At 58.5% G+C, this 113,574-nt stretch carries 103 protein-coding genes, 2 tRNA genes and 4 pseudogenes; 69 read left to right on the top strand and 40 right to left on the bottom strand.

From position 1 onward, the window contains the following. Positions 1 to 226 precede the first annotated feature (226 nt). The 7 genes from HMPREF3153_RS01555 to HMPREF3153_RS01585 all read left to right on the top strand — a co-directional run bounded on the left by HMPREF3153_RS01555 (position 227) and on the right by HMPREF3153_RS01585 (position 6,801). Positions 227 to 886, top strand: coding sequence for a septum formation initiator family protein (locus HMPREF3153_RS01555; protein WP_046645434.1), 660 nt, complete (start codon positions 227 to 229; stop codon positions 884 to 886). An 87-nt stretch (positions 887 to 973) separates the two neighbouring features. Then, entirely contained in the window at positions 974 to 1,522 is a 549-nt protein-coding gene (locus HMPREF3153_RS01560) for a DUF501 domain-containing protein (protein ID WP_070419837.1), read from the top strand. A 65-nt stretch (positions 1,523 to 1,587) separates the two neighbouring features. Then, entirely contained in the window at positions 1,588 to 2,544 is a 957-nt protein-coding gene (locus HMPREF3153_RS01565; protein ID WP_070419838.1) for a Ppx/GppA phosphatase family protein, read from the top strand. Between the two features lie 82 nt (positions 2,545 to 2,626). After that, positions 2,627 to 2,703 (top strand) — tRNA-Leu (locus HMPREF3153_RS01570). Positions 2,704 to 3,051: 348 nt separating this feature from the next. Continuing rightward, entirely contained in the window at positions 3,052 to 3,894 is an 843-nt protein-coding gene (locus HMPREF3153_RS01575; protein ID WP_005529976.1) for a Bax inhibitor-1/YccA family protein, read from the top strand. 396 nt (positions 3,895 to 4,290) lie between these two features. Beyond that, positions 4,291 to 5,019 (top strand): DUF3558 family protein, encoded by a 729-nt coding sequence (locus HMPREF3153_RS01580; RefSeq protein WP_070419839.1) that lies wholly within the window; start codon positions 4,291 to 4,293, stop codon positions 5,017 to 5,019. 18 nt (positions 5,020 to 5,037) lie between these two features. After that, complete coding sequence (locus HMPREF3153_RS01585) at positions 5,038 to 6,801, top strand: hypothetical protein (RefSeq protein WP_246817144.1); 1,764 nt, start codon at positions 5,038 to 5,040, stop codon at positions 6,799 to 6,801. Between the two features lie 61 nt (positions 6,802 to 6,862). Here the strand turns inward: HMPREF3153_RS01585 and HMPREF3153_RS01590 are convergent, their stop codons facing one another. The 3 genes from HMPREF3153_RS01590 to HMPREF3153_RS01600 all read right to left on the bottom strand — a co-directional run bounded on the left by HMPREF3153_RS01590 (position 6,863) and on the right by HMPREF3153_RS01600 (position 8,433). Further along, positions 6,863 to 7,132 carry a hypothetical protein gene (locus tag HMPREF3153_RS01590; RefSeq protein ID WP_005529970.1) on the bottom strand — a complete coding sequence of 90 codons (270 nt, stop codon included), beginning with the start codon at positions 7,130 to 7,132 and terminating at the stop codon, positions 6,863 to 6,865. Positions 7,133 to 7,175: 43 nt separating this feature from the next. Next, positions 7,176 to 7,697 (bottom strand): transcription elongation factor GreA, encoded by a 522-nt coding sequence (gene greA / locus HMPREF3153_RS01595; RefSeq protein WP_046645439.1) that lies wholly within the window; start codon positions 7,695 to 7,697, stop codon positions 7,176 to 7,178. Positions 7,698 to 7,947: 250 nt separating this feature from the next. Next, positions 7,948 to 8,433: a DUF4307 domain-containing protein gene (locus HMPREF3153_RS01600; protein ID WP_070419840.1), complete on the bottom strand. Its 486-nt coding sequence runs from the start codon at positions 8,431 to 8,433 to the stop codon at positions 7,948 to 7,950. Positions 8,434 to 8,525: 92 nt separating this feature from the next. On the opposite strand from HMPREF3153_RS01600, the gene mca reads away from it, so the two are divergent. The 4 genes from mca to HMPREF3153_RS01620 are packed head-to-tail and all read left to right on the top strand — an operon-like array spanning position 8,526 to position 11,088. After that, positions 8,526 to 9,419, top strand: a complete 894-nt coding sequence (mca, locus tag HMPREF3153_RS01605; protein WP_005529967.1) for a mycothiol conjugate amidase Mca — start codon at positions 8,526 to 8,528, stop codon at positions 9,417 to 9,419. A 3-nt stretch (positions 9,420 to 9,422) separates the two neighbouring features. Then, positions 9,423 to 9,737 carry a hypothetical protein gene (locus tag HMPREF3153_RS01610; RefSeq protein ID WP_005529966.1) on the top strand — a complete coding sequence of 105 codons (315 nt, stop codon included), beginning with the start codon at positions 9,423 to 9,425 and terminating at the stop codon, positions 9,735 to 9,737. A gap of 46 nt (positions 9,738 to 9,783) precedes the next feature. Then, complete coding sequence (locus HMPREF3153_RS01615) at positions 9,784 to 10,554, top strand: isoprenyl transferase (protein WP_005529965.1); 771 nt, start codon at positions 9,784 to 9,786, stop codon at positions 10,552 to 10,554. Between the two features lie 6 nt (positions 10,555 to 10,560). Then, a complete protein-coding gene (locus HMPREF3153_RS01620) occupies positions 10,561 to 11,088 on the top strand; it encodes a flavodoxin domain-containing protein (protein WP_070419841.1) in 528 nt (175 codons plus the stop codon). On the opposite strand, the gene coaA is transcribed toward HMPREF3153_RS01620, so the two are convergent. Beyond that, positions 11,085 to 12,011: a type I pantothenate kinase gene (coaA, locus tag HMPREF3153_RS01625; RefSeq protein ID WP_046645443.1), complete on the bottom strand. Its 927-nt coding sequence runs from the start codon at positions 12,009 to 12,011 to the stop codon at positions 11,085 to 11,087. The genes HMPREF3153_RS01620 and coaA overlap by 4 nt on opposite strands. Before the next feature lie 147 nt (positions 12,012 to 12,158). On the opposite strand from coaA, the gene glyA reads away from it, so the two are divergent. From glyA to HMPREF3153_RS01640, 3 genes are read left to right on the top strand one after another with little or no spacing between them, the layout of a single operon-like run. Continuing rightward, positions 12,159 to 13,460, top strand: coding sequence for a serine hydroxymethyltransferase (glyA, locus tag HMPREF3153_RS01630; protein ID WP_070419842.1), 1,302 nt, complete (start codon positions 12,159 to 12,161; stop codon positions 13,458 to 13,460). Between the two features lie 37 nt (positions 13,461 to 13,497). Beyond that, positions 13,498 to 15,435: a chorismate-binding protein gene (locus HMPREF3153_RS01635; RefSeq protein ID WP_070419843.1), complete on the top strand. Its 1,938-nt coding sequence runs from the start codon at positions 13,498 to 13,500 to the stop codon at positions 15,433 to 15,435. Continuing rightward, complete coding sequence (locus HMPREF3153_RS01640; protein ID WP_070419844.1) at positions 15,425 to 16,150, top strand: aminotransferase class IV; 726 nt, start codon at positions 15,425 to 15,427, stop codon at positions 16,148 to 16,150. The genes HMPREF3153_RS01635 and HMPREF3153_RS01640 overlap by 11 nt, the downstream gene beginning before the upstream one ends. A gap of 25 nt (positions 16,151 to 16,175) precedes the next feature. Here the strand turns inward: HMPREF3153_RS01640 and HMPREF3153_RS01645 are convergent, their stop codons facing one another. Further along, positions 16,176 to 16,538 (bottom strand): DUF5997 family protein, encoded by a 363-nt coding sequence (locus HMPREF3153_RS01645; RefSeq protein WP_181814969.1) that lies wholly within the window; start codon positions 16,536 to 16,538, stop codon positions 16,176 to 16,178. Between the two features lie 153 nt (positions 16,539 to 16,691). Between HMPREF3153_RS01645 and HMPREF3153_RS01650 the strand changes: the two genes are divergently transcribed. The 5 genes from HMPREF3153_RS01650 (at position 16,692) to HMPREF3153_RS01670 (ending at position 21,294) form a co-directional block, all read left to right on the top strand. Further along, positions 16,692 to 17,483, top strand: coding sequence for a LysR family transcriptional regulator substrate-binding protein (locus HMPREF3153_RS01650; protein WP_083280919.1), 792 nt, complete (start codon positions 16,692 to 16,694; stop codon positions 17,481 to 17,483). A 107-nt stretch (positions 17,484 to 17,590) separates the two neighbouring features. Next, on the top strand, positions 17,591 to 18,250 hold the full coding sequence (locus HMPREF3153_RS01655; protein ID WP_070419847.1) for an LGFP repeat-containing protein: 660 nt from the start codon (positions 17,591 to 17,593) through the stop codon (positions 18,248 to 18,250). Positions 18,251 to 18,545: 295 nt separating this feature from the next. Further along, complete coding sequence (locus HMPREF3153_RS01660) at positions 18,546 to 19,904, top strand: PhoH family protein (protein ID WP_070419848.1); 1,359 nt, start codon at positions 18,546 to 18,548, stop codon at positions 19,902 to 19,904. A 121-nt stretch (positions 19,905 to 20,025) separates the two neighbouring features. Next, the gene (locus tag HMPREF3153_RS01665) at positions 20,026 to 20,595 is read left to right on the top strand and encodes a GNAT family N-acetyltransferase (protein WP_049063205.1); all 570 of its coding nucleotides are present in this window, start codon (positions 20,026 to 20,028) and stop codon (positions 20,593 to 20,595) included. 165 nt (positions 20,596 to 20,760) lie between these two features. Further along, positions 20,761 to 21,294 (top strand): type 1 glutamine amidotransferase domain-containing protein, encoded by a 534-nt coding sequence (locus tag HMPREF3153_RS01670; protein WP_005529947.1) that lies wholly within the window; start codon positions 20,761 to 20,763, stop codon positions 21,292 to 21,294. A gap of 100 nt (positions 21,295 to 21,394) precedes the next feature. On the opposite strand, the gene HMPREF3153_RS01675 is transcribed toward HMPREF3153_RS01670, so the two are convergent. The 5 genes and pseudogenes from HMPREF3153_RS01675 to glpX all read right to left on the bottom strand — a co-directional run bounded on the left by HMPREF3153_RS01675 (position 21,395) and on the right by glpX (position 26,773). Next, positions 21,395 to 22,996, bottom strand: a complete 1,602-nt coding sequence (locus tag HMPREF3153_RS01675) for an MDR family MFS transporter (RefSeq protein ID WP_070419849.1) — start codon at positions 22,994 to 22,996, stop codon at positions 21,395 to 21,397. Beyond that, positions 22,990 to 23,601, bottom strand: coding sequence for a TetR family transcriptional regulator (locus tag HMPREF3153_RS01680; RefSeq protein ID WP_188310943.1), 612 nt, complete (start codon positions 23,599 to 23,601; stop codon positions 22,990 to 22,992). The genes HMPREF3153_RS01675 and HMPREF3153_RS01680 overlap by 7 nt, the downstream gene beginning before the upstream one ends. Positions 23,602 to 23,726: 125 nt before the next feature. After that, positions 23,727 to 23,876 (bottom strand): annotated as a pseudogene (locus tag HMPREF3153_RS12325) (DUF1206 domain-containing protein); the annotation flags it as partial. Between the two features lie 197 nt (positions 23,877 to 24,073). After that, positions 24,074 to 25,474, bottom strand: a complete 1,401-nt coding sequence (locus HMPREF3153_RS01685) for a class II fumarate hydratase (RefSeq protein ID WP_049062676.1) — start codon at positions 25,472 to 25,474, stop codon at positions 24,074 to 24,076. 285 nt (positions 25,475 to 25,759) lie between these two features. Further along, positions 25,760 to 26,773, bottom strand: a complete 1,014-nt coding sequence (glpX, locus tag HMPREF3153_RS01690) for a class II fructose-bisphosphatase (RefSeq protein ID WP_070419850.1) — start codon at positions 26,771 to 26,773, stop codon at positions 25,760 to 25,762. 243 nt (positions 26,774 to 27,016) lie between these two features. On the opposite strand from glpX, the gene HMPREF3153_RS01695 reads away from it, so the two are divergent. Continuing rightward, on the top strand, positions 27,017 to 27,637 hold the full coding sequence (locus HMPREF3153_RS01695; protein WP_070419851.1) for a DUF4245 domain-containing protein: 621 nt from the start codon (positions 27,017 to 27,019) through the stop codon (positions 27,635 to 27,637). Here HMPREF3153_RS01695 and HMPREF3153_RS01700 read toward each other — a convergent pair. The 3 genes from HMPREF3153_RS01700 to xseA form a co-directional block, all read right to left on the bottom strand. Then, the gene (locus tag HMPREF3153_RS01700; RefSeq protein ID WP_046645455.1) at positions 27,630 to 27,992 is read right to left on the bottom strand and encodes a hypothetical protein; all 363 of its coding nucleotides are present in this window, start codon (positions 27,990 to 27,992) and stop codon (positions 27,630 to 27,632) included. The genes HMPREF3153_RS01695 and HMPREF3153_RS01700 overlap by 8 nt on opposite strands. Beyond that, positions 27,992 to 28,312, bottom strand: a complete 321-nt coding sequence (locus tag HMPREF3153_RS01705) for an exodeoxyribonuclease VII small subunit (RefSeq protein ID WP_046645456.1) — start codon at positions 28,310 to 28,312, stop codon at positions 27,992 to 27,994. The genes HMPREF3153_RS01700 and HMPREF3153_RS01705 overlap by 1 nt, the downstream gene beginning before the upstream one ends. Positions 28,313 to 28,396: 84 nt before the next feature. Next, positions 28,397 to 29,638: an exodeoxyribonuclease VII large subunit gene (xseA, locus tag HMPREF3153_RS01710; RefSeq protein WP_070419852.1), complete on the bottom strand. Its 1,242-nt coding sequence runs from the start codon at positions 29,636 to 29,638 to the stop codon at positions 28,397 to 28,399. Positions 29,639 to 30,164: 526 nt separating this feature from the next. Between xseA and HMPREF3153_RS01715 the strand changes: the two genes are divergently transcribed. Next, positions 30,165 to 31,136, top strand: a complete 972-nt coding sequence (locus tag HMPREF3153_RS01715; RefSeq protein WP_005529931.1) for a 4-hydroxy-3-methylbut-2-enyl diphosphate reductase — start codon at positions 30,165 to 30,167, stop codon at positions 31,134 to 31,136. A gap of 106 nt (positions 31,137 to 31,242) precedes the next feature. Here the strand turns inward: HMPREF3153_RS01715 and HMPREF3153_RS01720 are convergent, their stop codons facing one another. The 3 genes from HMPREF3153_RS01720 to HMPREF3153_RS01730 all read right to left on the bottom strand — a co-directional run bounded on the left by HMPREF3153_RS01720 (position 31,243) and on the right by HMPREF3153_RS01730 (position 34,733). Continuing rightward, positions 31,243 to 32,046, bottom strand: a complete 804-nt coding sequence (locus HMPREF3153_RS01720) for a DUF6542 domain-containing protein (RefSeq protein WP_141276832.1) — start codon at positions 32,044 to 32,046, stop codon at positions 31,243 to 31,245. Between the two features lie 77 nt (positions 32,047 to 32,123). Further along, positions 32,124 to 33,197: a DNA recombination protein RmuC gene (locus HMPREF3153_RS01725; protein WP_049152258.1), complete on the bottom strand. Its 1,074-nt coding sequence runs from the start codon at positions 33,195 to 33,197 to the stop codon at positions 32,124 to 32,126. Positions 33,198 to 33,233: 36 nt separating this feature from the next. Then, on the bottom strand, positions 33,234 to 34,733 hold the full coding sequence (locus HMPREF3153_RS01730) for an AI-2E family transporter (protein ID WP_005529925.1): 1,500 nt from the start codon (positions 34,731 to 34,733) through the stop codon (positions 33,234 to 33,236). 77 nt (positions 34,734 to 34,810) lie between these two features. On the opposite strand from HMPREF3153_RS01730, the gene ychF reads away from it, so the two are divergent. Then, entirely contained in the window at positions 34,811 to 35,896 is a 1,086-nt protein-coding gene (ychF, locus tag HMPREF3153_RS01735) for a redox-regulated ATPase YchF (protein WP_070419854.1), read from the top strand. Positions 35,897 to 36,178: 282 nt separating this feature from the next. After that, the gene (locus tag HMPREF3153_RS01740) at positions 36,179 to 37,087 is read left to right on the top strand and encodes a cation diffusion facilitator family transporter (protein WP_005531810.1); all 909 of its coding nucleotides are present in this window, start codon (positions 36,179 to 36,181) and stop codon (positions 37,085 to 37,087) included. Positions 37,088 to 37,145: 58 nt separating this feature from the next. Here HMPREF3153_RS01740 and HMPREF3153_RS01745 read toward each other — a convergent pair whose 3' ends face one another. Next, positions 37,146 to 38,693 (bottom strand): succinic semialdehyde dehydrogenase, encoded by a 1,548-nt coding sequence (locus tag HMPREF3153_RS01745; RefSeq protein ID WP_070419855.1) that lies wholly within the window; start codon positions 38,691 to 38,693, stop codon positions 37,146 to 37,148. A 366-nt stretch (positions 38,694 to 39,059) separates the two neighbouring features. On the opposite strand from HMPREF3153_RS01745, the gene HMPREF3153_RS12960 reads away from it, so the two are divergent. The 6 genes from HMPREF3153_RS12960 to HMPREF3153_RS01775 all read left to right on the top strand — a co-directional run bounded on the left by HMPREF3153_RS12960 (position 39,060) and on the right by HMPREF3153_RS01775 (position 43,877). After that, positions 39,060 to 39,476: a D-arabinono-1,4-lactone oxidase gene (locus HMPREF3153_RS12960; protein ID WP_256364731.1), complete on the top strand. Its 417-nt coding sequence runs from the start codon at positions 39,060 to 39,062 to the stop codon at positions 39,474 to 39,476. After that, on the top strand, positions 39,400 to 40,473 hold the full coding sequence (locus HMPREF3153_RS01755) for a GTP-binding protein (protein ID WP_070419857.1): 1,074 nt from the start codon (positions 39,400 to 39,402) through the stop codon (positions 40,471 to 40,473). Before HMPREF3153_RS12960 ends, HMPREF3153_RS01755 begins: the two co-directional genes overlap by 77 nt. A 67-nt stretch (positions 40,474 to 40,540) precedes the next feature. After that, entirely contained in the window at positions 40,541 to 41,737 is a 1,197-nt protein-coding gene (locus tag HMPREF3153_RS01760) for an MFS transporter (protein ID WP_083280920.1), read from the top strand. A 315-nt stretch (positions 41,738 to 42,052) separates the two neighbouring features. Then, positions 42,053 to 42,571 (top strand): calponin homology domain-containing protein, encoded by a 519-nt coding sequence (locus HMPREF3153_RS01765; protein WP_070419859.1) that lies wholly within the window; start codon positions 42,053 to 42,055, stop codon positions 42,569 to 42,571. Next, positions 42,571 to 43,038, top strand: a complete 468-nt coding sequence (locus HMPREF3153_RS01770; protein ID WP_049145221.1) for a hypothetical protein — start codon at positions 42,571 to 42,573, stop codon at positions 43,036 to 43,038. The genes HMPREF3153_RS01765 and HMPREF3153_RS01770 overlap by 1 nt, the downstream gene beginning before the upstream one ends. Positions 43,039 to 43,235: 197 nt before the next feature. After that, positions 43,236 to 43,877, top strand: coding sequence for a pentapeptide repeat-containing protein (locus tag HMPREF3153_RS01775; protein WP_049062652.1), 642 nt, complete (start codon positions 43,236 to 43,238; stop codon positions 43,875 to 43,877). A gap of 139 nt (positions 43,878 to 44,016) precedes the next feature. Here the strand turns inward: HMPREF3153_RS01775 and HMPREF3153_RS01780 are convergent, their stop codons facing one another. Beyond that, complete coding sequence (locus tag HMPREF3153_RS01780; protein ID WP_070419860.1) at positions 44,017 to 45,384, bottom strand: dicarboxylate/amino acid:cation symporter; 1,368 nt, start codon at positions 45,382 to 45,384, stop codon at positions 44,017 to 44,019. Positions 45,385 to 45,761: 377 nt separating this feature from the next. On the opposite strand from HMPREF3153_RS01780, the gene HMPREF3153_RS01785 reads away from it, so the two are divergent. Beyond that, positions 45,762 to 45,977 carry a helix-turn-helix domain-containing protein gene (locus HMPREF3153_RS01785; RefSeq protein WP_005531838.1) on the top strand — a complete coding sequence of 72 codons (216 nt, stop codon included), beginning with the start codon at positions 45,762 to 45,764 and terminating at the stop codon, positions 45,975 to 45,977. A 73-nt stretch (positions 45,978 to 46,050) separates the two neighbouring features. Here HMPREF3153_RS01785 and HMPREF3153_RS01790 read toward each other — a convergent pair whose 3' ends face one another. Further along, entirely contained in the window at positions 46,051 to 47,124 is a 1,074-nt protein-coding gene (locus HMPREF3153_RS01790; protein WP_070419861.1) for a lipoate-protein ligase small subunit, read from the bottom strand. A 138-nt stretch (positions 47,125 to 47,262) separates the two neighbouring features. On the opposite strand from HMPREF3153_RS01790, the gene fdnG reads away from it, so the two are divergent. From fdnG to yedF, 5 genes are all read left to right on the top strand, one after another. Next, a complete protein-coding gene (gene fdnG / locus HMPREF3153_RS01800) occupies positions 47,263 to 50,550 on the top strand; it encodes a formate dehydrogenase-N subunit alpha (RefSeq protein ID WP_246817145.1) in 3,288 nt (1,095 codons plus the stop codon). 13 nt (positions 50,551 to 50,563) lie between these two features. Then, positions 50,564 to 51,622 carry a 4Fe-4S dicluster domain-containing protein gene (locus HMPREF3153_RS01805; RefSeq protein WP_005531846.1) on the top strand — a complete coding sequence of 353 codons (1,059 nt, stop codon included), beginning with the start codon at positions 50,564 to 50,566 and terminating at the stop codon, positions 51,620 to 51,622. Next, complete coding sequence (gene nrfD, locus HMPREF3153_RS01810; protein ID WP_070419863.1) at positions 51,619 to 52,737, top strand: NrfD/PsrC family molybdoenzyme membrane anchor subunit; 1,119 nt, start codon at positions 51,619 to 51,621, stop codon at positions 52,735 to 52,737. The genes HMPREF3153_RS01805 and nrfD overlap by 4 nt, the downstream gene beginning before the upstream one ends. A gap of 183 nt (positions 52,738 to 52,920) precedes the next feature. Continuing rightward, positions 52,921 to 54,177, top strand: coding sequence for a selenium metabolism membrane protein YedE/FdhT (yedE, locus tag HMPREF3153_RS01815; RefSeq protein ID WP_083280921.1), 1,257 nt, complete (start codon positions 52,921 to 52,923; stop codon positions 54,175 to 54,177). 66 nt (positions 54,178 to 54,243) lie between these two features. After that, positions 54,244 to 54,549, top strand: a complete 306-nt coding sequence (gene yedF / locus HMPREF3153_RS01820) for a sulfurtransferase-like selenium metabolism protein YedF (protein ID WP_070419864.1) — start codon at positions 54,244 to 54,246, stop codon at positions 54,547 to 54,549. Positions 54,550 to 54,582: 33 nt separating this feature from the next. On the opposite strand, the gene selD is transcribed toward yedF, so the two are convergent. Next, positions 54,583 to 55,581, bottom strand: a complete 999-nt coding sequence (selD, locus tag HMPREF3153_RS01825) for a selenide, water dikinase SelD (RefSeq protein WP_049062647.1) — start codon at positions 55,579 to 55,581, stop codon at positions 54,583 to 54,585. A 189-nt stretch (positions 55,582 to 55,770) separates the two neighbouring features. On the opposite strand from selD, the gene HMPREF3153_RS01830 reads away from it, so the two are divergent. From HMPREF3153_RS01830 to selB, 3 genes are all read left to right on the top strand, one after another. Then, positions 55,771 to 55,865 (top strand) — tRNA-Sec (locus HMPREF3153_RS01830). Between the two features lie 92 nt (positions 55,866 to 55,957). After that, positions 55,958 to 57,346 (top strand): L-seryl-tRNA(Sec) selenium transferase, encoded by a 1,389-nt coding sequence (gene selA / locus HMPREF3153_RS01835; RefSeq protein WP_070419865.1) that lies wholly within the window; start codon positions 55,958 to 55,960, stop codon positions 57,344 to 57,346. Beyond that, entirely contained in the window at positions 57,347 to 59,131 is a 1,785-nt protein-coding gene (gene selB, locus HMPREF3153_RS01840; RefSeq protein ID WP_070419866.1) for a selenocysteine-specific translation elongation factor, read from the top strand. 56 nt (positions 59,132 to 59,187) lie between these two features. On the opposite strand, the gene HMPREF3153_RS01845 is transcribed toward selB, so the two are convergent. Together HMPREF3153_RS01845 and HMPREF3153_RS01850 are read right to left on the bottom strand one after the other, a co-directional pair. After that, positions 59,188 to 60,600, bottom strand: a complete 1,413-nt coding sequence (locus tag HMPREF3153_RS01845) for a hypothetical protein (protein ID WP_141740893.1) — start codon at positions 60,598 to 60,600, stop codon at positions 59,188 to 59,190. A 44-nt stretch (positions 60,601 to 60,644) separates the two neighbouring features. Further along, entirely contained in the window at positions 60,645 to 61,751 is a 1,107-nt protein-coding gene (locus tag HMPREF3153_RS01850; protein WP_246817146.1) for a hypothetical protein, read from the bottom strand. A gap of 101 nt (positions 61,752 to 61,852) precedes the next feature. Here HMPREF3153_RS01850 and zupT point away from each other — a divergent pair, with 101 nt between their 5' ends. Next, the gene (gene zupT, locus HMPREF3153_RS01855) at positions 61,853 to 62,653 is read left to right on the top strand and encodes a zinc transporter ZupT (RefSeq protein ID WP_049160684.1); all 801 of its coding nucleotides are present in this window, start codon (positions 61,853 to 61,855) and stop codon (positions 62,651 to 62,653) included. A 25-nt stretch (positions 62,654 to 62,678) separates the two neighbouring features. Here the strand turns inward: zupT and HMPREF3153_RS01860 are convergent, their stop codons facing one another. From HMPREF3153_RS01860 to HMPREF3153_RS01870, 3 genes are read right to left on the bottom strand one after another with little or no spacing between them, the layout of a single operon-like run. After that, a complete protein-coding gene (locus HMPREF3153_RS01860; RefSeq protein WP_070419868.1) occupies positions 62,679 to 63,608 on the bottom strand; it encodes a DUF808 domain-containing protein in 930 nt (309 codons plus the stop codon). A 55-nt stretch (positions 63,609 to 63,663) separates the two neighbouring features. Beyond that, positions 63,664 to 64,200 carry a ribonuclease FAU-1 family protein gene (locus HMPREF3153_RS01865; protein ID WP_005531866.1) on the bottom strand — a complete coding sequence of 179 codons (537 nt, stop codon included), beginning with the start codon at positions 64,198 to 64,200 and terminating at the stop codon, positions 63,664 to 63,666. Next, the gene (locus HMPREF3153_RS01870) at positions 64,200 to 65,066 is read right to left on the bottom strand and encodes an Rv1157c family protein (RefSeq protein ID WP_141740895.1); all 867 of its coding nucleotides are present in this window, start codon (positions 65,064 to 65,066) and stop codon (positions 64,200 to 64,202) included. The genes HMPREF3153_RS01865 and HMPREF3153_RS01870 overlap by 1 nt, the downstream gene beginning before the upstream one ends. Positions 65,067 to 65,276: 210 nt before the next feature. Here HMPREF3153_RS01870 and typA point away from each other — a divergent pair, with 210 nt between their 5' ends. The 9 genes from typA (at position 65,277) to HMPREF3153_RS01915 (ending at position 73,875) form a co-directional block, all read left to right on the top strand. After that, complete coding sequence (gene typA / locus HMPREF3153_RS01875; RefSeq protein WP_005531868.1) at positions 65,277 to 67,187, top strand: translational GTPase TypA; 1,911 nt, start codon at positions 65,277 to 65,279, stop codon at positions 67,185 to 67,187. A gap of 256 nt (positions 67,188 to 67,443) precedes the next feature. Further along, complete coding sequence (locus HMPREF3153_RS01880) at positions 67,444 to 69,021, top strand: ABC transporter family substrate-binding protein (RefSeq protein ID WP_246817147.1); 1,578 nt, start codon at positions 67,444 to 67,446, stop codon at positions 69,019 to 69,021. After that, a complete protein-coding gene (locus HMPREF3153_RS01885) occupies positions 69,011 to 69,880 on the top strand; it encodes a PIG-L family deacetylase (protein WP_070419869.1) in 870 nt (289 codons plus the stop codon). The genes HMPREF3153_RS01880 and HMPREF3153_RS01885 overlap by 11 nt, the downstream gene beginning before the upstream one ends. Next, complete coding sequence (locus tag HMPREF3153_RS01890; RefSeq protein ID WP_046645482.1) at positions 69,877 to 70,257, top strand: hypothetical protein; 381 nt, start codon at positions 69,877 to 69,879, stop codon at positions 70,255 to 70,257. The genes HMPREF3153_RS01885 and HMPREF3153_RS01890 overlap by 4 nt, the downstream gene beginning before the upstream one ends. A gap of 50 nt (positions 70,258 to 70,307) precedes the next feature. Further along, entirely contained in the window at positions 70,308 to 70,631 is a 324-nt protein-coding gene (fdxA, locus tag HMPREF3153_RS01895) for a ferredoxin (RefSeq protein WP_005531876.1), read from the top strand. A 103-nt stretch (positions 70,632 to 70,734) separates the two neighbouring features. Beyond that, positions 70,735 to 71,832: a succinyldiaminopimelate transaminase gene (gene dapC / locus HMPREF3153_RS01900; RefSeq protein ID WP_046645483.1), complete on the top strand. Its 1,098-nt coding sequence runs from the start codon at positions 70,735 to 70,737 to the stop codon at positions 71,830 to 71,832. Between the two features lie 67 nt (positions 71,833 to 71,899). Beyond that, complete coding sequence (locus HMPREF3153_RS01905) at positions 71,900 to 72,667, top strand: pseudouridine synthase (protein WP_193394762.1); 768 nt, start codon at positions 71,900 to 71,902, stop codon at positions 72,665 to 72,667. A gap of 51 nt (positions 72,668 to 72,718) precedes the next feature. Next, positions 72,719 to 73,282 (top strand): GtrA family protein, encoded by a 564-nt coding sequence (locus HMPREF3153_RS01910; protein WP_049160609.1) that lies wholly within the window; start codon positions 72,719 to 72,721, stop codon positions 73,280 to 73,282. 29 nt (positions 73,283 to 73,311) lie between these two features. Further along, entirely contained in the window at positions 73,312 to 73,875 is a 564-nt protein-coding gene (locus tag HMPREF3153_RS01915; RefSeq protein WP_070419870.1) for a hypothetical protein, read from the top strand. A gap of 57 nt (positions 73,876 to 73,932) precedes the next feature. Here HMPREF3153_RS01915 and HMPREF3153_RS01920 read toward each other — a convergent pair whose 3' ends face one another. From HMPREF3153_RS01920 to HMPREF3153_RS01930, 3 genes are all read right to left on the bottom strand, one after another. Continuing rightward, positions 73,933 to 75,300, bottom strand: a complete 1,368-nt coding sequence (locus HMPREF3153_RS01920; RefSeq protein WP_100618608.1) for an amino acid permease — start codon at positions 75,298 to 75,300, stop codon at positions 73,933 to 73,935. A gap of 123 nt (positions 75,301 to 75,423) precedes the next feature. After that, positions 75,424 to 76,401: a 2,3,4,5-tetrahydropyridine-2,6-dicarboxylate N-succinyltransferase gene (gene dapD, locus HMPREF3153_RS01925; RefSeq protein WP_046645488.1), complete on the bottom strand. Its 978-nt coding sequence runs from the start codon at positions 76,399 to 76,401 to the stop codon at positions 75,424 to 75,426. An 81-nt stretch (positions 76,402 to 76,482) separates the two neighbouring features. Next, complete coding sequence (locus HMPREF3153_RS01930) at positions 76,483 to 77,844, bottom strand: amino acid permease (protein ID WP_049160602.1); 1,362 nt, start codon at positions 77,842 to 77,844, stop codon at positions 76,483 to 76,485. A gap of 89 nt (positions 77,845 to 77,933) precedes the next feature. Between HMPREF3153_RS01930 and dapE the strand changes: the two genes are divergently transcribed. From dapE to HMPREF3153_RS01965, 7 genes are all read left to right on the top strand, one after another. Further along, positions 77,934 to 79,019, top strand: a complete 1,086-nt coding sequence (dapE, locus tag HMPREF3153_RS01935; RefSeq protein ID WP_070419872.1) for a succinyl-diaminopimelate desuccinylase — start codon at positions 77,934 to 77,936, stop codon at positions 79,017 to 79,019. Between the two features lie 77 nt (positions 79,020 to 79,096). Further along, positions 79,097 to 79,861 carry an LOG family protein gene (locus HMPREF3153_RS01940; protein WP_046645490.1) on the top strand — a complete coding sequence of 255 codons (765 nt, stop codon included), beginning with the start codon at positions 79,097 to 79,099 and terminating at the stop codon, positions 79,859 to 79,861. Continuing rightward, positions 79,851 to 80,687, top strand: coding sequence for a dihydropteroate synthase (gene folP / locus HMPREF3153_RS01945; protein ID WP_110092734.1), 837 nt, complete (start codon positions 79,851 to 79,853; stop codon positions 80,685 to 80,687). The genes HMPREF3153_RS01940 and folP overlap by 11 nt, the downstream gene beginning before the upstream one ends. Next, a complete protein-coding gene (locus HMPREF3153_RS01950) occupies positions 80,684 to 81,418 on the top strand; it encodes a glucosyl-3-phosphoglycerate synthase (RefSeq protein ID WP_005531898.1) in 735 nt (244 codons plus the stop codon). Before folP ends, HMPREF3153_RS01950 begins: the two co-directional genes overlap by 4 nt. Before the next feature lie 3 nt (positions 81,419 to 81,421). Beyond that, positions 81,422 to 81,766 (top strand): hypothetical protein, encoded by a 345-nt coding sequence (locus HMPREF3153_RS01955; RefSeq protein ID WP_049160596.1) that lies wholly within the window; start codon positions 81,422 to 81,424, stop codon positions 81,764 to 81,766. Between the two features lie 120 nt (positions 81,767 to 81,886). Continuing rightward, positions 81,887 to 82,054: a DUF3117 domain-containing protein gene (locus HMPREF3153_RS01960; protein ID WP_005531903.1), complete on the top strand. Its 168-nt coding sequence runs from the start codon at positions 81,887 to 81,889 to the stop codon at positions 82,052 to 82,054. Between the two features lie 9 nt (positions 82,055 to 82,063). Beyond that, the gene (locus HMPREF3153_RS01965; RefSeq protein WP_049160592.1) at positions 82,064 to 82,930 is read left to right on the top strand and encodes a methyltransferase domain-containing protein; all 867 of its coding nucleotides are present in this window, start codon (positions 82,064 to 82,066) and stop codon (positions 82,928 to 82,930) included. Positions 82,931 to 83,043: 113 nt separating this feature from the next. Here the strand turns inward: HMPREF3153_RS01965 and HMPREF3153_RS01970 are convergent, their stop codons facing one another. Continuing rightward, the gene (locus HMPREF3153_RS01970; protein WP_046645494.1) at positions 83,044 to 84,486 is read right to left on the bottom strand and encodes a GH32 C-terminal domain-containing protein; all 1,443 of its coding nucleotides are present in this window, start codon (positions 84,484 to 84,486) and stop codon (positions 83,044 to 83,046) included. 23 nt (positions 84,487 to 84,509) lie between these two features. After that, positions 84,510 to 85,664 (bottom strand): glycogen synthase, encoded by a 1,155-nt coding sequence (gene glgA / locus HMPREF3153_RS01975; protein ID WP_049160589.1) that lies wholly within the window; start codon positions 85,662 to 85,664, stop codon positions 84,510 to 84,512. 109 nt (positions 85,665 to 85,773) lie between these two features. Here glgA and glgC point away from each other — a divergent pair, with 109 nt between their 5' ends. Continuing rightward, a complete protein-coding gene (gene glgC, locus HMPREF3153_RS01980) occupies positions 85,774 to 86,991 on the top strand; it encodes a glucose-1-phosphate adenylyltransferase (RefSeq protein ID WP_049160586.1) in 1,218 nt (405 codons plus the stop codon). Positions 86,992 to 87,113: 122 nt separating this feature from the next. On the opposite strand, the gene HMPREF3153_RS01985 is transcribed toward glgC, so the two are convergent. After that, positions 87,114 to 87,758: an O-methyltransferase gene (locus tag HMPREF3153_RS01985; RefSeq protein ID WP_005531912.1), complete on the bottom strand. Its 645-nt coding sequence runs from the start codon at positions 87,756 to 87,758 to the stop codon at positions 87,114 to 87,116. A gap of 132 nt (positions 87,759 to 87,890) precedes the next feature. Here HMPREF3153_RS01985 and sigE point away from each other — a divergent pair, with 132 nt between their 5' ends. The 3 genes from sigE to HMPREF3153_RS02000 all read left to right on the top strand — a co-directional run bounded on the left by sigE (position 87,891) and on the right by HMPREF3153_RS02000 (position 89,796). Further along, on the top strand, positions 87,891 to 88,556 hold the full coding sequence (sigE, locus tag HMPREF3153_RS01990; protein WP_005531914.1) for an RNA polymerase sigma factor SigE: 666 nt from the start codon (positions 87,891 to 87,893) through the stop codon (positions 88,554 to 88,556). Between the two features lie 99 nt (positions 88,557 to 88,655). After that, the gene (locus tag HMPREF3153_RS01995; protein WP_070419873.1) at positions 88,656 to 89,141 is read left to right on the top strand and encodes an anti-sigma factor family protein; all 486 of its coding nucleotides are present in this window, start codon (positions 88,656 to 88,658) and stop codon (positions 89,139 to 89,141) included. Between the two features lie 67 nt (positions 89,142 to 89,208). Then, a complete protein-coding gene (locus tag HMPREF3153_RS02000) occupies positions 89,209 to 89,796 on the top strand; it encodes a twin-arginine translocase TatA/TatE family subunit (protein WP_005531919.1) in 588 nt (195 codons plus the stop codon). A gap of 22 nt (positions 89,797 to 89,818) precedes the next feature. On the opposite strand, the gene HMPREF3153_RS02005 is transcribed toward HMPREF3153_RS02000, so the two are convergent. Further along, positions 89,819 to 90,955 carry an Mrp/NBP35 family ATP-binding protein gene (locus tag HMPREF3153_RS02005; protein WP_070419874.1) on the bottom strand — a complete coding sequence of 379 codons (1,137 nt, stop codon included), beginning with the start codon at positions 90,953 to 90,955 and terminating at the stop codon, positions 89,819 to 89,821. A 155-nt stretch (positions 90,956 to 91,110) separates the two neighbouring features. On the opposite strand from HMPREF3153_RS02005, the gene HMPREF3153_RS02010 reads away from it, so the two are divergent. After that, the gene (locus HMPREF3153_RS02010) at positions 91,111 to 91,896 is read left to right on the top strand and encodes a hypothetical protein (RefSeq protein ID WP_070419875.1); all 786 of its coding nucleotides are present in this window, start codon (positions 91,111 to 91,113) and stop codon (positions 91,894 to 91,896) included. Between the two features lie 171 nt (positions 91,897 to 92,067). Here the strand turns inward: HMPREF3153_RS02010 and HMPREF3153_RS02015 are convergent, their stop codons facing one another. Further along, positions 92,068 to 95,787 (bottom strand): multifunctional oxoglutarate decarboxylase/oxoglutarate dehydrogenase thiamine pyrophosphate-binding subunit/dihydrolipoyllysine-residue succinyltransferase subunit, encoded by a 3,720-nt coding sequence (locus tag HMPREF3153_RS02015; RefSeq protein WP_200896683.1) that lies wholly within the window; start codon positions 95,785 to 95,787, stop codon positions 92,068 to 92,070. A gap of 173 nt (positions 95,788 to 95,960) precedes the next feature. Then, entirely contained in the window at positions 95,961 to 96,737 is a 777-nt protein-coding gene (locus HMPREF3153_RS02020; RefSeq protein ID WP_070419876.1) for a hypothetical protein, read from the bottom strand. Positions 96,738 to 96,918: 181 nt separating this feature from the next. Between HMPREF3153_RS02020 and HMPREF3153_RS02025 the strand changes: the two genes are divergently transcribed. The 3 genes from HMPREF3153_RS02025 (at position 96,919) to HMPREF3153_RS02035 (ending at position 100,576) form a co-directional block, all read left to right on the top strand. Next, positions 96,919 to 98,613, top strand: a complete 1,695-nt coding sequence (locus HMPREF3153_RS02025) for a carboxylesterase/lipase family protein (RefSeq protein WP_070419877.1) — start codon at positions 96,919 to 96,921, stop codon at positions 98,611 to 98,613. Positions 98,614 to 98,673: 60 nt separating this feature from the next. After that, a complete protein-coding gene (locus HMPREF3153_RS02030; RefSeq protein WP_049192407.1) occupies positions 98,674 to 99,528 on the top strand; it encodes a hypothetical protein in 855 nt (284 codons plus the stop codon). 322 nt (positions 99,529 to 99,850) lie between these two features. Beyond that, a complete protein-coding gene (locus tag HMPREF3153_RS02035) occupies positions 99,851 to 100,576 on the top strand; it encodes a hypothetical protein (RefSeq protein WP_141740896.1) in 726 nt (241 codons plus the stop codon). Between the two features lie 11 nt (positions 100,577 to 100,587). Here the strand turns inward: HMPREF3153_RS02035 and HMPREF3153_RS02040 are convergent, their stop codons facing one another. Continuing rightward, positions 100,588 to 101,151, bottom strand: coding sequence for a hypothetical protein (locus HMPREF3153_RS02040; protein WP_223197284.1), 564 nt, complete (start codon positions 101,149 to 101,151; stop codon positions 100,588 to 100,590). A 124-nt stretch (positions 101,152 to 101,275) separates the two neighbouring features. Between HMPREF3153_RS02040 and HMPREF3153_RS02045 the strand changes: the two genes are divergently transcribed. The 4 genes and pseudogenes from HMPREF3153_RS02045 (at position 101,276) to HMPREF3153_RS02055 (ending at position 104,539) form a co-directional block, all read left to right on the top strand. Then, positions 101,276 to 102,526 carry an MFS transporter gene (locus HMPREF3153_RS02045; protein WP_049151777.1) on the top strand — a complete coding sequence of 417 codons (1,251 nt, stop codon included), beginning with the start codon at positions 101,276 to 101,278 and terminating at the stop codon, positions 102,524 to 102,526. 66 nt (positions 102,527 to 102,592) lie between these two features. Then, positions 102,593 to 102,739: a hypothetical protein gene (locus HMPREF3153_RS12695; protein ID WP_168161711.1), complete on the top strand. Its 147-nt coding sequence runs from the start codon at positions 102,593 to 102,595 to the stop codon at positions 102,737 to 102,739. A gap of 176 nt (positions 102,740 to 102,915) precedes the next feature. Further along, positions 102,916 to 104,263: pseudogene (locus HMPREF3153_RS13195) on the top strand (TRAP transporter large permease subunit). 15 nt (positions 104,264 to 104,278) lie between these two features. Then, entirely contained in the window at positions 104,279 to 104,539 is a 261-nt protein-coding gene (locus HMPREF3153_RS02055; protein WP_049062624.1) for a hypothetical protein, read from the top strand. 17 nt (positions 104,540 to 104,556) lie between these two features. Here the strand turns inward: HMPREF3153_RS02055 and HMPREF3153_RS02060 are convergent, their stop codons facing one another. Beyond that, complete coding sequence (locus HMPREF3153_RS02060; protein ID WP_065422341.1) at positions 104,557 to 105,348, bottom strand: GntR family transcriptional regulator; 792 nt, start codon at positions 105,346 to 105,348, stop codon at positions 104,557 to 104,559. Between the two features lie 129 nt (positions 105,349 to 105,477). On the opposite strand from HMPREF3153_RS02060, the gene HMPREF3153_RS02065 reads away from it, so the two are divergent. After that, positions 105,478 to 108,456: an FAD-binding and (Fe-S)-binding domain-containing protein gene (locus HMPREF3153_RS02065; protein WP_070419879.1), complete on the top strand. Its 2,979-nt coding sequence runs from the start codon at positions 105,478 to 105,480 to the stop codon at positions 108,454 to 108,456. Positions 108,457 to 108,587: 131 nt separating this feature from the next. Here HMPREF3153_RS02065 and HMPREF3153_RS02070 read toward each other — a convergent pair whose 3' ends face one another. The 4 genes and pseudogenes from HMPREF3153_RS02070 to HMPREF3153_RS02085 form a co-directional block, all read right to left on the bottom strand. Further along, on the bottom strand, positions 108,588 to 109,508 hold the full coding sequence (locus HMPREF3153_RS02070; protein WP_070419880.1) for a NaeI family type II restriction endonuclease: 921 nt from the start codon (positions 109,506 to 109,508) through the stop codon (positions 108,588 to 108,590). A 10-nt stretch (positions 109,509 to 109,518) separates the two neighbouring features. Further along, positions 109,519 to 110,556: a DNA cytosine methyltransferase gene (locus tag HMPREF3153_RS02075; protein WP_070419881.1), complete on the bottom strand. Its 1,038-nt coding sequence runs from the start codon at positions 110,554 to 110,556 to the stop codon at positions 109,519 to 109,521. A 530-nt stretch (positions 110,557 to 111,086) separates the two neighbouring features. Further along, a pseudogene (locus tag HMPREF3153_RS02080) lies at positions 111,087 to 111,347 on the bottom strand (NUDIX domain-containing protein); the annotation flags it as partial. A 49-nt stretch (positions 111,348 to 111,396) separates the two neighbouring features. Beyond that, positions 111,397 to 111,810, bottom strand: a complete 414-nt coding sequence (locus HMPREF3153_RS02085) for a (deoxy)nucleoside triphosphate pyrophosphohydrolase (protein WP_070419882.1) — start codon at positions 111,808 to 111,810, stop codon at positions 111,397 to 111,399. 133 nt (positions 111,811 to 111,943) lie between these two features. On the opposite strand from HMPREF3153_RS02085, the pseudogene HMPREF3153_RS02090 reads away from it, so the two are divergent. After that, positions 111,944 to 113,290, top strand: a pseudogene (locus HMPREF3153_RS02090) (YjiH family protein). The last annotated feature ends 284 nt before the right edge of the window (positions 113,291 to 113,574 follow it).

Below are 113,574 nucleotides of genomic sequence, written 5' to 3' on the forward strand. Positions count from 1 at the left end.
CTCCGTGACCAAAAACTCCATAGACATCACACTTTCAGGGCTAATTCCTCGGGGCTAGCGCCCCAGAGTTAATTGCCTTTGAGCGTTAACGACGCCGCCGTCCGCAGGTAATTCCTCCCATTCAAGGAGGGACCGCCGCGGGCGGCGCTTCTTTTTGTGAGAATTTACTCCAATCACACGCGCGTCACCCGTTTCAAACAGTGCCCGCCGCTAGGATAGGAACCCTATGGCACGCCAGAATCACACTTCCAAGAAATCCCGGACCACTGTTCCAGTGGTTTCGCGTGCCACTAGACAGCGAGAAGCCGCGGCTAAGGCGAAAGCCAAGGGGGCGTCGCAACGCATTAAGTCAATGGGCCGCATGGATATTGTTGGCTTTGCCGTAATTCTCGTGGTTGTGCTAATCGTGCTGCTCACCATCGCGGTGCCATTGCGCAACTATTATCACGTGCGTTCTGAAACAGCCCGGCTCGAGCGATCCATTGCCGCAAAGCAAGCGGAAAAGGAAGAGCTGCTGGAAGAGATTGATAAGTACCGCTCCGAGGACTACTTGCAGCAGGAAGCGCGTCGCCGTTTTGGCGTTATTGCGGAGGGCGAGACCGCATACCGCATCATGGATAACCGGATGAATCACAACAATACGGTGACTACCGACAGGCTGAGCGATGTAGATTCTCGTCCGTGGTATGAAATTCTTTGGGGGTCTATCTCTGAAGATGAAGACACAAGCGTGACGGGGTCGACAAACACCGATCCAGGACACCTGCCGACGGTTGCGCCGTCGTCTGGCCCGGAGGCAGTGCCGGGGCAGGAAGTCCCTGCTGGCGACGGTGAGCCTGCAGTTCCAGGAGCTCCCGCAGCGCCGGCAGCTCCTGCAGCGCAGTAGCGCTTTGTAGCCTACAACCGTGGAGTTTTGTGGTCGCAGTGAATCCTAAGCGTCTTAGAGTTGCACTGGCATGAGACAATAGCGGTCATGACCGTCAACGATGCAGATCTCGAAATTGTTAAAGAGCAACTTGGCCGCGCTCCGCGTGGTGTGCTCGACATTGCTTATCGCACGCCGGACAACCAGCCGGCCGTGGTGAAGACTTCCCCAAAACTACCTGACGGCACGCCATTTCCTACCCTCTACTACTTGACTGACCCGCGCCTGACTGCGGAGGCTTCGCGCCTCGAGGTAGCTCACGTTATGAAGTGGATGGAAGCTCGATTGGCAGAGGATAAGGAACTAGCTGAAGATTACAAGCGTGCGCACGAGTATTTCCTCACCAAGCGCAACGAAATCGAGGACCTGGGAACCACCTTTTCCGGCGGTGGCATGCCTGATCGCGTGAAGTGTCTCCACGTGCTTATCGCGTATGCCCTCGCTGAGGGGCCACAGCACTTCCGTTTGGGCACGGAGGCAGTTGCATTGGCAGCAGACCACGGCCGACTGCGTGGCACTGCTATTCCGCAAGAATGGCCCACCACCGAGGATCTCGGTATCGACTTGAGCCAGTTCGATTTCTCGAACGCCGAGTAGCACACGCGTAATAAGAACCCCGTTGCTGCCAACGCACACTTAATTTTTGAAGGGAAAGAGTTTCAATGACTCGCGTCGCCGCCGTTGATTGCGGAACCAACTCAATTCGACTCCTCATCTGTGAGGTTCAGGAAGACGGAAAGATTCGTGACATCGTACGCACGATGGAAATCGTCCGCTTAGGCCAAGGAGTTGACGCAACAGGGGAGTTCGCTGCTGAAGCTCTGGAGCGTACTCGCGTGGCGCTCGAAGGCTACGTCCAGCAGATGAAGTTCGAGAATGTCAAACGTGTGCGCATGGTGGCTACATCCGCTACGCGCGATGTAAAGAACCAGCGTGAATTCTTCGACATGACGGCGCAGCTGCTTGGCCAAATCCAACAAGGGGCACAGGCCGAGGTCATCACCGGCGAAGAAGAGGCTTTGTTGTCTTTCAAGGGAGCGGTCACTGACTTGGCGTCACATAAGGGACCATTCTGCGTCATCGATCTCGGCGGCGGTTCTACCGAGTTCGTGGTGGGAACAGCAGAAGGTGAGATCCTGGGTGCGCACTCGGCACAGATGGGTTGTGTTCGCTTGACTGAGCGCATCATGAGGACGGATCCGCCGACGGAAGCAGAGGTTGAGATCGCCGCTGACTACGTGGAACAGCGTATGCAGGAAGTAGAGAAGATCGTTCCGATTTCGGACGCACAGACCTTTGTGGGCTGTGCTGGTACCTTCACCACTCTGTCAGCCTTGGCACAGGGTCTAGAGCGCTACGACGCCGATGCTATCCATGGTTCTGAGCTGCGCTTTGATGCGCTGCGTGTGCTGACGCGTCAATTGATGGGCGTGCCTTCCGACGTCCGCGCGCTTAACCCAGTCATTCATCCTGGTCGTGCCGACGTTATTGGTGGCGGATCGGTGGCTGTTGAGGGAATTATCCGAATGATTGAACGTAACAGTGATGCAAAGTCCTTCTTCATTAGTGAGAAGGACATCCTCGATGGGATCGTTGTCGGTATTGCGGCTGACCTGTAAGTATCGCTAACGCCATCCCTCTCGGGTACCCCACTGTCGGCGTGTGCATGTGGGGTGCCTTAAAATAGGAGCACACCTTAAAGCCCCTATAGCCCAATCGGCAGAGGCAGTTGACTTAAAATCAATTCAGTGTGGGTTCGAGTCCCACTGGGGGCACCAAATTTGTAGGTCATGGACTTTTGTCCATGACCTTTTGCTCTGCAGAACCAGTTTGCATTTGTGCGCTAAACCTGTCATTTCGTGAATTGGGTGAGGTGGGACGTCGGAAAGCGCGTGCGCAATGAACCCCAAGCGTAACGATAAGTGAAACCCGGGATTTCGATTCCCCGAGGCACTGCAAAATAGTTCAAAGTAAAATCGTACGGCTGGGAACTTTTGAAGTATTGCACGCGTTGAACTTAGTGGAATCTTAAATGAAACCGCTTGGCCCAAATGGTGCGTGATTACTGTTAGGCTGGGCGTTCGCTAACCCTAGTGACTAAACCTGTGAAAGGAATCGGTACCTCAATGCGTTCAAGCAACCCGGTAATGAACTCTTTGACGAAGAGTCAAGGAACTTCTACCAACCCGTTCGGTAACAACAACCCTTACGATGCTGGCCAGAATGTAAACTCATTTGGCCAGCAGGGATATGGACAATCAGCCGGTCAGACTTCTGAGCGACCAATGACTGTCGACGACGTTGTTACTAAGACCGGCATTACGCTCGCGGTGTTGATCGTCTTTGCAGTTGCCAACTTCTTCATCGGCACTCAGGTCAACTATGGTGCGGCAATCTTGTTGACTGTAGTTGGTGGCTTGGGCAGCTTCATCGTCACGCTAATTGCTGCGTTTAGTAAGAAGTTCGGCTCTGCGCCGCTGACGCTTACCTACGCTGTACTCGATGGCTTCTTTGTTGGTGGCTTCTCGCTTCTTTTTGCTGGCGTTAACGTTGCCGGTTCTGACGGTATGGCACTTATCGGCCAAGCAATCATGGGTACCGTTGGCGTATTCATCGGCATGCTTGTCATCTACAAGACTGGCGCTGTGAAGGTCACCCCGAAGTTCAACAAGATCATGTTCGGTCTTATCGCTGGTGTGGCGGTTCTGGCTCTGGGTAACTTCATCGGTGCTATCTTCTTCGGGTTTAGCCCACTGCGCGATGGCGGCGCGATTGCCATCATCTTCTCTTTGGTCTGCATCGTGCTTGCAGCGATGTCCTTCCTTACGGACTTCGACCACGCTGACCGTCTTATCCGACTTGGCGCTCCGTCCAAGACTGCATGGGGCGTTGCACTCGGCCTGACTGTCACCTTGGTCTGGCTCTACACTGAGATTCTGCGCCTGCTGTCCTATTTCCAAGACCGCTAACGGTGTTCTGAATAAAGTAGCTTTTCTTAGACCCCAGCTTCCAAGGCGAGCCCTTGGCGGCTGGGGTTTCTTATATGAGCGGTAGGGCATAAGTCTGCTAAGTAACATTCTTGTAATTCGGGTGTAGAAATGGGGGAATCAATAAATGGTTGAGAGTTCATGGTTTTCCAACTCTTTTACAGCCTTTTCATATGATTTGAGCAGGAAATTTTTCCCATTTTGAGGTTTAGGTAAGTCATCTTTATGTCGTAGAAGACGCCCCGAATTTGACCCAATTCACAACTTGACGCGACAGGCCGCGCAGATTCGTGCATCCTATTTGCGGGAGGCGGCAAGCGGCTAGCAGCCACAACAGCGGCCTTCCGACTCGTCATTGAAGTCTGATGAAGGGTGATCATGAAGCAGCAGGGGATTGTTGTAGCGCTGATTGTCAGCATGGGGGTGCTGACGGGCTGCGCTATAGGACTTGCTCCATGGAGCGCGAAAGAAAACCAGCCAGATACCGTAAAGGAGGCGGGGGACACTTTCGGCACAAGTATGGACAAGGCGGCAGAAAACGCCGACAATCCGGGGGACGCTGTGGAAGCTACCGGGGATGGGGGATTCATCGATTCCAATGGCACGAGCGACAGCGGTGATGCTGGTGCGGATTCCAGCATCACCGCAAAGGGGGAGGGGAACGGCGTTCTGCCCCCGCTCGGCGACTTCGACCGCACGGACCCGGACTTTGACCTGTTCGACCCGTGCACCGAAATACCCGCCGAAAAGCTCGCTGAAGCCGGCCTAGGGCGGAGACTAGAAAGGGGGTTCAATTTTACGGATTCTGTGATGTGCGTTTTTTCTTTAGTCGAGGAACAAGAAAATGGTGGTGTGGTCGGCTTGTCCTCAAGCGACGTATCTATGTCCGACCATGAGCTGAAGAATGGTTCCCGCGTGTTATATGAAAGTCGGACGACGGGGGCGATAGCGTTCGAGAGTCCATTTGGGGGCGACAATAACTGCACTTTATCTCTTGACACAAAAAGAGGACATGTCAGTGTTGGGTATACGTATGCCGGAAACCAAAAGACTTTTCTAGAAAAGTGCTTAGCTGCTGAGGGCGTACTTGGGACGCTCTTGTTTTAAATACAGTACGGGGGATAAATGAAAATTAACATTGAAGGCTTGAACTCGGCGAATCAGGTGATTTTGGGGCTAGCTCGTCGTAGTGCGAGCGCTGTCGGTATGGCGACTTCGCCAATCGACGGAAGCTTTTCGAGTGTGCATGGTGTTGGGGATGTGGGCACGATTCATCAGAGGGTGATCGCTAATGATCCTGGCTCGGCAAGTAACTCATTGAAGGCATTTGATCAACAGCTTCAGTGGCTGGCAGACACGCTGCAAGCTGACGCTAATGGCTTCGAATCACAAGATTTAGCGAATAGCCGGGGGCTTGATATCGCTGACGCCGGTGGTTCAGTTGAGGGCGAAGCAATGCCGGTGATGAACCAACCGGAACCTGGATATAGTCCTTTCGGGTTTACGACGCCCGTGGTGAATGTAGGCAATAACCTTCTTGGCCTTGCAATGGATTTGCTCAATACGAAAATCTGGAGTGTCTCAGAAACCAATTCACGGTGGAAGAGCCTCGCCGACGAGGTCACGGCAATTGTTGATGGATTGAATGAGGCGGCTTCTTCGCTGGAATCCGAAAATGATAGTGAAGCAACCGCGCGGGCAGCACAAAAGATCCGATCTGTGGCGGAATCAGGTAATCACTTCATCGCTAATGCTGAGGTGATGAGCCAGAAGCTTTTCGGCTTCCAAGCCAACCTGATGGCGTCGCAGCCCAAAGCAATGTCCTTGGCCATGTCCGCGATGGCGATTCCTGATCCAGCAGCACGCAAGGCCGCCGAGCAGGCAGGTCTGGCGTTTATGCAAAACGCACTCCAAACCCAAGTGGTTGCCGCGATGCCTTTCCAGCATGCGCTAATGACAACCATGCCACCGTCAGGCGGCGGCGATGTAAGCAGCCAATTTGGTGGCGTAAATGGCAATGGCCAACGTTTCGACACCAACACGGTCGTATGGCCGCGAAGGATTGCAGAAGCAATCGCTAGCGGGAAATTGGGCCCTGGCTCTTTTGGAATCGTCGATGGTCAGGTCGAAGGGCTGGAAGGCCTTGGGATGACAGATTCTGAGATCCAAAAGTTTAACCAAGACCTGCTCAACGGTGGCAGGGCGTCGCTAGCGCAGCTTGGTGCGCCGATCTCAGCAGCAGACCTTGCTACTAGTGGTGCCAATGCCAGCACATCGGTAGGCGCGCCGACAGGCCACACCATGGCTGGTTTGGGTGGGGTTGGCGCCCTCCCGCAGAGTACTGGCGCCAACCAACACATCAATCCAGCGACGCTTGCAGCCAATAGCGGTGCGGGGCTAACACCAGCGAATTCACATGTGGGAGTTCCCGCCATGATTGGCGCACCAGCAAGCAAGAGCTACGGTTCTGGTAAGCATGCCCTGGGGCTAAGCAACACGGGTGCGCTAAATCAAGGCAATGGAGCCGGTGTACCTGGGGCATTTAGCACCGGAAGCGGAGCGGGCGGAGGTGCACTTGCCGGTTCGGCGGGCACGGCGGGCGCTCGTGGTGGATCGCTCAGCACAGGAAGCATCGGCAATGGTTCGCACATGGGAGGTGGCACCAACACAACCCTGACTGCGGCACGTGGGGGAGCCGCTGCTCGTGGCACCATGGGGCGCGGGATGATGCCCATGATGGCCGGGATGGGGCGTGGTGGTGGCGAAGATCGACGTATCAAGTCAGTCACCAGCAAAGTCGAAAGCGACCCAAATCGACGGGATCTATTAGGGGAGCCGCCAGCCGCACTGCCCGGCGTCATCGGAGCATGGGCACGTGAAGAAGGATAGAACCGACTCGGACTAAAAAGAATGGCGCCCATGCACAGTGCATGGGCGCCATTTCTTAGTTTTACAGAGCCGGTACTACCTGAGTCTCAACCACGACGTTCGGGTTAGCAGCAGCAGACTCGGAAGCAGCCGGATTGTTTGCCGCGGTGCTTTCGGATGCCTCGCTCGAAGACGTGGACTCAGCAGGCTTCGGAGCCTTGCCAGTGTAGGTGGAAGCGTTGTCGATCTTCTCGCTGGTGGAATCCTGCTCGTTCGGTGGGTGGCAAGCTGCCAGAGACAGACCTGCAGCGAATACCAAACCGGCGGTTGCGAAGCGGGAGAACTTCTTCATGGGTGCTCTTTCTCCAGAATGAGTTGAAACTAAGAATATGAAATTAGGACTCGCGTGGAGTTGCGGCCTTAGCTGAATCATACGGCGCTGCGGATTCCACCGTGACCGAAATGGTCTTGCCATTTGGTGCGGTGTACTCGCGGGTCTCACCTTCTTGCGCTCCGATCAGGGCAGCACCCAGCGGGGACTGCTCAGAGTAGGTTTCAAGATCCTTGTTGTCAGAAGCAGCAGCGCGGGTACCGATGAGGAAGGTTTCCTTATCGTCCTTGTCACCGTTGTAGTAAACGTGCACCACGGAACCGATGGCGGCAACACCCTCCTGGATAGCGGTGCGCTCAGTGGTGGCGTTTGCCAGAACCTCAGAGATCTGCTTGATGCGGGCCTCTTCCTGGTCCTGCATCTCGCGGGCTGCGTCGTAGCCAGCGTTCTCCTTAAGGTCGCCTTCTTCGCGTCGCTCGTTGATTTCCGCAGCGACTACCGGGCGGTGGTCAATTAGAGCTTGCAGCTCTGCTTCAAGCTTGGCCTTGGTTTCCGGGGTGATGTACTGCTTCTGCTGCTCAGCCATAGTGCAACCTTCCGTAAAGCGGGGAGAATTCAAAATATTGCGGGCCTTGCACAATTGCAGGCCCACCTAATGGAAAAGGTCAGCTCCCACCGTGCAAACTCGCAGGAGGTGCGACCTATCCTAAGCGCTACAAATCCTAGCACACGCGGGTGATTATCACGGCGTCGCCTAGCGCAACAGCGCGAGAAGCTGTTGTGGGATAGAACCGTTGTGAGGCGGCTTTGCTGCTGTGCTGAGCAGATGAGCCGGTTTAGTTAGTGGACTGCTCCACATAGTCCGGGTTATTCATGTTGAGATAGCTCGGCACGTTGCCCGAACAACCGTAAACGCCGCCGGCTACCGCGCGGTGGTTAGTGGGGACGTCGACAGCAATGCGTTGCACCTCAGCGCCGCCGGCAGGAACAGCAAATTCGCGGCGGCCCACCTCAGCCTTGGAGTAATCGAAGGCCTGGACAATGCAGTACGCGTCCTCATCGATGTGGTTGCGGGTGACGTCAGCCCAGACGCGGATGGAGTCGTCGGACAGTACCTCGTGCGTGACGTAGGAGATGCTGGCGTTGACCTCCTCGCGCTTTTGGAAGTACTGGACACCATAAAAAATCGCGGCGATGAACATTGCCGCGAAAACGAGCACAATGGCCTTATTAGTAAAGCTTGAGGTCTTAGTCGCAGAGTTGTCTGCCGAGGGGCGGGCACCGTAGCGAGCACCTGAACGAGGGGTACCGGCGGAAGTCATAGTCAATAGTCTATCCAACACTCAAGATTTTCAAACTATCCACTACACTGGACCCCTGTTCCTATACCAGTGCTAGAGGAGATGAACCCACAGTGAGCGACAAGCGCCTGCTAGCCATCCACGCGCACCCCGATGATGAATCCTCCAAGGGTGCCGCCACTACAGCTAAGTATGCAGCCGAGGGCGCAGAAGTGCTCGTTCTTACCTGCACCGGCGGCGAGCGCGGTGACGTTATTAATCCCGCCATGGATAAGCCAGGCGTTAAAGAAAATATGGGAGCCATCCGCCACGAAGAGATGGCACAAGCCGCGAAGGCTCTCGGCGTTAAGCACCAGTGGCTCGGCCATGTTGACTCTGGTCTCCCCGGTGGTGATCCATTCGATCCGGAACTTAAGAGATTGCTGCCCGAGGGCTGTTTTGCTCTCATCCCAGACGATGAGGTAGCGCAAGAGCTAGTGAAGACGATTCGCGAGTTCCGCCCCCAGGTCATCATCACCTACGACGAGATTGGCGGCTACCCGCACCCAGATCACCTCATGGTGCACCGCGCATCCATGATTGCCTGGGAGAAGGCAGGAGATCCGTCCTACCACCCAGGGCTCGGCGAGCCATGGGAGCCACAGAAGCTTTACTACACTCACGGATTTGTCTATCAGCGCATGAAGCTCTTCCACGACCTTCTCGAGGAAGAAGGCAAGTCCAGCCCGTACGGCCCCATGCTCGCGCGATGGGACACAGCATTCGGCGACATTATGGCAAGAGTGACCACTCAGGTTGAGTGTGCAGACTACTTCCAAAACCGTGATGACGCCCTGCGTGCGCATGCGACGCAGATCGATCCGGCCGGCGCGTTCTTGGCCACATCCGTAGAGGTCCAGCAGCGCCTGTGGCCAACGGAGGAGTTCGAGCTTGCGCAGACTCGTGTGTCGACTGAGCTTCCAGAAAGCGATTTATTTGCAGGAATTACTGAAGTGGGGGAGTCTTAAGATATGAGCGCAATTGATTCGCTAGTTCTTGCTGCAAGTGACATCCAGACCAATGTCTTTTTCCTTGCCCAGGGTGCAAAGGAAGGCCCCATGGGCCCAGAGTTCGGTAAAGCTTCACCTATCGGCCTGTTGATCCTCGCCCTGATGGGCGCGGCCGTCCTGTTTGCTGGCTGGAACTTCCACCGCCGCTACTCCCGTTTCCGCCGTCGCACCATGTTTGCTCAAGACCATGGCATTGATCCTTTCGACGACGAAGCCGTCGATGCGGCAATGAAGGAAGCCGGTGTATTTGACAACAGTAAGCGTTCTTTCTTGTAGGCGAAGTTCTATGCGTCGAAACCGGAATGTTGTGTAAGGAAAAATAGTGAGCTTCCTGAGCCAGTTGCTGTACCCCGTCTATGAGGCACGTTTGGCGCGCGCGATTAAAGGAAAACCGCAGCCACGCCACGTAGCCATCATGGCGGACGGAAACCGCCGCTGGGCTCGGGAAGCCGGCTTTACTGATATCAGCCACGGTCACAGGCAGGGCGCAAAAAAGATCAGTGAGATGATCTCGTGGTGCAAAGACACTGACATTGAGGTCGTCACCATCTATCTGCTGTCCACGGAGAATCTTAAGCGCAGCACCCAAGAAGTGCAGCTGCTCTTCGACATCATCTCCGACGTGGTAAAGCACCTGTCCGAGGGGGACTTGGACTGCCAAATCCGACTCGTTGGACACCTTGATTTATTACCTGCTGAGGTTACCGAGAAGATGCGCGCCGCAGCGCAGGCCACCGAGGACAACAAGGGCGTCATCGTCAACATCGCCGTGGGCTATGGTGGCCGCCAGGAAATCGTCGACGCCGTCCAAAATCTCATCCGCGACGAGGCTCAGAAGGGGCATAGTACAGAGGAAATCGCCGACTCGGTGACCGCAGATGCCATCACTAGCCACCTCTACACCAAGGGGCTGCCGGACCCAGATCTGGTCATCCGCACCTCCGGTGAACAGCGTCTTTCCGGATTCTTGCTCTGGCAGGCGGCATACTCCGAGATCTGGTTTACTGACACTTATTGGCCGGCATTCCGCCGCGTCGATTTCCTCCGAGCGCTGCGTGATTACTCGCAACGCTCTCGCCGTTTCGGAAAGTAGGTCTCCATGACCACCGTAATCTTCGACTCTGTTTACGGTTCTACCCAGCGCTACGCCCAGGAACTGGCAAATCAGCTCAACGCCGAAATCTTGCCGCTCGCTGACGCTAAGAATCAAACACACCTGGACAAGCTGGGCGTCGACAAGCAACCGCTCATCGTCATGTCCCCGGTGCATGGCCCATCGATTACCGCCGCCGATTTTGTAAAGAAGCATGACTTTGGTGACCGCCCAGTGGCCGTCGTGGTCGTTGGGATGACGCTGCTTGAGGAAGCGCGCGCGAAGGACCAACTCGCGATTCCGCTGGCGAAAAAGCCCGCCGTCGAGCACTTTTATTTGCCAGGTCGGCTGAACTATTCGGAGCTAAAGTTCAAACACAAGATGATCATGAAGACCATGATCGCCGCGCTGCGTCAGAAGAAGGACCGTACCCCGAACGAGCAGAACATGGTCGATTGCTACGAGCGCGACGTCGATGAGACCAACTTTGCGGAGCTGGCGCCCATCGTTCAATGGGCACAGCGCAACTCCTAAAGCTTGCGCATGCGCACCTTTTCCACCAAATGGTGTGAGCCTTTGCGCAGTACGAGTGAGGCGCGGGGACGCGTGGGCAGAATATTTTCCACAAGATTTGGCAAGTTGATGGACTGCCAAATCTCGCGGGCCTGCGCGCGGGCCTCGCTGTCATCCATCTCCGCATAGGACGCGAAGTGCGCGCCCGGCTCACGGAACGCGGTGTGGCGTAGGTGGAGGAAGCGCTCGATGTACCAATGCTCAATGTCGTCCACCCGCGCGTCGACGTAGACGGAGAAGTCGAACAGATCCGAGACCATCAAGGTAGGGCCCGTCTGCAGGACGTTGAGGCCCTCCAGAATCAGGATGTCGGGACGGCGCACCACCTGGTATTCATCAGGCAAAATGTCGTAGGAAATGTGCGAATACACTGGCGCCTTGACCTCAGCCTTGCCGGACTTCACGTCGGTGACAAAACGCATGAGTTTGCGGCGGTCATAGGTCTCTGGAAAACCTTTACGCTGCATGAGGCCGCGCTCGTTGAGAATATCCGCGGGGTAGAGGAAGCCATCGGTGGTGACCAGATCCACTTTCGGGTGGGAATCCCAACGCTGGAGCAGCAATTGGAGTACACGGGCGGTGGTGGATTTACCTACAGCCACCGAACCCGCGATGCCTATGACGAAAGGAACGTGGGCGGGGTCGTTGCCCAAGAATTCTTCGGTGGCGGCGGTCAGTTCCTGGCGTGCTGCGACCTGCAAGTGAATAAGACGCGACAGTGGAAGGTAGACGTCAGCGACCTCGTCGAGGTCAATGCGATCGCCGATACCGCGAAGCGCCTCAACTTCCGTGGCGGTAAGAACCTGGGGCATCGACAAGCGTCGCTGGCGCCAGGTTTCGCGGTCAAAGTCGAGGTAGGGACTGGTGTCGGTAATACGCGCCATTGCCTAATTGTCGCACTTCATCGGTTCTTGGTGAAAGTTGCATGTATTTAGTGGCTGCAACAGCCCCCGCGTGGGGGCGTGGCAGTTAATATGTAGAGCAGGTTTGAACCGACCTTGTAAGCAACCGAGAAGGGAATCAACGCTTCCATGACTGCCAACAACTCCGCAGACGTGCGCTACCAAGAGATGCGCGAGCTGGACCCGGACGTATTTAACGCCATTAACGGCGAGATTGCCCGCCAGCGCGACACCCTTGAGATGATCGCATCTGAGAACTTCGTCCCACGTGCCGTTCTGCAGGCACAGGGTTCCGTCCTCACCAACAAATACGCTGAGGGCTACCCCGGGCGCCGCTACTACGGCGGTTGCGAGCACGTTGACGTCATCGAAGATCTGGCGCGTGACCGTGCCAAGGAGCTCTTCGGCGCTGAGTTCGCTAACGTCCAGCCGCACTCCGGTGCGCAGGCAAACGCTGCGGTTCTGTCCACCCTGGCGGAGCCGGGCGACAAGATCCTGGGTCTGTCCTTGGCACACGGTGGCCACCTCACTCACGGCATGAAGTTGAACTTCTCGGGCAAGCTGTACGACGTCGCCGCATATGAGGTTGACCCAGAGACCATGCGCATCGACATGGACAAGCTGCGCGAGCAGGCCATCAAGGAGCAACCGAAGGTCATCATCGCCGGCTGGTCCGCATACCCGCGCACCCTGGATTTTGCGGCCTTCCGCTCCATCGCCGACGAAGTTGGCGCCAAGCTGTGGGTGGACATGGCCCACTTCGCTGGTCTGGTTGCTGCAGGCCTGCACCCATCTCCAGTTCCGCACGCTGACGTTGTCTCCACCACGGTTCACAAGACCTTGGGCGGCCCACGCTCCGGTCTGATCCTAGCTAAGCAGGACTACGCTAAGAAGATTAACTCCAACGTCTTCCCAGGTCAGCAGGGCGGCCCACTGATGCACGTCATCGCTGCTAAGGCTATTGCTTTGAAGATCGCCGCTTCGGAGGAGTTCAAGAACCGCCAGGAGCGTACCCTCGAGGGCGCACGCATCCTTGCTGAGCGTCTGACCGCTGCTGACGCAAAGGCTGCCGGCGTGGACGTTCTGACCGGCGGTACCGACGTGCACCTGGTTCTGGCTGATCTGCGCAACTCTGAGCTCGACGGTCAGCAGGCTGAGGACCTCCTCCACGAGGTGGGCATCACCGTGAACCGTAACGCTGTGCCGAACGATCCTCGCCCGCCGATGGTTACTTCCGGCCTGCGTATCGGTACCCCGGCACTTGCTACCCGTGGCCTGGACGCAGCTGCGTTCACTGAGGTTGCTGACATCATTGGTACCGCTCTGGCGCAGGGCAAGAACGCTGATGTTGAGACCCTGCGCGGACGCGTTGCCAAGATCGCTGAGCAGTACCCGCTCTACGATGGCCTCGAGGACTGGAAGCTCGTCTAAAAGCTTCCTTCCAAGCTAATTCACACAACCCATTGCCATGCACCTGCTGATCGTCGATAATCACGATTCTTTTACCTTCAACCTCGTGGACTACGTTCGGCGGGTGACTGGCACTGAGCCTACGGTGGTGCCTAATGACACCCCGTGGGCCCAGGTGGATCTGGCGCTTTACGACGCCGCCATCATCTCACCCGGGCCAGGCACCCCGGCCAACTCTGCTGACTTGGGAATCAGCGCGGATGTGCTGCGCGAGTTCGCCGGTCCTATTCTCGGCGTGTGCCTTGGACTCCAAGCGATGGTGCACCTAGAAGGCGGTGTAGTCGGCCCAGCCCCCGCCCCTGCACACGGCGTGGTTGACCACGTTGACCATGACGGGACTGGCCTGTTCGCGGGCCTTGAAAACCCGTATAGAGTGGTGCGCTACCACTCCCTGGTCACTCACGAAGTCCCTGAATGCTTCGAGGTCACCGCCACCTGTCGCGCCACTGATGTGCCCCACGACGCTTCCTTGAACACCCTCGTCATGGCGATCCAGCACCGCAGCCTGCCGCGCTGGGGCGTGCAGTTTCACCCCGAGTCCCTGATGACGGACGCAGGGGAGCGGCTCATAGCCAACTTCCTCCAACTCGCCCGGCGCTACTATGCGGCCGAGTACTTTGCGGTGCGTACCCTCGACGAGCCGCTGCCGATCAAAGACATCGCCAGGAGACTGCGCGGCAATGTCTTTTGGCTAGACGCTGGCCGGTTCAGCATCCTGGGCGACGATTCAGGCCCGCGTGCGCGGCATCTGAGTTACACAATTTCAGCAGGGGATGATGCGGGATTCTTTAATCATGCTGCGCGTGAATACGAAGAGTTTGTCCTGCCACCGCGCGTCGGCGCGCCCATTCCAGGCTGCGACTTTGCGCTGGGCTGGGTGGGTTACCTGGGATACGAGATTGGACTCGAGGAGGCACATACCGCCTTCCCGCCGGCACCTGGCCCGGACGCGGAGTTCGTGTTCTGCGATCGAGCAATCGTTATTGATCATGAAGAGAACAAAACCTATTTGTTGAGCTTCGCGGACGATGCCGATTGGGATTTGCCACCAGTTAAAGCTCAGACGGGGACATCAAAGCCGTGGGAATCCTCGGGCAGGCTCATACATGACGAGGCGGAGTACTTGCGCCTCATCGCAGCAGCGCAAGACTTTGAGGTACGTGGCGAGACATACGAGGTATGCCTGACCAACCGTATTGAGCTGGAACCTTTGCCGCAGCCGCTGGAGACTTTTATGAAGCTGCGCGAAGACAATCCCAGCAAGCGCACGGGATACCTGGGCTTTGCTGGAAACGCATTGCTCTCGACGTCGCCTGAGCACTTCTTGAGCATCGACGAATGGAGCATGGTCTCCTCAACACCGATTAAGGGAACCAGCCCGCGCAGCGCGGACCCCGCAGAAGATGCTGTGCACAAGGAGCTGCTGCGGGACGCCAAGACCACCTCTGAACTGCTCATGGTCGTGGACATGGTTCGCCATGACTTGGCCCGCGTGTGCGATGGCGTCACGGTGCCACGTGGCTTTGAGGTGCGCAGCTACGCTACGGTGCATCAGCTTATGTGCGAGGTGACCGGACGGCTCAAGACCAACGCCAGCCCGGTTGATGCCATCCGCGCGGCCTTTCCCGGTGGTTCCATGACAGGCGCGCCCAAGGAACGCACGATGCGCATCATCAGTGAACTGGAGGGCACGTGGCGTGGCGTCTATTCGGGTGCCTACGGCTACCTCTCGCTGACCGGTACTGCGGACTTCTCCATGGTCATCCGCTCCGTCGTGAGCAATGAGCGAGGTGCCTATTACGGAGTGGGCGGCGCGATCCTCGCCGTGAGTGATCCGGCAGCCGAATGGGAAGAAACCATGGTCAAGGCCCGCCCGCTTCTCAATCACCTGGGGCTTAGCCCTGCGCAGCTGCAAGGTGGCAGTCATGGTGCATAGTGAGGATAAAGCTGCGGCCCAAAATGAGGCGCTTGTCGATACGCGGGTGGATTCCTTCCTTGTACGGGAGAGGAGAGCCATCCGCCCGGACCTGCATCGCGCGCGCTTTGGCGCGGGCTACCCAGCGCTTGACGACGCCCCGCAGCACGGCGAGTGGTTCCCCCGCGTGACGGTCGGCGGCGTCGTGTGGCGCCCGGCGCCACGGCTGCGCACTGAAACCACGCTGTGGGTACCTCCCACACCTGATCCGCGCATACATCCGCTGACCAAGGGCCCGGACCTAGCGCTGCTGGGCACGCTGCGCGCCGAAGCCCAAAGCCATGGCGCGGATGACGTGCTCCTTTATGGCACAGATGGTGTAGTACACGAGGCGGCCAACGCTGCTCTCATATTTTTCGACGAGGAGGGGCCTGCCATGGGGCCCGCGAATTGGGTGCTGGAATCGACCACGCTGCGCGCCACGGTTGAGGCAGGTCTGATGCCTAAACCGCGCCGGGCGGAGATTCGGCTTGCGGAAGCGCTGGAGCTGCAAGCCTGGTGCGCGAGCGCTTTGCATGGCTGGACGCGAGTTACCCGATGGATTGTCGAGGGCAAGATGGTGCAGGCAGCAGCACACACAGCAGACCCAGCAAACACAGCAGACCCAGAAAACACAAAAACCGGGCGCATCAACGCCCGGCTGTGGGAAAGCGCGGTCGATGTAACCGCGCGGTAGCTCCCCCGCTTTTGTCTGCTGGAGCTTAGTCTTCCGACCCGCCCGAACCATCGCGGTTTTCGGCATGTGCCTTGCGGGCAGCCTCCAGCCACTCTGGCATTTCGGCGAGGAGCTCCTTGATCTCGGCGGTGGTCATCGGACGATCCACGTCATTCTTCTTAAGAGCCGTGACCGAGATGCCGAGCTTCTGCGCGACTACCGGGCGTGGGTGCGGACCCTCAAGGCGCAGCTTGACCAGCCACTCCGGCGGATTGTCCTGTAATTCGCGCAGCTCCGCGTGCGATACTGCGTTATTTTGGAATTCTTCCGGGGTAGCGGGCAGGAAAATGCCCAGCTTCTTAGCAGCGGTCTGAGCGCGCATAGCGGTGCCGGAAGGTTGTTTATTCATGTCATTCACGTTGCCTACGGTAGCAGTATTGCGCAGTACATGTCATGCCTATGTCATGCCGCAAGTTAGGGCTCGTGTTATCCCGGTGGTGCTGTGCCCGCCGCGTAACGATGCCCGCGATAGCACCCAGTAGTATTGTCTAATATTGTCTGCATGCTGCGACTCGTCTTTAGTACCGGAACCGAACCAGGAAAATGGTTTGAGCGCTACCGGTCGAACCCGGACTACGGTGAGCTCACCACGGTCGACTCCGACGATGCCATCGACACCTTACTGGCGGGCGACGCCGACTTGGCGCTGGCGCGCGTGCCGGCGGACGGCGTCGACAAGCGCATTAGCGATGACTTCCATATGGTGCGCCTGTATGAAGAAGCCGTGGGCATCGCCGTGCCGAAGGACTCCGTCTATGCCGAGGTAGGGGAGGATGTGGAGCCTGCGGACGTGGCGGATGAGTACGTGAACTATCGCATTGGCGATGACGCACTGGTCGATGTTCCCGCGGTCCGGGAAGGACTCCAGGTGGTGGCCGCGAACGTGGGTATCGTCATCGCGCCGCGGCCTTTGCTCAAGGTGCTGAGCAAAAAGCAGGTGGTCCCGCTGGGGCTTAATGATCCAACCGTTGCGCGGACCGCTATTGCGCTGGTGTGGCCAAAGGAACGCGATGCTGATGACGTCCAGGCTTTCGTTGGCGTGGCCAAGGGGCGCACCAAAAATTCTTCGCGCGGTACCGCGGTAAAACTCAGTGCTCGAGAGAAGTCCAAAGCAAAGCAGGCGCGCCGGGAGGCTCTGGCCAAGGAGCAAGGCAAGGCGCACAAGCAGAACAATGCTAAGAAAAAGACCAGCGGTGGGTCACAGGCTGGTAACAAAAGAGCTGTTCAGGGACGAAAAAATTATCTGTTATCAAAAAGTAAGGAATCCTCTCAGCGGGGGAAACGACGGAAATAGGCCATTTTCCTTGTCAAATCGCGGAAAATTAGGTGGCTGCTGTGAGCCTTCCGTCCGTAGCGTGAATTGTGTTCCTACGAAAACAAACTTAGAAAAGGACGTAACTCATGCAGAAGATCACCCGCCGTTTCGCAGCAGGGCTCGCAGCAGCTTCCCTTTCGCTTGCATTAGTAGCGTGCTCCGACGCTGAGGACGCAGCTAACTCCGCAGGTGACGCAGCTAAGTCTGCAGCCAACGAGGCAACCGAGAAGGCTGGTTCCGCTGTCGCTGACGCAACTGGCGCGAAGGGCTCTGAGTCTGAATCTGAGGGTGCGGATGCGGATCCTTCCGACGCCGCTAACGCCTCTGAGGGTGCAGATGCTTCTGAGGGCAAGGATGGCGAGAACGCTGCGGGCAAGGACTCCGGCGAGAAGAAGACCATTAACACCCCAGCAGGCGATTTTGAGGTTCCGGCAGCATTCGCTTCCGCAATCGAGGAGAAGGCTGGCGAGTGGGGCGATGTCCAGAGCATCGAGAACACTGACGCCGGTTCCCTAGCAACCTTCGCGGAAGACAAGCTGCTTGCCTTCAACGAAGAGTCTGGTGCGCAGCCAATCATCGGTAAGATCGCTGAAACCTGGAAGGGCGAGGGCGGCCTTGCTAACAAGGTTGGTCTGCCGACCGCTCCTGAGCAGGCAGAAGGCAACGGCTGGGTCCAGAAGTTCACCAACGGCACCATCAAGTGGATGAAGGGTGCCTCCGGCGAGTACGAAGCTACCGTTGAATAAGCTCGTCGATTAAGCTTTCACCGCTTTATCCCTTGGTTCAAAGAGCCAAGGGATTTTCGCGTTTTCGCAATGTTCATCTTTCACCCATGTAATTTCAACCTTCGGCCCCTAGCTTGGAAGACAACCAAGAAGAAAGCTATCGGCGAGGACCATCACCCTGGCGGAACTTCTTGGGGTTTCGAAAATTAACCAGCTTCACTATCGCTACTTTCTCGCAATCCATGCGGCGCTGACATTGCGCAGAGCCCGCGGAGTCACGCGGGGAGGTGGCAGCTAAAGGGAGAACCCTGCCATCATGACTAACCCGTCCGTCCTGACCGAATCGATGCACCCGGGCGCTGTGGCCACCAAGACCTACGTTATTGATACCTCCGTCCTTCTTTCAGACCCGTGGGCGCTGCGCAAATTTGCAGAGCACGAGGTGGTCCTTCCTATCGTTGTCATTTCCGAGTTGGAAGGAAAGCGTCATCACCCTGAGCTTGGCTGGTTCGCCCGCCAAGCTCTTCGCTTTTTGGAGGACCTTCGCGGCTCTTATGACGCCTTGGAGCAGCCGGTTCCAGTAAACATTGATGGCGGAACGCTGCGCGTAGAGCTCAATCACCAAGACCAGTCCCTGCTGCCAGCAGCATTCCGTGGGTCCGAAGGTGATCACCGTATCCTTGCGTGTGCGTTGAACCTGGCTCACGAGGGCAAGGACACGGTACTGGTAACCAAGGATGTACCGCTGCGTGTCAAAGCCGGCGCGGTTGGGCTCCCCGCGGATGAGTATCACGCACAGGACGTTGTGCTTACTGGTTACACGGGCATGGCCGTAGTACATACCTCGACTGATGTCGTTGATGCGCTCTACCGTGATGGGGAAGTCATGGTCGATGGTGCACTGACTGAGGCAGGCGTTGCCGTAGAAGAGCTGCCTGTGCATTGCGGTGTGACTCTGAACGCTGGCGGTCAATCGGCGTTGGGGCGTGTTACAGCAGAGGGCACTATTCGCCTGGTCCGCGGCGAAGTCAATGCATTCGGCTTGCAGGGCCGTTCAGCAGAGCAGCGAGTGGCGTTGGACCTCCTCTTGGACTCCGATGTAGGGATCGTATCTTTGGGCGGACGCGCCGGTACAGGTAAGTCAGCCCTGGCGTTGTGCGCAGGACTGGAAGCAGTTCTCGAGCGGAGGGAGCACCGCCGCATAGTGGTCTTCCGCCCGATGTATGCAGTGGGCGGCCAGTCCCTGGGCTACCTGCCAGGCACCGAGGTCGAGAAAATGAATCCGTGGGCGCAGGCGGTCTACGACACCTTGGAGGGGCTGGTCTCTGACAACGTGATGGAGGAAGTGCAGGATCGCGGTTTGCTCGAGGTCCTGCCGCTGACGCACATTCGCGGCCGCAGCCTTCACGATTCATTCGTCATCGTGGATGAGGCGCAGTCTTTGGAGCGTAATGTCTTGCTCACGGTTCTTTCCCGCTTGGGTAAGGGTTCGCGCGTGGTGCTGACTCACGACGTCGCCCAGCGCGACAATCTACGCGTGGGCCGCCACGATGGTGTCCAGGCGGTGATTGAGAAGCTCAAGGGGTATGAGCTCTTTGCGCACATCACGTTGCAGCGATCGGAACGCTCGGCCATCGCGGAGCTGGTCACGGACTTGTTGGAAAACGAAACATAAGCCGTGCACACAGTGCTTGGCGACGTCGCGTCTATCCCACGTAACCAGGGATGATCACTGCTAGCTAACGCTGCATTATTTATATAGCCGTATAGGCAACCGTCTTGGAATAATAAAGAACATGACAGAAAACAAACCCGCGAAGAATTTCACTATTCGTCCGTTCGTCACGGCCGACTATCCCCAAATGCGGGCGATTTATGAAGAGGGCCTGAACACCGGCCACGCGACGTATGAGACGCGTTCGCTTACCCTTGAGCAATTCACCAAGGCAAAGATCATGTCCTCCGTCTTTGTTGCGGTTGAAGCTGACGATGACTCCAAAGTCTTGGGCTGGGTTTCCGCTGCCCAGATTTCCTCCCGGTCGGTGTTCCACGGCGTTGTTGAGGACTCCATCTATATCAGTTCCCAGGCACAGGGGCGCGGTATTGCAGGTGCTCTTTTGGATAAGCTCATTGCGACCTGCATCGACCTGCATAAATGGGCCATTCACTCCTGGATTTTCCCGGAGAACGAAGGCTCGGCAGGCCTGCACAAGTCGCGCGGATTCGTCAAGGTTGGAACTTACTCGCACATGGCGAAGATGACGTACGGCGAACTGGCGGGCCAGTGGCGCGATACCGACGTCTATGAGCTGCTGCTTCCTAAGCCGGAGGAAAAGCGTAAGGCGGCGCAACCAGTAGCCGATTAGGTACCAACTCTGTGTTTGCTGTTCTCAATGTGCGAAGAGCTTGAATTACAGGAGCTTGACGCCCGGCATGCCGTTGACAGGGATGGGCTCCTCGGCTCTGCGAGAACTGCGAGTCGCGGTTATGGTGGGATCTGTACTTAGCAACGAAACACTAAGGAGTAAATCATGGCGGATCTTTCCACTAAGACAATTGCCATTATCGCAACCGACGGTTTCGAGGATTCCGAACTGACGTCGCCGGCCGATGCCGTTCGCGAGGCGGGTGCAACCGTCAAGGTCATTGCCCCTGAGGCAGGCACCATTAGCGGTAAGAAAGGCGCAAGCGTCGACGTCGATGCAACCACTGCTGATGTACGGGGTGAGAAGTTCGACGGAATCGTGCTCCCTGGTGGCACGAGTAATGCAGATGCGCTTCGTATGGACGAAGCCGCAGTGGAAATCGTGAAGAAGCACGTTGAGGCAGGCCGTCCACTGGGCGTTATCTGCCACGGCGGTTGGATTCTTACTGACGCTGACGTGCTTAAGGACCGTACTCTTACGTCGTTCCCGTCGCTCAAAACGGATCTGCGAAACGCAGGTGCAACCTGGGTGGATGAAGAAGTCCACGTCGATCAGGGTCTCGTATCTTCCCGCACCCCGGATGACCTTCCTGCGTTCAATGCGAAGATCGTTGAGGAATTTGCTGAGGGCACTCACTAGCGAGATATAGCAAAAATCCCCGGCTCAACAGGTACTTTGGCTGTTGAGCCGGGGATTTTGACGTATCGGTTGCGAAGCTACCGTCCTAGAGAGGGTGCCGCTAGGAGATTTCTTCCTTGAGGTGTTCCTCAGTAATTGGAAGCACGAGAAGCAGCGCCACGATGGCTAGTGGGACCATCAGCAGGATGACTGGGGTGAGGCCGTCGTTGTAGGCATTCAGGATGACGGACTGAATTGCATCCGGAAGCTGTGCAACGAGGGAAGGAGTCAAGTGGGAAGAACCGCCGCTTGCGGCTGCGAACTGCTGTGCATACTGCGCGCCCTCAGGACCCATGGACTGGATTGCGGCTGGCATATTTTTTGCCATTTCATCCTTCATGTTGTGGATGAAGAGCGAGCCAACCAGGGAAGCTCCCACCGCAGCGCCGATTTGGCGGAAGAAGTTGTTTGCCGCAGTTGCAGTACCAACCAAAGCGATGGGGAAGGAGTTCTGGACAATGAGGACCAGAACCTGTTGCACGAAGCCAAGGCCCACGCCGAAGACAAAGAACTCAGCGCCCAGCTGGGTAAGGGCGGTAGCAACGGTCAGCTTAGACATCCAGAACAATGCGCCCGTGGTGATGATAAGGCCGATGATTGGGTACATCTTGTAGTGGCCCGTGCGAGCAATGATGAAGCCCACGATGGTGGAAGTTCCGATGAGGCCGACCATCATCGGAATCATCATGAGGCCTGCCTTGGTCGGGGTAAGGGTGTGAACCATCTGCAGGTAGGTAGGCATGTAGCCGAGCACGCCGAACATAGCGAGGCCCAGAACAGTGCCCGAAGCAGTGGTCAGAACCATGTTGCGATTCTTGAACAGGTGCACTGGGATGAGCGGTTCCTTCGCCTTGGACTCGACGATCACGGTGATGATGGCGCCGATGACAACGGTGATTCCCAGGCCAATGATGATTGGGTCCGACCACTCGTACTGAGTGCCGCCCCAGGTGGTCATGAGAATGAGGGAAGCAGTGGTGATTGCGATAAACGTTGCGCCCAAGACGTCGAACTTGCGCAAATCGGTATCGCCAACGCGCAGGTGCAGGACCAACGTGCAGACGGTGATTGCGAGTAGGCCAAGCGGGATGTTCATCCACAGGCCCCAACGCCAACCAGGCCCATCCGTGAACCAGCCGCCAAGGACTGGGCCAAGCACGGAGGACAGGCCAAAGACGCCGCCCATGATGCCCATGAACTTGCCGCGCTCACGGGCGGTGGTGACCTCAGCGATGATGGACTGGGAAGAAATCATCATGAATCCAGCGCCGAAGCCCTGGATTGCGCGGCCAACAATGAGCCAGTTCATCGTGTTGGAGAAGCCGCCAAGCGCGGATCCAATCACGAAGACAGCAATGCCGCCGATGTAGAGCCACTTGCGGCCCACCATGTCACCCAACTTGCCAGAGATCGGCATGGCGATGGTCATGGTGACCAAGAAGGCGGAGATGACCCAGCTCATGTGGTCCACGCCGCCGAGCTCACCGACGATGGTAGGCAGAGCAGAGGAGAAGATCATCTGGCCCAAAGAGCTCATCAGCATGGTGAGCACGAGGGCGGAGAAGACCAAACCGACGTTGTTTTCTTTCTTTTCTGCAGCTGCGGCCTTGGCCGGCTCGGCTGCACCGACATTATTTGCCGGAGTCAGTGCGGTGTCTACCATTTCAGTCCTTTGGAAAAATTAATCACGAGTTTTAATGCGTCGTCGAGGCGATCCTCGAATGGGGTTGCGCAGTTGATTTCAGGGGAAGCGGTGGCAATCCATAGCGCTTCTCGAACGATGGCGCCGATGAGCAGCGCCTCCGTTTCCGGCAGAACATCCGGGCACAAGCTGAGCTCGGGGTTCTTCTCGAGTCGCAGCTTGATGAGTTCTGCGATTTCCGTGGACTTGGCTCGCTTGCGGCTAAACGACGCCGCGGCCGCGTCCGGGTCTCCTGCAATGCGACGGCGTCTCGCAGCAATTTCATGGTTGGCGTGGTGGCCGTGCATGTGGTTCTTGACGAGTTCAACGGTCAGATGCAGAAGATCTTCAGTTGGAGTTTTAAGGAAATACGTCCGCTGATTGTCCGAAAACATCTCGCTCGGGGAACCGAGCACAGCAGAGTCTTTAGAATCGAAGTAGTTAAAGAACGTGCGCCGAGAAATTCCTGCATGTTCGCAAATTTCCTCGATCGTGGTAGCGGAGAATCCGCGCTTGTCCACTAGGGAAGTGGCCGCGTCTTCGATGCGCAGCCGCGTTTCGAGGCGCTTCTGCTCGCGTAATGACATTTCTTCTTGCACATTGTGCAACTTTACACTCGATGCAACTTTGCACCAAGTGTAACTTCGGTGATTCTTAAACGACGAGCGGAAGGGTGTGATCTAGGTCCTAGGGGTTGTTTGCATACCTTGGTTTAGTTCTCGTTGGTGTATTTCGCACGAGCAATGGAGTAGCAGCCATTAAGGGAGAAACCAATGGCTGTGATGATGAGAAGTGCGGCGCCGAAAGGCTGCTCGGCAATGGTCGCCATGGCGCCGGAGTTCGACGCTTCGCCGGGCGCACCGCCACGCGCTGCTTATTTAGCAGCATCGGATGCTGCGGCTTGGGCATTACGGCCGACGTTTCGTGAGTGCATTCCTCCGATTGTGCCTAGGTCTGTAGACGAGGAAAGAAGAAAGCCTTCCTCCGCCCAGAATCTCAGTTGAGGGCGTAGAAAGGCCTTGGTCGTAGCGGACTTAGCGCGGTGCTAAGTCATGGCTTTTAGAAGCGGTCACGCTCGCGGTTGGTCATGGACAGAACGTTGAGGCGCTCATCCAGCTCAGCCTCGGTGAGGTTCTCACCGTCTACGAAGCCCAAGTCGATGACAGCTTCACGCACGGTCATCTTCTCGTGCAGGGCGTGCTTAGCTGCCTTGGCTGCGTTTTCGTAGCCAATCTTGGAGTTCAGCGGGGTAACGATGGAGGTGGAGGACTCAGCGAACTTCTTCATGCGCTCCTCGTTAGCCTCGATGCCATCGACGCACTTCTCGGCGAAGACGCGGGAGACGTTGGCCAGCAGGCGGGAGGACTCGAGTACGTTACGAGCCATTACTGGGATGAAGACGTTGAGCTCGAAGTGGCCGTTAGCGCCACCGAAAGCGACGGCTGCGTCGTTACCGATAACCTGTGCTGAAACCATGGTGGCAGCCTCACACAGAACAGGGTTGACCTTACCCGGCATGATGGAGGAGCCCGGCTGCAGATCCCTGAGGTGGATCTCAGCGAGACCGGTCAGAGGGCCGGAGCCCATCAGGCGGATGTCGTTAGCAATCTTGTTGAGGGAGACTGCAACGGTGCGCATTGCGCCGGAGAACTCAACGAGGGCGTCGCGAGCCGCCTGTGCCTCGAAGTGGTTCTCAGCTTCCTTGAGCTCCTGGACACCGGTGAGCTTCTTGAGCTCTTCGGTTACCTTTGCGCCGAAGTCAGCGGAGGTGTTCAGGCCGGTGCCGGTTGCGGTACCACCGATAGCCAGCTCGCCTAGGCGAGGCAGGGCAGCTTCGATGCGCTCGATGCCGAGCTCAATCTGGCGAGCGTAGCCACCGAATTCCTGGCCCAAGGTAATTGGGGTTGCATCCATCAGGTGGGTGCGGCCGGACTTAACGACGTCCGCGAACTGCTTTGCCTTCTCGGTAAGAGATGCATGCAGAACCTTCAGGCCCGGGATGAGGTCGTTGACTGCGGCCTCGGTAGCTGCCACGTGGGTAGCAGTTGGGAAGGTGTCGTTGGAGGACTGGCCCATGTTCACGTGGTCATTCGGGTGAATCTCCACGCCGTTGTTGTGGGCGATGGAAGCGATAACCTCGTTGGTGTTCATGTTGGAGGAGGTACCAGAACCGGTCTGGAAGACGTCGATCGGGAAAGCCTCGTTGTGTTTGCCCTCAGCGATTTCCTTTGCGGCAGCGATGATGGCATCAGCCTTCTCTGCATCGAGCGCGCCGGAGTCCTTGTTGACCTGGGCGCAGGCTGCCTTGAGCAGGCCGAGGGCGCGAATCTGCGCAGTCTCAAGGCCGCGGCCAGAAATCGGGAAGTTCTCTACAGCACGCTGGGTCTGTGCACGCCACAACGCGTCAACCGGAACCTTCACTTCACCCATGGTGTCGTGTTCAATGCGGTACTCAGTCATGAAATCCACCTCAATAGAATGTGTTGAATAAAGATGTTCATTTCGCTGTCCGCCCACAGCTTCCAGACGTCGAAGAGGATCGAACGAATCTGCAAGTAGTGGATGCGGAATACGATTTAGCAGAATTGTGTTGCCCGGCACCGTGTGTGGTGTGGGCGGCACGATTCACTTCATCCAGTATGGACTAAAAAGCGCGCAAATGTGCAAGATGCACGCCCCCAAAAGTTAGGCGTGCATCAGCAAGAGTCCTCCGGAGAAAATCCGCAGGACTTTTGCCGCTAAGACTTAGGCGTCGGCCGCGTTGGAGTAATCAACAACGGAGTATTCCTGCAGCTTAGCCAGCTTGTGAACGGAATCGATGTAACGAATGGTGCCGGACTTGGAGCGCATGACCAACGAACGGGTGGTTGCGCCATTTGCACGGTAGGAGACGCCGCGGAGCATGTCACCGTTGGTAACACCGGTTGCTGCGAAGTAGCAGTTATCAGAAGAAACCAGATCATCGGTCTTAAGGACACGGTCGAGGTCGTGACCGGCCTTGCGAGCCTTTTCCGCTTCGGCCTTATCCTTAGGCCACAGCTTGCCCTGGATTTCGCCGCCCATGCACTTCATTGCGCATGCGGTGATGATGCCCTCTGGGGTGCCGCCGATACCCATCATCAGGTCAATGGAGTTGGAGTCCTGGCAGGTGGCGATGGCGCCTGCGACGTCGCCGTCCATGATGAGACGGACCTTTGCGCCAGCTGCGCGAATATCGCTGATGAGCTGCTCGTGACGTGGACGGTCAAGGACCACAACCGTCAGGTCAGCCGGCTTGATGCCGAGCTTCTTGGCCACCGATTTGATGTTCCACTCAACGGACTCGTTGATGTCGATAGAACCCACGCCTGCAGGGCCGACGGCAATCTTTTTCATGTAGAAGACTGCGGATGGGTCGTACATCGTGCCGCGCTCAGCGGCAGCAATAACGGAAATGGCGTTCGGGCGGCCTTCCGCCATCAGGCGGGTTCCGTCAACTGGGTCAACCGCGATGTCCATGGCTGCGCCCTCGCCGGTACCAACCTCTTCGCCGTTGAAGAGCATTGGAGCTTCGTCCTTTTCGCCCTCACCGATGACAACAACGCCGTTCATGGCAACGGAGTTGATGAGCTTGCGCATTGCATCCACAGCTGCGCCGTCGCCCTCATTCTTCTTGCCACGGCCGACCCAGCGGCCGGAGGCCAACGCTGCGGCCTCGGTGACGCGAACCAGCTCCATTGCAAGGTTGCGATCTGGCATGAAAGAAGTGTTTTCGGACATGTGTTTAGGCTGCCTTCCATTCATTTTTCTTGCGGCCGCTGGGAGCTTCCAGGGCACTCCTTTCTATTCTTGCACTTTTGCATCGATTTGTAGTCCGCTTTGTGCCCCCGAAAGAGGGCTTTTGCCCGATCCGGGGGCAACTGACTGGGAAACTTGCTGCATATCGGTTTTCGAGAGTTCGTGATTCTTCTTTAAGTACGTGGCTTTTCGTTACGCAACAGTGTGCATGGAATACTGGACTGCGTGGCAGCTGAAGAGAAACCCAAAATTTTCGAGGGCGCCAAAGACATCATCTTGTCTTTGGGAGTGACCGTCATCGCGATGCTCCTGGTTGTGGGAGCAACCGGTTTGTGCACCATCAACCCAGAGACCAAGCCTGGCCCCATCCAAAACGTGGACGCCAAGACCTTTTTGGAGATGGAGGCGCGTGCAACCGGTTCGGTGATTCGTGAACCGAAGATGCCGGAGGGCTGGTCACCAACCGCGGCCCGTAGGTCCGCTGTCGCTGGTGAAAACGCGGCGGTTGTCAGTTGGTTGACTGCTGACGAGGGCTACATTGAGTCGACTCAGATCAAGGTTTCTGCTGAGGAAGCTGAAAAGGGTTATGACTCTAACTACCGTGCGAAGCAGTCCGAGCGAGAAGTCGCCGGTCTCAAAGTTAAGGTTCTAGAGAGCGAAGACGCGGACGTGCGCCCGCTGTGGATTGCGGACCTAGGCGATGCCCGACTGATCCTTTCTGGCTCTGCCGCAGACGCCGACTACGAGACAGCGCTCAAGGCATTTGCCGAAGCCCCAGTGCTTCACCCCAGCGAAGATGGAAACGCCGAGAGCGCTCCGTCTGGGGTACCTGCACCAACTAACTAAAAGTGACAAATTCCAGCTGCTCTTCGTAGCTGGTAGTGACGCCCTCGCCAGCAGTTTCCACTGCCTGTGCGAGGGTTTCTTCGTCTAAACCGCTCAAACGGGTCTTAGCTAAGTAGACATCGACGCGTTCGCGCTTCGACTTCTGCGGATGGATGGTTACCGAGCGCAGCTTGTCCTCACTAAAGCTTAAGACGATGGACCCGGAGAAGTAAGAGATTTCATCTTCGGACGCAGTGTGCGGTGTGCCGAAAAACTCCTCTGCGAGGTTGCGGGGATCTCCGAACAGGAGCGAACCTGCGGAACCTGACTTGGATACGAAATCGACGCGGTCACCTGGGTAGCCGTAAATCTGCATTAGAACTCATCCTCGGGGTTTTCTTCAAGGGACTCGTCTGGGGAGCCGTCTGCTGGCGATTCCCCAGCCTCCGACTCTGTGTCTACACGGCCCAGCGCTTGTTCGACGCGGCGCGCTGCACCATCAAGGTGCGCCTCGCAGGCCTTGGCCAAAGCCTCGCCGCGCTCCCAGTACTTCAGTGATTCGTCGAGCCCCATCTGGCCGAGCTCCAGGATCTTTACGGTCTCGATGAGTTCATCACGAGCCTGCTCGTAGGAGAGCTGCTCTACTGGCGGAAAAGCATCTTGGCCCGGGGTGCCGGAACCGATGGTGTCATTCATATTTCCCTCTACCTTTTATCTTGTGGTTGTGTTCTTCGTAGCTGTCTTGGGTTGCTGTCTTGGTTTGAAACTATGGCTAGTTGCTTAGTCCGCGGGCTTAGCTGCCATGGCCGCTGCGGTGATGGAACCGTCACCAACCCTGATGCGCAGCTGCGATCCTGGAGGCGATTGCTCATAAGAAGTAACAACCTCAGGACCTGAGCCATCCCGGGGGACTACCTGCACGATTGAGTAACCGCGCTCCAAGGTGGCTGAGGGGCCAAGCGCCGAAACCTGCGCACGCAAGGCCGCGATGCGATTTTCTTCTTTATCCAGCAGGTAGTGGATGTCGCGATTCATCAATGCACGGGAACGCTCCAGCTCCTCACGGCGAGCATTGATCGGCGTCATTGGGTCTGCCAGAACTGGGCGGGAGCGAATGTTTTCCAGACCGCGTCTTTCCCGCTCAACCCAGCCGCGCAGGGCCGCTGCCATGCGGGAGCGTGCCTCATCGACCAAGGCGTACTCCTCGGCGACGGAAGGGACGACGCGCTTGGCGGCGTCGGTAGGCGTGGCGGCGCGCAAGTCTGCGATGTTGTCCAGCACTGGGTTGTCTGGCTCGTGCCCGATGGCTGAGACCACTGGGGTATGAGCGGATGCCACCGCACGCTGCAGGGCTTCCTCGGAGAAGGGGAGGAGGTCTTCTACCGATCCGCCACCACGCGCGATGATGATGACATCGACTTCTGGGTCAGCATCGAGAGTCTGGAGAGCGTCGATCACCTGCGGCACCGTATTGGCACCCTGCACCGCGGTGTTGATGACGTGGAATTGAACGGCCGGCCACCTGTCCTTGGCCACTGCCAAGACGTCGCGTTCGGCCGCAGAACCGCGCCCGGTAATCAGACCGACCTTGTGCGGAAGATAGGGAAGCGGCAGCTTGCGGGAAGGATCGAAAAGACCTTCCTTTGCAAGCTGCTGGCGCAGCATCTCAATGCGGGCCAAGAGATCACCCGCCCCAACGTGACGGATCTCAGTAGTCCACAGGGAGAACGAACCGCGTCCAGCGTAGAAAGCTGGCTTACCGTAGACCACTACTCGATCGCCATCTTTGAGCGGCGTGGGCATCTTCAGCACCATGTCCGTGGGGCAGGTTAATTGCACGGACTTTTCTTGTTCGACGTCGCGCAACGTCAGATAGGAAAGCTTCCATGAGCGTTTGACGTTTACCTGGGTCAGCTGGCCTTCTACCCAAAGAAAACCGAGACGCTCAATCCAGCCCTTGACTTGGTCATTGACCTTGCCAACGGGCCAGGGCGTCTCTGGGGAGTTTGCCGGTTGATTCACAAAGCAGCCTTTCTGCACAGCGTTGAATGCCTCATAGTCTATTGCCCTTGCCGGACACGTGACCGTCCGGGGCTGCGAGCTCGGGCGTATTTACCGGTCACGCCCTGTTGTGTGAAGTGCCCTGGGTTTTGTTCCTCGGCTTTTGCCTTGATTTCCATTGTTTCTTGACCGGGGTGATGTTCCCAAAAATTCGGCTTCGACTTCAGCCGGGCTGTTTGCTCGCGGCTAATGGCAATGCCCTAGTTTCCGACGTTTCGGGCCTGGTTCCGACGCGAACAAGCCGAAGCGGCCTTCAACAACTCATTAGTGTCCTGCAGCTGGTGATTCTCTCGTCGAGCGGCCTGCGTCCATTGCCTGCTGATCAAACTTCTTCGGCAAGTTCGAAGACTCGCCCGTCTACTCAAACAGAACAAAACCTGGGACACTTCAGTGCAGTACTCGTGCTGTACTCCTCACACTCTCTCGTAGCACGAGGATAAGCCACCCAATCTACTGTTGTCTACGACTTTTAGATACTCTGGAGGCCATGACTGAGACTGGCAAGAACGTTCTCCTGGCGGCACCGCGCGGCTACTGCGCTGGCGTCGATCGCGCAGTTGAGACAGTGGAGAAGGCGCTGGAGAAGTACGGCGCCCCAATTTATGTCCGCAAGCAGATCGTCCACAACCGCTACGTTGTGGAATCCCTGGCCAAGCGCGGCGTCATCTTCGTCGAAGAAGCCTCCGAAGCACCGGAGGGTGCACACCTGGTTTTCTCTGCTCACGGCATCGCTCCTGCCGTGCGTGCTGAGGCTGAGGGCCGTAAGCAGCTCACGCTCGATGCTACCTGCCCGCTGGTGACCAAGGTGCATAACGAGGCACGTCGTTTCCACCGTGACGGCTACCACATCCTGCTCGTGGGGCACGAGGGCCACGAGGAGGTCGAAGGTACCGCCGGTGAAGCACCTGAGGTAACGCACCTCGTTGATGGTGTAGAGGGCGTCGCCAAGCTGCCTGATTTCCTCCAAGAAGAAAAGCTCATCTGGCTGTCCCAGACCACGCTTTCGGTGGATGAGACCATCACCATCGTCAACCAGCTGCGCGAGCGTTTCCCGCACCTAGAGAACCCGCCTTCAGACGATATTTGCTACGCCACCCAGAACCGTCAGGAGTCGGTGAAGAATATCGCTCCGAAGTGCGATCTGATGATCGTCGTGGGCTCCAAGAACTCTTCTAACTCTGTGCGTCTCGTCGAGGTTGCCCTGGAGGCAGGCTCTAAGGCTTCCCACCTCGTTGACTTCGCGAGCGAGATTGATGAGGCATGGCTGGAAGGTGTGGAGACCGTAGGCGTTACCTGTGGCGCTTCCGTACCTGAGCTGCTTGTGCGCGAGGTCCTCGAGTTCCTCGACGAGCGCGGCTACTCCAACGTCGAGCAGGTTACGACGTCCACGGAGACCATTCAGTTCTCCCTGCCGCGTGAGCTGCGCCCAGCACGTACTGCACAAGGCGCTAAGGCTTAAGGCCGGAAACTTAGATACCGCGCTAAAGGCACTGAAAGACCCGACTTTCATCTCCAGTCAAGGAGGGGAGTCGGGTCTTTCTCTGTCTCTTGCTTCGCGGCAGAATCTAGTCCTCGTAGAGGTTCTCGTCGAGGGGAGAAGCTGGCTTGGCCTTGGGCTCTTTAGCAGGCTGCTTGTCGACGTCACCTGCGCGGCGCTGCGGATCCGGGCGACGCGGGGCGAAATCGGAGTCGTCGTATTCCGCCGAGCTAACGCTCGCAGCTCGCTCGCGAGCCTCGCGCTCGACTGCTTGCTGTCGCCGGCGCTCTTCGCGGTCCATTTCCCGGAGGCGTCCGGTGCGCTGACGAGCTGTTTCTTTCGCCTTCTTATCGCGGGCGATGAGTTCCGCAACGGAAAGTCGCTCATCACGATTGCGTCTTTCTGCCTTTTGTTGAGCGCGGCGGGCAACCTGGGCTTTGACGTTGCGTGACTTGGCATTGTTCTTGCCGTTCCACAGCCTAAACACGGCAAGGAGAGCACACAGAAGGAAGACGATGATCAGCCACGGAAAGCGCTGGAGGAATGGGAAAGCTGTGGTCAAAAGGGAGGTAGTGGAGAATGGGGAGGCCCCTTCCGGTGCCGCTTGCACGGCCAAAATCCACGATGTTGAAACAATGGCCACCGTAAACAGCAAGGGGATGCTGATCACCAAGAGATACAACCCGCGGGGGTTGACCAAGAAAGTCATGGCGAGTGCGCCGAGCGTGAAAACGGCGAAAAATGGCCAGCCGATCGAACCCACGACGATCGTGATGAGTGCTGCAACGATTAACGCAGCTACCAGACCAAAGAGGGCCTTGGGCAGCGTTAGCCCGTGCACGGCGGCAGATTCACGTCTGGCTCGGTGGTTTCGATTTTTGGCAAGTGACACGCCGGACGATTCTACAGGCTTTGCTGGCCCTTTCGGTATTTTCTTGGCCGAATGTGGCGAAATTAATTGCCTAATAGTTAATCTTCGAAACGCGGCCGACGTGGTTCGGCCTGTACCGGCTGGGGTTCCACGGGGCGTCGGTCGGTGCGCGCAGGAATTTCTAGCTCATACAAGCGGCGCGCGGTGACACCGACTCTAGAATCCAAGGAACCCAAACTCGAGTTGTAGGCTTCGACTGCCTTTTCCAGGCTGCGGCCGACCTTGTTGTAGTGCTCGTTGAGCGTGCCCAGCCTGGAGTAGAATTCGCTGCCAAGCCTCTGGACTTCCCTGGCCTTTTCGGAGAGGTCCTCGTGGCGCCAGCCCAGAGCAACAGTGCGTAAAAGTGCGAAGAGCGTGCTCGGGGTAGCGATGACAATGTTGCGCTCGAAGGCGAATTCCAAGAGCTCGGGGTCGACGCCCAGCGCGGCATCGAGGAAAGGATCCGCCGGTACAAAGAGCACCACGAACTCCGGCGTGGGAGAAAAGGCTTCGATGTAGTCGCGGTGGGCCAGCGCCTGGACATGATTGCGCAACAGATGCGCGTGGCGTCTTAAATAGCCCGCATGCTCTTCCGGGTCCTCGGTTTCAAGGGCATCAAGATAGGAAGAGAAGGGGACTTTGGCATCTACGATGACGCTGCGCCCACCCGCGAGGTGGATGACTAGGTCGGGGCGGACCGTGGTGCCTTGAATTCGGGCCGTGGCCTGCGTATTAAAGTCGACGTGCTTGAGCATGCCGCCGATTTCAACCACGCGCTCGAGCTGCATCTCTCCCCATCGGCCGCGCACGTTCGGCGAGCGTAGTGCGCCAACCAGCTTGTCGGTTCTGTCGGTTAGTTTCGTGGAGGTACGCGTCACAGCCTGGACCTGACTCGACAACGCTGCGAGTTCCGTGGCGCGGCTTTCCTCGAGCTCCTGCAGCTGGTAGCCCAACCTATCCATCGCCTTTTCCAGCGGGGCAAGCTCTGCCTGGCGGCGCTGTGATTCCTGGAGGGCGCGGTGTTCGGCAGAAGGCTGGGATGAGCTAGAGCTATATGCGCGTGCCAACCATCCGAGGATGGCTCCCAGGATGACGCCGAAAAACAACAAAAGCACGGGCAAGGCAGTAGACATGCTCACCACCCTTGCACGTGCTCAGGACATCCCGGTTTAATCCTTCTTGTCTGGATGCAACAAGTGTTCGAAACGGGACATTGCTCGCTGGACGCTACCTCGAACAACGTGGGCGCGGGCACCGCGCGATGCAGGGGCCTCCTCGTCACCGATGTTATTGGGCCGGGCATCCATGTTGACTGCGTCGTCGAGCCTGTCTCCCACGCCTTCGTGTGCAACGTCGGCAGGCGCCGCATTGGGGGCTTTGTGATCCGGCATTGTCAGCCACTCGGCGCGCTTATGTTCGCCCTGCTCCTGGGTGTAGCGACCGATGAGGAAGCCGGCGACGGTAGCAAAGTGCAGTTCTTCGGCTGTTTTCTCTCCGGATTTCAGCTTCATCATGTCTTGGAAATAGCGGTAGGCAACCGCGAACATGGCAGCGGCCGGTACCGCCAGGAATGCACCTACGAGATTGAAGAGTGCAGAACCCACGGTGACGGAGGTTAAGACCACCACTGGGTGTAGGTTCATGGCCTTGGACTGCAGCCATGGGGAAAGCACGTTTCCCTCAAGTTGCTGGACCACCAAGACCAGAAGAAGGACGAGCAACGCCTTCGTGACTCCCAGCGAGACCAGTGCAATCGTCACGGACAGGGCGCCGGCCACGATGGCGCCGACAAAAGGAATGAAGCCTGCGATAAACGTGATGATGGCCAATGTCAGCGCGAGCGGAACGCCAATAATCGCGAGGCCGATGCCGATGAAGACGGCATCTACTAGCGATACGAGAGCCTGCGCGCGGACGAAGCCGCCCAAGGTGTTCCAACCGCGGGTCAAAAGCTCGGTGAGGTGCCAGCCGGTGCGGCGCCCCGTGGCTTCGCGCAGCCAGGGCAGAAAGTGGTGGCCGTCCTTGAGGAAGAAGAACGTGAGGACCAGGACCACCATCAATGTGACAATCATGGAAGTGGCCTGGCCGATGCCGTTAAAGACGGAGCCGGCGATGGAGCCTGCCTGCTTCTGTGCCCACAGGGCGATCTCGTCGATGTAGGTTCCGATCTCATCCTCGTTAAGGTTCAACGGTGGCTGTTGTACCCACAAGCGAAGAGCCTGGATACCGTTTGCGGTCTGCAGATACAGCGTCTGTGATTGGCGCACAAAGTTAGGCGCAATGAAAAGGAAAAGCGCACCCAACCCGCTGAAGGAAACGAGGATAGTCAGTACAGCGGCAAGTGAACTCGGTACGTGATGGCGCCGTAGCCATCCTGCGACAGGTGCGAGCACAGTACAGATAATGAGTGCCAACAGAATCGGCAGGATGCCGCGCCAGAAGTTTCCAGCCATGCGGAATAGCGCATAGAGGAATACACAAATAACAAAAAGGCGCAGAGCCCACAGCGAGGTCGACTTGATGACCTCGCCGACGACGACGGAACGGTCGACCTGATCTCCCGGTGGGTGAGGGGAGACGTCGTCAAGCGATGTCGCGTCGACGGAACCATCGAAACGATCGCCAAGCCCAGCTTGGTCCAGATCAGACTTGTGTCCAGAAGGCGGCATGGATGATGAGGAAGGCGATTGAGAACTCACCCCACCATCTTGCCTGAAAAAAATCCGCGTGCGTTAGGATTGCCCCTGTGAGTCTTACACTTGGAATCGTCGGCCTGCCTAACGTTGGCAAGTCCACGCTGTTTAATGCCCTGACCCGTTCCGACATTTTGGCGGCCAACTACCCGTTCGCCACGATTGAGCCGAACGTTGGCCTCGTGGAGCTGCCGGATCATCGCCTTAACCGCTTGGCGGAGATCTTTAGCTCCGAGCGCATCCTGCCTGCGACCGTGTCCTTCGTGGACATCGCCGGCATCGTGGAAGGCGCGTCCAAGGGCGAGGGCATGGGCAACGCCTTCCTCGCTAACATCCGTGAGGCAGACGCGATCTGCCAGGTGGTTCGCGCTTTCTCTGATGACAATGTCATCCACGTTGATGGCAAGGTTGACCCAGCGCACGACATCTCTGTGATCAACACTGAGCTGATTCTGGCCGATCTGCAGACCATCGAGAAGGCTCTGCCGCGACTGGAGAAGGAAGCGCGCAAGAACAAGGATCTGGCTGAGACCGTTGAGGCCACCAAGAAGGCGCAGGAAATCCTAGAGGATGACCGTACCTTGTTCGCTGCTTCCAAGAACGGCGAAATCGACCTCGCTCTCGTGCGTGAGTTGCACTTGATGAATTCGAAGCCGTTCCTGTACGTCTTCAACTCTGATGAAGCAGTGCTTACCGACGACGCGAAGAAGGCCGAGCTCGCCGAGCTCGTTGCCCCAGCAGAGTGCGTGTTCCTTGATGCCCAGACTGAGACCGAGTTGCTTGAGCTCGACGAGGACGAAGCGATGGAGCTCCTCGAGTCCGTCGGCCAGACCGAGCCTGGCCTGGCAACTCTGGCTAAGGCAGGTTTTGCAACGCTCGGCCTGCAGACCTACCTGACTGCTGGTCCGAAGGAAGCCCGCGCTTGGACCATCAAGCAGGGTTCGGCTGCTCCGCAGGCTGCGGGGGTAATCCACACCGACTTTGAGAAGAAGTTCATCAAGGCCGAAATCGTTTCCTTTGATGACCTCGACGCCGCTGGCACCATGGCCGAGGCCCGCGCCGAGGGCAAGGTCCGCCAAGAGGGCAAGGACTACATCATGCAGGACGGCGACGTCTGCGACTTCAAGATTGGTGGCTAGCGCTCGCCTGAGATTAAAACTGTAGTCTCAGCATTGCTTGAGCCGCCGAGTTGTTGGCAACTCGGCGGCTTGCTAACCTAAAATTCCTGAAGGGGAGTAGCTCCTCCGCGGCCCCCATGGCGGCGGATGGATGGTCGACATACTGGTGCCTATGCGCCCGGCCACCCAGCTTGCGAAATTCGTGAGTGAGCGATACCTTCGGTCCGTAGCTCCTACGTTGACCGGTCCTCCCCAAACCGCATACGGATGGCCGTGTCACGCCGACTAACCGAAGGTATCTGTATGGCACTCCCTTCCGAGCAGCTCCTGCTTGAGCGTTTCATGAAGCTGTCCATCGCGACGGCTGTTCTCACCATTGTCTTAAAGGTCCTTGCGGCCATGCTTACTGGTTCCGTCGGCTTCCTGTCTGACGCTTTGGAATCCGGAGTCAACCTCGTTGCCGCAGTCGTGGGCTTCATCGCCCTTCGTATTGCCGCGAAGCCGGCTGACGCGAACCATCAATTCGGCCACGGCAAGGCCGAGTATGTTTCCGCGTTGGTAGAGGGTGCGATGATCTTTGTCGCCGCAGCACTCATCATTTATACCTCTGCATTGCGCTTGCTCAACCCCCAGCCCTTGGAACAGCCAGGCATTGGTCTGGCGCTTTCGACGCTAGCTTCGGTTCTTAATCTGGCTGTCGGTCTGGTGTTGCTGAAAGCGGGCAAGAAATATCGTTCGGCAACGCTTCGAGCCGACGGCCATCACGTGCTGACTGACGTGTGGACTTCTGTTGGCGTCCTCGTGGGCATCGCGCTGGTTGCCCTGACGGACTGGCTGTGGCTCGATCCGATCGTCGCTTTTGCAGTGGGCATCAATATCCTGTGGACCGGTTACAAGCTGCTCAAAGAATCCTTGAGTAGCCTGCTTTCCGAGTCCCTGCCCAAGGAAGAGCACGCTGAGCTTGATGCGCGACTTACTGAGCTTGAGGAAGAATTCGGCGTGTTGTTCACGTCGCGGCGTACCATCGCATCGGGCCGTCAGCGCTTGGTCTATCTCACCATGGACGTGCCTGGTGAGTGGACAGTTCTTGCGGCCCACGACATCGCGGATCGCATCGAGGACAACATCGACGAGCTTTTCCCAGGCGCCGAAGTGTTCATCCACGTCGAGCCCGCCGGCACGGTGCATCGCCGCATCTTGCGCATGCCTTAAGCGGGTTCACGCAGGCTAGCCAGAGCCGTACCGTTTTCCATAGCCCACAGGCATGCTGCTACAGGCGCAGCGCCTTCATGGCCGCCATGCCCGTGGTGATGAGCTTCTGGAAGCGCTGCGGCGGCAGTAGCTCCGAGGGCGCCAGCGGGTGCAGCTTTTGCTCGGCTACGGTGCGCTCATTTGCCCACAGGCGCATGCCGGTAATACCGTGGCGGTGATTGAGGCCGGACTCCTTTACGCCGCCACCCGGCGCGGCAATAGAACCATATGCTGCGGCAAAGCCCTCGTTGATATTGACCATGCCCGCTTCTAACTGGGAAGCAACCTCCCAGCCGTGGCGGGAGCTGCCCGACCACACTGAGGCGCATAGGCCGTAGTTCGTGTCATTTGCTGCGTGGATGGCAGCAGCATCAGAATCGACCTCGTACACAGCCAACACTGGGCCGAAGGTCTCGTTAGCGAAGAGCTCCATTTCCTGCGTTACCCCAGTGAGCACCGTGGGCTCAAAGAAAAACGGCCCGAGTTCCGGGCGATGCTTTCCGCCGTAGACAATGGTTGCGCCCTTGTCCACAGCGTCGCGCACATGGGCTTGGACGGTCTCGAGCTGCTTTTGCGAAGTCAGCGGGCCGATAGTTGCGGCATCGGAGAACGCCGCGCCCAGTCTCTGTTCGTCGAGGGCTTTCGTAAGCGCAACGAGGAAGTCCTCATAAATGTCCGTGTGCACGTAGGCACGTTCGGCGGACATGCACAGTTGACCCGAGGACGAGAAGGCCGTGCGCACGGCGCCGCGAGCGGTGGGCTCAAGGGGGGCGTCGTCAAGCACCAGCATTGGATTCTTACCGCCGAGCTCCAACATTGTGGGGATGAGACGTCCGGCCGCCTGGGCAGCAATGGACTTGCCCACCTTGGTGGAACCAGTAAAGGAAAGACCGTCGACGAGGGGGACCAAGGCGTCGCCCACCTCCGCGCCGTTGCCCGGTACTAGCTGCCAGGCAGCCTCCGGAAGGCCGGCCTCAATCGCCAGCCGGCGGACCAAGATTGCCGTCAGCGTGGTCTGGGAATCAGGCTTGTGAACCACAGAGTTGCCAGCAGAAAGCGCCGCCAGCACGTCGCCCACGCCCAAGGAAAGCGGATAGTTCCACGGGGAGATGAGCCCCACGACACCCAGTGGGTAGTGCTGGGTGCGCGTCTTGGTGAGCACCGGCAACGCGCCGGGATGTCGCTCCGGACCAAAGGCCTTGCGTATGTTCACGCCATAAAAGCGCGCGCAGTTATAGAGATCCATCACCTCGTCGTAGGCGTGCGAGCGGGACTTGCCGTTCTCAGCCTGAATGAGGTCGAGGATGAGCTCTTCATGTTTCCGGATTAGGTCGTGGAGCTTGAGCAGTATGCGCCCGCGATTGCCCTGGCCTACCCCGGCCCGTGCGGTGGTGACGGCAGCGGCGACGTCCTTGGGCGTGGCCGTGGGGAAGGAGAAAAGCTCTTCGCCTGTAAACGGCATGAGTGCTGTGTGTTGAGCGCCGGAACCACGCACGTCGCCTACCGGGTTGGTGGCCAGGAAATCAGAGACGCGCGGCGGGAGATGAGCACTAGTGAAGGTTTTCATGGAGTCTATAGTGCCAGAAATTGATTGTGATATGTATCGCAATCATGGTGCGAGTGTGAGTAGCATTACTTTATGGCAACGCTTTCAAGAATTCCGAGCCCGCAGCTCCGGGAAACTATCGCGCCACTCGTCAGGGCCGGCGAGGCGGCTGCCCCTCTTGGTGTCATTGACATTGCCGCTTTCGACTTCAACGCGGAACAAATGGTGACGCGTGCGGGTGGGCTTCCCATCTGCGTGGCGTCAAAGTCGGACCGCGGCGCTCACTCAGCCGCACTCCCGCGAAGTCGACCACTGGCGGATGGACCTGAAGCGGTGCGAGAAATCCGACGTTTAATTGATGCACAGGGCTGACAGATTGCTTTCCCGCTGGAGCTACGCACCACGGCACCTGACGACGTCGCGCTGTCTACCGCCAACGGCCACGAGTCGATGTACATCGCGTTCCACGTCCCGCGTTTCAAAAACCCATACGAATACTTGCCAAAGGTGGAGTCCATTCTGAAGGCCGCCGGCGGCCGCCCACACTGGGGCAAGATGAACACCTTGACGCGGGCAGACTTCTCCGCGCTGTATCCGCGCTTCGACGAGTTCTGTGCCCTGTGTGAGGAACTGGACCCGCAGTGGCGCTTTGGTTCTGATTACATGCGGAGGGTTTTCGGTTGGAGCGTAGTTGTCTCCGTAAATGAAAATGATTATCATTTGCGGAATGACTACACCCGTGACTGTTCTTTCTGGATTCCTGGGCAGCGGCAAAACCACCGTGCTCAATCACCTGCTGGCTAACCGACAAGGCCGCAAGCTAGCCGTCATCGTCAACGACTTCTCCGAGGTCAACATCGATGCGGCGCTCGTTGCAGGGGAGGGCCACCTCGAACGCGGCGAAGATCGTTTCGTGGAGCTGTCCAACGGCTGCATCTGTTGCACCCTGCGTGAGGACCTCATCGACTCGGTTGCGCGCCTTGCAGGGTCAGGCAAATATGACCAGATCATCATTGAGTCGACCGGCATCTCCGAGCCGATGCCGGTTGCCGCCACTTTTGAGTGGGAATTCGAAGACGGCTTCAAGCTGCAGGACTACGCGAACATCGACACGATGGTCTCCCTCGTCGACGCTTCGACCTTCTTAGACCAGCTACGTCGCGGCCGCAGCCTTGTCTCACAGGGAATCGAAGCGACTCCGGAAGATGACCGGACCATCGCGGACCTTTTAGTGGACCAGGTTGAGTTCGCCGACCTTATCTTGATTACCAAGACCGATCTCGTCGACGCGGAGGAGACCGAGCGGGTCATCGCTACCGTCAAGGCTATGAACCGCCGCGCCAAGGTGGTGCCGGTGACCAACGGCGTCATCGCCACCGAGCTCATCCTCGATGCCGCCCTTTATAACCCCGCTACCGCCGCGACCTATCACGGCTATGCTGAGGAACTGGCCAATCCACACACACCGGAGACTGAGGAGTACGGGATTTCTTCCGTCGTCTTTCGCTCCGATAGGCCGTTCAATCGTGAGCGACTGCTCAAGGCGCTGCGCGCGAGTACCGGGCTGGTTCGCTCCAAGGGGTATTGCTGGATCGACACGGATCTGCGCGTTGCCCACGCCTGGCAGCAGGCAGGGCCAAACCTGCAGATTCAGCCGGCCTCACTGTGGGCCTCCAACGGAGTGACGCCGGGCTCTGAGATCGTGCTCATCGGTGTGGAGTTCAACGCGGAGGAGACGCTGCGCAACTTTGAGGACGCAGTGCTTTCCGACGCCGAGGTAGCCGCTCTGCTGCCCAGCTAGCGCCATGCGCTGATTAAGGGTCTGATACCGTTTTAGGGTTCGTTTTAACTCCATATTTGTCAAGAAGGTGTTTCCTACGTCCGCTGAGCAGAAACTCATCACCCCAACATTCGCCTTTGCATGGCTGGTTAATTTTGCCCAATTCATGGTCTTTTACCTGTTGGTGACGATCATGGCTTTGTATGCGGTGCAACAGTTTGGTGCATCAGACACAGCGGGCGGCTTTGCCTCCAGCTCCTTCGTGGTCGGTGCGACCATTGCGCGACTGTTCTCGGGATATCTGGTAGATGCGGCAGGACGTAAAAAGTCCCTCTTGGTCTCGTTGGTTCTCGTGACCGTGGCATGTGCCGCGTATTTTGTTGCGCACTCGTTGGCGCTGCTTATCGTCGTGCGCATCATTCATGGCCTGGGGTATGCGGTGGCGTCGACTGCCGTCATGGCCGTGGCGCAGTCCGTCATTCCTGAACATCGCCGTGCTGAGGGTACGGGCTACTTTGCCTTGGGAACTACCCTTGCCACCGCTTTTGGCCCGGCGGCAGGACTGGCTATCGTCGGTGCGAGTGGCTACAACACCATCTTCGTTGTGGTGCTCAGCCTCACGGTATGTGCCGTGGCTTTGGCACTGGCACTCAAGATTCCTACGCAGGAGCGCCCCAGCGTGACCTTTAGCCTGGCCAACATCGTCCACCCGGCGGTCGCGCCCTTTGGCTTCTTCATGCTTCTCATCGGCGTTGCTTATGCAGGCATCATCACGTACCTCAACGCTTATGCTGACGCGTCCGACCTGGCGACGGGCGCCAGCTTCTTCTTCATTGCCTATGCGATTGTCAGCCTCGCGATGCGCTTTGTCTTGGGCCGTGTCCAGGATCGCCACGGCGATAACGTCATCTTCTACGGTGCACTCGCTTCGTTCATGATTGGTCTCGTGGTACTTGCTATCGCAGTAGCTGACTGGGAGGTCGTCATCGCGGGTGCTTTGGTTGGCTTGGGCTATGGCTCCATCATGCCGGCGGCGCAAGCGGTGGCCGTGCGCCTCGTGGCTCCGCACGAGATGGGCGCGGGTATTTCGACGCTCTTCTTACTCCTCGACATCGGAATCGGCTTTGGCCCCGTGGTCTTGGGCATGCTGATTTCTGCGCTGGGCTACTCCGCTATGTATTGGGTGCTTGCCGCAACCGTGGCCTTGGCGACGGTGCTGTACTACTTCGTGCATGGTCGGCGCGCATACGGCGAAACAGTGCACGTTACGGCTGCCACTGCTTAGCTCCTCGGTCTGTGGCTGGCGCAACTCAGCCATTTCTTAGCGACCTGCGCAGCGTGAAACTTCAGTGCGGAAACTCCTGGGGCGGATGTCACAGTAATTGCTTACACTAGGCGGCACATGGTCAACGACTTTGCAGTTATACGTGACAGGAGACTGCCATGGAAAAGCCCGATACTTTCAATTTCGCCCCGCTGGTCGGAGTGGCGCTAGCAAAGCCGCGTCCGCTCAAGCTCAAGATTCGCAGCCGCAAAAAAGCTACCGCATCTGGAGGCGCATACCCTAGACATCGCGTCTTTCGAGGGAGCACAGTTGCAGATGACGGTGAGAGAGCTCATCGACTTCGCTCCTGCCGAACATGGCATCATCATCGATGGCAAACGCCTTTCCGCGCAAGAGGTGGATGAGCTGCGTCCCCAGGCCCGCACTCAACTTGAATCCGCGCGTCAGTGGGTCGAAGAAAAATACGGCGTTGCTCCTGCCGCGCCTGTTAATTACCAAGAGGGGCCTTACGACGGCCCCATCGACGCCGACCTGCCAGAGTTCGTACTGCGTGCATGCGGCGAAATCTACGAGGTCAGCGGGGAACTGCCAGCAAGCAAACGTGCAGAATTCTTGGATGCCCGTTATCGCAAAGACGATCCCCGTGGAGCGTGGCTCTCGCTGCACGGTAAGGCAGGACCTAACGGTTTTGTCCTCAGACCTAACTTTGCTTACCGCCCGGCGTGGTCGGTACAACCTAGCCCGCAGCAGTGGGTGGCCGACATAGAGACTTTCCCGCGCACCGCGGAATGGATTCCCGATTGGCTCGTGATTCAACTCCAGGAGGCACAGTAATGACTTTCGTTGACACTATCGACTGGGCGAGCCATGACCCGGAAGCCGTATTCTTCGATGCATCGCGTGTCCGTGACACTGCCGAAAGAGTTGAGGCACTCACGGCGATGCTTGAGTTCGGTTGGGCACCGCCAATCAAGCTGCTGCCGGAGCTGGCGGACAACCCAGAGCTCTGCGCGCAGGACGCCCCAGTCATTGAAAAGCTCATCGCTGCAGGCGCCGATCCCAACGCTGTCAATCGCTTTGGCGAAACCGTCTGGGTTCATTTGGTTCGCTCCCTAGCGTCGGATGAGGAGCAGTGGCCGGTGTACCAAGCGTTGCTGACTGTTGAGCCGGACCTTCAGATCAGCGCACGAAGCCTGTTCAATCCACTGCTCAACCAGCGCCACTTTGGCCTCCTAGCCTTGTTGCGCCCTTATCTTCCTGCACAATCGATCAGCGTCCCAGTCGATCCTGCGACTTTGTGAGCCTCCGCGTCGCTGCAGTTGCACTGCTGGTTAGCGCAGCATTGGCGGGCCACGTGGGTGCCACACAGGTGTGGAATACGTAACTTCGCCCGCACAATCGGGGCACGTTCGTGGTTGCCGGAGTTGGTGCTGCGTAAGCTTGCGCCTATAGAACGCAACGCGTAAATGAATAAAACACGACCCAAAGGAAGTAAGCAGTGACTCGCCGGATCGTCCAAGCGCCCCAACTATCTTCATTGCACCTGGAAGTGCGGGAAGGCCTGGGACTGGACGCGAGGGGAGTGTTTGAAAACGAGTGGTTCTCCGGCGAGTTTGAGCGCAACCTTCAAGGGATGTCACTGACTGGGTGCATGGTTGCTGATTCCTCACTCGACGGAATCGACCTTTCCTCATCGACTTTCACCGAGTGCGAGCTGACCGGCCTCGATGCGCCGGGATGGAGGATGGCGCGCACCGTGCTTCGCGACGTCGAGGTGGCTGATTCCCGCTTTGGCGCTGCAGACTTCGCCGAAGCGGACCTCTTTTCGGTGAAGTTCAGTGGGTGCAAATTCGCCTGGACTAACCATTCTGGTGGAACATTGCGGGATGTCCTCTTTGAAGACTGCGTATTCGACGAAGTCGATTTGTCCCAGGCGCAGGCCCAACGCGTGGCCTTCCGGGGCTGCCGCGCGCGGACCCTGCGGGTGGATGCGGCGCGGATGAAAGACGTGGACTTCCGCGGCCTCGACTTCGACGCTATCTCTGGTGTGGGCTCCCTCAAAGGCGCGGTACTCACTAACACACAGGCCATCCACCTGGCACCTGCCATGGCGGCCTTTCTGGGGGCGATCGTCGACTAGCGTACAGCCCACCGCCGACCGCCGCCGACCGAGTCCGACCGGTGCCGACCGAGTCCGACCGGCACCGAGAGTAACCGCAGCAAAACGAAGAAGACACCCCACTTGGTGAGGTGTCTTCCTGCGTTAATGCCTAAGTTTCTTAGGCGTTGACGGACTCGCGATCCTTGGTTTCCATGAGGTCGGAGACGCCGTTCTCGGCAGCGTCCCAGACTTTTTGGTCCTGGATGCCTGCGCGCTTGGCCACGATGGTGGCGCACAGTGCTTGGCCCGTGACGTTGACTGCAGTGCGGCCCATGTCGATGATTGGCTCGATTGCCAGCAGCAGACCAACGCCGGCGAGCGGCAGACCCAGGGTGGACAGGGTCAGCGTGAGCATGACGGTTGCACCGGTGGTGCCCGCGGTAGCAGCAGAGCCGATGACGGAGACGAAGATGATGAGTAGGTACTGCGTCAGAGTCAGGTCAATGTTGTAGAACTGAGCGATGAAGATGGCGGCGATAGCAGGGTAGACCGAGGCGCAGCCATCCATCTTTGTGGTAGCACCCAGCGGGATGGCGAAGGAAGCGTACTCGCGCGGAACGCCCATGGCCTGCTCGGTGTAGCGCTCAGTCACCGGCATAACACCCATGGAGGAGCGGGTAACAAAGCCCAGGGAGAACACTGGCCAGACGCGCTTGTAAAAGCCCATGACCGGAATCTTGTTGAAGGTAAGAACTGCTGGGTAAACCACGCCGATGACGAGTGCGAGGCCCACGTACATCGCGAGCACGAACTTGCCCAGGGAGCCCAGCGCGTCCCAGCCGTAGGTGGCCACTGCCTTACCGATGAGGGCTGCGGTACCAATCGGAGCCAGGCGGATGATCCACCACAGGACTACCTGGATGACCTTGAGGAAGGACTCGGTAAAGCGCAGGAATGGGTCGGCAGCCTTGCCGGCCTTCACTGCAGCAATACCCAGTGCCAAGGAGATGACGAGCAGCTGGAGTGCGCCGAAGCCCAAGGACACTTCGCCGTCGTCAAAGGAGGCCTTCAGGCCGATGAAGTTGGACGGCACAAGCTGCTGCAGGAACGCAGTCCAGGAGCCGATGTGGGAAGGCTCGGCTGCGCTGGCGGCATCCACGGTGGTGCCCACGCCCGGCTTCATCACGAGTGCGACGAGGATGCCCGTGATAACGGAGAAGAAAGCGGTGATGGCAAACCACACCAGGGTAGAGATAGCCAGCGAGGCGGCGTTGGCCACCTTGCGCAGGTTAGCCACGGAGGTCACCACTGCCGCGAAGATGAGCGGCGGGACCATCACCTTGAGTAGCTGGACATAAGCGCTGCCCACGCCGGTGAGGGTCTGGGTGAGCCAGGAGCCCTTCTCATCGTCGGCAGGCAGACCAGCGTCCATGCCGGATGCAATGAAACCCAAGATGAGGCCGATGATAAGGCCCGCGATAACCTGCGCGCCGAAGCCGGTTGTCCAGCCTGGCAGCTTGCGCGATTGCGTTGTTTGTTGAGACACGAAAATTCCTTTTACTACGAACTTGTGAGAGTTCGGCGTTGTAGACAACTTTGTACGTATTTGAACTGTCTAGTCCATCAATTATGAACTGATCGGTTCACTAATGACCTCAACACTGTACGGTGATTATAAATTCCCGTGCAACTATTGTGGGCTCGGACTCATGGTTGGGGCGCCCGGGGCATGCAAGGGGCGCTCCGTCAACCTTCGGGCCGCGTGGTGGTGCGGGTGATTTGAAAGGGAAATATCCTTCCGAAAACTTGCTGGAGCGAGGGGAATATCGGGAGAAACGGGTAAATCGGAAAAATACTTCCTGTTTTGTGGTTTCGAGGCTATTTTAGAGTTTGAAAAGCGTAAAAGGGAAGGATATTTCCGATATGAATCGCATCGATGGCTGGTTGTCTGAACTCGGAACCGCACTGCGGGAAAGCCGAAAGGCGTATCAATTGACTCAGGAAGAATTGGGCGAGTTGGTGGGAGTGAGCGACAGAACGGTCCGAGATGTGGAGCTGGGGACCGGAAAAGCCAGCTTTTCCACCGTGTTAGAACTGCTCAGCGCGGTGGGGCTGCGTGTTGAGGTCGTGAACGCATGACGACTAATGCCGCTGAGCGGGAACTGCGATTTCGCCGGGCTGCTTTTGAACTCTGAGAAGAGCCGCGAAAGAATTACGGAATTCGCTTCGTCCACTCCTCGGTGGAGTACTTCTCGGAAACGAGGCGCTCGGCCTCGGCAAGGGTGGCGTCGGAAAGCGTGGCGTCCTTGGCGCCGTAGCGAGTGGCGAACTCGCGGGCCATGGTCTCGATGATCTCCTCGCGCGCCACGCCGGTCTGGCGGCGCAGCGGATCCACGCGCTTCTTGGCGCTGGCCAGGCCCTTGGAGGAGACCTTTACCTTGCCGATGCGCAGCACTTCCATCATCTTGTCCGCGTCGATGTTGTAGCTCATCGTGGTGTGGTGGAGCACTGCGCCCGCGCGACGCTTCTGCGCAGCGCCGCCGATTTTGCCGCCGTCGGAGGTGATGTCGTTGATCGGCACGTACCAAGCGTTCACACCGTGCTTGGCCAGTGCAGCAAGCACCCACTGGTCGAGGTAGGCATAAGAAGCCTCGTAGGAGTAGCCGGCCACCAGGGACTCCGGGGCGTAAATGGAGTACGTGATGCAGTTGCCGCCCTCCATGAACATCGCGCCACCACCGGACATGCGGCGGACCGGGGTGATGCTATGCTTGTCGACGCCCTCCTGGTCCAGCTCGTTGGCATAGGACTGGTAGGAGCCGAACACGACCGCTTTATCGTCCCACTCCCAGAAACGCAGCGTCGGACCACGTTTGCCCTCAGCCACCTCGTTGAGGATGACCTCGTCGAGCGCCACGTTCACCGGGGTAGGCAGCACGCCCGGCTGGAGAATCTCCCATTGGTGGTCCGTGAAGTCGGTGCCGCCTGAGAGCGCACGCTTAACAGCTACGGCCAGATCGTGTGTGGAAAAGCCGTGGAGGGCCACAGGATGCTCCGCCTTAATCTTGGCGAGTGCGGCATCGAGCCGCGCGGTGATCTCTTGCGTGGAATCAGAAACCTTGGAGCCCTCCAGCGTGGGGCCGAGAGCCTCGAAGGCCTCTTCCGGCTCAAGGAAGAAATCACCCGAGACCTGCGCCGACGAGATAGTGCCGTCGTTGACCTCGATGTCTACGACAAGGAGCTTGCCGCCCGGGACTTTGAGTTCGAAATGCGTTGGGTTATCCATACTTTTGTCAACACGCGAAGCGCCCGCTTTGTTCCGCGTGGTGGCTAAGCAAGCCGGGCCCAGCCGGGGACGTACGAAAGTTGCTACTTAGGTACACCTTTCTAGCTTTAGAGGCTAGGTAGCACTAACTTTGACTGTATGTCTAAATTTAGTCCTCTCAACTGGCCAGTAGTGCGCCAGGTGCGTTCCAAGGACGCCTTCGGCAGGGACTTGAGCACCCAGTCGAAGAAGAGCAAAGAGCTCCACGGCAGGACCGTTGAGGCGGATCGCGTCGTGCAATCTGTGTGTCCTTATTGCGCAGTGGGCTGTTCCCAGCGCGTTTATGTCAAGGACAACAAAGTCATTCAGGTCGAAGGCGACCCAGATTCCCCAATCTCGCGCGGCCGACTGTGCCCCAAGGGCTCTGCTTCCGAGCAGCTGATCAACTCTGCGACGCGCCTGACCAAGATCAAGTACCGTGCGCCGTACTCCTCGGAGTGGGAGTACCTCGATACCGAGACCGCCATGGACATGATTGCCGATCGCTTTGTGGCATCCCGCAAAGCGCACTGGCAGGACACCGACGAAGAGGGCCGTACCCTCAACCGCACCATGGGCATCGCTGGCCTGGGCGGTGCGACCTTGGACAACGAAGAGAACTACCTGATTAAGAAGCTGTTTACCGCCACGGGCGCGATACAGGTCGAAAATCAGGCTCGTATTTGACACTCTGCCACTGTTCCCAGTTTGGGAACTTCGTTTGGCCGCGGCGGCGCGACCCAACCGCTGCAGGATATGGCGAATGCGGACTGCATCGTCATTGAGGGTTCTAACATGGCCGAGTGCCACCCAGTGGGCTTCCAGTGGGTAGTCGAGGCCAAGAAGCGCGGCGCGCGCATCATCCACGTGGATCCGCGCTACACCCGTACTTCGGCTTTCGCGAACCGCCACATCGGCATTCGCGGCGGTACTGACGTGGTCCTGCTCGGCGCGATCATCAAGTACATGCTCGACAACGAGCTTTACTTCCACGATTACGTGGTCTCGTACACCAACGCCTCCTCTATCATTTCCCCTGATTACCAGGACACGGAGGACTTGGATGGCTTGTTCTCTGGCTATGATCCAGAGACCGGCAAGTACGTCACCGACTCGTGGCAGTATGTCCGTAAGCCGGAGGGTTCTTCGTGGAACGTGGAGAAAGACGAGACTCTGCAGCACCCGAACTCGGTGTTCCAGATTCTCAAGCGTCACTACTCCCGTTACACCCCGGAGATGGTGGAGGAGACCTGCGGTATCTCGCAGGAGGACTTCTTCTACCTGGCTAACTCCATCGCGGATAACTCCAAGCCGGATCGCACCACGTGCTTCGCATATGCACTGGGCTTTACCCAGCACACCCTGGGCGCACAGTTCATCCGTACCGCTGCGATCCTGCAGCTGCTGATGGGCAACGTCGGCCGTCCGGGTTCGGGCATCATGGCGCTGCGTGGACACGCGTCCATCCAAGGCTCAACCGATATCCCGACTTTGTTCAACTCGCTGCCGGGCTACCTGCCGATGCCACACGTGGCTCTGCAGAACTGGAAGCAGTACGTGGACAGCTTCCGTAAGGAAGACCAGAAGGGCTTCTGGCAGATCGGTGAGAACTACGCCGTCTCCCTCATGAAGTCCTACTGGGGCGATGCTGCGACCAAGGACAACGAGTGGGGCTACAACCTCATGCCACGCATCTCTGGTGCGCACTCCACCTATGAGACGCTCATGGCCATGCTCGAGCACGAGGTTGAGGGCTACATTGTCTTTGGCCAGAACCCAGCAGTGGCGCAGTCCAACGGCGGTATGCAGCGCCGTGGCCTGGCTGCGCTGAAGTGGCTTGTAGTCCGTGACTTCCAAGAGATTGAGACTGCGTCCTTCTGGAAGGATTCGCCGGAGATTAAGAACGGCGAACTCAAGACCGAGGACATCGGCACCGAGGTCTTCCTCATGCCGGCTGCTACCCACGTGGAAAAGGCGGGCACCTTCACCCAGACGCAACGCATGCTGCAGTGGCGTTTTCAGGCGGTCACCCCGCCGGGTGAGGCCACAAGCGACCTGTGGTTCTTCTACCAGCTGGGTAAGAAGATCAAGGAGCGCCTGGCTGACTCGACCGATCCGCGCGATCTGCCGGTACAGAAGATCACCTGGGACTACCCAGAAAACGCGGAAGGCGAGCCGGATTCCGAGGAGATCCTGAAGGAAATCAACGGCTATTACCTCGACGGACCGAAGAAGGGCCAGCTGTTGCCGGCCTTCGTCGAGATGAAGAACGACGGCACCACCTCCGGCGGCTGCTGGATTTACACGGGCGTATTCAAGGACGGCATCAACCATGCCGCCAAGAAGGTCCCGGGTTCCGAGCAAAACGAAGTCGCTCTGGAGTGGGGCTGGGCATGGCCGGCCAACCGCCGCCTCCTGTACAACCGTGCTTCCGCCCGCCCAGACGGCACTCCGTGGTCGGAGTGCAAGAAGTACATCTGGTGGGATGAGGCCAAGGCCGCGTGGGTCGGCGACGACGTCCCTGACTTCCCAGTCAACAAGGCGCCGGACTATCGCGCGCCTGTCGACGCCGTCGGTCCTGCAGCGCTCGATGGTGATGACCCATTCATCATGCAGGCTGATGGCCTGGGCTGGCTGTTTGCGCCGAAGGGGCTTTCCGACGGCCCGTTGCCAACGCACTACGAGCCGCATGAGTCCCCAGTGCACAACCTGCTCTACAAGCAGCAGCAGTCGCCGACGCGTCTGACCATTAAGCGTCCTGACAACCTGTCGCGTCCTGAGCCAGGGGAGCCTGGTGCAGAGGTCTTCCCGTTCGTGTTCTCCACGTATCGTCTGACCGAGATGTACACCTCCGGTGCTATGTCGCGCCGCCTGCCTTACTTGGCAGAGCTGCAACCGGGCTTGTTCTGCGAGGTTTCCAAGGAGCTCGCGCAGCTGCGTGGTCTGACCAACGGCGATTGGGCGACCATCGTCTCGCCGCGTGGCGTCATCGAAGCACAGGTGCTGGTCACCGGCCGTGTGCAGAAAATGAAGATCAACGGCGAGGACTTCCACCAGATTGGTATCCCGTACCACTACGGCGAGTCTGAGACCACGCCGGTAGCTGGCGACGGCGCCAACGACCTGTTGGGTCTGACCCTTGAGCCGAACGTGTGGATCCAGAACTCCAAGATTGGTGCTTGCGATATCCGTCCGGGTCGTCGTCCGCGCGGACATGCCCGCATCGAGCTTCTCAAGGAATACCAAGAGAAGGCGCACCTCGACCTGGAGTCCGGTAACCAGCTTGTCGACGTCGACGATGCTTTCACGCTGAATCCCGAAGACAAGGGTGCTAATTCCAAGGACGAAAACACCGGCGCTGATGACACCGCCGGCAACGTAGCCGACTATGAAGGCAAAGAAGGGTAGGTGAGTAGAGCTCATGGCTAATTTGCTTACTGAAAAAGCCGATCAGCACGGCTACGAGTCCTACAACCGCATGGCTTTCTTTACGGACACCTCGATCTGTATTGGCTGCAAGGCCTGCGAGGTGGCTTGTAAGGAATGGAACCGCAACCCGGTTGAGGGCTATGCGGTCACCGGTGACTCTTATGACAACACCGGTTCGCTGGGCGCGAATACATGGCGTCACGTGGCCTTTATCGAGCAGGACAATGATCGCATTGAAAAGGCGCGCGAGGAAGGCCGCCAGCTGGTCTCTCTCGGCATGCCGGGGGTTGGCACCCAGCCCGCCGCGGTGGATACCACTCCGCCGGATACCGGCGATTTTCGCTGGCTGATGTCCTCCGACGTGTGCAAGCACTGCACCAACGCCGGTTGCTTGGACGTGTGCCCAACGGGCGCGCTGTTCCGCTCTGAGTTCGGCACCGTGGTTGTCCAGGATGACGTCTGCAATGGCTGCGGCACCTGCGTTGCCGGCTGTCCTTTCGGTGTTATCGAGCGCCGCGACGACGGTGGCGTGACACTGAAGACCGATAAGACCGCCACCGTGGACTACCAGCACGATGATCACGCGGGCATCAACGTCTTCAAGAAGCTCGCGCAGCTCAAGCCGCAAGGCGAGGACCACACGCCGGGCGAGAAGATGCCGATTAAGAATCTCGGCGTCGCTCAGAAGTGCACCATGTGTTACGACCGCCTTAAGATCGGCGAGCAGCCAGCCTGCGCCAAGACATGTCCGACTGACTCTATTCAGTTCGGCCCGTACGAGGAGATGCTGGCCGCAGCCGAGGCGCGCGTCAAAGTTCTGCACGAGCAGGGCCTGACCGAGGCACGTCTGTACGGCGCCAACCGCGAGGACGGCGTCGGTGGCACCGGCTCTATCTTCCTTATCCTGGATTCGCCGGAGGTCTACGGCTTGCCGCCAGACCCACGTGTGCCCACTGCGGACCTGCCGCAGATGTACAAGACCGCAGCTAAAGCTATCGGCGGCATGGCCTTGGCCGTTGCCGGTGCGTTCGTGATGGGAGGCCGCAAGTGAGCGAATTCGACGAATACCGCCCGCCGCAAGAAGAGCGTGCGAACCGCTACCGCAAGTTTGATGGCACCAAGCCGAAGAAGAAGCGTAAGCGTCCTGGCGCCGGTGCGCAGGACGGTTCCAAGGAAGAGCGCATGGCGGAGGACTTCGAGTTTTCCTCCTACTACGGCAAACCCGTGGTCAAGGCTCCGCCATGGGAGTGGCCGATTGGCGCTTACCTGTTCCTAGGCGGCCTTTCCGGCGGCTCCGCTTTGCTGGCCGCCGGTGCATCTGCCACGAAGAATGAGCCTTTGGCGTGCAGCACCCGCATTGCTGCATTCAGCGCCGCCGCTGGTGGCTCAGTATTCTTGGTCCTTGACCTTGGCCGCCCTGAGCGCTTGCTCAACATGTTCCGCGTATTCAAGGTGACCTCGCCGATGAGCGTGGGTTCGTGGATTCTGGGCTCCTTCGCCACTGCTGCGTCGTTGCCTGCATTGTATGAAGCCGACAAACTCACTAAGCAGAAGCTGCCGTTGCCGCGCTTTGCCCGCAAAGCACTGGGCGCTGCGGCTGGTCCTGCTGGTGTTGTTGCCGGTGTGCTGGGCGGTCCTTTGGCGGGCTATACCGCAGTGCTTTTGGGCAACACCTCGAACCCGACGTGGAACGACACCAAGAAGCACTTGGCCTATGTCTTTGTTTCCTCGGCGTCGGCGGCCGCGTCTGGCTGCGCCATGGTGTTCACCCCAGTCGAGCATGCCGGCCCAGCCCGTGCCTTGGGCATGGCCGCCGCTGCTAGTGACTTGGCCGCGACCAAGATCATGGAAGAGAACATGGAACCAGAGACCGTGGCTCCTTTGCACAAGGGCAAGCCAGGCAAGCTCATGAAAGCCAGCGAGTACCTCATCGCCGCTGGTGGCGTGGGCACCGCCGTGGCAGCGGCCACGAAGTCCCGGACCCTCTCCGTGCTCTCGGGCCTTTCGCTCATGGCGGGTTCCGCCTGCACCCGTTTCGGCGTGCTCAACGCGGGGATCGAGGCGGTCAAGGATCCTGCGACCACCATCGAACCACAAAAGCGTCGCGCCGCGCGCAAGCGTGCGCAAGAAGGCCTGGCCCACTCGGTGGTCACCTCCAAGCACTAAGCCGCGCATGCTTCTCGCGCTTTTGCGCGAAAACCCTCAAGCCCGCGCTTGCCAGAACCCGAAGTTCTATCAAGCGCGGGCTTTTCTCGTGGACCCTAATGTTTCTCAATCGGTGGGCTCCGCCTAATCTCTTTCTAGACGTAAAGCACACGCCGCGACTTGGATTGTGAAAGAAGAAAAAGGATGTCTACCCCTTCTCGTAGTTTGCGCTCGTATGACAAGAAGTCTTATGACGCTTTTTATCGCACCCGCGTGGGACTCGCCCCAGGACCAGTCTTTGCCGTGTTGGGCATCCTGTCTGGTTTGTACTTCCTCATCACCGGGACTGTTTGGGCAGTCACCGGCGAGTTCACGCGCCTTGGCGGCCACGTAGTGGAGGCCTTCGGCGCTGATATTAAGGGCTGGAAATACTATGCAGAAGTAACCAAAATGCAGGGCAATCCGCTTGAGCGCACTGACGGCTGGATTGTCATTGCGATGCTGATTGGTTCACTCATCGCGGCCTTGGCAGCAGGGGATTTCCGGTGGCGCATTCCGCCGCTCAAGCGCCGGTGGGCACAAGCCTTGGTGGGCGGCATCGTTGCCGGATTTGGCGCGCGCTTGGCCTACGGTTGCAACCTCGCGGCGATGTTCACGGGCATTCCACAGTTCTCGTTGCACGCGTGGATTTTCACCGTGATGACTGCGGTAGGTACCTGGGTCGGGGTGCAGGTGATCAAGCAACACTGGTGGCGTGGTCCCACGCACCCGCGCCCGGCCCAGGCTAAGGACGCCGGTGACGCTGGTGCTTTAAGACGCCGCCGTATCCGCCACCTCGTCATTGCCATCGGGATGTGCGCGGTGATGGCCGTGGTCACCATCGTCTACTTCATGACGGGCAAGAACATGTTGGCTGCAGCCGTGGTCTTTGGCTTGGCTTTCGGAATCCTCATCCAGCGCGGTCAGATCTGCTTTACTGCGGCCTTCCGCGACTTGTGGGTGACCAAGAAGACCAAGCTCGCGGACTCGCTGATTATTGGCTTGGCCGCGGCCGTCATCGTGACCTTCTTTGTTTTGCTGGGAACCGGAATGGAGCCGCTGACGAAGCCGGCAGGATGGGGAACCGTGATCGGCGGCTTCCTCTTCGGGCTGGGCATCATCATGGCTGGCGCTTGCGAGACCGGCATGATGTACCGCGCAATGGAGGGCCAGCTGGTTGCGTGGGTTGCCTTTGCCGGAAACGTCATCGGCGCAACGGTACTGGCTTATGGCTGGGATCATTGGGGCGTTTACGACACCTTGGTGGCAAACTCCTGGAAGCTCAACTTCTATGAGTCCTTTGGCCCATGGCCCGCACTTGCACTGACCTTGGCTCTGCTCGTGGGGTGGTGGCTACTTCAAGCACCTCGCCGTGGCGACCGTCGTGCGCGTCTAGAATCCCAGTACAGCCGTAGCGCGTAAAGAAAACGTAGCGCGTAAAGAAAACACCGCAAAACTGAGCTCTGTTAACAAATTTAAGGACCTAGTGTGACCACACCTGATTTTGAAATCGACTTGTGCGGCGAGTCGTGCCCGTACCCGGTCATTCACACATTGGCGGCATTGCATGGCCTCAAGCCGGGACAGACCCTGGAAGTAACCACTGATTGCCCGCAGGCCTATCGCAACGTGCCGGATGACGCCACAGCAGCGGGCCACGAGCTCATCGGTGAGCCCACCCGCGAGGGCGCGCGCATGACGTTTGTGTTCCGACGCGGCGAGAAGATCCTCGGCACGCACCCCACCGCGGAAAAGTCCGGGTGGGTATCACGCCTGTTTAAGAAGAAGGCCTAGACGGTCCAGCAGGCCACGGCCGAAACCGCAGTCTTACTTGATGGTGATGAAGGCGCTGTCCTCAGAACCATCGTGAGCCACGGTGCGTCCGATGACCGGGTAGCCAGGGACCTCACCGATGAGCAGCAGACCGCCGGAAGTCTGTGCATCAGCGAGGAAGACCAGCTCTTCTTCGCTCAGGCCAGCCTCGTTGGTTATATGCGGGTGGACCCAGTCTAGGTTGCGGCGGGAGCCACCGGGGATGAAGCCCTCGGCCAGCGCTTCCTTGGCACCCTCGACGGCCGGCACAGCGCTGAAGTCGAGCTCAGCAGCGACCCCGGAGGCACGCATCATCTTGTAGAGGTGACCCAACAAGCCAAAGCCCGTGACGTCGGTAGCCGCCGAAATGCCAGCCTCCACAGCTGCGCGGGAAGCGTCCCTGTTGAGTGCTGTCATCGAATCGACGGCAGCCTGGGAAACCTCACCCGTGGCCTTGTGCTTGTTGTTGAGGATGCCCACTCCAATGGGCTTGGTCAGCGTAATCGGCAGACCCGCCTCAGCGGAGTCGTTACGCATGAGTTTCTCCGGCGCCACGATGCCGGTCGCTGCCATGCCGTAGATTGGCTCAGGCGAGGTAATAGAGTGGCCGCCGGTAACCGAAATGCCGGCCTGCGTTGCCACATCCATGCCGCCGCGCAGCACTTCGCGGAGGATATCTAGGGGCAGGACCTCACGCGGCCATCCCACCAGGTTGATGGCGGTTACTGGGGTGCCGCCCATGGCATAGACGTCGGAAAGCGCATTAGCGGCAGCTACTCGGCCCCAGTCATAAGGGTCGTTGAGCATCGGCGTAAAAAAGTCGGCCGTGGAAATAACAGCGAGACCGTCTTGAATCTTGACTGCGGCGGCATCGTCGCCGTCGTCCAAGCCGACGAGCACGTTGGGATCGGCCTTGCCAATGAGGCCCTCAACTGCCGATTCCAGCTCGCCGGGAGGGATCTTGCAGGCGCATCCGCCACCTGCTGCGAATGAGGTTAACAAGATGTCAGTCATGCAACTGAGTCTACAACCCCAGCGAATGCCCTACCCATCGTCTAAAAGCAGCAGCGAAGGCGCGCGGTAACGGAACTTAAGCCCAGCAGGCCACATCGCTGGGCACCTCACCTAGAGATTGACGTGTTTGTGCGTTCAAAGTGAAGCATGGCACCAAGGGAAGGGCTCCTACGTGTAAGCTTTCGCAACGGAGGCGTACGTGTCCTGGTGGGCGCCCCGGTCTTCAAAACCGGTGAGGCCGAGCATCTCGGTCTGGCAGGTTCGATTCCTGTCCGTCTCCGCCAAAACCTCTCGAGCTGGCGCCCGCCATGTCGCGCCCGTTTATCTTGCGATTGTGGCTTCTCTGGCTTCGATAGCTTTAAATCAAGGAGCGATTGTGACAGGCCACAGTGATTCGCGGCAGCAAGATGAGCGCCGCAACATCCCGCGTACCGACGAACTTCTCCGCCTTCCAGAGACTAAAGCTGCGAGGCTTAGGCTTGCGGAACATGCGCTAAAAGCACTAATTAAAGGCGTGGTTGGCCGCGCTCAGCGTGCTGAGATCGCCCCGCAGGATGTGCGCGCAGAGGTAGCACGCGTACTCGCTTCGGCCCGCCCGTATAGCCTGCGTCCAGTGCTCAACGCCACGGGGGTCATCGTCCATACCAATCTTGGGCGTGCATCGCTGCCAGAGGTTGCTAAAGCAGCGCTTTGCGACGCCGCTTCTTACACAGACGTCGAGATGGATCTGCCCGCTGGAGTGCGTTCCAAAAACCGTGGCCGCGGCGCAATCTCTGCACTGCTTGCCGCATGCCCAGGCGCCGAAGATGCCCTCGTGGTTAACAATGGTGCATCCGCATTGCTGCTGGCCACGGCAGCACTTGCGCCGCAACAAGAGGTTATCATCTCCCGCGGCGAGCTCATCGAGATTGGGGCTGGATTCCGTCTGCCAGAGCTTATTGAATCCTCGGGTACCCGACTCAAGGAAATCGGCGCCACGAACCGTACCCACCTCAGCGACTACGAATCCGCGTTGAGCACCCACACCGGCGCAATCCTGAAGGTGCATCCCTCCAACTTCCGCATCGAAGGCTTCACCACCTCCGTGGACGTGCCGCAGCTGCAGCAGCTTCTAAAACGGCACAACAAACAGCTAGGTGCGTCCGGCGAGCGTGTACATCTCATCGTGGACCTAGGCTCGGGGCTGCTTGTACCAGACCCGGCTCTGCCCGAAGAACCAGATCTGCAGGCGCAGCTGGCGTCTGGTGCCGACGTGGTTATTGCCTCTGGGGACAAGTTGCTCGGCGGCCCACAAGCCGGAATCATCTTGGGCACCAAGGAAGCGCTGTCCAAGATTAAGAAGCATCCGCTGGCCCGCGCGGTGCGCATCGACAAGCTGCGCCTGAATGCACTCGAGGCGGCGATTAATGCGCCATCGAATGCGGTCCAAGAAAGCTTGCACATCGATCTAGCGGAATACGAAAGACGGACCCAAGACATTGCCGCCGCAGTAGGTGGGCAGGTCACAACTCACGCTGGACGTGTGGGCGGCGGCGGTGCGCCCGAGTACCCTCTCGAAGGCTTCGCTGTGTCTTTGCCGGAGCAGTTCGCGCAGCACCTGCGTACAGGTGAACCAGCAGTCCTGCCACGCGTACATCAGGGGCAGTGCCTTGTCGACGTGCGCTGTATCCCGCCAGCGCAGGATGCTCAGCTCATCGATGCCATCCTCGCCGCACAACAGGCACTTGCCGCACAACAGGCACTCGAGGTACAAGGGGAGAAGTAGATGTTCGTCGTCGCAACGGCAGGCCACGTTGACCATGGTAAATCCACCCTGGCCAGGGCACTTACCGGCATGGAACCTGATCGTTGGGAAGAGGAAAAGCGCCGCGGCCTCACCATCGATCTGGGCTTTGTGTGGACGCGTCTGCCCTCCGGCGCAGATGTCGCTTTCGTGGACGTGCCGGGGCACGAACGTTTTCTTGGAAACATGTTGGCTGGCATCGGCCCCGCGCCCGTGGTGCTCTTCGTGGTTGCAGCAGATGAGGGCTGGCAGGCCCAGTCCACCGATCACCGCGATGCGATTGCAGCTCTTGGCATCAGCCACGGCTTGGTGGCCTTGACGCGTGCCGATCGCGCCGACACGGCGCGCCGCTTGGAGGTCGAGGCGGACGTGCGCCGCCAGCTGCACGGCACCGCGCTTGCCGACGCCCCCATTCTCACCGTTTCCGCCAAGACCGGCGAGGGCATCGATGAGCTGCGTGCCGCGCTTGATGAGATTCTCGCTGCCGCACCGAGCCCCGACCCCGAACAACGTATGCGACTGTGGGTCGATCGCTCATTTAGCGTTAAGGGCTCCGGAACCGTAGTTACCGGCACGCTCGCGGCTGGCACCTTGAGAGTTGGTGACAGCCTCGAGTTGCTCAACGCGTCTGGCACGGCGCCCGTTGAGGTCCGTGGTCTCCACAGCGAGAACACCGCAGTGGAGGCTGCCACACCCGTGACACGCGTGGCGGTCAATCTTCGTGGAATCGACGCCGCGGCGATTAGCCGAGGAGATGCCTTGCTCAGCCCCGGCACGTGGCGACAGGCAGAGCTCTTCGACGTTCGGCGCACCTCCGGCGATGCCCTTGACGCAATCGCGCAGGATTTGGTGGCTCACACTGGTACCGCTGGCGTCGAGGCGCACGTTCGCCCGCTTAGCGCCGACTTCGCACGCATCCGCCTGAGCCAGCCGCTCGCGCTAGAACTTGGCGACCGCTTTGTGCTGCGAGGCCCCGGCGCACGCCACGTGCTCGCCGGCGTCGAGGTCGTGGACCTGAACCCACCGCAGCTGCGGCGCCGTGGCGCGGCAGCGCGCTGGGCCGAGCAGCTCGCCGGGCAACAAGATTACAAGAGCCCCGCCTTGACCCTGCAACAACGCGGCTACGCCCTCATCGAAGACTTGCGCCGCGATGGCTACACCGTGGACGCCCCGCCCGCCGGTGTCATCGCGTTTAGTAAGTGGTGGATTACCGCAGCACAAGTGGGGCAGTGGAAGCAGCAATTGAGCGGCGCCGTAGCCGATCACGCCGCCGCGAACCCCCTCGCGGTGGGCCTGCCTCGCGGCGCGGCACGCGACGCCTTGGGCCTTAGCGAAGATGCATTGCTCAACCTTGCGGTGGCGGCAGCCAAGTTGGAGTCCGTCGAGGGCGCAATCCGGGTGCCTGGTGCTGTGGCGTCGCTTGGCGCTGCGGAGGAGGGCGTCGCCAAGCTAGAACAGCGGCTCCACAAGGAACCCTTCGCCGCACCAGAAGCTGCGGATCTTAAGGATCTGCGTCTGGGGAACAAGGAGCTCGCCGCAGCCGAGCGTGCCGGGCGAATCCTGCGCCTGAAGGACGGCGTCGTGTTGTTGCCCTCGGCCGTGGCTGAGGCGCGCACGCGATTGCAAGGCATCGACCAGCCTTTCAGTACGTCCCAGGCGCGACAGGCGCTGGGGACTACCCGCCGCGTGGCCATCCCGCTGCTGGAATACCTGGACGAAAAGGGCGTTACCCGCCGCTTGGACGGGGCTCAGCGCGAACTGCGCTAGGCGGCGGCCTGTCTGAGCCCTACTGCGGCTGGCTTTAGCCTTAAACCTAGCTGGGCCTAGTCAAAATAGGCGTGGATGCCGGTGGCCGGAATCGTGCCACCAGACTCACCAAAGTTGGCAAAAAGCGTTGAGCCGGAATAGAACAAGTTTTGGGTATCGAAAAGCGGCACGACCTTGGGCTGCTTTTCCTCAATCTCCAGCGTTTCCAGATTGACCTTGTAGCGTTCGGTGGACTCCTGTGTTTGGCCAGTGGCCAGGTAGAGTGACGCACCATCCGAAATCGCGGAGATACCCTTTTCCTTGTAATCCTCGGTTTCAAAGATCTTGGTCATGTCTTCGTTCGAGACTACCTTGATCATTTCCCCAGATGCGAGGTCGATCACGCGGATTCCCTCGTCTTTATCCAACAGAGTGAGCTTGTTGCGCACCACAGTGCCGGTAGGGCTCGTGACCTTGGCGGGGTCATCGGGGTTGGCGGTGGGGAAGGCGTCGCCAAGCATGCGCGCGCCATGAGCCTCATCATAAACAAAGGTGGGGCGTGCCGCGTTATCCGAGATGCCGACCACAAAGTCGTTGTTGTGGAGGAACGTGTAGCCCTTTGTCTCCTGTGGCAGTTCCCCGTCGATGAATCCAGGAGCATTGGCGTCGACCAGTACCTTTTCCTCACCGCTCAGCGCATCGATGAGCTGGAGCTGGTCGCCTTCCTCGCCCGTCCGCTGAACTAGATATACGTATGTCTCACCCAGTGGAAACTCCTCTAAGCGGTGCTGCTCACCGCTAGCTTTAGGCTGCTCAAGTATCTTGGTTGTGGCGTCAGCCAGGGAGAGCGCGAAGATGCGCGGGGCCGCGGATTTTGCAACATCGGACTGGGAAAACACCAGTTCTTCGCCAACCTGCGAGACAGCAAAATCGGACAGCTTTGTGCCTGTAAATTCTTGGGGCAAATCGAAAGGCTGCGTGACCAGTGGCGTGCCATTGTGGCCGTCGAAGATGTAGAGCATCGGCCCAGTGACGTCATTGCCGTTGGACGCATAAGGAACGGTGGCCACGGTCGCAAAGACGTTTTTGCCCTCAAACTTGATGGGCGCGCACATACCGTCCCACGAAGAAAGGTCGGCCTTGTCGAGACCGTAGTCGACCTCAATTTCGTGGTCCTCCAGCGTCTGGGAATCCGCAATGGCCTGGAAGGTATCTCCTTTGAAATCGGGGCACTTTTCTAAGGCACCAGAAGCCAACGGGGCGCCATGTGCGGTGGGCAGGCCGTACTTGTCGGTGCCCAGGCCCTTAGCCACCTCGGAAGACACAAGATCGCTCATCGCACGGGTGATGGGTTCCCTCGGCTTCTTTTGATGCAAACCCTGAATGATTCGGGAGTTGGCAGATTCACTTTCGCCGCAGGCAGAAAGCAGTAGGCTGCTGGCCACAACGACGGCGCTCAGGCGTACCAAGCGGCGATGAGAAGAAAGCATGAAGGACCTTTCGTATCGGTTTAAAGTGCGGCGACCTAAGCGGGTTATTTGCGGTGGTTGCCACCGCGGCGGTGGGCGGCGTCGCGCTGGGAGCGGCGGGCCCTTACGCGGGCCGATTCGGAGGAGAAGCGGCCCGGTGCCGCAGCTGTGGGTAAATCGCGCCACGCTAGCGTTTGCTGGCCTGGCATGTGACTGACAAGGTCTGCTAGCTCTGCGTGCGCTTGACTTGGAGCAGCGGACTCCGGCTGGGCGGCAGGCTCTGGCTGGGTTGCCACGGGTTCTGGCTGTGCAGTAACGGGCTCCGGCTGCGTAGCAGTGGGGCTTGCGATGTGACGCATGCCGTGCGGCAAGTCAGCGCTGAAGTCTGCGGCGTCGAGGCCGGTCTCCCATGCCATGAAGGTGGTCGGCTCTACGGTGGCGGGTGGAATTGCTGGGCGGGATGGTGGAATGCCTAGTGCCGGGACGCTGGCCGCGAAGAACTCAGTGGCGTCGGGGGAGGGAACGTCGACAGCAAGGCGCCGATCCGCGCTAAAAGCGCGGGCCGCAACCGCGGTGCCCTGGCCAGCTGCGCGCTCCAGAATGGCGTTGAGGTGCGGCTGCTGGCCAGCTGCGGCCACACCGCCCAGGACCGTGCCAGGAGTCGCAGCCACGATGTCGCCCTCCACATCATGCAGCGTGACAAACAGCTGTTGCGTGCCCATCTGGTCCAGCTGGGCGTCATTAAGCTGGCCTGAAGCCGTATCAACGAGCAGTCCCAAGCCCCCGCAGAGAAGCACCGAACCGGCTGGCTGGTCATTGTTAGGAATCATCCATGGCGCCAGCCCCAAGCTCACAGCGACGTCCACGCAGCCTTCCGCAGGGAGGATCTCAACCGTGGCCCGAGTAGATAGCTGCAGCCCTGAGGCACGCACGCGGTCCAGGGCGGGGTAGTCGGCGGCCTCTTGTGCATCGAGGTATCCCAGGATGCCAAAGTCGCTGCGCACGCGCCAACCACCGGTAAAGGCGTCGGCCTCCAAAGTCACGTCGAGCGCGAGCGGCGCTTCACTTAGCGTGGGCAGGGAGAGCGCGGTGGACAGCACTACGTTGTCGAGCACCGCAATGTGTTCGACACCAAAGTAGCTTTCCGCCAGCGGATACAAGTTCCCGTTCAACGGTGCCTCCCATGTTGTCCTGCACTAAGGATTGTATGTATCTCTAGCCTACGCACTTCGCAGTCGAGCAAGCACAGGCTGGGGTTCTATAGTCAGAGATGATGTACTCGCTGTCCACCTTAGCCATGGCTTTTGGCCTCACGCTTTTCGCCGGCTTGTCGACGTCCATCGGTGCCGACATCGCAGTCAGCAAACGCAACCCTGGTCCGGCCTTCATGGCGGCGGCACTTGGCCTTTCTGCAGGTGTGATGCTCTATGTATCGTTCATGGAGATCCTCCCCACCGGTCTTGACCAGCTCACCGAGGCCTATGGCAGCGAGAAGACCGGCACCTGGGCGTTGGTATTGGCCTTCTTCGCGGGCATTGCGGTTATTGCGATTATTGACCGTCTGGTGCCGGAGGAGATTAATCCGCACGAGCCCGCGACTACTGAGGAGGCGGCGCGCCGCAAGCGCTTGATGAAGACTGGCGTGTTCACCGCGTGTGCGTTGGCGTTCCATAACTTTCCGGAGGGCTTCGCCACATTCCTCGCGGGACTAGAGGATCCGCGAATTGCGATCCCGGTTGCGGTGGCTATCGCAATTCACAACATTCCCGAAGGCATCGCCGTCGCCGTGCCCCTGCGCGAGGCAACTAGTTCGCGCGCCAAGGCCTTTTGGTGGGCCACCTTTTCTGGTCTGGCAGAGCCAGTGGGTGCGGTAGTTGGTTTCCTCCTGCTGCTGCCTCTGATGGGGCCGGCCACGATGGGCTTTAGCTTCGCTGCCATCGCCGGCATCATGGTCTTTATTTCCTTGGACGAGCTGCTGCCCACGGCAGAGGAAACAGGGGAGCACCACTACGCCATTTACGGGCTCATCGCCGGAATGGCGATCATGGCGCTTTCCCTGTTGATGTTCTTATAAGGCGCGCCGCCTGTGTTGGCGCTGCTTAGGCGTGGGCGTCCTTGCCCGCGGACTTCTTCACGGCCATGATCACCGTGACGATGACAGCGCCGAGCAGGAAGCCGAAGATCATGGAGAGGACGGTGTCCGCGGTCCAGGCGAGTGCGCCGTTGGAGATGGACTCGGTCAGGTGGTGAATGAAGCCATAAGGCTGCTCAGCACCGAACTCGTGGATTCCCTTGATGACGATGTGGCCGCCCACCCAGAGCATCGCGGCGGTGCCAATGACAGAGATGATATTCAAAACAATCGGCATGCCCTTGACTAGGAGGTTGCCCAGAGCGGACTTCCCGTTGTGGCGCTCCAGGAGCTTAATACCCAAATCATCCATTTTGACCAGCAAGCCCACGGCGCCGTACACAGCCAAAGTGATGGCGATGGCCACGACCACAAGCGTGCCCAAACGCAGCCAGAAGGGCTCGTTGATGACCTCGTTGAGGGAGATCACCATGATCTCCGCAGACAGGATGAGGTCGGTGGTGATGGCGGCCTTCACTAGTTTGTTCTCGGCGTCGGGGTCCTTTTCCTTGGGTTCCGCGTCTTCTTTGTTCTCCTCGTGCGGCATGAAGTGGTGGAAAATCTTCTCCGCGCCCTCGAAACACAGGTAAGTGCCGCCGCACATGAGGATTGGAGTCAATGCCCATGGCGCAATCCAGGAAAGCAACAAGGCGATGGGCAAAATGATGACAATCTTGTTGATCAGGGAGCCCTTGGTGATGCGCCAAATCATTGGCAGCTCGCGGGCAGGGGTGACTCCCGCGACGTATTGGGGGGTTACTGCGGCGTCGTCCACGACCACGCCCGCCGCCTTTACGGAGGTCTTACCGGCAAGAGCTGCTACGTCGTCAACGCTGGAAGCAGCGGAGCGGGCGATAAGTGCGACGTCGTCAAGCAGTGCAAAAAGTCCACCAGCCATAGGTGTTATGCATCCTTCATTTGGAGAGTAATTAATCTCTCCATACTCTACGCACCTATTCAGCCGGAGTCAGGCTGACAGATTCAGCCCAGGAAAGTTCGATGCCCAGCGTGCGCAACCAAGCCATTGCATCATCGCCGTAACGAGTGATGCCCTCGACTGCAGTGAGGGTGCGTTCCATGGCGCGCTCGGCCTCCTCCGCGGAGATGAGACCTGCGGAGGTGGCGGCGGCCAGCTCGTCGATGTCGAGGACGTCGATGGGCTCGCCGGTGTTAGAAACCAAGTCGACGTACAGATCACGCGTGGTCCACACACCATCGGTGTTATCGATGTCAGCGACATCGAAGTAGAAGTCTTGGCGCGCGTCCACACCCTCGCGGAAGTGGAAGATGTTTGCCCGCAAACCCAGTTTCGGAAGCAGCCATGACTCGAGGTAGCCGAAGCGCGGGTGATTGGCGCCGCGGGCCATGTAGAGGCCGAAGTCGGTCTCACGGTAGGTGTCTACCTCGCGGAGGAATCCTTTGGGGTCAACGTTGACGTTGCTTACCGTATTAAAGGTTTCTTGCTTGACTGGGTGCAGGTCTGCGCTCATTAATTCACCTCTAGGAAGGCTGCGGTGGGCGGGAAGCTACACGTAGATTCTTGAGTGTTGACGGAGCCGGACAAAAGGGCCACGACTGTGCCCTTGCCAGTAACCGCGCGGCCCGAAACCGTGGTGGGGCCATCTTGGTTGATCCCGTTATTGAACAGTGGAGTGATGCCAGACTGGAAAGTGTCCAGGTTGAACCACCGTACGTTCATGTTTCCCTGCTCCTTGGCGGCAGGCGAGGTGCCCATTGCGGTGAAGAGGAAGACTGCTTCGCCCTCGCCGGCGCCAGGCGCAGGCATCTGGGTGGGGCCGGGGACCGCGATGGCGGAACCCACAGAGTTGGCTTGGCCGCCGATGCACTGTGCGGAGACAGTAGGCCAGTAGAACTGGCGGAAGGCGGGGCCTTGGCCCTCGGGCATTGCTACGCCGGCATCGCCTCCCTCACCCATGGAAAAGGCGAGGCCGGAGAGGATGGCGCTGCGCAGCTCCTGGGGCATCCAGGGTTGTGCGGCGAATTCGCGGATGCGGTTCTGGGTGTCTTCTTTCGGGCGGCCGAGCTCATCCAAAGGGGAGAGTGCAGCGGCCTGGGCCTCCAGTGAGGATAGGTCCGGCGCGTCTGCTTGTGCGGGGGCGACAAGTGGTGCGGCTAGACCGATGAGCGCCGTGGTGGCGGCAGCAATAACTCCGGAGCCCGCGCGGAGGCGGGTTCCGTGGTTGCGCTGAGCGCGGTTGGTGGTGCTCGGAGTGCTCACTGTTATCAGAATCCTTGTGTTGGGTGCAGTAGGGATTGCGGGCTTCGGCCCGGCGAGGTGCTTGGAAACAACACGCATCACAGAAGTCACAATAGTATCTGCAGTAACAATATTCACTTTTTCCTTGCGGTCAAGACCTAAACCTGACTGCTACGTCATATTTCGTTCGCGTATATCGTTTCGTTACAAAACCCTGGAACTTGTGTTTCTACAGCTCTTCATGCGCTTCAATGCTGCAAATTAGAGGGTGTCAGAGTATATTTAGACCCCGTTCAAAAATCTTCGCGCTTTCGCGCTCCCATTTTGCTTTTAAGGAGCACCCCACCAGTGACTAACACCGAGTTCCGTAACGTCGCCATCGTCGCCCACGTTGACCACGGTAAGACCACCCTCGTCAACGGGATGCTGGAGCAGTCCGGCGCATTCGGCGACCACGGCGAGCACACGGACCGCGTCATGGACTCCAATGACCAGGAGCGCGAGCGCGGCATTACCATTCTGGCGAAGAACACCGCCATCCACCGCAAGGGCCTTGGCAAGGACGGCGGAGACCTCATCATCAACGTCATCGACACCCCGGGCCACGCAGACTTCGGCGGCGAGGTTGAGCGCGGTATCTCCATGGTCGACGGCGTTGTGCTGCTTGTCGACGCCTCCGAGGGTCCGCTCCCACAGACCCGCTTCGTCTTGACCAAGGCGCTGGAAGCCAAGCTGCCGGTCATCATCTGCGTGAACAAGACCGACCGCCCGGACGCTCGTATCGACGAGGTCGTCAGCGAGTCTCACGACCTCCTGCTCGAGATCGCTTCCGGCCTTGAGGACGAAGAGGCAGCAGCTGCTGCTGAGACTCTGCTGGACCTGCCGGTTCTTTACGCTTCCGGCCGTGAGGGCAAGGCTTCTACCGAGAACCCAGGCGACGGCAACGTTCCTGCGGCTGAGGACCTGCAGGCGCTCTTCGACGTTATCTACGACGTCCTTCCGGAGCCTTCCGCTTCCGTCGACGGCCCGCTGCAGGCACACGTTGCCAACCTTGACTCCTCCGACTTCTTGGGCCGTATTGCTTTGCTGCGTATCTACTCCGGCAAGATCAAGAAGGGCCAGCAGGTCGCTTGGATTTCTTGGGACGACGAGGGCAACCAAGTTACCAAGAACGTCAAGGTCGCTGAGCTGCTGCGTACCGTTGGTTTCGAGCGTCAGCCGGACATCGAGGCAATTGCAGGCGACATCATCGCTATCTCCGGTATCCCAGATATCATGATTGGCGACACCATCGCTGATGTTGACAACCCCGTCGCACTGCCGCAGATTCACGTCGACGAGCCAGCAATCTCCATGACCATCGGCGTTAACACCTCTCCAATGGCAGGCCAGGGCGGCGGAGACAAGCTCACCGCACGTATGGTCAAGGCTCGCTTGGACCAGGAGCTCATCGGTAACGTGTCTATCCGCGTTCTGCCGACCGAGCGACCTGACGCTTGGGAGGTGCAGGGACGCGGCGAGATGGCTCTGTCTGTTCTGATCGAGAACATGCGCCGCGAGGGCTTTGAGCTCACCGTGGGCAAGCCGCAGGTCGTTACCCAGGTTGTTGATGGAAAGACGATGGAGCCTTACGAGATGCTCACCATCGACTCCCCGTCTGAGCACCAGGGTGCAATCACCCAGCTGCTCGCTGCTCGCAAGGGGCAAATGCAGTCCATGGACGTCCGCGAGGGTGACTGGGTTCGTATGGTCTTCCGTATCCCAGCACGTGGCCTTATCGGCTTCCGCACCCAGTTCCTGACCGAGACTCGCGGTGCAGGTATCGCGAACTCTATCGGTGACGGCCTAGATGTTTGGGCTGGTGAGATCAAGTCCCGCGCTACCGGCTCCCTGGTTGCTGACCGCTCCGGACAGATCACCGCATACGCTCTGCAGCAGCTGGCCGACCGCGGCGACTTCTTCGTCGAGCCAGGTATGGAGGCTTACGAGGGCATGGTCGTGGGCGCCAACAACCGTGATGAGGATATGGACATCAACATCACCAAGGAAAAGAAGCTCACCAACATGCGTTCCGCTACTGCAGATGCAACTGTGACCTTGGCGAAGGCTCGTACCCTTTCTCTGGATGAGGCCCTCGAGTTCTGTGGCACCGACGAGTGCGTCGAGGTTGCCCCTAACGTCATGCGTGTGCGCAAGGTCGAGCTGTCGGCTACCGACCGTAAGCGTGCGGCTTCTCGTGCAAAGCAGCTCAACAAGTAAGAGCTAGCAAGGCGCGGTCCCTTGAAAGGGGGGCCGCGTTTTGGTGTTTTCCGGGTCGGCGGACGCAGCTTTAGTGCACAGTGCGAAAAGGATGCTCCCAAATTGTGAACTCGAAGCATCTAAGGTCCTGAAATTGACCAAACAGGCCCGCAAAGATGGTTCGAAGGCAGCACATGCCCAATAGCACGCCAATCACTTACTGAGCATTGACACCGACTAGAGTAGTGCTAGTTCAACCAAGAAAGGCAGGCCTCCCGTGCAGAAGCTGAGCGCAGCGACTTTGATCGCATCCATGTGCGTCTTGACCTCCTGCATGGCCAACCCGGGCCCTCCACCGGTGGAGGAAAAACCCGCAGCCGCGAGCACGGAGACGGAAACGCCGACTCCTGTTGAGGAGGAAGAGAGCACCGAGCGCGAGACCGTCGCCATCGGCGTGGACCCACTCAGCAGCGGCCTCAACCCGCACCTTGTGGCAAATAATAATGAGTTAGTCAGCCAAATCGCCGAGCTCGTGCTACCTTCTGCCTTCCACGGCGAGCACATGGACACCGACGTCCTCGCCAGCGCCGAAGAGGTCCAGCCACCCGAGGGAGTGGCACAGCGAGTGGTCTATAAAATCGCCTCGCCCGCCCAATGGTCGGATGGCACGCCCATCAGCGGGAGCGATTTCCACTACCTGTGGACGCAGATGACCTCCACCGCAGGCGTCAGCGATGCCGCAGCCTACTACGCCATCAAAGAGGTCAATACTTCCTCGGCCGGCCGCGTGGTGACGGTGGATTTCAGCGAGCGAGTAGCCGATTGGCACAGCCTGTTCGCTCACTTGCTGCCCTCCCATCTTTTGCAGGACGCCGAATTTACTCGAGCGCTCGCAGACGGAATCCCGGCATCCGCTGGGCGTTATTCCGTCGCAGGCGTCGACCGCGGCAGGGGAGTCATTACCCTCAACCGTAACGATCGCTTTTGGGGAGCTGACCCTGCGCTTGTCGACGTCGTTCAGCTGCGCACCGTCCGCAACACCGGCCAGGCCGTCAATATGCTGCGCTCCGGTCAGGTGGGATTTGTCGATTTCACCCCAGAACAAACCTCCCTGGAGAACCTCAGCCTGCTCAGCAACGTCAATGCCGGAACCGTAACCCGCGGCAGGCAGCTGCGCCTGCACCTGTCCGCGCGACAGTCTGCATTACCGGACGAGCGCCAGCGACGCGCCCTAGCCTCGCTCATCGAAACCGACCAAGTAGCCCGCCTGGCCGCCGGCCGCGCTTCGGAGCTGCGCCCTGGCCAAAACCCTGTCAGCGGGGATGTGGAGCTCGCACCGCTGCGCGAGCGCGCCGGACGCAAGCCTTTGCGCATCGCCGCGGACCCCACCAACTCGGAGGCTATGGCCGCTGCACGCACCATCGTGGACGTCCTCGAAGCTCAGGCGATTGGCGCAGAGGTCGTATCCGAGCGCACCCAAACCATCACCGGCACGCTGCTGCCTCGCGGTGAGGTCGACGCCTTGGTCTCCTGGGAGTCTCTCGCCGTCAAGCCCGCAACAATGGCTAGCCACTTCTTATGCGAAGAGGAAGGATTGGTATCCAGCGATTTTTCTGGATTCTGCCCCGAGAACTCCGAGGCAACCGTCAGCGAGATTCTCTCTGGTCGCATCTCCCCGGAGGAAGGTCTGGAGCGAGTCCGTAAGCTGAACGCTGAGCAGGTGCTTTATGTCCCGTTGATGGACGAGGTGCGTATTCACGCGTTGGGCAGGGGTATCGTAGGGCCCGGCCAAAGCATCGAGGATTGGGATGCAGGGCTAGTTACAGCACCGACGTGGAGGAAAGATGAACAATAAGGATTTGCAGGGCTACCGTGTGGTAGCTGTGCACGCGCATCCAGATGACGAGGTGCTGTTTACTGGCGGAACGCTGGCGGATATGGCTGCCCGCGGCGCCGATGTCACGGTGATTACCGCGACCCTCGGTGAGGAGGGCGAGGTTATCGGCGCTCCTTACCAAGGCCTATGCGAGTCCGACCAACTCGGTGGCTTCCGCGCTCGCGAGCTTTCCGACGCCCTGCGCATCCTCGGCGTGCAGGGAATCCAGCTCGGCGGCTTTGGCTGCTTCCGCGATTCCGGCATGGAGGGCTCGCCGGCCCACGACAATCCCCGCGCGTTGGTCAACCGCGTGGATGAAGCAGGGGTGCTTCTCAAGGAACACTTCGCTCAGATTCAGCCACACATCGTTTTGACTTACGGCCCGGACGGCGGTTACGGTCACCCGGACCACATCGCCGTGCACAAGGCAGTTCACGCTGCGGCGGATCCGCGCCAGCGCATTTGGTGGGCCATCTTTGAGCGCAGCGCCCACTACGCCGCGCTCGAGCAGGTGGTCGCGCCGCAGGGCTGGGCCAAGCCAGACCAGGCGTACCTCGACAACTTCACCAACGAGTCACATGCGGTAGAGCATGCGCTTTCCGACGCCGCCCTCGCCGCCAAGCGCGCCGCCATGGTTGCCCATGCCACGCAGATTTGGGTGGCTGACGCAACAGTTACGGAGACGAATCCCGAGGCAGCCGTTGCGGGGATCGTTGACCCTGAGGTGGCTGTTGGTGCTTATGGTTTGTCGAATCTGCTGGTGATGCCGTTGCTGCGCGCCGAGCACTACCAGTTGGGTCAAGGCGAGCCAGCCATCAGCTTGCTGGAGGGGCTGTGATTTTAAACCAGTTCACGCGGGGCGAGCAGGTTACCGGCTTGGTGTGGTTGGCAGTCGGTGCATTGACCTCTTTGGTCTTGGAGGTTGTCTACCTCACGGCGCGCCTTCCACTGCCCGACGGCGCAAGTGTGGCGTTTCCCATCACTATTGTTGTGGCCTGGTGGTTCAATGGAGTGCTCACGCGCACAGCGCGGCTGTGGAGTGATAATGCCTACATTGGTCTTGTGCCTTTGGCTGCTTGGTTACTTGGCTACTTAGCATTCGCGCTGGGTGCGGCGGTAACTGGGGATATGTGGCTGGCAAATAATATTCTTTCGCTTCTGCTGCTGATGGCTGGAATCGGTGGCGGAATTTTCCCATTTTTCAAACAGAAGTGACATACTGTTAAACATCCCAAAACCCGTGAAAACAGGAGTTTTAGCACCTCATGACTTACACAATCGCGCAGCCGTGCGTCGATGTGATGGACCGCGCTTGCGTTGAAGAGTGCCCAGTCGATTGCATCTACGAAGGCAAGCGCTCCCTGTACATCCATCCTGACGAGTGCGTGGACTGCGGCGCTTGTGAACCTGCTTGCCCGGTCGAGGCCATTTTCTACGAGGATGATGTTCCGGACGAGTGGATCGATTACAACGACGCAAACGCTGCGTTCTTCGATGACCTGGGCTCTCCAGGCGGAGCAGCCGCGCTCGGACCGCAGGACTTCGACGCCCCGATGATTGCTGCGCTTCCGCCGCAAAATCAGGATTAATTTTAAATTCCCGGCCCATTCATGCACTGGCGTGAACAAGGCCGGGGTTAATTGTTTGTTAGCCGCATATTCATAGCCACAACGCACAAGGAGTTTTAGACTCATGGCTCGCCAACCGCTCGGAAACACACTGCCTGACTTCCCGTGGAATTCTCTTGCAGACGCGAAGAAGAAGGCACAAGCGCATCCGGACGGAATCGTTGATCTGTCTGTGGGCAACCCTGTGGACCCGGTTGCTCCGGGCGTCCAGCTGGCGCTGGCTTCAAATGCGGAGGCTCCTGGATACCCGACCACTGCAGGTACGGCCGCTCTGCAGGACGCGATTCGCGGCAATGTGCATCGCCGCACCAATGTGGAGCCAGAGGCTATCGGTGTGCTTCCTGTCATTGGTCTGAAGGAAGCCATCGCTTGGCTGCCGACGTTGCTCGGCATGCGCGGTGAACGGGTGATTATTCCGTCTGTTGCGTACCCGACCTACGAGGTTGGCGCACTCATCGCCGGGGCGACTCCTGAGCGGAATGACGACCCAGCCGCGTTCGGCGATGCTGCGATGGCATTTGTGAATTCTCCCTCCAACCCCACGGGCAACGTCTTGAGCGTGGAGGAGCTGCGCGACGTGGTGGCTTGGGCACGTGAGAACGACGCTATTGTGGCCTCCGACGAGTGCTACTTGGCGCTGGCCTGGGACGATGACAAGAAGCCGGTCTCCATTTTGGATCCACGCGTAAACGACGGTGACACCACGGGTTTGATTGCTATGCACTCGTTGTCGAAGTCCCACAACTTGGCGTCTTACCGCACCGGTTTCTTCGCTGGCGATCCGAAGCTCATCGCGGAGCTGCTGGAGCTGCGCAAGCACGCCGGTCTCATCGTGCCGGGCCCGATACAGGCGGCGATGGTTGAAGCTCTCAACGACGACGACTCCGAGAGCTTGCAGGTTCGTCGCTATGCTGCCCGCCGTGCGAAGCTGCTGCGTGCCCTAACGGAGGCAGGCTTTCGCATTGAGCATTCTGAGGCCTCGATGTATCTGTGGGCTACCCGCGATGAAGACTGTCGCACGACGGTGGACTGGCTGGCTGAACGCGGTATTTTGGTCGCCCCTGGTGACTTCTACGGCCCAACGGGGCAGAAGTTCGTGCGCATCGGCTTGAACAGCACTGACGAGCGTATCGGCGCCGCTGTTGCCCGCCTCGCGCAGTAAATAGGTCGAGGGCCTGCCCATGGCTTTTCGACCGCCAGCGCGGGAGGGGATAAGCCCGCGGAAGGCGATGCTGCATGGCACCGTTCCTGCCGCGCCGCAGTATTGGGCGGCCGAGGCTGGGGATTCTCCCTTTCCGGCAGGTGCACTCTTAGAGCCCGGAACGCGGCTGGGGCGGCCTATTCCTGCGTGGTACCACCCAGAGGTCCCGCCGGAGCCGCCCATTCCTTTCGACTATCAGGTGCTCTATGCCGATGAGCATCTTCTTGTCGTTGACAAACCGCATTTCCTGCCCACGACGTCGAATGGGCGAATCGTGCGCGAGACTCTGCAGACTCGCCTGCGCGTGGATATGGACAATGATGAGATTGTTCCGTTGCATCGCCTCGATAGGCTCACGGCTGGAGTTGTGGTGTGTTCGGTGAACCCACGCACGCGTGGGCTGTATCAGCACATGTTCCAGGACAGGCAGATGCACAAGACTTATCGCGCTCGGGTGACGCAGCCACTCCAGTTTGAGGGCATGGTGACGCTGAGGATGGCTAAGCCGCACGGAAGCAGACAGGTTGTCGTGGATCCGGCGGGTACGCCGACGCAGACTTTTGTGCGTGCGAGCGGCAAGGACGTGGAGCTCCAACCGCTGACCGGACACACGCATCAGCTGCGGGTCTTGTTGAACCACTTGGGTAGTCCCATCTGCGGGGATGACACTTATCCAGTGGATAAAGGGCTGGCTCTCTATGACTTCTCGGAGCCTTTGCAGTTGGTACACGAGCGCTTAGAATTTATCGATCCGATATGTGGCGCGCGGCGTCAGTTTTTCGCTGCGCAAGGGTGAAGGACTAGACTCTAATAGGTTTTAATTTTAGACGACGCTAAGGGGCGAGCTATGGCGGATTTGACCTTTGCGCGGTTTGCCTCCAATTTTGGCCAGTTCATTAAGTTCGGCGTGGTCGGTGGATCAGGTGTGTTGGTGAACCAAGCGGTGTTCATTGCCACCAAAAAGATCTTTGATTCTGCTTTTGGATTGCACTACTACGATCCTTTCTGGGCGATCCCGTTCACGGATTTCAACATCCGTTGGTACAACGTCTTCGCATTCATTGCCTTTTTCGTTGCAAATATTTGGAATTACCAGCTCAACCGCAAATGGACGTTTGGCTCGGTGGAGAAGGTGTCCTGGTTGCGGGGCTTTTTCCCATTCCTTATCACGGGCGTTGGTGCGATGATCGTTTCGCAGATTGTTATGGTCGCTTTGATCAACACGAACTCGCCGGTCCAGCTACCAAGCGATATCTTCGATGACTCCTCTGGATTAAGAAACAAGAGTTACTGGGCGAATGCGATTTCCATCCTGGTTGCTATGCCGATCAATTTTGTCATCAATAAGCTGTGGACATTCCGCTCGAAGCCAAAGGCGCCTGTCGTCGTTGCCCAAGAGGATCCGCTCTAAAAGTACTTTGGCGGCAGTAAGGAGCTGGTATGAATAAGCTGTTTTCTCTCCTTTCCTGCGCTGCCCTCGCTGGTGCGTTGACTGCTTGCTCGTCTGGTTCCTTCGACAATTCGCAGGATTCTGAGCCTAGTTTCGCGGCCGCTGTGTCTGCGACGGTGACGAGCTCGGCGACGTCGGAAGAGAGCACCGCTGCACCGAGCCTGAAGGTTGTGGACGAACAGTACTTCATGGTTAATGAGATGACTTGGGTCGTGCTCATCCGCGACGGTTATTGCTTCGTTAAGCAGGGCGGCAGCTATGCAACTTGCCAAATGACAATGGTTGATACGCCACAAGTGGAAACCCCTGTGGGAATGGATTCGGCTGATACCGTCTCTAAGAGTGAATCAGGACAACTGGAATTTGTTAAGTCGATGACCGCAGGCCTACCGGGTGGCGGCTTGGCGGACTCGGCGCCTAAGAGAATGGAACCGGGCACTCGCACCACCATTCAAGGCATCACACTGACTAATGACTTTGATGGAACGTTCGCCATGGAAAGCGGAGGCAGTGTAGCGACTTTTACTCCTGACGGACATGTGTCCATCAACTAGGAGGTCCTAAAAAGGCAGTAGCACCGGCGAGGGGCCGGTGCGATCTGTTGAGGATGGCTAGTCCTCGAGCTGCTTATTGAGGCGCTTTTCGACGTCGGGAAGCGGCAGCGTCGAGGTCGGGGAAATCCCGCGCATCTTCGCATTGATGACGCTAGCGACTGCGAGAATTGCAAACATCGCTGCGGCCGAGAGCAGCTGAACACGGGCACTGGCGTCGGTCAGCATGAGCACCGCAATGGCCGCGAAGATGGCCAGGGAGAACCACGTGAGGTACGGGAAAGCCCACATACGAATGGGCAGCGGGTGGATAGCTTCCAGGCGGCGGCGCAGGCGCAGCTGGCTCACCGCGATGAATACCCACACGATGAGCAGGGAAGCGCCAGCAGAATTGAGCATGAAGCGGAGCAACCAGCCCGTGTCGGCGTAGTTGAGCACGACCATGACCACAGAGAGGAGCACCGACAGGGCGATGGCGTTGGTGGGGACGCCGCGCTCGTTGGTCTTGGTAAAGATCTGCGGTGCCTCGTGGCGAGAGGCCAGCGAGTGCATCATGCGCGAGGAGGCGTAGATCTGCGCGTTGAATGCGGAGAGCAGTGCCAACACGATGATGACTTCCATGAAGCCGGCGGCCACCGGAATACCAGCGCGGTCGAGCACCTGAGTAAACGGCGATTGTGCTGCGGTGTCAGCGCCGCCGAGAGTGGAATACGGTAACAGGAAGGTGATGACCAGAACGGAGCCCAGGTAGAAAACCGAGATACGTAAGATGGTGGAGCGCACCGCGTTGACGAGGGACTTCTCAGGGTCCTCAGACTCGGCGGCCGCGATGGCTACTACCTCGATGCCGCCGAATGCGAAGGCAACGGCGAGCAGACCTGCAGCGACGCCGCCGAGGCCATTCGGCATGAAGCCGTCTTCGAGGAAGATCTTGGTACCGATGAACTCGTGCCCTGGTAAAAATCCAAAAATGAGCAGGAAGCCCACGATCAGGAAGGCGACGATGACAATGACCTTGATGGCAGCGAACCAGTATTCAAACTCGCCGAAGAGGCGTACGCGCAGGAGATTGACGATGCCAAAGAATGCTACGCACACTGCGGCCGGAATCCACGGCGATACATTGAACCACGAACCTATGAAGCCGGCCGCGCCGGTGATTTCAGCGCCTAGGACCGCAACGGTCGCGAGCCAGTAAATCCAGCCCTGTGTAAATCCGGCCCAGCGTCCGATGCCGTGTTCGGCATACTCGGAGAAGGAACCGGAGGCGGGGATAACGGTGCCCATCTCGCCGAGCATCTGCATCACGAGGATGGCGAGGAAGCCAGCGATGAGGTAGGCGAGGAGCACAGCGGGGCCTGCGGCGGAAATACCAACGCCGGTTCCAAGGAAAAGGCCCGCGCCTATGGTTGAGCCGAGGCCCATCATGGTGAGGTGGCGGACCTTGAATCCGCTGCCAAGAGAGCCTGATGAGGAAGATGTCGATGCAGTCACCTTCCCAGTTTAGAACGCGCCTGCGAGGGGGCTATGAACCGGGGGCTCGGCAGAAGCTTAGTTCTTGTGCAGGTCCTCGTTGAGGGCTACTGCATCGGCCTTCCACTCGGTGGCTTCGACGGCACCGGAGACGGAGTTGCGGCGCAGCAGGACGCCAGAAGCTCCGGAGAGCTGTGAGCCCTTGACGGTGTCGCCTTCCTTGACGCCAAGAGCCTCGGCGATCTTGCCGAACACGGCGATCTTCGTGCCAGCGGTGACGTAGAGGCCGGCCTCGACTACGGCGTCGTCGCCAAGCGAGATGCCAATACCCGAGTTGGCGCCCAGCAGGCAGCGCTCGCCGATGGAGATGACTTCTTTGCCGCCACCAGAAAGCGTGCCCATGATGGAAGCGCCGCCGCCAACATCAGAGCCGTCACCGACCACAACACCCGCGGAGATGCGGCCCTCAACCATGGAGGCGCCCAGGGTTCCGGCGTTGAAGTTCACGAAGCCCTCGTGCATGACCGTGGTGCCCTCAGCGAGGTGAGCACCGAGGCGGACTCGGTCGGCGTCTCCAATGCGGACGCCGGTCGGCACGACGTAGTCCACCATGCGCGGGAACTTGTCCACCGAGTAGACGGTAACCGGGCCGCGGGAGGACAGGCGGCCGCGGACCATCTGGAAGTCGGCAACCGCGCAAGGACCGTAGTTGGTCCACACAACGTTAGCCAGCAGGCCAAAGATGCCGTCCATGTTCAGGCCGTGCGGCTTGACCGCGCGGTGGGAGAGAAGGTGGAGGCGCAGGTATGCGTCGTAGGTGTCCACCGGGGCCTCGTCCAGATCCTTGATGGCGGTCTCAACTGCAACGCGAGCCACGCCGCGTTCCTCGTCTGGGCCCACCAGCGCAGCGAATTGCTGTGGGGTCTGCTCCAAGCGGGTGGTGCCGGTCTCCGTGACGTTAGCGTCCTCGCCGATGTGAACGGCAGGGAACCACACGTCAAGGACGGTTCCATCGTGGGTCAGGGTGGCAAGGCCGCGGGCGGATGCAGAAGTCATATCTAGAAGTGAACCTTTTGATTGCCGGGAATCGCCCGAGAAACCCCGGGCGACATCTTTTCACCGCTACAGCTTACACAGCTAGTTAGTTTCCGTAGCTACTTGGCGCGGTTTTGTGAACTGCGACGCAACGACGAGGAAGACCGTTAGAACGAGCACGGCAATGACCTGGTTGCGGGCAGAAGGATCGAAGAGCATGAGCACGACCAGCGCTGCCATGGCCAACAAAGTGGCCCATGGCAGTACCGGGTAGGCGATGACGCGGATGGTGGTCAGCTCGTTATTGGCAACCATGATGGGGTGCAGCTTCAGGTAGGAAGCAACCACGAAGATCCAGATCACCAGCAGGCAGCCGCCGACCGCATTGAAGAGGAAGGACAGAAGTCCTGGTGGGTTCCAGAACTGCAGGAGAACCGAAGCGAAGGCGAAAACAATCGAGAGGATGACCGCAAGGACCGGGGAGCCGGAAGGGTTCTTCTTGAGGAAGACCTTAGGTGCGGAGCCGTCCTTGGCCATGTCATGAACCAGGCGGGAGGTGGCGTAGATCTGCGCGTTGAACGCGGACAGCAGTGCCAGGGCGATGATGACTTCCATGAAGCCCGCAGCGAATGGGATCTTGGCTGCTTCCAGAACCAGGGTGAACGGGGAATCCGCGGCAGCGTCGGCATCCTGAATCTTGGCGAATGGCAGGATCATCGTGATGACCACGATGGCGCCGATGTAGAAGACCATGATGCGGAAGATGACCGCGCGGACTGCGGTTGCCACGTTGTGTGCTGGGTCCTCAGACTCAGCGGCGGCGATGGTCACTAGCTCAATACCGCCGAAGGCGAAGGCCACAGCAAGCAGTCCAGCCGCAAAGCCAGGTAGGCCATTAGGTAGGAAGTTCTCAGTGAAGTTTGTGAGGGCCAAGTCGCCGTTGAATCCAGGCAGCACGCCCACGAACATGAGGACACCAACGACGAGGAAGGCGATGATAACCGCGACCTTGATGACGGCAAACCAGAACTCAAACTCACCGAATCCGCGGACGGCGGCGAAGTTCACCACGGCGAAGAAGGACACAGTGATGAGCGCTGGGATCCAGGGGGCGATGTCAAACCACGAGGAGATAATGGCGGCAGCGCCGGTAATCTCTGCGCCCATAACCATGACTAGCATGAACCAAAAAATCCAGCCCAGGGTGAAACGGGCCCAGTTGCCGAAAGCCTGTCCGGCATAGGTAGAGAAGGAGCCCAGGGAAGGGCGGGCTGCGGCCATTTCGCCGAGCATCCACATGATGACGGCTACGAGGGCGCCGGCTATCGCATAGGAGACGAGAACCGAGGTACCGGAAATCTGAATACCGAGACCAACGCCGAGGAATAGACCAGCGCCGACGGCCGATCCGAGACCCATCATGGTGAGGTGGCGAGTCTTTAGTTGCTGTGTGGCATCTGCCATATTCATCCGCCTTTTGTGACGTGCTTTAAGTTGACCAAGGGGATATTACACAATGCAGCAGACATCCGTGGACGCTACGATGGCGCTTTGTGACTTTAGATCTGTTTGCGTCCCCGATCGAATTGACCAAAGCGCTCGTTGATATTCCGAGCCCATCGCATCACGAGGAGGCGATTGCCGATGCAGTCGAAGCCGCCCTGCGCGGCCTCGACAGCGAAAAAGTCGAGGTAGTGCGCTATGGCAATACCGTATGCGCGCGCACCAACTGGGGCAAAGATTCCCGTGTGGTCTTGGCTGGCCACATCGACACCGTGCCTTTGGCTGACAACGTTCCCCACCACATGGAGGGGGACATCATGTGGGGGTGCGGCACCGTCGACATGAAATCCGGCATGGCTGTGTATTTGCATGCTTTTGCCGCGCTTTACGACGCCCCAGAGCTCGCCCACGATCTCACCGTCATCGCCTATGAGGGCGAGGAGGTGGCCACCGAGTTCAATGGCCTGGGACACCTACAAAAGGATCATCCGGAGTGGTTGCACGGTGATCTGGCGCTGCTCGGCGAACCCTCCGGCGCCATGATCGAGGCAGGCTGCCAGGGCACCATCCGCCTGCGGGTCACGGCCCACGGCACCCGCGCCCACTCTGCCCGCGCCTGGCTGGGCTCTAATGCTGCCCACACGTTGGCTCCGGTGATGATGAACGTGGCCAACTATGTTCCGCGTGAGGTCACCATCGACGGCTGTACCTATAAGGAAGGCCTGAACATCGTGCACCTGGAGTCGGGGGTGGCCACGAACACGATTCCCGACGAGGCCTGGATGTTCGTCAACTTCCGCTTCGCGCCGAACCGCAGCCTGCCCGAGGCAATGGCGCACATGCGCGAGGTCATCGGCGAGCACGAGAACGTCAGCATCGAGGTTGACGACGAAGCTGGCGCGGCACTTCCCGGGCTGGGACAGCCTGCGGCACGCGCGCTTGTCGACGCCGTCGGCGGCCAGTTCCGCGCCAAGTTTGGCTGGACCGACGTGGCCCGCTTCTCCGAGATGGGCACGCCGGCCGTGAACTTTGGCCCGGGCGATCCCGGGTTTGCTCACAAGAAGGACGAGCATGTCCCCATCGAGCAGATCACTACCGTATCCACTGCACTCCTGCAGTACCTGACCACCGCTTAGGCGCTACAGTCGTACAAGCCACCCTCCCGCAGGACCCCGAAGCATCCCAAAGCGCCCCGAATACAAGGAAGTATCCCATGTCGCCTGAAAGAAACCGCACCCTCCGTGGCCCACTGCTTTTGCGTACCGATGGCCAGCAAGAGTCCACCTTCGATCAGCGCCTTTTGGAGTCCGGCGCTGACCACGAGTGGCAGCACGCCGATCCTTGGCGAGTGCTGCGCATCCAGGGTGAGTTTGTGGCCGGATTCGACGCTCTGTCCAAGCTGCCCAAAGCAGTTACCGTGTTTGGCTCGGCGCGCACGGGGGAGGGCACACCAGAGTACGACCTGGGCGTGCGCGTTGGCGAGGCATTGGCCAAGTCGGAATATGCCGTCATCACTGGCGGTGGCCCCGGCGTTATGGAGGCCGCCAACCGCGGCGCATATGAAGCAGATGGGCTCTCCGTGGGCCTGGGCATCGAGCTCCCGCACGAGCAGGGGCTCAATGAGTACGTGGACCTGGGACTCAACTTCCGTTACTTCTTTGCTCGCAAGACGATGTTCCTCAAGTACTCTCAGGCGTTTATCTGCCTGCCTGGTGGCATGGGCACCATGGACGAGTTCTTCGAGGTGCTGTGTATGGTACAGACCGGCAAGGTGACCAACTACCCAATTGTGCTCATGGGCACCGAGTACTGGTCGGGTCTCGTTGAATGGCTCAAGTCCACCTTGGCGGCGGGTGGTTTCATCAACCCGGAGGACCTCGATCTCTTCCTCATTACCGATGACGTCGATGAGGCAGTCGCCCATATCGTGGAGCGCCACAAGGTGATGAGCGACAAGCGAGTCCGCAATGAGCGCTAGCCTCGCCCGAGTCATGGCGATTGTCAATCGCACCCCTGACTCTTTTTATGACAAAGGCGCCACCTTCGCGGAGGATCTTGCCATTGAGCGTTGCTCGGAGGTCATCAAACAAGGGGCCAGCATTGTCGACATTGGCGGAGTGAAGGCTGGGCCTGGCGAAGCCGTCGATGCACAGGAAGAAATCGATCGTGTGGTTCCCACCATCGCCGCGGCGCACGAACGCCATCCGGACGTGATCATCTCCGTCGATACGTGGCGTGCCAGCGTGGCCGAGGCAGCCATCGCCGCCGGCGCCACGCTCGTCAACGACACCTGGGCTGGATGGGACCCCGAGCTCATTGAGGTAGCCGGCCAGCACAAGGTGGGCTACGTCTGTTCCCATACAGGCGGCGTGACACCGCGTACGCGTCCGTATCGCGTGCACTTTGACGACGTCGTCGCAGACGTCATCGCCGAAACTACGGCGCTGGCGGAAAAGGCAGCCACGCTTGGCTGCCCGGAAGAGCTGGTCTATATCGATCCCACACACGACTTTGGCAAGAATACCTTCCACGGTTTGGAGCTGCTGCGTCGCATTGACGAGGTGGTGGCCACCGGTTGGCCGGTGCTCATGGCCCTATCAAACAAGGACTTCGTAGGGGAGACCTTGGATCGCGGCGTCGGCGAGCGCGTCTTTGGCACTCTGGCGGCCACGGCTTGGTCTGCCGCGCATGGCGTGGCAGCATTTCGCGTCCACGAGGTTGCGGAAACCCTCGACGTCATCCGCATGACCGCCGCCATCCAGGGGCACATGGCGCCGCTGAACACAACACGTGGGCTTGCATGAACGTCAGCGTTATCATCCCCGCGTTGAATGAGGAAGCCACCGTCGCCGATGTCGTACGCGCCTGCCGTGCGGATAACCCGGCAGAGGTCCTCGTCATCGATGCCGACTCCGTCGATCTCACTGCGCAACGCGCGCGTGACGCCGGGGCCACGGTGCACAACTGGCGGGACATCCTTCCCGACATTTCTCCTCGCCCAGGAAAAGGCGAATCCCTATGGCGCGGGGTAGCTGCCGCGCGAGGAGACATCGTGGTTTTTGTCGATGCAGACTTAGAATCTGCCCGGCCGGGAATGGTCAAGGAGCTTGTTGCTCCGTTTACTGAACCGCGAATACAAATGGTGAAGGCTACCTACCGCCGCACTATCGACGGCGCTCCCAGCGGCGGTGGCCGCGTCACGGAGCTCACAGCAAAGCCGTTGTTGCATATGTTTTTCCCTGAGCTCAGCGTCATCTCCCAACCGCTGGGCGGGGAGTATGCGCTGCGACGCGACGTCGCATGTGCCCTGCCGTTTGTCTCCGGGTACGGGGTCGAAGCAGGACTGCTAATCGACGTCGCCAAGCGCTACGGCGTGGAATCAATCGCCGAGGTGGACTTAGGAGAGCGCGTGCATCGCAACCGACACCTCCACGAGCTTGCCCCCATGGCTGATGTCGTGGCGCAGACAATCCTCTCGCGTGCCGCAGTCGTAGGTCCTATTGATCAACGCCTCGCCCTTAACAGTAAGCTCTAGCCTATGCTGTCGTGGATTTTGTTAATTGCAGTTTTGCTCGCGCTCGTGATCCTAGGAACCTGGGTGTGGGGTTCTATTTTTGGGCGTGGCGAGGTGTTTTCCGACCTTGACGAACGCCGTGACCTGGTTAAAGACAACCGGGAGGCGTTGCGCGAGGATCGCTTTGATGATATCCGCTTTGACGTTGTCTCCTATGGATACCGTCAGACCCAAGTCGACGCTCTCCTTAACGAACTGGAAAAACGTTTGACCTCCACAGGCTCCAATTCTGAAGCTTCCACCGGCGAAACGGCTGCAGCTGCAGAGGAATCCGCCGAATCTGGAAAGCCAAAGGCCACTGAGGGCTAAGCAAGAAAGCAAAGCCGAGCTACGCCGCTTAAAAACACTAGTCCGCAACGTAACTAGGAAAACGGCGTAGAGTGGTTGGGGTAACCCAAATAATTTGAATCCCAAAGGAGCGGAACAACTATGGCAGCTATGAAGCCACGCACGACAGGTGGGCCAATGGAAGCAGTTGAGGAGTCCCGCAAGATTGTTATGCGAATCCCCTCCGATGGTGGTGGCCGAATCGTCGTTGAACTCACCAAAGAGGAAGCAGCTGAACTCGGTTCACTCCTAACTGAAGTTTCCAGCTAGTCTGAAAGCATGCTTTCACACATCATCGATGTTCTGGCCGACCCCAATGATGGCTCTGCTCTCACCGGTGCGGATGATTTCACCCGCCTGGTATCGGGATCGGGCCATTCCTTTGATGTAGCCAAGCAAGGCTACGTCACGCTCTCGGCAGGCGCAGGGCTTAAACATAAGGGCGACTCCATCGAGATGGTCAATGCCCGCGAGACCTTCCTCTCCCTCGGGCACTTTGCGCCGTTCGTGGAAGCTGTCACTGGCGCGGTCCAGGATGCACTGGATGCAGCCGAACTACCAGAAACCGTTGCCCCGACTCTGCTTGAAGTAGGTGCTGGCACAGGCTATTACCTAGCGCACACCCTCGACTCCATCGCGGACGCACGCGGCGTCGGCCTCGATATTTCACCACATGCTGCCAAGCATTTGGCAAAGTGCCACCCACGCGTCGGCGCAGTTGTAGCGGACGTGTGGGAACGCCTTCCGTTGCAGGACGATTCGGTGGATGCGATTTCCGTAGTTTTTGCCCCTCGCAACCCAGCCGAGTTTCAGCGTATTTTGCGCCCGGGCGGCGAAGTTATCGTCTTGACCCCTGGTGTGGGGCACTTGGATGAATTGCGCGAACCTCTAGGAATCTTGGGCGTAGAGGAAGGCAAGATTGAGCGCATGTACGAGCAAGCCGCAGGCTATCTCGAACAAGCGGCCGACCCTGTGGACCTATCCTTCCCGATGAACCTCGACCGCGCTTCCATCGCAGCACAGGTGGGAATGAGCCCTTCGGCCCGCCACCTGGGCGCTGAAGTTCTTGCAGAGCGGATGGAGCTGCTTCCTGAATCTATGACGGTTACTGCGTGTGGGCGTCTCGACCGATTGCGCGCAGTATAACCCAATTAAAAGGCGTGAATTCCCGGGTCCTAGGCTAAGGGCTAGGGGGGACATCAAGAAAGGCTGGAGACCACGTGGGGGTCTCCAGCCTTTTAGTCTTTAAATGTTGTGCCTTAGAGCTTAGAGCCCTTGCGCTGCCAGGATTGCTCGATTACAGCATCGCCGGAAGTCTCAACGATGACATCGGAGCAGCCCTTCTCGAAGTAGACCCGGGAGCCCATCGCTACCTGGCCGCCGTCGGCGTAGACCTCTACAGTGGCGCCGTCGACTACGACGGTTAGGGAATCAGAGTCGCCTTCCGCGAGTTGAGCTATGGCCGGCTCGGAGTCCTTGAAATAGGAATCAAAAGCCTTAGCCATAGAACGATCAAGCGTCAAGGTGCTGCCTGCGTGGGTGACCACGGCCGCTGGTTCACCGTTGCCGTCCAACAGAGTTACCGTGACGGAAGAGCCCTCTGGGACGTCCAGTACGCCGGTCCAGGAACGGGCGCGTTCAGACTGACGGATTGCGTCCGGTAGGCCACGCGGCGGAGTCTGGAAGAGCTTTCCACCCTGCAGGGTCAGGTGGCGCGGCAGCGCCAGCGTATTGGCCCACCCCTCCTCCTTGAAGGATGGGTGCAGCGAGGGATCGTCGCCGCGGCCATTGCCGTTGAGCAAACCGAAGATGAGGGCTTCGTCGTAACGCGTCTCCTGCGGAATGGTTCCATCAGTGGTGTTGGTATTGCGCGGCCGCGAGAAGTCATGGCCGAAGTCAATGCGCTGGAAGCCAGACGCAATAGTAAAGGTGGTTCCTTCCAAGCGACCCACCAAGTATCCGGAGACGTCGCGGTTGTTGCGTTCAAGGGTAAGAAGGAGGACGTCGTAAATGCGGCCGTCCACCTCGTCACGCAGACGCACCAAGCGAGGGGAAACCACGGGCGGAATAGAGGAGTTCGCCGGCACCTCGCCCTGGTTGAAGCCTGGCTCGCCATTGAATTCGAGGGGACCCTCGACTTCCCAGGATAGACCGTCTGCGGAACGGAGAATTACCGGAAGCGGCGCATCAGAGTGCCCAGTCAGTGCAAGCATGAGCCAGCCCGCGTGGCCCTCGTCGCGGTCCTTTGCCGCCCAATCCGGAACAACCGAAGGGGAGCGGAAGCGCGAGTAGTTGGTGACGGAGCTAGCCACTTCGCCATAACGGACAACGTTGGGATCCAACGAGTGACGATCATCAGAAATCTCGCACACGTCATGGAAGTCCGTGAAGCGGGCCAAACGCACCGAAGTGCCGGTGGAGGTCACCGAGGTGAAGTAAAGATTGATGGCGTCTTCTCCCGCTGCCACGGAGCCCGCGCGCAGGGAGAGCTCGCCGCCGACAGGGGCCAGGACGTCGTCGCATTCCAGCCAGTCGAAGGGGAGTTCTTCAGAATATGTGTGGCCCCAATGCGCCGGAGCAGAAAGCTCATGACGGTACTGGAAGAACAGATGCCAAGTGGTGCCATCGAGAAGGACCCCGGCAGGTGCTTCAAGAATTCCCGATTCCGGAACAAAGTGCAGTTCAGGACGATGAGTTGTCACGAATAACCTTCCTAAAAATGTGCCTATACGAGGGCGCGGTAGATGTCGACGGTTTGGGAAGCGATGGTGGCCCACGAGAACTCGTCGACTGCGCGTTTGCGGCCAGCTTGGCCGAATGCAGCAGCCCGCTCTTTGTCAGTAGCAACCTGATTGACAGCCGCGGCGAGGTCCGACTCAAAGGTAGCTGTATCGTTCTCGTCGTAGTGGACCAGCACGCCGGTCTCACCATTCACGACAACCTCGGGGATGCCGCCGACGTCAGAAGCGACGACGGCGGTGCCACACGCCATGGCTTCGAGATTCACGATGCCGAGTGGTTCGTAGATAGAAGGGCACACGAAAACTTCGGCGCCCGAGTAGACCTCCTGGATAAGGCTGCGCGAAAGCATCTCTTGTACCCAGAAGACCCCGTCACGGGTGGACTGTAGTTCCTCGACCAGAGCCTTGGTTTCCACAGCGATTTCAGGGGTATCTGGAGCACCGGCGCAGAGGACCAGCTGGATGTCCTTGTCGAACTGGGCTGCAGCCTTGAGTAGGTGCTTTACGCCCTTTTGGCGGGTGATGCGGCCGACGAAAGCAACGACGGGGCGCTGCTTGTCGACGCCCAGGGTGTCGAAGTAGTCAGCCTGGCGCGGCTGCCACAGCTGGGTGTCAATACCGTTGAGAACAACGTGCACCTTGGACTCATCGATGCGGGGATAAGCATCCAAGATAGCGCCCTTCATGCCGGCAGACACAGCGATGACGGCATCGGCATATTCCATGGCGTTCTTCTCTGACCACGAGGAAATCTCGTAGCCGCCGCCGAGCTGCTCGCGCTTCCATGGGCGATGCGGCTCCAAAGAGTGCGCAGTGACTACGTGCGGGATGTCGTAGAGGCGCGCCGCAAGATGCCCAGCCAATCCGGCATACCACGTATGTGAGTGTGCGATATCGATGTCGGAGGCGGCAGTGGCCATGCGCAATCCGGTGGACAGCGTTTGGATAGCGGGGTTAGCTTGCGTCAGCTCCGGATCAACCCCGTGGGGGAAGACATCTTTTTCGTCGCGGGGCGCGCCAGTGCAATGCACTGATACGTCGATGAGTTCGCGCATAAAACGGGTTAGTTCGGCGACATGTACGCCTGCGCCACCATAAATCTCTGGTGGATATTCTTTGGAAAAAATTCCGGCTCTCATGCCCTCCCAGAATACGGATTAAGTTAACCGTGTGCAGAAAAAGACCGCGGGGGTAGTTTCACAGATATTTCTCCTGCGAAACGTTTGAAAAGTGAATAGGTTGGAATATGTGAAAACGCAGCCTAATGTCCTTGCCATTGTCCTCGCCGGCGGCGAAGGTAAGCGTCTCTTCCCGTTGACGGAGGATCGCGCGAAGCCCGCCGTTCCCTTCGGCGGCTCCTATCGCTTAATCGACTTCGTCTTGTCGAATCTCGTCAACGCGGGTTATCTCAAGATTGCGGTCTTGACTCAGTACAAGTCCCACTCCCTCGACCGTCACATCTCGCAGGCCTGGAATTTATCGGGTCCTACTTCCCAGTACATCGCTTCCGTTCCGGCGCAGCAGCGTCGTGGCAAGCGTTGGTACAACGGTTCTGCGGACGCCATTGTGCAGTCTCTAAACCTTATCTATGACGAGAAACCTGACTTTGTCATCGTCTTCGGTGCTGACCACGTTTACCGCATGGATCCCCAGCAGATGGTCGAAGAACACATCGCCGCCGGCTTGGACTGTTCCGTTGCTGGTATTCGCGTACCGCGCTCAGAGGCTTCTGCATTCGGTTGTATCCAGGCTGATGGCATGGGCTCAATCACTGAGTTCTTGGAGAAGCCAGAGAACCCGCCATCAACGCCAGATGATCCGAACATGACTTATGCGTCGATGGGTAACTATGTCTTCACCGCCGACGCTTTGATTGAGGCGCTGCTTGAGGATGAGCAGAACGAGAATTCTGATCATGACATGGGTGGGGACATCATCCCTTATTTCGTTGAGCGGGGTCAGGCCCATGTTTATGACTTCATGGCTAACGAGGTTCCTGGCTCAACTGAGCGCGACCACGGTTACTGGCGCGACGTAGGTACCATCGACTCGTTCTACGAGGCGCACATGGACCTCATCTCTGTGCACCCAATCTTCAACTTGTACAACAACCGCTGGCCGATTCACTCCACCGATGAGTCCAACCTGCCGCCAGCAAAGTTTGTGCAAAATGGTATCGCACAATCGTCAATGGTGGCTCCTGGCTGCATCGTCTCTGGCGGTACGGTCCGCAACTCCGTCCTTTCTTCGGACGTCCATGTTGCAGACGGTGCAACGGTAGAGGGCTCTGTCCTTTTGCCAGGTGTGCGCGTAGGCAAGGGGGCGGTGGTTCGCCACGCCATCTTGGACAAGAACGTTGTTGTTTCCGATGGCGCAATTATCGGCGTTGACCGCGAGCGCGATGAAGCCCGCTTCAAGGTCTCTGATGGCGGCGTAGTGGTTGTGGGCAAGAACGAGACTGTCTAAAACCGCCACTTAGGACTCGGGTTGCGATAAAAGCCGGGGCGGAGCTTCCTTTCAAAGGTCGGCTCCGCCCCGGCTTTTTGTGCCCAGTTCGTCGCTAGTCTTTCAAGAGTTGTGACAGCTAGCTACTGCTTGGTGATGAGTGTAAGTCCCGAGCCCAATGGAAGACGCGTGACAATCGCGCCCTCGAGGGAGCGTGCGAGTTCATCTGCCTCGCGGGCTGCCGCAGTGTCGCGGTCAGTACGCGTGGTGTCTGCGAGCGTTCCGTCGAGGAGAGAATTGGCCAGTACCAAGGTGCCGTGCTGGCGCAGCAGAGGGAATGCGGCGTTGATGAGTGCAGGCATGTCCAGTGCAGGAACGTCGGCGAAGATGAGCTGGTATGCGTCAGTTGCAAGGCGGCCCATCACCTCGAGTGGACGAGAAGGCAGGAAGCGTGCACGCGTGGTGGCGAATCCAGCCTCACGGAAGGTGGCCTTGGCCATGGCCTGGTGCTCTGCCTCCGGGTCGATACAGGTGACGATGCCGTTTTCAGGCAAACCCTGGAGGAGATAGATTCCTACCACGGCGGCAGCCGGGGTGATTGCTACTGCCTGCGCGCGCTCAGCACCAGTACTGGTGGCGGTGAGGGAGGTAAGCAGCTGTCCCGTTGCTTCATCAGGAACGGACAGGCCGTATTCCTCAGCATGGGAGCGTGCTCCGGCGAGTGCCTCAGAAACGTCGCTGGTGGATTCGATGTAAGAACGCAATGCGTCGTATGCCGTAATAGTCACAACCTAAACCTTAGGTAATTTTATACGTGCGCGGTGTCATGACGCCAGGATTGTTACTGATGAGATAAATGATTTCTCTTCACAGAGTCTTAACAGAATAATGTCTGGCGTTTTGAAGCTAGGTATAGAAAAATGATCGGCATGACAAAAAAGCAGATCGTTGAATCTTCTCTCGGCGAAGCACACGAGGGGGCTCCTGCATCCTTCGCTGATGCCCAAGAGGAACTGACTGGAACGGCTGCTTTTGACGCGGGCACTGCAGCCATGCCCTCCTGGGCTGAGCTGGTGGCTGAGCACGCAGACTCCGTTTACCGCTTGGCGTACCGCCTTTCTGGTAACCAGCAAGATGCGGAGGATCTCACTCAAGAAACGTTCATGCGAGTCTTCCGTTCACTGGATAAGTACCAAGCCGGCACCTTTGATGGATGGCTGCACCGCATCACCACGAACTTGTTCCTTGATATGGTCCGTCACCGCGCCAAGATCCGTATGGAAGCTTTGCCGGAGGACTACGAACGTGTCCCAGGAACGGACATGACCCCGGAGCAGGCCTATTCTGTGGCGAACTTGGATCCAGTTCTGCAAAAGGCTTTGGATGAGCTTGCCCCTGACTTCCGCGTCGCCGTGGTCCTTTGTGATGTTGTGGGCATGAGCTACGACGAAATCGCAGAGACTCTGGGTGTGAAATTGGGTACTGTTCGTTCCCGCATCCACCGTGGCCGTTCGCAGCTGCGCGCTGCCTTGGAGAACGCGGCACAGACTAACGACGACGCTCGCGTGCTGTTGCGCACTCGCTAGCGTTCCACACCGAGCGCCGTTCGGCGTCTATGGTGGGAGATAGCAACGCGCTGCAAAATAACGGCGACGCCTCGATAAGAAAGAAGGTGGGAATAGTTCATGGAATCCTTCGAACGTAAACGCCGCGCCGCCTTCTCTCTGCGTGGGGTGGTGGGCACTGAAACCAGCATCGATAATGCCCATTCCAAAGCCCGCGATAAAGCCAAAGCTAAGGCGCGGCGTGGCGACACCATTGGTCACCTCGGGCCAGAAGCTGTGGCAGCCTTTGTCGACGGTGAAATGGAGCCGAAGGCAAAACACCGCGTGCGAGTGCACTTGGTTCATTGCTCGGAGTGCCGTGCAGACGTCCACGAGCAGCGGCACGCTTCCGAGTGGCTGCGCCAGTGCAACGTCGATGCCCAAGTCCGCGCACCCAAAGATCTGATGGCCAAGCTCGCCGGCATTGCTAGTGACGCCGCGACCGTAATGCGCACTTCTAACGAAGCAAGGGCTGAAGAGGTTTGTCAGGCAGCTTCACCCCAGGATTTCCTCGATAAGTTTGAGATGGTTATCCGCGCAATTAAGCACAACCAAGGCCGTAAATAGCTTCGTCCCAATACTTGGTGGAGGTGTCGCCTCGGCAGAAGACAGCCGAGAGGGATAAGATGACACCGTGTTTTCTTCAATCGGTTGGCTCGAGATAGCGTTCATCGTTCTCATCGGAATTGTTGTCATCGGCCCGGAGCGCTTGCCTGGGGTTATTACCGATATTCGGGCTGCGATCTATGCCGCGCGCAAGGCCATCAACAACGCCAAAGCAGAGCTGGAAGGCGATCTGAGCGGCTTGGGTGAGGAATTCGACTCACTGCGTGGCCCCATCAGCCAGGCCGCAGAGTGGACTCGCATGGGCCCACGTGGCGTTATCACCAAGGCGCTTTTCGACGGCGATGAATCCGCGTGGGATGACTTCGACCCTAAGAAGATGACGGAGGGCCTAGGCAAGCCGGTGATTTCAAACCAGCCGCAGCAGCCAGCCTCGGGTACGCAGAGCTCGTCCACCCCAACGCAGAATAGGCCGACCTTTGATTACTCGCAGGTTTATGCGCCCCAGCAAAACACCTCGCACTCCAAGCCCAGCCAGCAGGGCCAACGAGCGCAAACACAGGCGCCACAGGGGCATGAAAACGCCCAAAAGCCGAAACCTTCCGATGACGGGGGTCATGCAGCAGGTTCCGGCTTCTCCTGGGCTGACGTAACCTAGCTCGTCCGAGCCCGGCTCGTGGCTAGTGGCGGGTAACCCCGAGTCCGAGGGTCTTGCCTACGAGTGAGTCGGAGCGGATGGCCAGCTTATCGGCTAGCCCCTTGACCGCCTGCGCGGAGGGGGACTCAGGCGCGGCCTTAACGATCGGCTCGCCAGCGTCGCCACCAGTGCGCAGAGCGGGGTCGAGTGGGATCTCAGCCAAGACCGGCACCTCGTAGCCGAGGATGGTGGACAGGCGCTCAGCCACGACCTTGCCGCCGCCGGTGCCGAAGATATCCATCGTGGAGCCATCTGGTAGCACCATGGCGCCCATGTTCTCAATGACACCAGCAACGCGTTGACGGGTTTGCTGCGAGATAGAGCCAGCGCGCTCTGCAACCTCAGCGGCCGCGGCCTGCGGGGTCGTCACGATGAGTAGCTCGGCGTTGGGGATGAGCTGCGCAACGGAGAGCGCGACGTCGCCAGTGCCGGGCGGAAGGTCGAGCAGGAGCACGTCTAGGTCGCCCCAGAAGACGTCCGCCAGGAACTGCTGTAGTGCACGGTGCAGCATCGGTCCACGCCACACCACAGGGGCGTTGCCCTCCACGAATTGGCCGATGGAGATGTGCTTGATGCCGTGAGAGATAGGCGGCAGAAGCATCTCATCATCGAGCACCGTGGGGCCAGCGGTAGAACCTAGAAGACCGGGCACGGAGTGACCGTAGATGTCAGCATCGACGATGCCTACTTTAAGGCCCTTGGTCACCAACGCGGCAGCCAGGTTAACGGTGGTGGAGCTCTTGCCGACGCCGCCCTTACCGGAGGCGACCGCAAAGACGCGGGTGGTGGAGTCTGGTTTTGCGAAAGGAATTTCTGGCTCTGCCTGGCCGCCGCGCAGCTTCTGCTTGAGTGCGCGACGCTGCTCGTCGCTCATTGCGTCGAGTGCGACGGATACTTGGCCCACGCCCTCGAGATCCTCGAGGACAGCGCGAGTGTTGGCTTCGATGGTGTTTTTCATCGGGCAGCCAGCGATGGTGAGATAGATTTCTACAGCGACGTCATTGCCGTCAACGTTGACGGACTTGACCATATCGAGTTCAGTGATAGGGCGGCCGATCTCGGGGTCTTCAACCCTGGAAAGGGCCTCCCGAACGGCGGATTCTGTGATAGCGCTAGTCATAACCCGTCCCATCTTAGCCCTTTATTTAACACAGGAAAACGCTGGGATAAGGCGGCGTCGTTAAGCGCAAATGCGCAGTGTAGAATTTTAGGGACGTTGTGACCCCTTGTTAACTCACTGATGTCATCTTCTGGAACATCTATTAGGAGACTGTGATGCAAACCCGCGCATTTCTCGCGATGCTGGCCACCGCAGGACTAGCCTTGGGCACGGCCAGTTCCTGCGCAAGGTTTGATCCTTCTGCTGATGCCAAGGTGGGTGTGGCTCAAACAGTGACGATCGCAGTTGATGCGCAGTCCACGCGCCAATTGGTGCTGGCGGAGCTCTACAAGCAAACCCTCGAGTCGGAGGGGCGCGCAGCTAACATAGTCAACAACGATGTACTTTCGGAAGATCCGAGGTTGAATGAAAAATTGCCGCTGTTCCAAAGCAGTGACGGGACAAGCAACCTCTACATTGGATGTACGGGTCAGCTCCTGAATGCGTTTAACCCTGATGAAGCCAGGAAGCTATCGCAGCGCTTTGTTGGGGACGAAAAGGAACCCTCTGGTGAAGATTTTCTAGCCACTACGCATATTGCATTGATGAATGCTCTGCCGCCTGAATTGGCGGTTGTGGAACCGGCCAGTGCTCACGGTTGTGAAGGCTCTGATGTGGAACTTCCAGAGAATTACGTGGCGTTGTACTACAAGGGCCTGTTCAATAGGGAAGAGCGCCTAGCGGTGTCTTCATTGACCAAGTTCCTTACTGAGGAAGAAATTGAAGAGCTCGTTGAAAAGTCCGAGAAATCGGGCTCCATCGAGGAGACCGTTGGCCAATGGATGGCGGAGTCCAACGCCGGAACAGTGATGGATACTGGCGGAGATTCGAATTCTTCTGGTGGCTCTGATCTGACATCTGATGACGGCAAGACTGATAAGAGCAGTAAGCCAAAGTCCTAAGCTTTTCATCTCTTAGCCTGCTACACCGCGTGCACGCGGAAGTTGGTTCACTATTCAACAAAAAGCGCCCTTGCCTCCCACGTGATGGGAGACAAGGGCGCTAGTGCTTGCTGGTGGGGGCAAACTTGACCCCGTCAGCTGTGGCCGTCTCAGACGGCCACGTACACGCTCTTAGATGTCGAAGGCCTCGTCCAGCAGCTTCTTCTGCTCAATCTGGTGGACCTTAGCGATACCAGTAGCAGTCGAGGACTGTGCACGGCGGGAGACGCGGACCATTTCCGGCATATCCGGAATCAGGCGGCGCAGATGCTCGTTGTAGAACGGCCATGGACCCTGGTTAGCCGGTTCATCCTGAACAAAGCGAACCTGGGTAGCGTTCGGGTAAGCCTTGAATGCCTCAGACAGGCGGTTGAACGGAATCGGGTGCAGCATCTCGAGTCGAACGATAGCTATGTCGTCGCGACCGTCAGCTTCCTTCTTCTTGGCCAGCTCCCAGTACAACTTGCCGGAGACCAGCATGATGGTCTTGACCTTGTCAGCATCGCCGACCTTGTTGCCGTTGTGGTCAACGAAGTTCGGGTCATTGATGACGGATCGGAAGGCCTTGATCTCCGTGAACTCTTCGATGGAGGAGGCGGCAGCCTTGTTACGCAGCATGGACTTCGGGGTGAAGACAACCAGCGGGCGCTTCATGGAACCGAGAGCCTGGCGGCGTAGCAGGTGGAAGTGGTTTGCCGGGGTAGAAGGCTGAGCCACGGTCATGGAGCCTTCAGCACACAGCTGCAGATAGCGCTCAATACGAGCAGAGGAGTGGTCAGGGCCCTGACCCTCGTAGCCGTGTGGCAGCAGCAGAACCAGGCTGGAGAGCTGGCCCCACTTGGCCTCACCAGAGGAGATGTACTCATCGATGATGGTCTGAGCACCGTTGGCGAAGTCGCCGAACTGTGCCTCCCATGCCACGAGAGCATCCTGGTTACCCACGGAATAGCCGTACTCAAAGCCCATGCCGGCGTACTCGGTCAGAGCGGAGTTGTAGACCAGGAAGCGGCCGCCGTTGCCCTTGGTTTGTGCAAGGTAATTCAGCGGGTTGTACTCGCTGCCATCGCGCGGGTCGATCGGGATTGCGTGACGCTGGGTGAAAGTGCCGCGGCGGGAATCCTCACCAGCCAGGCGGACCAGCTTGCCCTCGTTGGCCAGGGAACCAAAAGCGATGAGCTCGCCCCAGCCCCAGTCGATGCCGCCCTGGGTGGAGGACTTCAGTCGCTCCTTGGCCACGCGAGCAACGCGTTTGTGGTACTCGAAGCCCTCAGGGCCGTTGGCGTAGGCCTGGCCGATTTCGGCGATCTCCTCGGCAGTGATGGAGGTATCCAAACCACGGGTGAGCTCCTGTGCGGCGGTGATGCCATGCTGCTCGCCCGGAGCACCGTTCTCAGCTTCCTTGACCTGGGTGAAGACGGACTCCATCTGGTCGTGGAAGTCACGTGCAGCTGCCTCAGCTTCTGCATCAGAAAGATCGCCGCGGCCAATGAGCTCCTGGGTGTAGATCTCACGAACAGACTTGTGCTCATCGATGATGGAGTACAGCTCTGGCTGAGTCATCGAAGGATCATCCGCCTCGTTGTGGCCGCGCAGGCGGTAGCAGATGAGGTCGATGAAGACATCCTTGCCGAACTTGCGGCGGTACTCGGTGGCCAGCTGGCCTACCCACACAACTGCTTCTGGGTCGTCGCCGTTGACGTGGAAGACCGGGCAGTCGAAGCCCTTAGCCAGGTCGGTGGCGTAGTGAGTGGAACGCGCGGAATCCGGGGTGGTGGTGAAGCCAACCTGGTTGTTGACCACGATGTGCACGGTGCCGCCGGTGGTGTATCCACGCAGCTGGGACAGGTTGATGGTCTCCTGAACAATGCCCAGGCCGTTGAAGGAAGAGTCGCCGTGGAGCATGACCGGAACAACGGAGAAGCCGTCCTGGCCCTTGTCCAATAGGTCCTGCTTGGCGCGGGCGATACCTTCCATGACTGGGTCAACGGCCTCGAGGTGAGACGGGTTAGCAGCCAGGGTGATGTCGATTTCGCCATCGCCGAACATCTGGATATGGTGGCCCTCGGAGCCCAGGTGGTACTTAACGTCACCGGAGCCGCCGAGCTGGCCGCCCTTGTAGTTGCCATCGAACTCGCCAAAGAGGTCAGCCAGTGGCTTGCCCACGATGTTGAACAAGACGTTGAGGCGACCACGGTGTGGCATACCGATAACAACCTCGTCGAGGCCCTGGCCAGCAGCGGTGTCCACGATGGCGTCCATCAGCGGGATGAGGGACTCAGCGCCCTCGAGGGAGAAGCGCTTCTGGCCCACGTACTTGGTGTGGAGGAAGTTCTCGAAAGCCTCAGCAGCGTTGACCTTCTGCAGGATGTACTTCTGCTCAGCGTTGGTCGGCTTCGGCATGCCTGCTTCGAGGCGATCCTGCAGCCAGCTGCGCTCGTCGCGGTCGAGGATGTGTGCGTACTCGGAGCCGACCTTCAGCGTGTAGGCATCGCGCAGGCGCTTGACGACCTCGCGCAGGGTCATGGTCTCCTGGCCGCCGAATCCACCAACGTTGAAGGTTCGGTCCAGGTCCCAGATGGTCAGACCGTGGGTCTTGAGGTCCAAGTCGCGGTGGTCCGGCCAAGGCAGGCCCGGCTGGCGCCAGCCTAGTGGATTGACGTCTGCGAGCAAGTGGCCGCGGGAACGGTAGGACTCGATGTACTGCATGACGCGGGTGTTCTTGTCTACGCCGGTGTTCGGCACATCCTGTGCCCAACGGAAAGGCTGGTAAGGAACGCCCATGGACTCGAAGAGTTCGTCCCAGAAGCGGTCATCAACAATGAGCTGGCCGAGGGTGCGCAGGAACTCGCCGGACTCTGCACCCTGGATGACGCGGTGGTCGTAGGTGGAGGTCAGGGTGACCAAACGGCCGACGCCCAGATCTGCGAGGCGGTCTTCGGAAGTACCGGCGAACTCCGCCGGGTAATCCATGGAGCCAACGCCGATGATGGCGCCTGCGCCCTTGGTCAGACGGGCGATGGAGTGGCGGGTGCCGATGCCGCCTGGGTTGGTGAGGTTGATGGTGACGCCGGAGAAGTCATCCATCGTGAGCTTGTTCTTGCGGGAGCGGTTAACGATGTCCTGGTATGCGTCCACAAACTCGGAGAAGGACATGTTCTCGGCTTCCTTGACCGCGGCAACGACGAGTGCGCGGGAGCCGTCCTTCTGCGGGAGGTCGATAGCCAGGCCCAAGTTGACGTGCTCAGGCTGGACCACGGTGGGCTTGCCGTCTTTGAGCTCGTAGCGGACGTTCATGTCCGGGTGAATCTGGGTTGCCTTAACGAGGGCGTAACCGAGGATGTGGGTGAAAGAAATCTTGCCGCCGCGGGTGCGCTTGAGGTGATCGTTGATCATCGCACGGTTTTCCCACATAAGCTTCACCGGTACGTCGCGCACGGTGGTAGCGGTAGGAACCTCAAGGGATTCGTCCATGTTCTTGGCGATTGCCTTGAACATGCCCTTGAGCTGACGCTCGCCTGCCTCAGGGGCTTCGCTAATGCGATCGAGCGGGGACTCAGAGGTCTTCTTCTTAGAATTGGAATCCTTGCCCGGCTTCTCAGCAACCTTGGCAGGCTTAGCTGCCGGTGCTCCGCCAGCTGCAGCGGACTTAGCAGCGGGCTTTACCGGAGCCGACTTCTTGGCGGACTTATCCGCAGAAGCAGCCGCCGGGGTAGATGCACCATTGTTTGGTGCTCCGTTGGCCTCGAAGTAATCGCGCCACTCCTTATCTACGGAGTTTGGATCCTTGGAGTACTGCTGGAACTGTTCGTCAATCAGCCACGCATTAGGGCCGAAAATGCTCGAGTTGCTCACGGCAGGAATTCGCCTCATTTCCTTGTTAATTACGGTTCGTTAATGGGACTTTAGTAGCGTCTTCGCGCGGGTGCACACGGCACCCCGAAAAGTGTCTCCTCACATGATACGTTCCGTGTTGTTTTACTCACTAGGTTAGGGGTGAAAAGGCCCCCTTAGTGGCGGACAAACACTTAAGCGGCGGGCAATGGCGATAGTTGTTCGCGGGCGTGTTCCATGACCTTCTTGGCCAATTTGCGGTTCGCAGAGGTACCCAGGACGGCGCCGATGCCCATGGGCATGAGCTTAGAAACCCATGCCCATTTCAAGCGCTTGGTGATCTGCTTGGTAAAGAGCTTGGTCAAGCGTCCGTTGAGGCCGTTGAGAGTGGGCGCGGAAAAGCGCGACAAGGTTGCTGCGGAGGTGACGCCCGAAACAGTGCCCAAGTCACCAACGAGAGTGTCAACCACTGCGGTTCCCCTGGAGCCGGTCAACACGAGTAGAACCAGAGCGCGGCGGCGTTCTGCGTCATTAATGTTGTCGCCGCGCAGGTAGGCGGAGGACAGGATGTACCACGCAGCGGACTCTAAGAAGACTACGGATTCGGCACCGACGGCGGCCACGCCGGTAACCATGCCGACGCCTGGGACGGCAGCGGATGCGCCTGCGGCCGCACCGGTACCGGAAACAATGTTAAGGAAATGCTTGTCCACGAGCGCCTGCAGTTGCGCCGGTGATGAGCCTGGGTTGCGCTTGCGCAGTCCTTCTACGTACTTGGTGATAACAGAAGTTTGTACAGTGACGGCCTTATCGAGTCCTGCGAGCAGCGCCTTAGTAAAAGTATTGGCGTTGTCGGGGTTAATGTCATAAACGTCGAGCCCTTCTGGGGCAGCGCCCTTGGCACCAACCTCAGCAGTAGCTACGTTGCCATTTCCGTTCTTTTTGTCATCTTTGTTAAAGAAAGCAGCCATTTTTGTTCACCTCTTAATATTGGTAATGGCGCTCCGAATGGGCGCCACGTTTATTTCCCACCGTAGCGTAAGATTCGGCCTTCAAACTGAAAGCTTCCTGTGGGTTAGCCAGTATTTGCTATGAGCATAGTCGCAGCTGGCTGCCAGACATTGCTCGTTAAACTCTCCTAATCTTGTAGATATGAATGCTGATGGAACTTACGGCCTGAGGTCTCGCGAAGCAAGTTCCGCCGTAGCCAAAATGCATGCGGCCAGCGCGCATGCGCGGGCCCGGGCGGCAGCGGTGGCCGCTGCTAATGCCTGGGAAGATGATCTGACCGTTCGTACCGACAGCGGCTGGGTGCGCGGCAGTCTTGAAGAGGAACTGCGCACCGATCGCCCTATCTCCGCCCCGGTGCGCTCCTGGCGTGGTATTCCCTTTGGCGCGGATACGGGTGGCGCCAACCGGTTTATGCCTGCTCAAAAAGTGGCGCCTTGGGAAGGTGTGCGGGAGTGTAAACAGTTCGGGGCTGTGGCTCCACAACCCATTTATTCTTGGCGGGACCGCGTCGAAGGCTCCGAAGACTGCCTTCACCTAGACGTGGTGCGCCCCAATAACGATGAGAAGCTGCCAGTGGTGGTCTACCTGCACGGGGGAAGTTTTATTGTGGGTTCGTCGCACATGTTGATGTTGCGGGGCTTCGAGTTAGCCGCGCAGATGGGCGTTGTTTACGTTTCCGTCAACTTCCGCTTGGGTGCATTGGGCTACCTGGATTTGCGCAGCCTGGGCGGGGAGTGCACGGCAAACCCTGCGGTTTCGGATCAGCTCTTGGCGTTGCAGTGGGTCAAACGCAATATTGCGGCTTTTGGCGGCGATCCTGAAAACATCACGTTGATGGGGGAGTCAGCTGGCGGTGCTGCGGTTCTGACACTGATGACGGTTCCGCGGGCTGAGGGATTGTTCAATCGTGCTATTGCGCAGTCGCCCCCTATCGGCATGTTGCATTCGCGCACGCAGTCGACGTTCTGGGCGCGGGAATTGGTATCGCGTATGGCGTTACCGCGGGCGACGAGCGTCGATGACTTGCGCACCCACGATTTCGGCGACATCGTGCGGGCCGGCCAATCTATGATGTGGCGTGCGGGCGAGCTTTTCCATTTGAACTCCTGCTACGCCCCCACAGTGGATGACGACCTCATTCCGCAGCATCCACTTGTGGCCTTTGAAGAGGGCAAGCAAATTCAGGTCCCGCTGTTGGTGGGCACGAACTCGGATGAGGCCAGCTTCGGCAAGTTCCTGTACCAGCGTCAAAGTGCTCGGCAGCGTGCGGCACTGCGGCTTTTGGCTTCCTTCGATGAAGTGAACGCGCCGGCGGTGGTCAAGGCTTACGGTGGGGCGATTGCGCGTAAGGACTTTGCGCACTTGCTTACCGACGCCCTGTTCTGGGCGCCCACCGTTCGCGTTGCGGATGCGCATGCCCGCATGAACAACACGTGGATGTACCGCTTCGACTTTGCACCGACGGCGTTGCGATGGCTGGGGTTGGGAGCGATGCACTCGATGGAGCTTTCCAACATCTTCGGCGACCCGGGGGCGTCCCGAGTTTCGGCTCTGACTCGAATGGGAGATAGCTCACTAATGGATGAAATGACGAAATTGATGCAGTCTCAGTGGTCCTCGTTCATTCACACGGGCAAGCCGCACGAGGATTGGCCGGTGTATGCATCGCCGCAGCGTAACACGATGATTTTTGACTCCGAGCCGCGAGTGGTTCAGGCGCCTTGTGAGAGGCGTCGTCAAGCATGGGAAAACTACAACATGCTGGAGTGGGGAAGCGGGCGCCCGGAACTGCTTTCTGCCCTGGGCTTCATAACGGAGGCGCTGGAGAACAGGTAGGATCTGAATGGCCTTGGCGTTTGCCTTGGTGACCAACTGCCACATGGATGGATTGCACTAATGAGCTTTTTCGAAGATATCGCTTCTGCGTTGGACGCTGAGGGGATTGAGTCCCGCGTCAATGATGACGTGATGTTTGTGCCCATTACCTCAGACCTTGAAATTCAGTTTGTGGAAATTGACCCTATCTTGCCAGCTGCGAACGTCTACATTGCGGCGGCGGATGTGGATGAAGATGATGAAGACTTCGAGGCGGTTCTAGTCTCGGTGGCCTTCTCCGTGGATGACGCTGTTGAGGCTGTGGCCAAGCACATCGCTACTGACCAAGTAGTAACTGTGTTGCGTGACCTTTTGGAAGGCACGGACGAGCGCATTACAGATCTAGAATTTGTGCAGGACGAGTTCAACCCCAACTTGGTTGTGGCTGAGGTTGCAAATGACTCTGAACTGCGTGTTCTGGTGGAAACTGTGGACGGTGTTCCTTCCGCGATTGTCCGATTCCTTGCCTTTGATTTTGATGAAGAAGAGTTCGACGAACTCGAGGACGAGGCAATCAACGAGTTGTGGGAGTCTGATGACGCGGATGCTATCAGCGAGGAGCAGCGCTTGGCACTGTTAGAGGCGGGCGAGCTTGACGACGTCGCTCCTATCATCGAGGTTCCCGCTGAGGCCCTAGAGCTTGGCACTTACACCGACTTCGACCGTCTCTTCGACGTTTTGAACCTTGTTTCTGAGCAGGCAATGGATTGGGAAGCACAGTTGGTTTCCTTCGACGACGATGAATTCGAAGAACCGGATGTCTATGACTTGTTCGGCGCCGACGACGGTGATGACATCGACGACGATGACATTGACGACGATGACATCGATGGTGACGATGATGAAGACTTCGGAAACGAAGAGCGTGAGGATTAGAGTAAACGCGTCCATGAGGATTGCGAGAAGGCTCTAGCTACCTACACACCGCTTACCCGCAGATAAGCTTCATTGCAGGTCTGCTTGTAAGCGGTGTAAATTTATGTCCCTATGCTGGCTTCTTCCCGGTAATGGTGTCTTCACCGGCTCTGCGTGCCGCCTGCCCCAATCGAACAAAGTGAAATCCACAACTATGCCGTACTTACTCCGTACCAGGTGGCGTCAGCTACTTGTTGCGCTTGCCATGTTACTTACAACAGTTTCGTGGGCTTTGACGATGAATTCGGAGTTTTGGAGCATTACCTATACTTTCGAAAGCCCCTTGACCATCGTGATTTGGGTACTGTGCCTCGTTGCCACGTTGTGCCTGTTGATTTCCAAATACGGTGCTTTACCGCGGCACATGATGTTTAACCCCATCATGGGCATGGCAGTGAACTTGATTTTTGGCTCCCTTGTGATGGGCACGAACATCCCGTTCTACTTTGACACGATCGGCACAATGGTCATTGCGATTTTGTATGGTCCGGTATTAGGCATGGCAACGGGTGTTGGCGCCACGGTTGTTGCCTCAAGCTTTGCCGCATACCCACTAGCGTTTAATCCAGTGGCGATACTAGTGGGGTTCTTGTTCGGTGTGCTTGGTGACCGCAACTTTTTCCGATATGTGACGGGAACAATTGCAACCGGTCTCGTAGGCGGCATGCTGTGTGGAATGGTTTCCGTCTATCCGCTGATTTTCTCCTTTGGAAACAGCGATGGCGTCGGGCGTCCAGGCCTGTTGCTGTATTTCCAGCTGATTACTGGTGATGAGCGCCTGGCAATTATTTGTCAAGCACTTCTTTCGCACTCCGTCGACAAGGCATTCACCTTGCTCCTTGCCTGTACGCTCATCCGCTTTGCGCCCATCGCGCTACGCACTTATTTTGTGTTCTCAGGAAATAGATCGATTGTGGAACATATCTTCCAAGAAAGTGTGGACAACAATGGCTATAGCGGGGTTGCGTATCGAGGCAACCGAGCATTCGACAGGCACCTAGGCAGCTAGTAGCTTGGCGGTTAAGCTGCCTGACTAAATCCAGTAAACAAAGAAGCCGGGGAGTGGACTGGGACGTAGTTGCTGTCAACCAGCCAGACGAAATTGTGCGCGTCGCCGCGGCTAGTCTCGTGAATCGAGTCAGCCAGTGCCGGCGGCACCATGGCACGCACCCATGCCTCGGCAACATTAGGCATAACGGCACTTCCTGTTGGGTCGGTAATACGTACTGAAATCAGGTAGGTGGGGACTCGCTCCTCACCGTAACCGAGAACGCGTGCGCGAGCTCGCTCGCCTACACGGTGCCGCGTCAATGTCATATTCAAGCTAGGGAAGCCTGCTACGGACGGTAGTTCCTTGAGCGGTGGGCGCCATGTGGGTGTAGGGCGGGCTAGTGAGCGCGGATGCCGAAGCGCGCCATTGAGGGCGTTGACAGTTTCGTTCTCATGGAAAAGAATCTCAACTGCTAGTTCACCGGCCGTGAGCGAATGGGTTTCTTGAGGATGGCGGGAGTAACGCGTGGAGTTGCGGCGAGCTGGCATAGCGTTGGGGTTGAGGCGGTAGGGGGAGTTCTTGTGGTTCTTCATGACACGGATGATATTTAGGAGGCCTGACATACCGGACCTTTTTTAGAACACAAGTTCTATCGGTGAAGCTGTCTTTAGTTCTGGTTACTTAAGTGTTGAACGTCGGACTATGGTGTTTGTTGCTATGACAAATAAAGAGAATTCCGCAGAGCCAATCGATGCGCTCGGGCAGCCGGCAAAGATTCCTCGTGAAATCTGGATTATGGTCTCCGCGGCTTTCCTTATTGCTTTGGGCTACGGGCTGATCGCGCCGCTGCTTCCGCAGTTCGTGGTCAGCTTCGATGTTTCGATGGCCGCGGCAGGCATGGTGGTATCCATTTTCTCCGCTAGCCGTTTGGTCTTTGCGCCGAGTGCCGGAAGCCTTGTCGATAGGTTTGGATCCCGTTGGGTCTATCTTGGCGGACTTTTTACAGTGGCCGTGACCACGGGACTCGTCGCCATCTCGCAAGAGTATTGGCACATCGTAGTGTTCAGGGCCTTGGCTGGCATTGGTTCGACGATGTTCACGGTCTCCGCCATGGGACTCATCGTGAGACTGTCACCTCCGAGCATTCGTGGAAAGTGTTCGGCCACCTATGCCACTGCCTTTCTTTTGGGCAACGTCATCGGCCCGTTGCTTGGCGCCAGCTTGTCTTTCCTCGGTTTTCGTTGGCCGTTTGTTATCTATGGGCTCGGCGTGGCCTTAGCTGCGGTAGTCGTGTGGATTCTGATGCCCGCAATTGAGGAAGATGACCCCAACGCGACAAAACTGCAGCCGATGAAACTTAACGAGGCATGGCACGATACCGCTTTCCGGGCGGTGTTGACCTCCAACTTTGCCCAAGGCTGGATCAACATGGGCGTACGCGTGTCTGTGCTTCCACTGTTTGCGGCAACAGTTTTCCATAACGGTGCGGCGGCATCAGGTTTTGCGTTGGCAGTCTTCGCGTTCGGCAACGCTGTAGTGCTGCAGTTTTCAGGAAAATGGGCGGACACTTATGGTCGACGCCCTCTGATTCTGATCGGACTCATCGGCACCGGTGTATTTGTGGGATTGCTCGGCCTTGCAGATTCTGTCTTGACGCTCCTGGTGGTGTCTGCACTGGCCGGAGCTTCTTCTGGCCTTATCAATCCCGCGCAAACGGCAGCGATCGGTGACGTAGTGGGCAACCAACGCTCCGGTGGGCAGGTCTTGTCGACATTTCAGATGGCCGGCGACTTCGGTCAAATCCTCGGCCCCATCGTAGTCGGGGGATTGGCGGACTACTTTGGTTTTGCCAAGGCTTTTGCCGTGTGCGGATTGGTCGCTGCGATGGGTGTCGTTGCGTGGACGTTTAGCCGTGAAACTTTGGCGGAGAGAAAAGCCATCCTTAAAAGAATTCCACGTAAGGGTTAGCTGGGGCGTTCCGTGCACAATCTGTCCGGTCATACCTACCGCGGTTCTGTAGAACAACTGCTTTAGATGGGGGAGAAGGACGTCGTTGTGGTCTTTGCTTCCCCCAAGTCCTCCCGTCTACTGCGCGTGTCGTCGATTGCCCAGCGTTACGAAGAGCGGGTCCAAGTTTATCAGCGGAAACTCGACGATATTTTGAAGGTCTTTGACGGTTAATCTGCACGTTTGAGGTCATCTTCCAAGCTTCCTTATGCCCCTGTACTGCCCGATTGTGGGTGGTGCGGGGGTATTTGCGTTTTGCGAAAATTGCAAATGATTGACATGTAACATGCTACTGTGAGCGCCATCACCGAAACGGTTTTCTTTAATCTGAATTATGTGAGGAGGGACTCATGGGTATTGCCGCACTAGCAATCTTCATCGCGGTAACCGTGGTCTTTAACACGCTCTTGAAGAGGGATATCTCCGAATCTCTCGTCGTAGCGCTCATCTGTACCGCTCTGCTGGGCGGCACTCGAGCACCAGCACTACTGTGGGAATCCGCCAAGGAGGCTGCGCAGTCTGAAGTCACCTTCGCCGGTATGGCATTCGTCTTCATGGGCATCATCGTTCAGGCAACTGGACTCATTGACCGCTTGATTGAGATTCTCAACTCGATCTTCGGACGCGTGCGTGGTGGCGCTGCTTATGTCTCGACGCTGGGCTCGGCAATGATCGGCCTGATGGCTGGCTCCACCGCGGGCAACTCCGCGACGGTCGGATCTGTCACCATCCCATGGATGAAGAAGGCGGGCTGGACCTCGGAGCGCGCTGCAACGCTCGTCGCCGGCAACTCCGGCCTTGGCGTGGCGCTGCCGCCGAACTCCACCATGTTCATCATCCTGGCTTTGCCTGCCGCAGCGGGTGCCTCTGCATCCAGCGTGTACGTCGCACTTGCCTGCGGCGGCGCCTACGCGGTGCTCTACCGCCTCATCGTTGTGTTCTGGTGGACTCGCCGACGGCATCAAGGCAACCGAGCGCGAGGAGATGGTCAGCTTCGGCCACGCCATCAAGCACGGCTGGTCCTCACCCTCTATCTTCCTGGGCATCATCGTCCCAGTGCTCCTGACCATCGGACCGCTGGCCGGCTACCTGGGCAAGGAAGCCAACATCGGCGAGGACGGTGTGAAGGCCATTTCGATCATCGTCTGGGTGCCGATTCTTATCACCCTCATCGCCCTTATCGAAGGCGCATGGCGAATCCGTGCCAACAATGTGCACCTCGCAGCGCAGTTCAAGCGCGACCTTCCGCAGTTCGCCACCGTTGGTATCTCCCTCTTCGCGGCGCTTACCGCGGCGAAGATCATGGAGGAGCTCGGCGTCGGCGATCAGCTTTCGAGCCTGCTCGATGCAATGTCACTGCCTAAGTGGGTCATGCTCATCGCCGTGGGCATCCTGGCCGTCCTCGTGGCAACGCCGCTCTCGTCCACTGCAACCGCAGCCGCTATCGGTGCGCCCGCAGTTGCGGCGCTGACCGCCGTGGGAATCGATCCCACTGTGGCCATCGTGGTCATCCTGCTGTGCACTTCGACCGAGGGCGCTTCGCCTCCAGGCGGTGCGCCGATCTACCTCTCCGCAGCAATGGCCGAGGCGGACCCGCCAAAGATGTTCGTCCCGCTCATCCTGTTCTTCGTCCTCCCGATGATTGCGCTGGCATGGCTCATCGGCATGGGCTGGCTTCCCATCTACGTCCCGGCTTAAAGGAGCTCAAGCATCATGAAAGCATTCTTCGGACTCGTCCAAGCGCTGTTCTTCCTGTTCCTCTTCGCCTTCCTCCTCGGTGGCGTGGGAATCATCGCAACCCAGAGCCTGGGCATCGTAACCCTTAACCAAGGCACCGTCATCGGCGTAGAAAACTGGTTGGCTCCGGTGACTTTTACCTGTTCTACCCTGTGCGCTGTATGTGCCTTCATCCTGAACTACCGTCCCAAGACGGACGCGAAAAAGGCCCGCGCTCGCACACACGGTGAGGATTAATTTTTAAAGCACATGCCCTAAAGCTCACGGGTGTGAGCATCCCAAATCTCTTCGACTCGCTGCTCTGCCTCGGCTTCTGATAGCTGCGGGTTGCGGCGGCGCAGAGTCTGGCGCAGGAGCAGGCGACCGGTTGCCGTGATGTGTGACGCCATGTCCTGGCGCGCCACATGGGCGTCGCCTTTTGCGATGGCATCAACGATCGGTATGTGCTCTGAATGCACCTGCTCCAAGGAGCGCTCGTTGCGCACCGTGGAATCGGTCAGAATTTGGGTGTGCGTGCGCAGCTTGTCCAGGGTGTCCCTGGCACGGGTGGAGCCACCGGCGACCAAGATGGCGTCGTGAAGCTGCTTGTCCCAAGAGAAAAACTCCGGCTCGTTGCCGGCCTGGACGCTTGCTTCCATGGATTGGAGGAGCGCGCGCATCTGCGCCAGCTGCTCGTCGCTGCGTGCCAACGCGGCGCGGGCGGCGATGCGCGGCTCTAGGGCCAAGCGCATGTCGAAGATATCGGCAACATCGGAAGGCTTGGTCTCCACAATCTGGAACCCGCGGTTGCGGGAGAATTCAATCAGTCCGGCTTCTTCTAGGCGCAGCAAGCCGTCGCGAACGGGGGAGCGGGAAATGCCCAGCTGCTCTGAAAGCTTGTAGACGCTGTACCACTCGCCGGGTGCCATTGAGCCATTCTGCGCACAATCACGAACGTAGTTCATGACCTGGGTGGCCAGGTTCTTTGTAGGGATCACCGCACGTGCCATGGCTCGTGCTGGCTGGGTGCCTGACGAGGGCTGTGGTGCCGGAGAGTTTGGTGCCATAGCTAATCACCATAACGAATTGCCGATGAATTGACGCGAAGTTCTTACCCGAAGGACCCCTTCGTGAAGTAACATGTTACTTACCTTGAGGCCGAGTCCCTGATGGGTACCACATCGAAAGCTGCGAAAATGACGAATACAATTCACTTCAATCGTTTAGACCCCAGCGTCTACTCAAAGATTGCACGCACGAACCTGCGCACCGACATGGCATCACGCGCGGCTTATACCTCAGACGCCTCCATCTTCCGCCGCGTGCCCTCGGCCATTTTGGAGCCGCACAACGTGGACGAGATTCGCGATGGCTTGGACATCGCGAAGGCCAAAGGCTGGAAGGTCGTGGGTCGCGGCGGCGGCACGTCCGTCGCGGGAAATGCCATTGGCGAGGGTCTCATCATCGATACCTCGCGCTACTTCAACCGCATTCTGAATATCGACGTCGCCAAGCGCACTGCCACCATCGAACCAGGTGTGGTGGCAGATGCGCTGCGCGACGCCGCCCTCCCGCACGGCCTCACTTACGGCCCGGATCCCTCCACGCACTCGCGCTGCACCGTGGGTGGCATGGTGGCCAACAATGCCTGTGGCTCCCACTCGGTGGCTTTTGGTACGGCCGCGGAGAACCTCGTGGACGTCACGATCATGCTGGCCGATGGCCGCGAGGTGACCTTTAGCGAGGGCGGGTGCGACGACCCTGAGATTGACGCACAGCTTAAGGCTTTGGTGGAGGACAACGCTGCGCTTATCGACGCCGAGCTCGGCCGCTTCCCCCGCCAGGTGTCCGGTTACGGTTTGCACTACCTCTTGGAGCGCAATGGCTTCGACACTGCCAAGGCGTTGGCGGGATCGGAGGGAACCACCGGCATCATCACCAAGCTGACGGTCAAGTTGGTGCCGGTGCCCAAGGCCAAGGCACTCGCGGTGTTGGCCTTCGATACCGTCTTTGACGCAGCGGCTGCCGCGGCCAAGCTGCGTTTGCCTGACGTGGCGACCATTGAGGGCATGGGCGGTGATCTGCTGGGGGCGCTGCGCTCCAAAGTGGGGCAGGAGCACGCGGGTGAGAATCTGCCGGGCAACCGCAAGGGGATTGAGGCTGGCGGCTGGCTCTACTGTGAGGTTGGTGCTGAGGACCTGGAGCATGCGCTCGCGCGTGCGCAGGAGGTGGCCACTGCCGTAGAGACCGTGGACTACGTGGTGGTTCACGAGCAGAAGGAGATGCGCGAGTTGTGGCGCATCCGCGAGGCGTCCGCGGGCATTGTGACCCGTCTGCCGGATGGCGGGGAAGCCTGGCCCAACTGGGAGGACTCCGCAGTTCCCCCGGAGAACCTCGCGGACTACCTGCGGGACCTCTACGCGTTGATGGTCAAGTACGAGCTGCGCGGCATTCCTTTTGGCCACTTCGGTGAGGGCTGCGTGCACGTGCGCATCTCCTTCAATTTTGGTACTGAGGAGGGCGTCAAGCAGTTTGAGTCCTTCATGAATGAGGCCGCTGAGCTGGTGTCCTCGTATGGCGGATCGCTCTCCGGTGAGCATGGCGATGGCCGTGCCCGATCGGCGCTGCTGGACCGCATGTACTCCGATGAGATGCGTGCGTTGTTTGAGCAGTTCAAGGAGATCTTCGACCCAGAGAACTTCTTCAACCCGGGCGTGCTCGTCAAGGCCGATGCCGTGAACCAGGGCCTGCGCATGGCGCCGGGGCAGCGTCACTTTGAGCTCACTCCGGTCCACGCGCTGAGCCACGACAAGGGCTCGATGGTCAATGCAATTAACCGTTGCGTTGGCGTGTCCGCTTGTCGTAGTGAGTCGGGCTCGATGTGTCCGTCCTTCCAGATCACCGGCGACGAGATGCACTCGACCCGCGGCCGTGCCCGCATGTTCAGTGAGATGTTCCGTGGCGAGTCCATAGGGGACGGCTTTGATTCCAAGGAAGTGGAGGAAGCCCTCGACCTGTGCTTGTCCTGCAAGGCGTGCGTTTCCGAATGCCCGGTGAACGTGGACATGGCGACGTATAAGGCGGAGTTCCTGCACAACCATTACAAAGGCAAGCTGCGCCCGGGCGCGCATTATGTGATGGGCTGGCTGCCGCTGCTGGGGTATATCGCGCACAAGATTCCGGTGGTGCCCACGCTCATCGACAAGGCGATGACCACCAAGGGCCTCGCCAAGCTCATCGCGAAGGTGGGCGGCCTCGACCCGAACCGCCCGCTCATCCGCTTCGCCCACACGTCTCTGCGCAAGTGGCACAAGCAGCACACCCCCGTCGCCACGCTTGACGACGTCGCGAACAACAGCACCGCGAACAACAGCACCGCGAACAACAATGACAAGGCGACGGTACCGCCGCTGGCCGACCACGAGCGGACGGTGGTCCTGTGGCCGGACTCCTTCAACTCCTCGTTGGGTACCTCGCCTGCGACGGCCGCAGTTGAGGTTCTCGAAGCACTCGGCTACACGGTCATTATCCCTCAACAGTTCGTCTGTTGCGGCCTGACCTGGCACTCGACGGGTCAGTTGGATATGACGCAGCGCGTGCTCAAACAGACGGCGAAGGTGATGAAACCTTACCTGGACCGTGGCCTGCCGGTCATCGGCGTGGAGCCCTCATGCACCGTGATGCTGCAACATGAAGCCGCTGAGCTTTGCGACGACCCGACATACGGCGCAGTGATTAAGAGCCTGGCGCGCAACACCCACTCGTTTAGCGAGTTTATTGCCAGCCGTCTTGAGCAATTCGTTGCCGCCGGCGTCATCGCGCCGGGCGATGTCTCTGCGCTGACACAGGTGCACTGCCATGAAAAGTCCTTAGGCGATCCGCAACATTCCGCTGCCGTGCTGCGGGCATTGGGGATCAACGAGGAACAGATCGCTACCGGCTGCTGCGGCCTGGCCGGCAACTGGGGCTTTGAGAAAGGCCACGCTGAAGTGTCCATGGCGCTGGGAGAGCGCGAACTATTCCCGAAGGTGAGGAAGGCAGCCGCGGAAGGCAAGGTTGTCATCGCTGATGGCTTTTCCTGCCGCACTCAGATTGAGCAGGGCACCGGCACCGATGCCAAGCACATCGCTGAGATCGTCCACGGCATCATCGGCAAGGCCAGCTACTACAACTAAGCAAGCGCCCGATATAACCACATCATCGGCCGGGCTTCCACCACGAAGTAGGGAAGGCCGGCCGCTGGCTGTGTTGTACTAGCGCTGGTTGTTCAATGGGCGTCATTACATCAGGACCGGGGTTTAGATGTCTACTTGAACGGGAGTTTCGGAGCTGGTTCGACTTCATCGGTCGGTGTTGCAATTCGCCAGTAAGAATCATCGATATAGGTCTTAGAGCCCTCGAAGCTTTTCTCACACTTAACCAATCGCGTTGATAGTGAATCGCCGTCTTTGGGGATTGGCAGCCCTAATTCGGAGGCAATTTTCTGGTGCTTGAGGTAATCTCCAAGGATCACGATCCCCTCAGGCTGTAGAGCAGAACGAGAGCCTCCGTTGTATCGAATACGTTTCATATAATCCTTTTGCTGCGCGACAGTGGCGATGATGCCGCGTGGGACTATGATGCCTTGAGCAATTCTGAACAATTCATTGAGGCGCTGAGCTCCGGAACCTGAAGAGAAAATCTTTGCTCGGTCCTCCTCGCTGAGTTGCAGGAGGGTGTTCGGCGGAAAAGCTTCGTCTAGGAAAAGCCATTGAATTGCGCTGCGACCAGCGGCGGAAATTGAGCGCTTGCCGTCGCGATTGCCGCCTCTAGTCAGAATTGAGTCATCGAGAAGAGCGAATCCAACTCGAAAAGTTCCCTGCTCATCGTCGGCATGGCAAAGCATTCCATGATGTCCGAGAGCCTCGATAGGGATCATCCAGCCAAACTTCTGTTTCGAGTACTTGCAGTCAACTTCGAAGCCCTCGATGTCGAAATCCATCACCTCACCGTCGCCGATAAAGCCGTCGAATTCTCGGCGAATGTTGATTTCAACTATTGAGCCGAGGTGAGCAGATTCGGTTTTACTGAGCTGGCTAATGGCGAAACGTCCAGTATGTTGACCATCATAAATCTGGTCGAAAGACTCGCGGAAGACACGTCCGAGGCGTTCTCCAGTAGGGTCTTGCTTCTTGAATGCAGCCGCTAGCTGTATAGAAATCGTTTCAGGTTGAATCTTGGCAATCACCTTGCCAATTTTAAATCAGACTCAGCTGGTTGACACGGGTTGGTGTTGCAGGTTCTAGAGACTTCGGAATTGGTTTCTTTCGCAGCGCGAACTTTATGCGTTCGCCGATTGCCTTGGCCACCGGCGGAGGAAAGGCATTGCCAACCTGTCGCCATTGTGCGGTTTTCCCACCGGCCCACTTCCAGTCCTCGGGGAAACCTTGGATGACTCCACCCATTCGTACCGTCAAACGCGGCATTTCTTGTTCGGGGTCTGTTGTGAAATCAGCAGCTGGCGGTGATTCGGCGATAGAGGAGCCCTTGATTCCGAGTTTCTTCCAGGCTTCTCGAGCGCGCGTTGGCCCTACATCTGGCCCACCGTGTTTTTTGCTTCCGCCAACAAGAGTCGGGCCCACTGTGTTTGCGTTTCGAGCCCAAGCTTCAGCCCCAGGCCAACCATTTTCTGCCATGAGCGGGAGAAGTGCTGTTCCCACCGGCGTGTGTGATCTAACTACTTTCGGCCAGGCAAAATAGTTGGCAAATTCATTCTTTAAAGCGACAAGGATGAACCTTGGTCGAAGCTGCGGCACTCCATAATCAGCTGCTTGGAGAAGTTTCCAAAAGGCGGTGTACCCCATCTTTTCAAGCTGATCGATTATTTGATTTCGGTAGGAGTCAAACCGTTTTTGACCGAGCCCTTTAACGTTTTCTAGAAGCACAGCACGTGGATCAATTTCGTTGATCAGACGTAGCGCCTGTGGAAAGAGGTCGCGTTCATCGTCGGCGCCAAGTTGCTTACCTGCTATTGAAAAAGGAGGGCATGGAACTCCGCCAGCAAATAGATCGATTTTCCCTCTCCATGGCCTACCATCCAGGTCATGGACGTCCATTTCATGGACATTCCATTTTCCAAGAGGTCCTTCAGTTCCGCGGTTCTGGCGGAGAGTTTCAGCGGCCCAATTATCAATTTCGACGACCGCTGCGTGATGGAAACCTGCCTGTTCTAAGCCCAAAGCCTGGCCGCCAGCGCCAGCGCAAATCTCGAATGAGTGGAGGCGTGAGGTAGCCATCGAGCCGGTTCCTTTCTGGTCGTGAAAACGTAAACAACCATCGTGTGATAATGGTTTGATTAATAAAGCGTCTGTGGTGATTCTCTGTTGAGAGCATAGCGAGTTGGCGGACATTCCATATAATTTTACGAACTCTTGTTCCCTTAAGAGGTGTATTTGCATGAAAACGACGCGAGTGCCCTGGCATCGAGATGAGATCTTGGTAGTAGCTGCGATCGGGATCAAGTATGGGTGACCGAAAACGCCGCCGAGTTCGGAAATCGAAAAGCTCTCGAGTCTACTGCGTAGATGCGCCGTCCACCCTGAAATCGAGCTAGATGAAGAGGACACGAAATTCCGCAATGTTAATGGTGTCGAGCGAAAATACTACGACTCATTAACTGCACGCCCAGAGTATCCAGGAAAAGCGACCAATGGTGGAAAAATTACTCATCCGATTGTTGAATACATGATTGAGCACCAGATGGAAGTCTTTGAAGCTGGAATTAAGATACGGCAAATGCTGGAGTCTGACACATACCGGAGTTTCGTTATTCCAGGCCTAAAAGTTTGAGGCTCGAAATGTCGGTCGGCGCCCACTCTAGTTCTTGGGCTTTGTCTGGGGTGACCCAGTGGGTAGCGTCGTGGTTGGTGAGGACGAGGCCTTCGGTTGTCAGGTTGGCCTCGGTGGTGCAGCGAAAAGTGGTCAGCTCGATGGTGGCGAACTTATACACGTGCACGGTGGTGGTGACCTTCTCGCCGATGGTGGCTTCGATACCGAGCTCTTCGTGAAGTTCACGGGCGAGGGCTCGCTCGGGGTGTTCCTATCTAATTGGTCAAGTCCGCGGGTGGATTCCTTTCTTAGCTGTGACTAGAAGCAATAGCTTCTACCGCCGGGATATCTACGGGAGCCCAAGTCAGCTGCGCGGCCTCTGTGGAGGTAACCCATTTCGTATCGTCGTGGTCGGTGAGACTGAAATTGTCGGCTAGCAGGGAGGCGGTGGTGGTGCAGTAAAAGGTGGTGAGCTCGATGGTGGCGAAATCGTAATGATGAACGGTGGTCGTTACCTGTTCGCCGATGGTGGCTGAAATGCCGAGTTCTTCCTTAAGTTCGCGCGCGAGTGCTTGCTCTGGTGTTTCGCCGGGTTCGATCTTGCCGCCGGGAAATTCCCACCTGCCAGCAAGGGAGGTGCCGGGCTTCTTGCGGAAGGCTAAAAGCTGTGTGCGTTCTTCATCGACGAAGACGGCGCCCACGACGCGGATAGGTTTAGACATGACTCTATTGTGCCTTGGATCTCGAAAACGTGTAGACAGTGAGCTGTTACTTAGATAACATGTCCCCAATGTTCGCGTATGGCTGTCACGCGGGCTTGATTTTTGTATGCAAGCTTGAGGGGACGGTTTTACTGTGACTTCTACCGAATCGGTTTATTCCTCCCACCAGAGCCATGACGGGGAAATCCCGCAGCCTGGGGGACGGTGGAAACTTTTTTTTATATAGCGCGATTGGCGCGTTCGTATTCTTCCTGCCGGTGACGTATCAGGATAAGCGCTCCATTCCTTTGGACCACCTGGTCACCATGGTGCGTGAGGGGATTCCGGCGGCGGTGCCGTGGATTGTTTTGCCTTGGCCGTGTACGGAACGGCGCGGAGTTTTACTACCGGCGCATTTAAAGAAAGCGCGCTTCAGGCAGTCTTTGCGGTGCTCAATATTGTCGGTGCGGTGATCTCGTTTCTTATGGTCATCGATGCGCTGCCGTGGGTGCTCGGTGACGAGGACTTGGTGCCGTTCTTGTGGAACTCGATTGCCGTTCCGGTAGGCCTCATCGTGCCTATTGGTGGTGCGTTCCTTGCGTTTCTCATTGGCTTTGGCCTGCTGGAGTTCGTCGGCGTGCTCATGCAGCCCATCATGCGGCCGCTGTGGAAGACGCCGGGGCGCTCTGCCATTGATGCAGTGGCCTCGTTCGTGGGCTCATATTCCCTGGGAATTTTGGTCACGGACCGCGTCTACCAAAAGGGCGGATACACCGGGCGTGAGGCAGCGATTATTGCCACCGGCTTTTCGACGGTCTCTGCGGCCTTTATGGTCATCGTGGCCAAGCAGCTCGACCTGATGAAAATTTGGGGCACCTACTTCATAGTCACGCTCATCGTGACCTTTGTGGTTACCGCCATTACCGTGCGGATTCCACCGCTGCGGACCATTCCGGACGAGTATTTTGCCGACGCGCACCCAGATCCGGAAAAGCCGGTGGAAGGCTCGCGCATCAAAAACGCGTGGCGTGAGGCGATGCTGGCGCTACAACGCGCACCGTCTTTGTGGGAATCCATTTGGGAGAACCTGCGCGATGGTGTGCGCATGGCGGCGGCAATCGTGCCGTCTATTATGTCGGTGGGTCTCATTGGACTGCTGCTTGCGCGCTTTACGCCCATCTTCGAGTGGATTGGCTACCTGTTCTACCCATTTGCGTGGGTAGTGCGGCTGCCGGAGCCGGTACAAGCGGGCAAGGGCGCGGCCATGGGAATTGCGGAGATGTTCCTGCCCGCCACCGCAGTGGCTGGCAGTGACAGCATGGTGCTCAAGTTCGTCATCGGCGTGGTGGCAGTCTCTGCCATTATTTTCTTCTCGGCGCTGGTGCCGTGCATCCTGGCTACCAAGATCCCGGTGAAGCTGACCCACTTGGTCATCATTTGGTTTGAGCGAGTAGCGCTGACCATTCTCATCGCCACGCCGATTGCCCACCTGCTTTTTTGATAAGTTGAACCCAAGACGGGTTAGAAGATCGATATCGCTGGAGGGCAATGATGCTTATAGCCACCATCGCAGCTGAGGTAGCTTTTTGGCTTTGCTTAGTGGCTGGCTGCCTCGTGCGCTACGTGTTTAATCTGCGCAAACTTGGCTTGATACTTATGGCCGCGACCCCAATTATCGACCTGCTACTCTTAGTATTTTTCTACGTGAGCCTGAGCCAAGGCGGTAGGGCTGAGTTCATGCACGGATTCGCGGCCTTTTATATTGCTTTCTCGGTTGTCTTCGGC

This window comes from Corynebacterium sp. HMSC06C06, assembly GCF_001807295.1.
GTDB lineage: Bacteria > Actinomycetota > Actinomycetes > Mycobacteriales > Mycobacteriaceae > Corynebacterium > Corynebacterium striatum.

What these genes read in the sequence shown, in the direction of transcription:
- HMPREF3153_RS01885 (WP_070419869.1), top strand. Translation starts at nt 69,011, where the DNA reads ATGAACAATAAGGATTTGCAGGGCTACCGTGTGGTAGCTGTGCACGCG.
- HMPREF3153_RS01910 (WP_049160609.1), top strand. Translation starts at nt 72,719, where the DNA reads ATGGCGGATTTGACCTTTGCGCGGTTTGCCTCCAATTTTGGCCAGTTC.
- HMPREF3153_RS01930 (WP_049160602.1), bottom strand. Translation starts at nt 77,844, where the DNA reads ATGGCAGATGCCACACAGCAACTAAAGACTCGCCACCTCACCATGATG.
- HMPREF3153_RS01645 (WP_181814969.1), bottom strand. Translation starts at nt 16,538, where the DNA reads ATGAATAAACAACCTTCCGGCACCGCTATGCGCGCTCAGACCGCTGCT.
- greA (WP_046645439.1), bottom strand. Translation starts at nt 7,697, where the DNA reads ATGGCTGAGCAGCAGAAGCAGTACATCACCCCGGAAACCAAGGCCAAG.
- HMPREF3153_RS01670 (WP_005529947.1), top strand. Translation starts at nt 20,761, where the DNA reads ATGGCGGATCTTTCCACTAAGACAATTGCCATTATCGCAACCGACGGT.
- HMPREF3153_RS01845 (WP_141740893.1), bottom strand. Translation starts at nt 60,600, where the DNA reads ATGCTTTCTTCTCATCGCCGCTTGGTACGCCTGAGCGCCGTCGTTGTG.
- HMPREF3153_RS01705 (WP_046645456.1), bottom strand. Translation starts at nt 28,312, where the DNA reads ATGAATGACACCATCGGTTCCGGCACCCCGGGCCAAGATGCTTTTCCG.
- HMPREF3153_RS01745 (WP_070419855.1), bottom strand. Translation starts at nt 38,693, where the DNA reads ATGAAAACCTTCACTAGTGCTCATCTCCCGCCGCGCGTCTCTGATTTC.
- HMPREF3153_RS01740 (WP_005531810.1), top strand. Translation starts at nt 36,179, where the DNA reads ATGGCACTCCCTTCCGAGCAGCTCCTGCTTGAGCGTTTCATGAAGCTG.
- dapD (WP_046645488.1), bottom strand. Translation starts at nt 76,401, where the DNA reads ATGACTTCTGCATCCGCCCGCGGCCTTGCCACCCTGACCCACGATGGA.
- HMPREF3153_RS01575 (WP_005529976.1), top strand. Translation starts at nt 3,052, where the DNA reads ATGCGTTCAAGCAACCCGGTAATGAACTCTTTGACGAAGAGTCAAGGA.
- HMPREF3153_RS02045 (WP_049151777.1), top strand. Translation starts at nt 101,276, where the DNA reads ATGACAAATAAAGAGAATTCCGCAGAGCCAATCGATGCGCTCGGGCAG.
- HMPREF3153_RS01965 (WP_049160592.1), top strand. Translation starts at nt 82,064, where the DNA reads ATGCTTTCACACATCATCGATGTTCTGGCCGACCCCAATGATGGCTCT.
- HMPREF3153_RS12695 (WP_168161711.1), top strand. Translation starts at nt 102,593, where the DNA reads ATGGGGGAGAAGGACGTCGTTGTGGTCTTTGCTTCCCCCAAGTCCTCC.
- HMPREF3153_RS02075 (WP_070419881.1), bottom strand. Translation starts at nt 110,556, where the DNA reads ATGGCTACCTCACGCCTCCACTCATTCGAGATTTGCGCTGGCGCTGGC.
- HMPREF3153_RS02065 (WP_070419879.1), top strand. Translation starts at nt 105,478, where the DNA reads ATGACGAATACAATTCACTTCAATCGTTTAGACCCCAGCGTCTACTCA.
- HMPREF3153_RS01555 (WP_046645434.1), top strand. Translation starts at nt 227, where the DNA reads ATGGCACGCCAGAATCACACTTCCAAGAAATCCCGGACCACTGTTCCA.
- HMPREF3153_RS01620 (WP_070419841.1), top strand. Translation starts at nt 10,561, where the DNA reads ATGACCACCGTAATCTTCGACTCTGTTTACGGTTCTACCCAGCGCTAC.
- HMPREF3153_RS02085 (WP_070419882.1), bottom strand. Translation starts at nt 111,810, where the DNA reads ATGTCTAAACCTATCCGCGTCGTGGGCGCCGTCTTCGTCGATGAAGAA.
- HMPREF3153_RS01860 (WP_070419868.1), bottom strand. Translation starts at nt 63,608, where the DNA reads ATGGCTGGTGGACTTTTTGCACTGCTTGACGACGTCGCACTTATCGCC.
- HMPREF3153_RS02030 (WP_049192407.1), top strand. Translation starts at nt 98,674, where the DNA reads ATGAGCTTTTTCGAAGATATCGCTTCTGCGTTGGACGCTGAGGGGATT.
- HMPREF3153_RS01600 (WP_070419840.1), bottom strand. Translation starts at nt 8,433, where the DNA reads ATGACTTCCGCCGGTACCCCTCGTTCAGGTGCTCGCTACGGTGCCCGC.
- folP (WP_110092734.1), top strand. Translation starts at nt 79,851, where the DNA reads ATGAGCGCTAGCCTCGCCCGAGTCATGGCGATTGTCAATCGCACCCCT.
- HMPREF3153_RS01955 (WP_049160596.1), top strand. Translation starts at nt 81,422, where the DNA reads ATGCTGTCGTGGATTTTGTTAATTGCAGTTTTGCTCGCGCTCGTGATC.
- HMPREF3153_RS01580 (WP_070419839.1), top strand. Translation starts at nt 4,291, where the DNA reads ATGAAGCAGCAGGGGATTGTTGTAGCGCTGATTGTCAGCATGGGGGTG.
- HMPREF3153_RS01685 (WP_049062676.1), bottom strand. Translation starts at nt 25,474, where the DNA reads ATGACTGAGTACCGCATTGAACACGACACCATGGGTGAAGTGAAGGTT.
- HMPREF3153_RS01730 (WP_005529925.1), bottom strand. Translation starts at nt 34,733, where the DNA reads ATGCCGCCTTCTGGACACAAGTCTGATCTGGACCAAGCTGGGCTTGGC.
- HMPREF3153_RS01950 (WP_005531898.1), top strand. Translation starts at nt 80,684, where the DNA reads ATGAACGTCAGCGTTATCATCCCCGCGTTGAATGAGGAAGCCACCGTC.
- HMPREF3153_RS01915 (WP_070419870.1), top strand. Translation starts at nt 73,312, where the DNA reads ATGAATAAGCTGTTTTCTCTCCTTTCCTGCGCTGCCCTCGCTGGTGCG.
- HMPREF3153_RS01940 (WP_046645490.1), top strand. Translation starts at nt 79,097, where the DNA reads ATGTCGCCTGAAAGAAACCGCACCCTCCGTGGCCCACTGCTTTTGCGT.
- yedE (WP_083280921.1), top strand. Translation starts at nt 52,921, where the DNA reads ATGTCTACCCCTTCTCGTAGTTTGCGCTCGTATGACAAGAAGTCTTAT.
- fdxA (WP_005531876.1), top strand. Translation starts at nt 70,308, where the DNA reads ATGACTTACACAATCGCGCAGCCGTGCGTCGATGTGATGGACCGCGCT.
- HMPREF3153_RS02020 (WP_070419876.1), bottom strand. Translation starts at nt 96,737, where the DNA reads ATGGCTGCTTTCTTTAACAAAGATGACAAAAAGAACGGAAATGGCAAC.
- HMPREF3153_RS01755 (WP_070419857.1), top strand. Translation starts at nt 39,400, where the DNA reads ATGACTACACCCGTGACTGTTCTTTCTGGATTCCTGGGCAGCGGCAAA.
- HMPREF3153_RS01715 (WP_005529931.1), top strand. Translation starts at nt 30,165, where the DNA reads ATGACTGAGACTGGCAAGAACGTTCTCCTGGCGGCACCGCGCGGCTAC.
- selD (WP_049062647.1), bottom strand. Translation starts at nt 55,581, where the DNA reads ATGACTGACATCTTGTTAACCTCATTCGCAGCAGGTGGCGGATGCGCC.
- glyA (WP_070419842.1), top strand. Translation starts at nt 12,159, where the DNA reads ATGACTGCCAACAACTCCGCAGACGTGCGCTACCAAGAGATGCGCGAG.
- HMPREF3153_RS01790 (WP_070419861.1), bottom strand. Translation starts at nt 47,124, where the DNA reads ATGGATAACCCAACGCATTTCGAACTCAAAGTCCCGGGCGGCAAGCTC.
- HMPREF3153_RS01655 (WP_070419847.1), top strand. Translation starts at nt 17,591, where the DNA reads ATGCAGAAGATCACCCGCCGTTTCGCAGCAGGGCTCGCAGCAGCTTCC.
- HMPREF3153_RS01770 (WP_049145221.1), top strand. Translation starts at nt 42,571, where the DNA reads ATGACTTTCGTTGACACTATCGACTGGGCGAGCCATGACCCGGAAGCC.
- HMPREF3153_RS01785 (WP_005531838.1), top strand. Translation starts at nt 45,762, where the DNA reads ATGAATCGCATCGATGGCTGGTTGTCTGAACTCGGAACCGCACTGCGG.
- HMPREF3153_RS02010 (WP_070419875.1), top strand. Translation starts at nt 91,111, where the DNA reads ATGCAAACCCGCGCATTTCTCGCGATGCTGGCCACCGCAGGACTAGCC.
- HMPREF3153_RS01665 (WP_049063205.1), top strand. Translation starts at nt 20,026, where the DNA reads ATGACAGAAAACAAACCCGCGAAGAATTTCACTATTCGTCCGTTCGTC.
- glpX (WP_070419850.1), bottom strand. Translation starts at nt 26,773, where the DNA reads ATGTCCGAAAACACTTCTTTCATGCCAGATCGCAACCTTGCAATGGAG.
- HMPREF3153_RS01765 (WP_070419859.1), top strand. Translation starts at nt 42,053, where the DNA reads ATGACGGTGAGAGAGCTCATCGACTTCGCTCCTGCCGAACATGGCATC.
- HMPREF3153_RS02005 (WP_070419874.1), bottom strand. Translation starts at nt 90,955, where the DNA reads ATGACTAGCGCTATCACAGAATCCGCCGTTCGGGAGGCCCTTTCCAGG.
- HMPREF3153_RS01590 (WP_005529970.1), bottom strand. Translation starts at nt 7,132, where the DNA reads ATGAAGAAGTTCTCCCGCTTCGCAACCGCCGGTTTGGTATTCGCTGCA.
- HMPREF3153_RS01680 (WP_188310943.1), bottom strand. Translation starts at nt 23,601, where the DNA reads ATGTCATTACGCGAGCAGAAGCGCCTCGAAACGCGGCTGCGCATCGAA.
- HMPREF3153_RS01640 (WP_070419844.1), top strand. Translation starts at nt 15,425, where the DNA reads ATGGTGCATAGTGAGGATAAAGCTGCGGCCCAAAATGAGGCGCTTGTC.
- dapC (WP_046645483.1), top strand. Translation starts at nt 70,735, where the DNA reads ATGGCTCGCCAACCGCTCGGAAACACACTGCCTGACTTCCCGTGGAAT.
- HMPREF3153_RS01905 (WP_193394762.1), top strand. Translation starts at nt 71,900, where the DNA reads ATGCTGCATGGCACCGTTCCTGCCGCGCCGCAGTATTGGGCGGCCGAG.
- selB (WP_070419866.1), top strand. Translation starts at nt 57,347, where the DNA reads ATGTTCGTCGTCGCAACGGCAGGCCACGTTGACCATGGTAAATCCACC.
- HMPREF3153_RS01865 (WP_005531866.1), bottom strand. Translation starts at nt 64,200, where the DNA reads ATGAGCGCAGACCTGCACCCAGTCAAGCAAGAAACCTTTAATACGGTA.
- HMPREF3153_RS02025 (WP_070419877.1), top strand. Translation starts at nt 96,919, where the DNA reads ATGAATGCTGATGGAACTTACGGCCTGAGGTCTCGCGAAGCAAGTTCC.
- HMPREF3153_RS01805 (WP_005531846.1), top strand. Translation starts at nt 50,564, where the DNA reads ATGGCTAATTTGCTTACTGAAAAAGCCGATCAGCACGGCTACGAGTCC.
- sigE (WP_005531914.1), top strand. Translation starts at nt 87,891, where the DNA reads ATGATCGGCATGACAAAAAAGCAGATCGTTGAATCTTCTCTCGGCGAA.
- HMPREF3153_RS01565 (WP_070419838.1), top strand. Translation starts at nt 1,588, where the DNA reads ATGACTCGCGTCGCCGCCGTTGATTGCGGAACCAACTCAATTCGACTC.
- HMPREF3153_RS01675 (WP_070419849.1), bottom strand. Translation starts at nt 22,996, where the DNA reads ATGGTAGACACCGCACTGACTCCGGCAAATAATGTCGGTGCAGCCGAG.
- HMPREF3153_RS01660 (WP_070419848.1), top strand. Translation starts at nt 18,546, where the DNA reads ATGACTAACCCGTCCGTCCTGACCGAATCGATGCACCCGGGCGCTGTG.
- coaA (WP_046645443.1), bottom strand. Translation starts at nt 12,011, where the DNA reads ATGGCGCGTATTACCGACACCAGTCCCTACCTCGACTTTGACCGCGAA.
- HMPREF3153_RS01960 (WP_005531903.1), top strand. Translation starts at nt 81,887, where the DNA reads ATGGCAGCTATGAAGCCACGCACGACAGGTGGGCCAATGGAAGCAGTT.
- HMPREF3153_RS02040 (WP_223197284.1), bottom strand. Translation starts at nt 101,151, where the DNA reads ATGAAGAACCACAAGAACTCCCCCTACCGCCTCAACCCCAACGCTATG.
- HMPREF3153_RS01725 (WP_049152258.1), bottom strand. Translation starts at nt 33,197, where the DNA reads ATGTCTACTGCCTTGCCCGTGCTTTTGTTGTTTTTCGGCGTCATCCTG.
- glgA (WP_049160589.1), bottom strand. Translation starts at nt 85,664, where the DNA reads ATGAGAGCCGGAATTTTTTCCAAAGAATATCCACCAGAGATTTATGGT.
- HMPREF3153_RS01700 (WP_046645455.1), bottom strand. Translation starts at nt 27,992, where the DNA reads ATGCAGATTTACGGCTACCCAGGTGACCGCGTCGATTTCGTATCCAAG.
- HMPREF3153_RS01920 (WP_100618608.1), bottom strand. Translation starts at nt 75,300, where the DNA reads ATGATGGGCCTCGGCTCAACCATAGGCGCGGGCCTTTTCCTTGGAACC.
- zupT (WP_049160684.1), top strand. Translation starts at nt 61,853, where the DNA reads ATGTACTCGCTGTCCACCTTAGCCATGGCTTTTGGCCTCACGCTTTTC.
- HMPREF3153_RS01610 (WP_005529966.1), top strand. Translation starts at nt 9,423, where the DNA reads ATGAGCGCAATTGATTCGCTAGTTCTTGCTGCAAGTGACATCCAGACC.
- HMPREF3153_RS01995 (WP_070419873.1), top strand. Translation starts at nt 88,656, where the DNA reads ATGGAATCCTTCGAACGTAAACGCCGCGCCGCCTTCTCTCTGCGTGGG.
- HMPREF3153_RS02055 (WP_049062624.1), top strand. Translation starts at nt 104,279, where the DNA reads ATGAAAGCATTCTTCGGACTCGTCCAAGCGCTGTTCTTCCTGTTCCTC.
- HMPREF3153_RS01585 (WP_246817144.1), top strand. Translation starts at nt 5,038, where the DNA reads ATGAAAATTAACATTGAAGGCTTGAACTCGGCGAATCAGGTGATTTTG.
- HMPREF3153_RS01650 (WP_083280919.1), top strand. Translation starts at nt 16,692, where the DNA reads ATGCTGCGACTCGTCTTTAGTACCGGAACCGAACCAGGAAAATGGTTT.
- HMPREF3153_RS01560 (WP_070419837.1), top strand. Translation starts at nt 974, where the DNA reads ATGACCGTCAACGATGCAGATCTCGAAATTGTTAAAGAGCAACTTGGC.
- HMPREF3153_RS01635 (WP_070419843.1), top strand. Translation starts at nt 13,498, where the DNA reads ATGCACCTGCTGATCGTCGATAATCACGATTCTTTTACCTTCAACCTC.
- HMPREF3153_RS02060 (WP_065422341.1), bottom strand. Translation starts at nt 105,348, where the DNA reads ATGGCACCAAACTCTCCGGCACCACAGCCCTCGTCAGGCACCCAGCCA.